We start from the raw sequence: 87,458 nt of genomic DNA, 5'->3' as shown, positions 1-87,458 counted from the left end.
AATGCTAATCTAGGGCTTGCACGTAACCAGCAAGCACCCCTGCAAGGACACTGAATTTTGGTGCCATTCCTTAGTTTCCTTTTGCACACCTTAGGTCTTCTTTTAATACACTTCTGGCTGGCGATTTTTTTAAAGTTTTTTAAGATGAGGCCCCATTTTAGCATAAACGGGTTAGAAGCCTTAGACTCTCATCTGTTCTTGGTAGTACAAGCTGTGCAAAACCTTGACTTCCTCTTCCTCTTTGTTCCCATCAACCATGGATTGCAAAGACCCCTTGATCGCAAACAAGGACATGTAAATATGCACGATAAAAAAGCCCACCAGCACCAGTCCTAAGAAATTATGCGCCAATGCGCTTAGGCGCAACAAAGAAATTTGGTAAAGCCCAAAAAAGTTAGCAATGGTGCTTAAATCCTCCGTATTGAAATATAAGATCCCCCCACTAGCAATCATCACTAACCCCCCCAAAGTGGCAATCCAAAACCACATCTTCTGCCCGGCGTTAAATTTATAAGCGGGCACGGGTTTTTTCTCTTTGGAGAGATAGCCCCCCATGATCACCAGCCATTTGATGTCTGCCAGTCTAAAGAACATGTCTTTAAGCCACATGAAGAGCATAGGCAACACCGCCACCATGAACACCACGCAACCCACGCTATGCGCAACTCTACAAAAGCGCACAAACGCCCCGCCCCCAAAGAAATCCCCAAAGATCATAATCAGTCCGGTGGGCACAAGCAAAATAAAACTGACCCCTGCTATCCAGTGGATGATGCGGTTAAACAAGCTAAAAAAAGGGATTTTTTGGCCACTGTGCTTGAATTGTTTAGGGCCAATGACAAGATAGTGCATTAAAAAGCCAAAGCCCACACCTAGCACCACGGCTAAAAAGAGCCATAAAAAATAATGCCCCTGCCAAAGCGTCCAAAGTTCGCCTAGCTTGGTCGTGTCTCTCTGTCCATAGGGCAGAATGCCTAAAATGCGTTCTTGATCTAGGGGGGTGCTTTGAGCGTTTAGAATGGCACTCAAGCCCGCTAAAGTGAGAAAATGTTTCATCAATCCCCCTTAAGGCGTTGCGCCCTCGACTTGGTGCGTGGCTTTGGTTTTAAAATCTTGGGCGTTGGCATATTTGGCCATGACACGCCGTCTATAAATATCGGCGATACTCAGCGCATCGCCCACCAAGAGGGCATTAGTCGAGCAAGTCGCCGCACACATGGGCACTTGCCCGCTGGCGATGCGATTGACCCCGTATAATTCCATCTCTTTTTGTGAGTGGGTGGGTGCAGGACCGCCCGCACACATGGTGCATTTGTCCATCACGCCACGCACGCCAAACGCCCCATCTCTGGGGAATTGGGGCGCGCCAAAGGGACAGGCATACAGGCAATACCCACACCCAATACAGGTTTCTTTATCGTGCAAGACGATCCCATCCTCACGGATGTAAAAACAATCTACGGGGCAAACCTGCGCGCAGGGCGCGTCTGTGCAATGTTGGCAGGCGATCGAGATAGACTTTTCCTTGCCCTCCACGCCCTCATAAAGGGTAATGACCTTGCGCCGATTCAAGCCCACTTCTAAATCGTTGGAGTGCGAACACGCCACAGAGCAGGCAAAACAACTAATACAGCGGTTGTCATCGCAATAAAACTTCATGCGATTGGCATTGGGGATTTGTTTAGCAGGTTCTAAGTTTGCCATGTTAAGCCTTTTCAATGCGGCACAAGCCGGCGTTAAACTCAGGGATTTGGGTGACCGGATCAAAGCCGTAATTGGTGATTGTGTTCGAGCTTTCCCCAGTGGTGTAGGGCTTGGTGCCCTCAGGGTAGCGATGACTCAAATCCACGCCCTGCAACACCCCCGCAAAGCTATAGGGCATGCAAATGCGATCGGGGGTTACGGAGTGGCTAAAGATTGCCTTGACCTTAATTTTAGTCCCCTCGGGCGAATGCACCCACATCATTTCCCCATCTTTAATTCCGTGGTTGAGTGCCAAATCGGGGTGGATGTGGCAAAACATCTCGGGCGTGATGTGGGATAGATACTTGCTGGTGCGCTCCAACATGCCCGCCCCGCTCAAATTCACCAAGCGCATAGAAGCGATCACAATGGGGAATTCTTTAGCCCACTCTTGTTTGTTTTGCTCGCTGGCATAGCGCACATCCACCCTAAAGTTATTCACTTGGTCTTTAATGGCGGGGTATTTTTGCACTAAATCCGGACGCGGGGAGTGCAAGGGTTCGCGGTGCAAGGGGATTTGATCGATGAAGTTCCACACAATGGCGCGCGCACGCGCATTCCCATAGACACAAACGCCCTTTTCATCGCATTTCTTTTGGATAAGCCCGCTGGTATCGACTTTCCAGTTATCCCCCATGATCGCCTTTTCGTGATCTGTGAGCTTGATCCCTAACACCTTTTCAATATTAGCCTTAGTGATCTCAGGGTACCCCCCCTTGATCGCCGAGCCCTTGATCGTAACACTCTTATCGGCTAACAAATCCTGCCCCTTATACTCTTCCCCAAAGCGCGCCCTAAAGCCCATGCCCCCCTCTTTGGTGGGGGTGCTAATGTCGTATAAAATGGGCGTGCCGGGGTGTTTTTCTGTCCAAGCTGGCCATGGCAAGCCATAATACTGCCCTTTCATAGGACCATAGCCCTCTTGGGTGATGTAATCAAACATGTGCCAATTTTCTTGCTGGGCTTTGAGCCGTTCAGGTGTCCAGCCCCCAAGCCCTATCACCTTAACCGTGCGCGCGATCTCACGGGTGGCGTCTTCGGGCCAGCTAAAGTTCTTTCTCACCTGCACCAAATCCCCGTTTTTATCAAAATCACAGAGTAGGGCTTTGGTGTATTCTTCATAAAAGCCAAACTTCTTGGCCATTTCAAACATCAATTCATGGTCTTGCTTGGCTTCATAGAGGGGCTTGACCACTTGGGATCGCCACTGGGCGGCGCGGTTTGTGGCGACCACGATCCCCTCGCACTCAAACTGGGTTGCGATGGGCAAGACATACACCCCATCGGGTTTTTCTGTGAGGATCGCCGCCTCGTTTAAAAAGGGTTCGGCGATCACCATTAAATCCAGCTTTTCAATCGCCTCTGCCATTTTGACATTGTGCGCTAGGGAGGAAACCCCATTGCCCTGCACCCAAAGCCCCTTAATGGGGGCGTTGGAGTGGGTTTTAGATTCTTGTAACACGCCCTCATGCCAAAGTGAGATGCTAAAGCCTTTTTTGTGCATCCATTCGGGGGCAAAAAAGCGTTTTTGCAAACTCTCAAAGCTCACCCCCCAGCACTTGGCATAATAACGCCAACTAGCTTCACTCAGGCCATAATAACCGGGCAAATTATCTGCCAAACAGCACATATCCGTAGAACCTTGCACATTGTCATGCCCACGCACAATATTACAACCCCCGCCCTTTTTGCCCATGTTGCCGAGCACCAGTTGCAAGATGGAGAGCATGCGCGTGTTTCCACTGCCTACGCTATGCTGTGTGATCCCTAAAGCCCACGCCAGCGTGGCCGGCTTAGCTGTTGCAAAAACGCGGGTAGTTTGAATGAGTAAGCTGGCCGGCACACCCGTGATGTCTTCCACCACTTCGGGCGTGTATTTCAAGGCTTCTTTTTTGATCTCCTCGATCCCAAAGGATTGGGTTCTAATGACCTCTTTATCCTCCCAACCATGCTTAAAGATCAAGTGCAACATGCCATAGATAAAGGCAATGTCCGTGCCCGAGCGAATCCGCACATAGATGTCCGCCTTAGCCGCGCTCTTGGTAAAGACCGGATCGATGACGATGAGTTTAGCGTTATTGCGATCCTTGGCCTGCAAGAAGTGCTTAAAGCCGATCGGATTACTCACGGCTGTATTAAGCCCGATCATCAAGATCGCTTTAGAATGCCCGACAATGTCCCCGAAATGGTTTGTCATCGCACCATAACCCCATGTATTCGCCACACCGGCGACTGTGGTGCTGTGTCAAATGCGGGCTACATGATCGATATTATTCGTCCCATAAAAGGCGGCAAATTTGCGCCAATAATAGGCTTGCTGGGAGTTCATTTTAGCACTCCCCATAAACATCATGCTATCTGGGCCGTATTTTTCGCGCATTTTGAGCATTTTTGCGCTGATTTCATCGATGGCTTGCTCGTAGCTGATGCGCTTCCACTGCCCGCCCTCGCGTTTGAGCGGGTATTTGAGGCGCATTTTAGATTTGACTAAGTCAATTTGATCCACGCCCTTACAGCAGTGGCTACCCGCGCTAATGGGGTGGTCTTGGGCAACATCTTGGCGAATCCACACCCCGTCTTTGACCTCGGCGATGATTCCACAGCCTGCCGAACAGATGCTACAAATGGTTTTAACTCTTTTAACCCCCTCATTGGGGTCGATCACACTCTCTTTTTTACTCGCTTTGGTGCTGGCAAAGGCTAAGCTTGCCCCTGCCCCTGCCCCAATTGCACCCATTTTCAAAAAGGAACGCCGACTTAATTTTCCCATGTTACTTCCTTTCTCAAACTACCACACACTTTTATAGAAAATCTCCCAAGCGGGGGTTTTATGGTAGAGAATTTCCTTTTTATTGCTCTTGCCCACCACTACGCCATTGCTACCCTTATCCGTGTTGGGGAAGTGCCTCTCGGGCATGGTGGCTAGCAAGCTCTGCCCTGCTAGAGCCCCCACGCCCAGTGCGCCTAACTTCTTTAACGCCTCTCTTCTATTCTCCATGACAACCTCCTAAGCCAGGTTGAAAAACAACCTCTCGTGTTGGATAAATGCACCTAAGATTATAGCGAAGCTTTGATAACACACGCTTTTTTTATGCGTGCTGATAGCCTCCAAAAAGGCATCGCTGAAGAGATGGAAGAAATCCTTAAAGAGTTTTTCATGCAGGCTAAAAAAGCCCTGATCCTCTAAGAGTTGCTGTAAAAACGCGTTCATCATCAGAGTTAAAAAAGCTAAATCGTCTTCAGCAATGGGGCTAGTGATTGTGTAACTCTCTATGTGTAAGCCTGATTGCTTTAAAAGCGCGATGGCTTCTAGGCGTTTTTTGCCATTGTCTTGGCCTTCTAGATAGTAGGACGCGCTTAAGGGCACAAACACCTCCCCAGGGGCAAACAACACGGCGTTTTGCTCCGCCTCAAAGGCTTGCAAGCCCTGCGCTAAAAAAGTGTCAAACTCCTGCCACGCCTGCGCGCTACTCACATCAAAGGGGAAGTCTTTTAGGTGATTGGCTAGAGCTTTGAGTTCGTTAAAAATGACCTCCTTCTGCACAAACACCACCATGTAATGCCATAGGCGGTAGTAGATCGCGCGCGCGTAAATGAGATTAGGGTCTATAGATGTCATTTGAAAATGGAGTTGATGTCTAGCATGTCTTCTAGCATGATCTTGACCTTGCAATCTGGGCAGGCGTATAGAGTGGCGATTCTGCGCGCATCGCCTTGAAATCTAGGGATCATCATTTGGGCGATCTTTTGCACGCTCTTAGTGGTCCCAATGGGCTTGCCACACATTTTACAGCCAAACAAGCTATCTTGCGCCATGATTTTGGGGGTGAAGTAAGAGGGGTTTAGCGCGATCCCATCGCGCTCTAAATGCAAACAATCTTTTTCAGGGCAGGTCGCCTCGCAATACCCGCATGTGGTGCACAGACTGGGGTTAAACAAAAGGGTGTAGGTATTGCCATCAATGCTCAAGGCATTGGTATTGCACGCTCCCACACAAGAGAGGCAGAGGGTGCAATTAGAGTTGATCTCTATGTGCCCATAGCGGATAAAACTCGCTGAGGGCACGCGCCCATAATCCCCCTGCCCTATGGCGTGCTGGAGGCGTTGGGCGAATAGATCGCGTTTGGTGCGTGCGGGGATAGTGGGGGGGGTGAAGTGGGTGGATTCTAAACACTTGGCGCGCTGCAAGCACGCTTGTAAGCTAGCAAGATCGCTAGCTAGCAAGATCGCTTCTTCTTGGTAGAGTTGGGCGTAAATGCCATTGAGCAGGGCGATGCTCTCCAAAGTGCCCACGCCCAAATCTTGGGGAGCATAGAGTACAATTTGACTCCCACTCTCTTGTAATAGCGTGAGCAGGGCGACTTGTTCTAAGATATTCAGATTGACACAGAGGGGCAAAACCTCTTTTTTAAGGGGAGTGAGGGGTAAATCTGCCCTGTGATCTAAGAGCAGGGGGATATAACCCCTATAGAGTTTAGCCACCTCCTGCATGCACTCCAAGCTAAAACTAGCATAACTCAAACTCCCACTAGGACACACACTAATACACTGGCCACAATCAATACAAGCTTGGTGCTTGATGAGCAAATGGCGGTTGTCTTCGCATTCTATGCCCTTATCTAGAGCGATTTGGGGGTCTAATTTAGCGATCGCTTGAGTGGGGCAAACTTCGCTGCATTTGCCACAACACTCTACGCGCCGTTGGTGGTATTGGCAAATCTCTTGGTTATAGCTAAAAAATTCGCTCAACAAGCCCTCTGGCGTGGGGGTGTGCTTGGTGGAGTCAAAATCAAATTGCAGGCCGTGGACTTCATAGAGTAAAGAGAGGCTTTGGGCGAGTTCTAGGGGGCTTTGGGCGCTATTTTCTAGCAAAAAATTGATCTCCCTGCCCACCCTCTTAGCCCCCTGCAAGGGCACATTAGAAACCACGCATTCTAGGCTTGAATCCACCCTGTCTAAAACCTCAATGTGATCGTGCAGGGGCAAGTCGGGACATTGAGGGTTTTTAATATAGAGAAACTCTAGCATGTCCTGATCTTAAAATAGGGGCTTAAATGAAAAATTAACATGAATTTTGCTTGTCTTTCCAACGATCTTTAGTCAAATAATAGCCCACATAGCACAAAATCCCATACCCAATGGTCAAATAAGCCCCCGTGCGCTGTTCGGGGTCAATATAAGCCCCAAAAACGCCAATTAAAGACCCACTAATGCCAATCACTTGGATTAAGGGTAAAAAGGGCGCGCGGTAGGGGAGTTCGTCTAAGGATTTGCCCGAAGCCAAGAATTGCTTTCTAAAATTGTATTGTGCCACGCTCACGCTAATCCATACAATGATCACGCTAAAACTAATGATGTTGATCAGGGCTTCCATCATTTCTTTAATCTTGCCATTTCTAGCGTATTCGTTGCCAAACATAATTAGCAAAGTAAAGCCCATGGATAAATACATTGCGTAAATGGGCGTGCCCTGTTTGTTGAGTCTGGCAAAAATGGGAGGGAACATTTTTTTTGGGCTAAACCATAGACCATGCGGCTAGAAGCGTAAATCCCCGAATTGGCTGTGGAGAGAATGGCGGTGATGATTACAAAATTCATAATGTCGGCAGCATAGGGAATTCCCGTCCCAAAAAAGGGCAAAGGGATACGCTCTAGAGCACTCACAAAGGGACTTTTGACAATGCTAGAATCTGTCATAGGCAAAAACACCGCAATCACAAAGACGGAGCCCAAAAAGAAAAACACGATGCGCCACAAGGTTGCCCTAATGGCTTTTGGCATCACCACGCTGGGGTTTTTAGTCTCCCCCACGGCTACGCCTATGATCTCGGTGCCCGTGTAGGCAAAAATCACGCCCAAGATCGCACCAAAGACGGCATGGATTCCCTTGGGGAAAACCCCTGCTTCTAGCCCATTTTGTGGATCGGGGGTGCTGATATAGAAATTATGCAAGACACTCTCCCAGCCGTATAAATAGACTTGGTGGAAAATCCCCACGATCCCTAAAATAATAAAAATAAAAACCGCTAAAACCTTGATTGAGGCTAGGAGAAATTCTCCCCGGGCAAAAATGCGCACCGAAAACACATTGAGCAAGAATATCAGCAACACACAAGCCCCCACCCAATACTCAATAGGGACGACTTTTGGATCAACCCAGCGTTGCATGAGCACGCCCACCGCAAAGTATTCCACTGCCACGGTGACAATCCAACCCACCCAATACATCCAAAACACCATGTAACCGGTTGCCGGTCCAATAAAACGATCGGCATAATCCCCAAAACTCCCCGTGCTAGGATAAACGCTGGCTAGTTCGCCCAAAGATAGCATGATCGAATAGACAATCACACCCCCGACTAGATAGGCAATCAAAGTCCCTAGAGGACCGGCATTGGCAATGTTGCCCCCCGTGCCCACAAATAACCCAGTCCCAATCGTCCCGCCTAGAGCAATCATCAGTAATTGCCCTAAATGGATATCCCGACTCAAACCCTGTTGATCTGGTTTAACCTTTTCTTTTTCCATTTCTCTTTCCTTATGGGTGCGTTAAAAACATTTAGTGAGTATCCAATGCTAGTTTAACGCCTCAAAAAGGCATGCCAAATGGCAAGTTTAAGATAGTGGGGGGGAAGAGCGGTGTAAATGGGGCACATGGCTAGCTTAAGCAAACCACATCCACTTGGCACAGATTACAATACCCAAGCCCAGTAGCAAAGCTAAATGGTGGATTACAGAGGCTAGGGGGTTTTTTTTGTTTAAAAACTTGCAAGCCAACGAGATAGCCACCATCGCAAAAATCGTGCATGCCAACAACACTTTAAGCATCAAAACCTTTTGGAAGGGTGTTTCCAAAAATCCCTTATCACCCCCCACATACACGCTTAACATCATCCCACCACTGAGCAAGAGCCACAGGACACACAAGGGCATGATTTTAATGGCACGTGTTGAGATGCCTTGTTGGGCTTTTTGGGCGATCTCCTCCCCATACATTCTTTTGACACTGGGGAAGATCACCACATCAAAAAAGAGATATCCGATAAAAATGATCGCGCACAGAAGATGGGAGATGAGCAAATAGGGGTAGAGGGCCTGCATCGTTTCCATGTCCTTACAAAAATTAGAGTGTGGATTGTAACATGTCCGCTTGATTTTGGAGTAAATATTTTGTTATAATAAAAATATTTAACTTGTAATACTTTTCTAAGGAATGATAAGAGCCATGTTGCCTAAAAAGTCTCAACAAATATTATTGTTTAGCCAAAATGCAAAAAAAGCTGGTGCAATTTTTCTTTTGGCTCTCCCTTTGGGCTTGCAAGCTGAAAAAAATGCGGGTTTTATCGGGGTTGGTTTGGAAATCGGGCGAGCCGATAAAAAGCTTGTGGGGGAGAAAAACGGGCAAATCTTCCAAGTGCCTCAAGGCACAGTGGCATTGAGTGCAGCTAATCCACCGCCCAGTGCCTATAATCCTGATGGAACGCTCAAAGACACCGGGCTTAATGATTGTAACCCGGGTAATTGTAAGGCAGAATGGACCCCCGGGATGATGCCTAGCGACAATGCCAAAACTCTGCAGGGGGCGGAAAACCCGGGCAGGAATGCACCCATGTTTGGCTTGAATGTGATTGCCGGTTACAAACAATTTTTTGGCAAAAAGCGTTGGTTTGGGTTGCGCTACTATGGCTTTTTTGACTACGGGCATAGCAATTTCTCTAACGCTACCGCCTCCAATTATACGAGTGTCTTTTTTCAAAATAATGACAAAGTAGATATGTATACTTATGGCGTGGGCACAGACATGCTCTTTAATATTATCAACAAACCCAAACTCAGCGTGGGGCTTTTTTTGGGCGCACAATTTGCCGGTAACACTTGGACGAGTAATAAAGTCAGCCGTCTTAAACAGGGTTATCTCATCGGCACGGTGCCCGGTGAGTGTGCTTATGTTCCTGATCCATCGAATGTTAACCCATGTGCATCGGGTTATACTCCAGACCCCAGTGTATCTGTTGGCACAAATGGACAGATTAATACCGCTAGTCTTGTTACCACCGGACCTTTAACCAGCCGTGTAACTACCACGCATTTCCAATTTTTGGTGAATGTGGGGATTCGGGCCAATTTCATCGAACACCATGGCATTGAATTTGGGATCAAAATCCCCACCATCCCTCTTCTTTACTACAAGGGTGTTGCACAAAAATACCTCACCCCCAATGGGAAAGGCGTTTGTGATGGTCCGTGTGAGGGCTATTACACCCTCAGCCAAACCTTTAGACGGCAATACTCCATGTATTTGCGCTATATTTATAGTTTCTAGTGTAACTGATAGCCCAAAACTTGCACGAGGGCTTGGGTGCTGGATTTGAGCACTTTATCCATTAACATTTCTAGCTTATCTCTTTGCAACCAAACGGGTTTTTTGACCGCGCTTAAATCTTGTAAAGCCACTACCGCCTCCTCATAGGTCCCCACATGATCGATTAACTTGAGCTCTAGAGCCTGTTTGGCACTAAAAATCTTGCCCTCGGCAAATTTGGGCGCATCTTTAGGGTTTAAATGCCTTGCCTTAGCCACATCACCCACGAACATACCATATTGCTCGTCTAGCAGGGCATCTAGGTATTGCTTTTCTTGAGAAGTCCAAGCGCGCGTGAAGGTCCCCACCTCTTTATAAGCCCCTTTGGACATGCCTTGTGCCTTGATCCCGAGTTTGTCCATCAAGGGGGCAATGTTCATGCCACTAAAGATCACCCCAATAGAGCCCACCAACGCCCCGCGGTTAGCATAAATTTTATTAGCCACCATGCCCGCATAATAGCTCCCGCTTGCCATCACGCCACGCACATAAGCCACCACTGGCATTTTTTTAGCCAAATGCGCCACCATGTCGCTAAGTTCCACACTGGCACTAATGCTCCCCCCCGGAGAGTCGATGATCAACAACACGCCCTTAATGCTGGGGTTTTGCTTGATCTTAGCAATCTGATCGGCAAAACTCTCACTCTCAAAAATAGGACCATAGAGGTAGAGTTTGGCTAAATTAGGTTCTTGCACTTTGTGATCGGTGTTGCTCAACAACACAAAAGCCACCAAAGTTAAAAAGACAAAGGTTTTAAAATACTTCGTGACGAAGTCCAAACACGAAATGATCGCTCTGCCTATCTTAGAAAACATGCGCTCTCCTACAATTTTAGTTTTATTATACTAGGTTAAATGAAAGTGTGTTATAACACAAATCAAAAAGAATCCAGAACATGGCGTGCAAATTCTGCCCTAAAATCAAACCGACTGATTTGTTATTCGTTCTGGTGGCAGGGGTGGCTTTTTATGGAGTCTATGCCTACCAAATGAATCAAGCCCACCAAGAACAAGAACAGCGGGTCAAAGCCTTTGAAAAACTCCAACGCGATTGTGTTTTAGGGCATGACAAACATGCATGCCAACAAGTCTTTAAGGATTAGCATGTTCGCTAAAGTTTTGCCTTTTGTCTTGGTGTCTTCCTTGCGGTTTTTAGGACTCTTTATTGTCTTGCCCGTGATTGCCCTCTATGCTGCACACTTCCAAGCTAATGCCTTAATGATGGGTCTGGCTGTGGGGGGAGCGTATTTGACGCAAATTCTCTTCCAAACACCCATTGGGGTTTTAAGCGATCGCTACAACCGCAAGGCGGTTGTGCTGTGGTGCTTGGGGGTGTTTGTGCTAGGATCGCTCATTTGCTTTTTGGCTCACAATATCCATACTCTAGTTTTAGGGCGTTTGATTCAGGGCATGGGGGCAATGGGGGGGGTTTTAAGCGCAATGGTCGCCGATGTGGTAGAGGAGGAGAAGCGCACAAAAGCGATGGCATTCATGGGGGCAGGGATTTTTATGGCTTTCACGGCTGGCATGGTCATAGGTCCTAGTGTAGCGGCTAAATTTGGCGAGGAATGGCTCTTTTTACTCACCGCACTACTCAGCTTGTTTGCAATGTTTTTAATGGCGTTCAAAGTCCCCAACCCACCTAAAATTTTCTATTCTCTCAAAGAAAAGCCCAGAATGAGCGATGCGCTCAAAGACAAGGATATTTTCATTATCAATATTTGTTCGTTCTTTGAAAAATGTTTGATGACCTTAATTTTTGTGCTGATCCCCCTAGCCATTGTGCATGATTTTAAAATGGATAAGTCGGCATTATGGGAAATTTATAGTTTGGGCGCGCTCTTGGGGATGGTGAGCATGGCACCTGCGTCCATCATTGCCGAAAAATTCAACAAGGCTAAGGGTGTCTTGCTAAGCGGGGTAGCGATGTTTTTGGTGGCTTATCTGTGCTTGGCTCTAGCCGATCGGCATGCCAGTTCGCCCACCACTTGGCTTTTTATCACTGGAATTATGATCTTTTTTGCCGGGTTTGGCACGCTTGAGCCCATCATGCAATCTCTAGCCAGCAAATTGTGTAAAGCCCACCAAAGAGGCTTGGTTTTAGGCTTGTTTGTAACTTACGGCTATGCGGGCTCTTTTGTGGGCGGATTGCTAGGCGGGGTGGGCTATAAGCTTTTGGGCGTGGAAAAAACAGCCTTTATTGTGGTGGGGGTGTGCGTGCTGTGGTTGGGGCTGGTGTTCTTTTTAAATAACCCTGGTCAGCAAAAAAATGTCTATTTCCCCTTAGATGCTTTTGAGCGGGAAAAATTCCAGGCTTTAGAGGGTATGGTCGGGGGCATTTTAGAATGGTATGTCAATGAAACGCAAAATGTGATCATTGTCAAATACGATGCCTCACAAATTAGCGAAGAAAAGATCATCCAAGCCTCTGTGGCTTTTAGAAAATCCCCCACCCACTAACACCACAATTTTACGCCTTTACGCCCGCTTGGGCTATCTGCCTAGATATGTCTGATGCGCTTATAACCTTGCAAGGCAAAGAACAAGATGTAGAAGTAACCCAGCATGGGCACAATGTAAGAGAGGATCAGCCCAACATGATCGGCCATGAGACCTTGCAAAGGAGGGAGCAGGGCACCGCCCACAATTGCCATGCAGATAATCCCAGAGGCTTGGGAGGTGAATTTGCCTAGCCCTTTGGTGGCCAGAGAAAAGATCGTGGGGAACATGATCGAGTTGAAGAGCCCGATGGCAATTAGGAAAAAGATGCTGATCTTGTCATCTAAGATGATCCCCACAAAGAGCAAGACCACATTGATAATGGCATTGAAAGCCAAGCATTTGTTGGGCGCGATTTTTTGCATGATCGCACTCCCAATAAAACGCCCCACCATCGCCCCACCCCAATAATAGGCGATATATTGTGCCCCCGTTTTTTCGGGGATTTGGGCGACCTCAAACATGGTTAAAACCAAAAACGAACCAATAGAAACCTCAGCCCCCACATAAAAGAAGATCGCAAAAGCCCCTAGCGTAAAGTGAGGATACTCTAGGGCGCTTTTTTTGCCATCGTGGTTATGTTCGCTCACTTCTTGGGCTTGTTCGCGCACATCGGGCAAGCGCAACCAATAAACCACAATGGCTAAAACAACCAAGGCTCCGGCAATCATCAAGTAGGGGCCTTGCACAGACTGGGCTTCTTTGACTTTATCCACAACCTCTGTTGTGTTAGAGATAATGAGCATAGAGCCAAAATAAGGTCCTATAAAAGTGCCCAAAGAATTGAAAGCTTGCACTAAAGTTAAGGTCCGCTCCTCCTTGCCCGGAGCCAAAAGGGTTACAAAGGGGTTGCCCGCTGCTTGGAGCAAGACCACCCCGCTAGCCAAAATAAAAAGCGCGCCTAAAAAGATAGCATAGGAAGCCATCGAAGCAGCCGGGTAAAACAAAAGACACCCTATGGCGGTGAGCACAAACCCCAAAACCACCCCGATTGGATAGCCGATCTTTTCTAAAAGTTTGCCAAAAAAACCCCCCGTGATAAAATAAGCCCCAAAGAAACAAAGTTGCACAAGAGAGGCTTGGAAATGTGAGAGATCAAAAATTTTTTTGAGATGTGGGATGAGAATATCGTTTAGGACGGTGATAAAGCCCATAGCAAAAAATAAAGCTGTTAGGGCTGCTAGAGCAAAATTATTACTTTTGGTTTGCATTAGACTCCTTGATTAAAAGTTTTATAAAGTGTAATTAAATGTTGTGTAGAACTATCTTCATGGGTGCTGGGGGCTTGCCTGCCATGTAATTGGGCTAAAATATCCTTAGCTAACTCCTTGCCTAGCTCCACGCCCCATTGATCAAAGCTGTTAATATCCCAAATGATTCCTTGCACAAAAATCTTATGTTCATAAAGGGCGATCAAAGCCCCGATGCTCTTAGGCGTGATCGCATCTAATAAGATCACATTACTAGGGCGGTTGCCTGAGAAGACACGATGAGAAGCAAGCTTGCGCGCTTTTTGCTCTTCCATGCCCATTTGCAAGAGCTGATCGCAGGCTTGGTTATAATCCCGTCCTTTCATAAAGGCTTGGGCTTGGGCAAAAAGATTGCTGAGTAATATCTCGTGATGTCCAGACAAATGTCCCTCCTTACTCAAAGAGGCGATAAAGTCAATGGGGGTTAGGTGCGTACCTTGGTGGAGGAGTTGGAAAAAGGCATGCTGGGAGTTGATCCCCAAATCGCCCCAAATAATGGGACCGGTGTCATAATCCACCACTTCCCCCCCTAAAGTGGTGCGTTTGCCATTGCTTTCCATGTCTAGTTGCTGGATAAAGCGTGGGAAATAGCGCAAATATTGATCGTAGGGGGCAATTAAGTGGCTTCCGGCATCAAAGAAATTGACATACCACACGCCCAGCAAAGCCAAAATTACGGGCATGTTATGCGTAAAGGGGGCTTCTTTAAAATGCTTGTCCATCTCAAATGCCCCCTGCAATAAGTTTCTAAAATTCTGCTTGCCTAAATAGATCATGATGGAGAGCCCAATAGCTGACCACAAGCTATAACGCCCCCCCACCCAGTTCCAAAAGGAAAACATGTTGTGCGTGTCAATCCCAAAATCTTTAACAGCTTGCTTGTTGGTCGAAACCGCCACAAAGTGTTTAGCGATATGGGCTTCATCTAGGGCGTGGGCTAAAAACCATTGCCGTGCACTGAGGGCATTGGTAAGAGTCTCTTGGGTGGAAAAAGTCTTAGAGGCGACAATAAAAAGGGTGGTCTCTGGATGGACCTTATCTAAAACCCCTTGAATCTGTGTCCCATCGACATTGGAAACAAAATACATGTTCAAGCGGGGACTAGCATAGCGTCTTAACGCCTTGCACACCATCAAAGCCCCCAAATCCGACCCCCCAATCCCAATATTGACCACATCGGTGATCACTTGGTTGGTATAGCCTAGCCACTCCCCACAACGCACCGCATCGCTAAAACTCTCCATGCGTGCCAACACTTCACGCACAGCGGGCATGACATCCTGCCCCTCTACCATGATCGACTCTTCACCCTGATAGCGCAAAGCAGTGTGCAAAACCGCGCGCTCCTCAGTGGTGTTGATCTTTTCGCCCCCAAACATGGCGTTGATTTTGGTAGATAACTGGCACTCCTTAGCCAAATCTTGCAATAATTGCAAAGTTTCATCATTAATGCGGTTTTTAGAATAATCCAAAGAGATAGGACCAGCTTGTAAAAAATAACGCATGGCACGCTCAGGATCTTCTTTAAACATATCACGCATGTGGGTGTTTTGAATCGCCTTAAAATGTTCTTGCAGGCGTTTAAAGGCATTTAATTTAGTTAAGTGTTCTCTCATGCTCACTCTTTGTTTAAATGGTTTTCTAGGGCGATAGCAACTCCGGCTAGACCGGGGTATTTGGCCAAGACGACATAAACTGGAATGGCTGCCAAGTAGGCATCAAAACGCCCTTTATTTTCAAAACGCACCCTAAAGGGTGAAGTTTTAAAGTAATCAATAAATCTGGGGATGATCCCTCCGCATAAATACACCCCCCCGCGCGCCCCCAAAACCAACGCCATGTTAGAAGCCACCGTGCCCAAGATTGTGCAAAAAATATCTAGGGTAAGACGGCATAGAGGCGATTTCCCGCCCAAAGCCTGCTCGCTAATCATCTCTGGGCTCATTTTGGGAGTCTTGATCCCCTCGCGTTCGGCTAAAGCAGCATGGATCAACACTAATCCCGCCCCGCTTAAAAGTCTCTCGGCTGAAACATGCCCGTATTTTTTCTTGGCATATTGCCAAATGGCGATTTCAGTATCATCAAAGGGCGCAAAGCTCACATGCCCCCCCTCTCCAGATAAGGCAATGTAATGCCCATTGTGGCAAGGAATGAGGGCACTCACTCCTAGCCCAGTGCCCGGTCCAATGACCAACTTAGGTGCGTGGAGCGCGCAGGCTGTCCCCCCCACTTGCAACAACTCATCATCGTTTAATTGTGTGATCGCATAAGCTTGGGCGGCAAAATCATTAATGAATAAAAGTGTATCAAACCCCAAAGCCTGGCGGGTGGTTTCAATTGAAAACGCCCAGTGGTGGTTAGTCATCTGCACCCAATCCCCAATGACCGGGTTAGCAATGGCACAGGCAGCTAGTTTCACAGCCGGATTACCCACTTTGTTTAAATAACACTTGATTGCATCCACCACGCTATGGTGATCGTGGCAAGCTAGGACCTCAACTGAATCGATTTCCCCTGAGGTTCTTTCTAGCCCAAAGCGCGCGTTCGTCCCACCAATATCAGCCAGCAAGCGGGGATAAGTATTAGGCAGTGTAGAAGACATGGCAGAGCACCTTTTTGGAATGTAAGATTAGAGAAATAGGGAGTTTGGAGTCTAACTTTTTAGCCGCCTCTTCAAAGACAGCACGTTTTTGCGTGCCCGAAATCAGCAACCAAAGCTCTTGGCAATTCTCTAGGGCATGTAAACTCAAACTAATGCGCGTGTGGGGTGCATTTTGTGGGGTGGTGAGTACGAGGGGGTCTGTCGTGCTAATGGCATGCTCAAACTCGGGCGCATCGGGGAAAAGCGAGGCAGTGTGCCCATCTAGACCCATGCCCAGCACAGCCAAATGGGGTTGTTTATAGTGATCTAGGGCTTGTTGCAAAATTACCTCATAGGGGAGGCTAGCCTGCGTGAAAAAGGGCATAAAGGGGACATCAATCCCCCATTTAAAAGAAACTGGATCAATCAAATGCTCTTGGATCAAGCGTGCGTTGCTGTCCCCATGATGAAAGGGAACAATGCGATCATCGACTAAGCTTAGTATATAGTGATTCCACACATGCAACCCGGCTAAAACCTCCAAAAATGGAATCGGGCTCTTGCCTCCTGAAAAGGCCAGATGGACACCAGAGGGGTTGGCTTGCTCTAAGGCATCTAAGAATTGGCAACCTTGAGCCCCAAAACGCTCCAAAGATGACCCCAAATCAAAAAAATCAAACATAACCATCCTTTGGCGTGTGCCAGCTACGTCCCTCAGATTCTAGGAGATCAAAAGCCACTTTGGGACCAAAACTCCCGGCTGGGTAGGTGAATAGGGGCACTTGGTTTTGCTCCCATGCCTTTAAGATGGGATCGACCCATGCCCAGGCGGCTTCCAACTCGTCTTGATGACTAAAGAGGGCCGGATTACCCCGTACAGCCTCCAAAATGAGTTTTTCATAAGCATCCATGCCTTGATCCAAGTGTGCTTGTAAGGGGGGCACGCCCTTTAAGTTCAGTTCTAGGGTGTACTGGGGCTGTAAGTTTAAGATCAGTGCCCCGCCTCCTTTGAAAGCCAGCACGATTTGCACTAAGGAACTGCCCATGCGTTTGCCCGTGCGCAAGTAAAAAGGCACGCCCGCCCACATAGACGATTGCACCTCTAGTTTTAGAGCAACAAAAGTCTCAGTTTGGCTCTGAGCGGGAATATTGGACTCTTGGGTGTAACCCTTGAGCCCATCGCTAGAGCCGTATTGGGCGCGCACGACTTGCTTAACAAAAGCTTGAAAATCTAGGGGCTTGAGGCTTTTAAGCACGCTTAGCTTAGCATCTCTAAGTGCTTGGGCGTTGGGGTTTTTGAGGGTGGGTACAGCGATTAGGCTTAACATTTGGAGCATGTGGTTTTGGAGCATGTCGCGTAAAGCCCCCGCGGTGTCATAAAAGCCCCCGCGGTTTTCCACACCCAAAGTCTCCAGCACGCTAATTTGGACATGATCGACCTGCTCTTTGTTCCACAGGGCACCTAGGATTGGGTTTTTGGCCCTAAGTTCTAAAAGATTTTGCACGCTCTGCTTGCCCAGATAGTGATCGATGCGGTAAATCTGATCTTCTTGGTAATATTTAGAGATTTGAGCGTAAATGTCTTTACAAGATTGCAAATCAGACCCCAAAGGTTTTTCTAGCACAATCTTAACCCCGGGGGCGTTCAAGCCCACCTGTGCCAAATGCGCACATGCCATCGCAAAAAACTCTGGGGCGATGGAAAAATAGATTAAAGTGTTGGGGAGTGTGCGGTGCTGGAGTTGTTTAAAATCATCGGGCTGGGTGAGATCAATAGAAAGATAGCGGATGTTTTGGCAAAAGAGTCCCCAGCTTTGTGGGTCTAGATTTGGGATATATTCTTGGGCTTTTTTGGTTAAATTATCTTGGAAGGTCTCATTATCTAATTTGCTACGCGCCACTGCGCTAATAATCGGGGCTAACAGCTTGCTTTGGTGAGCCAAATAAAGGGCGGGGAAAATCTTACGCATGGCTAGATCGCCTGTTGCGCCTAGTAAAATCAAATGGCATTCTAACATGCGACTCCTTTAGGGCTATGGTTTTATAATAAAAAAGATAGCATAATTATAGCTGTAATTCGATCATTATAAGGACAACCATGCCTAAAAAAACCCTAGAGGACATTACAAAAAGTATCATTGAAAGGAGCAAGCCCACACGGGAAGCGTATTTAGAACGCATCGCCGGGCATAGTGGCAAAATTGCCCGTAAGGATTTGGGCTGTGCCAATCTCGCCCACACTTATGCCAGTTTGCCCGAACACTTGAAAGATGCCATTAAAGACACCAACAAGCCTAATTTTGCCATCATCTCCGCTTACAATGACATGCTCTCTGCCCACCAGCCCTTTAAGACCTACCCCGATATTCTCAAAGAGACTTTATCAGAACATGGGGCGATCGCCCAGTTTGCCGGGGGGGTGCCCGCCATGTGTGATGGGATTACACAAGGTTATGCGGGCATGGAATTAAGCCTTTTTTCGCGTGATGTGATTGCAATGAGCACGGCGATCGCGCTCTCCCACAATGTTTTTGATGGCGCGTTTTATTTGGGTGTGTGCGATAAAATCGTGCCCGGGCTCTTGATGGGCGCATTGAGTTTTGGGCATTTGCCCGCTATTTTTGTTCCCTCGGGTCCTATGACTAGCGGAATCTCCAATGCCCAAAAATCCAAAGCCCGCGAACTCTTCGCGCAAGGTAAAGTTTCACGCCAAGACTTGTTAGAAAGCGAAATGCAGTCTTACCATTCTGTGGGGACTTGCACCTTTTATGGAACGGCTAATTCTAACCAAATGATGGTCGAGCTAATGGGCTTGCACCTGCCCAACTCGGCTTTTATTAACCCCAACACCCCCCTAAGAAAGGCTTTGATCCAACAAGCCGCAACCCACATGGCACAACACACCCCCAAGCCCATTGGACAGATGATTAGTGCAAAAAATATTGTCAATGCGATGGTGGGTTTGATGGCAACGGGCGGTTCGACCAACCACACGATCCACTTAATCGCCATCGCCAAAATGGCAGGCATTATCCTCAATTGGGATGACTTTGATGCGATCTCTAGCATCACCCCGCTTTTGACTAAAATTTACCCCAATGGAAAAGCCGATGTCAATCAATTTGAAGTTGCTGGGGGGTTAGCTTTCGTGGTGCGCGAGTTGCTTCAAGCGGGGCTTTTACATGAGGATTGTGAAACGATTATGGGAATCGGGTTAGAGCCCTACACACAAAACCCCTTTCTAATTGGGGGCAAACTCACCTACCAAGTGGGCACTCAAGAGAGCCTCAACACAGAGGTCGTGCGTGGTGTTAAAGAACCCTTTAGTCCCGATGGGGGTTTGAAAGTCTTGAAGGGCAATATCGGGCGCGCGGTGATCAAGATTTCAGCTATCAAACCTGAGCATTACAAAATCCAAGCTCCTGCTCTAGTGTTCAAATCCCAGCAAGATTTGATTGATCGCTTTAACAATCAAGAACTACAACGTGATTTTATTGCGGTGTTGCCCTATCAAGGTCCCCGTGCCAATGGCATGCCCGAATTGCACAAACTCACACCCATTTTAGGCACGCTTCAAGATCAAGGCTTTAAGGTGGCTTTGATCACCGATGGGCGCATGAGCGGGGCATCTGGGAAAGTCCCAGCAGCTATCCATGTGAGCCCTGAAGCCCTTTTAGGAGGGCATATCGCCAAGATTCAAGAAGGCGATTTGCTACTTTTAGATGCCAAAGAGGGTATTTTAGAAGTGCTTGAGCCCAAAGAGTGGCAGAATAGAGAGAGTCAGCCCTTTGAGCGCGCTAGTGTGGGGAGCGGGCGCGAACTTTTTGGGGGTTTTAGACAATTGGCTAGCAGTGCTGAAAGTGGCGCAACTAGCTTTGGATTTTAAAGAATTTAAAGGAGATAACATGAATAGCCACCAAGTTTTAACCACAAGCCCCATTGTCCCAGTAATGGTCATCGAGCATGCCAAAGATGCCGTACCTCTAGCGCGCGCCTTAGTGGCTGGAGGGATTAAGATTTTAGAGATTACCTTGCGCACCGAGCAAGCTTTAGAATCAATTCGCCTGATCGCTCAGGAAGTCCCGGAAGCCTTAGTGGGAGCGGGCACGATTTTAAACCCTAAGCATTTAGAAGAGGCACAAAAAGCCGGTGCGCGTTTTGCCATTAGTCCGGGGCTCACCCCGCATTTAGCCAAAGAGGCTAAACAATTTGATTTGCCCTTGATTCCGGGTGTGGCGGGGGCTAGCGAGGTGATGTTGGCTTTAGAATATGGTTTGAACCACTTAAAATTTTTCCCTGCCCAAGCGGCTGGAGGGGTGGGGATGCTCAAATCTTTGAGCGGGCCCTTTGAGGGGGTGTATTTTTGCCCAACCGGGGGCATTAGCCTAGAAAACATGCATAGCTACTTAGCCCTTAAAAATGTGCTGTGTGTGGGGGGATCGTGGCTGGCTCCTAAGGATTTGGTCGCTAATGGCAAATGGGAGAATATTACCCAGATTGCACAAGAGAGTTTGGGAATGCTACAAAAAAACACATAGTAAGAGGAGTTTTGAGTATTTTTGAAAAAGACTAGAGGGCACTTAACCCATAATGTGCCAAACTAGGGAAAACAAATAAAGGAGTTTTGATGTCCGATCTGTCTTTTTCACGCCAAGCAATCCAATCGTTTAAACATTTTGTTTCTTTACGTAACAAAGTTGCCTTATGGCTCTCCGTTGTTGTGCTGGTATCTTATTATAGTTTCGTGCTGAGTATTGGGCTCTTCCCTGAGATTTTGGGTTATCGTTTAGGGCCTAGTGCCATCACCCTGGGCATCCTCATAGGCATTTTTTTAATCATACTTTGCATTGCGCTCACCGGGGTTTATACATTCATTGCCAATACGCATTTTGACAAGCAACAAGAGATGATTCTGCATGATTTGGAGCAAAGCGGTGCGTTAGAGGAGTGCAAACATGGCAAAGTTTAAACTTTATCTCATTTTGTGGTTGGCTGGCGCGCAAGTGGCACTGGGAGCGGGGTTTGAGAGCACAGGGGGTGCTAAAAGTGCGTTTAACCCCACTGCTGTGGGCATGTTCTTGGTTTTTGTGCTCAGTACGCTTTGCATCACCTACTATTCTAGCAAGAAGAGCCAGAGTGCTAGTGGGTTTTACACCGCTGGGGGCAATATTACCGGCTTACAAAATGGAATCGCCATTGCCGGGGATTACATGAGTGCGGCAAGCTTTTTGGGCATCACTGCTCTAGTCTTTACCAATGGCTTTGATGGTCTCATCTACTCCGTGGGCTTTTTGGTGGGCTGGCCTATCATCTTGTTTTTAATTGCCGAAAAGTTCCGCAATTTGGGCAAATTCACCTTTGCAGACATCACGGCTTACCGCTTGGATTCTAAGCCTATCCGTGTGATCTCAGCCATCTCAGCTCTAAGCGTGGTGGTCTTCTATTTGATTGCCCAAATGGTTGGTGCGGGGCAGTTGATCCAGTTGCTCTTTGGCTTGCCCTACTGGCTGGCGGTGGTGCTGGTGGGTGTGTTGATGATTTGTTATGTCGCCTTTGGGGGCATGCACGCCACAACGTGGGTGCAAATTATCAAGGCGATTTTGCTCTTATTGGGGGCTTCGTTCATGGCGGTGATGATCTTATACTTGACCAAATTTGACTTGAGCCACTACTTTGGGCAAGCCATCAAACACCACCCTAAAGGGGAGGCGATCATGTCCCCGGGCACCTTTTTACCCAATCCCATCGCCGCTATCTCTCTAGGTCTAGCCTTGATGTTTGGCACAGCAGGTTTGCCCCATATTCTCATGCGCTTTTTCACGGTCAAAGATGCCAAAGAGGCGCGCAAATCGGTTTTTTATGCCACCGGTTTCATTGGGTATTTCTATATCCTCACCTTCATTATTGGGTTTGGGGCGATCGCCTTGCTCTATACCCAAAGTGAGTTTGTCAATCCCGATGGCACTTATAACGGGCTAAAAAACATGGTGGCGATCAATCTAGCCGGCGTGGTGGGAGGCGATGTTTTTTTGGGTTTCATTTCAGCAGTCGCCTTTGCCACTATTTTAGCGGTGGTCTCAGGGCTGGCCATCTCAGGAGCGGGCGCGATTAGCCATGATCTCTTTGTCAATGTTTATAAAAATGGCACATGCGATCCCAAGCTAGAGATCAAGGTAACCAAGGTTGCGACTTTATTTTTAGGGTTACTAGCCATTGTCTTGGGGTTGGTGTTTGAAAACCAAAATGTCGCCTTTATGGTGGGGTTGGCCTTTGGGATTGCTGCTAGCGTGAATTTCCCCATCTTGCTTTTGAGCATTTATTGGAAAGATCTCACAACTAAGGGCGCATTCTGGGGTGGGTTAATTGGCTGGCTAGTGGTGATCACAATGGTTTTACTCAGCCCTAGCATTTGGGTGAAGAGTTTTGGGCATGCCCAAGCCATTTTCCCCTACGATCACCCTGCCCTTTTCTCTATGCCCTTAACCTTCATTCTCATCATTTTGATTTCTAAATTGGACAAGAGTCCCAGAGCCCAAGTCGATCGGGCAGGCTTTAAAGCGCAAGATTTCCGTGCCCAAAGTGGCGTGGGGAGCGCACAAGCCTTAGTGCACTAAGGCTTAGGAGTGGGGAGCGTTAAGTAAATCCGGCACCTGTGCAAATATGGGCTTTAACCACCTCCACGCTTCTGACAATCTCCTCAAGTTCCATTCGCTACTCTCTTAGCGGGTAGTGCGGACTTAGGCTTATTGAGAGTTCGGGCAAGTCGCCCATCAAGGTTGCCCCATCCCTATCAACTTTGCTTTTTTTTAGTCTTTGTATCGGTTATTTTGTCTAAGTCCTAGCTCATAACCAGGGTGCTTGGAGTGCTCTTTTGGCATCGCCGAATCAAGGACTGGGTTTTCATACAAACTCCCACTCAAAATACCGTCCTATTTGTCTAGTTTATGATTAAGGCTCAGGTATTACTTTTCTGTCAAAATTTGCATCTTGTTGTTTTTGATCTCTACGTAGAGCTCTTTGAGACCATGTGAAGAATAAGCAAGTTTTTTATGCTTATAAGCCTCGTAGGTTTGTATGAAAGCGACACGGAATAGGGAACGATCCTCGTTGTTGGGGTAGGGAGTAACATTAATTTGTGAGAAGCGGATCGTTTTATTCTCATTTTTAGCAAAAATCTTGGCTTTAAAGCGTTGGTAGGCTTTAAAATCCATCCCACTGGCATGCTTAAAGTCAGAGGCATAAAATTCGAGGTAGGAGGCAAGGTCGTTTTTAGCCCATGCTAAACGCCACGCATACAGACTACTCAAAACTAACGCTAAGTCTTTTTTAGTAGCAGGTGCAAATTGCCCCTCATAGACCACCAACAAGGCTTTTTTGCCCTTGACTAATTTGTCATAGTCCTTTAAAATATTGTTATCAATAGCAATACACCCCTTTGTATTGAGATCGTCTCGATTGCCATTCAAGGGGAGTCCATGAATCCAAATGCCATGTCCGGTGCGCTTTAAAGCCCGATCGTAAGCATTGGGGTAATTAGTCTCTAGGGCAAAGGGTCCATAATAGGCACTCAGACCGGTGAGTTTGCGCATGATTTGGTAAACACCAATAGGCGTTGCTTTATCCCCCTCCAATAACTTATATCCGGGCTTAGAACCCACTAAAGCCTTACTATCCCCCACTCTATCAAGCTTGCCATCTTCGATCTTATAAAGCGAGAGTTGGGGTCTAGCCTTGTTGATCACAAAAAGATAATCTAATTTTTCATAATAGCCATAAATAGTATCTTGCTTGGACAAAACATCTTCCCAAAACTGCTGTTGGGTCAAATAAGACTGCAAGAGCTTATCTAAGGCCTCAATGCCCTTTTGGCGATAGGTATTGACAAAATCTACCAACGAATCTGCCTGAGCACCCACACCCAACAAGACAGATAGGGCTAAAGCCCGCGCACCCTTAAAACAAATCATCTTTAAATCTCCGTTAAAATTCTCGCTTTGCCCTTGGTGATCGCAATGGTGTGCTCGTAATGGCTGGTCCTCAGTCCATCGCTAGAAACTACGCTCCATCGATCTTCTAAAATCTTGGGATTGCCTTCTCTTTGACACACCATCGGTTCTAAACAAAAAACCATGCCCTCTTTGATCTTAGGACCACTTTTAGGGCTCGCCCCCGGGGCTAGGTAGTTGGGGATTTGGGGTTCTTCATGAGGGTATCTGCCAATTCCATGCCCACAAAAGTCCAGCAAGGGCACAAATCCCCTCTTAGTGATTCCCTGCTCTAAAATTTGACTCAACTCCTTAAAGTGCATGCCCACCCTCAAGGCTCCAATGGCCTCATACAGACAATCCCTAGCACAAGCGATCAAGTTTTGATCCAAATGGCTTATATGCCCGATTGCCAAAGTGATCGCCCCATCGCCAAAATAGCCCTCTATAGATGCACCTAAGTCCAGCCCCACAATGTCGCCCTCTTGGAGTTTGTAATCTGTGGGAATCCCATGGATCACCACTTCATTGACAGAAGTGCAAAGGGTGTTAGGAAAACCATAGAGCCCCTTAAAGGCGGGCTTGCCCCCCATTTTGTAGATATTTTCTTCAGCCAAAGCATCCAGCTCTAACAAACTCACCCCCACCTGTGCCTTTTGCTCCAAGAGTTTTAAGGTTTGCCCCACGACCTGACCCGCTTTGGCTAAAAGGGCAATTTCTTTAGGACTTCTTAGGGCAATCGCCATCAAAAGCCCACAGCACTGAGGGTTTTGTATTTGCCCATGTAAATCTGCGCCTCGATCTTTTTCATGGTGTCAATCGCCACTTGTACCACGATGAGCACCGCTGTCCCCCCAAAGTAAAAGGGTACGCCCATCGCCTTAACCAAAATCCAAGGCAATGTAGAGATAACCGCCAAATACAAAGACCCCCAAAAAGTCAAACGGCTCGCTACACTATTTAAAAAGTTAGCTGTCCCCTCGCCCGGGCGCAAACCTGCAATAAACCCACCATTGCGCTTTAAGTTATCGGCGATGTCCTTAGCATTAAAGACAATGGAAGAGTAAAAATAGGCAAAAAAGATGATGAGCAAGAACATTAAAATGTTATAGGCATACCCATGTGGGTTGAGAAAATCCGCGATGGCTTGCAAGATGTGATTAGAGGAGGCTTGCAAAATGGTGGAGGGAAAAACTAGCAAAGCAGAAGCAAAAATGGGCGGAATCACCCCGCTTAAGTTTAGCTTAATGGGGATGTAGTTCATAACGCGTTTGTTTTGGTTTTGCAACATCACTTTTCTAGCATAGGAAATGGGGATGCGTCTTTCGGCCAACTCGATATAGATAATGGAAAAGATTGTTGCTAGGATGATAGCAAAGATACCAATCAAGACCAAAACATTGATGACCCCAGTATTGACTAGGTTGAAGGTTCCCGCAATGGCAGAAGGAATCCCCGAGACAATCCCAGCAAAAATAATCAAACTGATCCCATTGCCCACCCCTCTTTGGGTGATCTGCTCACCAATCCACATGAGCAACATCGTACCGGTGAGCATCGAAAAGGTAGCGATCAACAAGAAAGTTTGCATGCCAATCATAATAGCCCCATTAGAACCATGCCCAATACTGCGTAATCCAAAAGATACGCTCACCGCTTGGATAATGGTGATCAAAATAGTCGCATAGCGCACGATCTGCATGTATTTTTGCATGCCATCGCGCTCTTTTTTCATCTTAGCTAGATTGGGAAAGGTTGCGCTTAATAGCTCCATGATAATCGAAGCGGTGATGTAGGGCATGATGCCTAGAGAGATGATACTCAAACGCGAAACCGCATTCCCACTGAACATGTTAAATAAGCCTAAAGCGTTGCTAGAATTGCTGTCAAAAAACGATTTGATGGCTGCCAAATCCACTCCCGGGATGGGGACATAGGCTAAAACTCTGTAAAGGAAGAGATAGCCCAGTGTGATGAAAATCTTAGTGGCAATGGCTTTTGTCATTATTTTTGTCCGCTAGTGGTGATTCTCTCATCTTGGATTCTAGAGGCTAAATCTTTTGCCCCCATGCCAATTAACTTCACCCTTTCAATGTAACTGGGGAAGTGATGGACTTTTTTAATCAGCTCCAAACTCAAGGTTTCTAGCTTCAAAATCTCGGGATGCTTGCCAACATTAATGCTGTAGGTGAGCCCTTTAGTGCGGCTTTTAAAGCCCACTTTAGGCAAACGGCGTTGCAAGGGTTGTTGCCCCCCCTCAAAGCCCCTTTTTTGTTTATAACCCGTGCGGGCAGTCTGTCCCTTGCCCCCCCGCGTGGAGGTTTTACCCATACCAGAGCCCTGCCCTCTACCCACGCGTTTAATGCCCTTGACACTCCCCTTAGCGGGTTTGAGTTGTTCTAATGCCATGCAAACTCCTTAAGCCTTGATTCTAGAGAGCGCATGGAAGGTAGCGCGCACCACATTATAGGGGTTGTTAGACCCCAAAGACTTCGTCAAAATATCTTTAATGCCAGCCAATTCAATCATGGGGCGGGTAGAGCCCCCAGCGATGATCCCCGTTCCTTCACTTGCAGGCTTTAAGAGAATTTTACTTGCGTTGTATTTTTGCTCGATATCGTGCGCAATAGTCGTGCCCTTGATCTTGACTTCAATGATGTTTTTAAAGGCATCATCAATGGCTTTTTTGATCGCATCAGGCACTTCTCTAGCCTTGCCCAAACCAAAGCCCACCAAGCCATTTTTATTACCCACAACCACTAAGGCATTGAAGCGGAAGCGGCGACCACCTTTGACAACCTTGGTAACCCGCCCGATATTGACGACCACTTCTTGGAACTCTTCTCGATTAATTTCCATGTCCATCCTTTAAAGGGCGATATTATTTTCGCGTAAAGTTTCAGCAAAAGCTGCCACCACGCCATGGTATAGATACCCATTGCGATCAAAGACCACTTGGGTAATACCCCTAGCTTTCAAGTTTTCAGCAAAAGCGATCGCAACCTTTTTGCTATCTTCGATATTCTTGCCTAGCCCTAGTTTTTTCCCATCGACATGGGCTAGGGTGGTGTGGTTATTATCATCAATCGCTTGGGCGTAGAGGTGCTTATTGGACTTAAACACACTCACTCTAGGCCGCTCCAAAGTCCCAAAGATTTTAGAGCGGATACGCAACTTGCGTTTGACTCTTTGAGTCTTCTTTTTTTCTAAAACACTCTTTGTCATGGTAACCTCTGCCTATTTTTTAGATGTTTTACCGGCTTTGCGGATAATCACTTCGTCGCTGTATTTGATTCCCTTGCCCTTGTAAGGCTCTGGGGGACGGAAGGCTCGGATATCTGCAGCAATCTGTCCGATCTGTTGTTTGTTAGCTCCCTTGATGGTGATCACATTCTTATCTACCGCAATTTCCACACCCTCAGGGATAGGGTATTTAACCGGATGGCTAAAACCTAGAGTGAGCTCCAAAACTCTATGCCCCAAAGCCGCTTTATAGCCCACGCCATTCACCTCTAAGCTCTTGCTAAAGCCCTTATCCAGCCCCACAACAATATTATGTGCCAAAGCCCCATAAGTCCCCCAAAAAGCGCGATCTTGTGCGCTTTCTCCTACGGGCTCGAAACGCAAGGTGCTACCTTCCAAGATGATCTTTACCCGTCCATGCGTTTCAAGTTGCTGGCTAGCTTTATTGGTCTTAAAATGCAGGCATGAACCCTCTAGGCTAACCTGAACCCCACTAGGGATATTAATCACGCGTTTTCCAATTCTTGACATGCCATGCTCCTACCAAATGCTACAAAGCACTTCGCCACCTACATTTTGCTTGTAGGCTTCCTCATTGGTGATCACACCCTTAGAAGTGCTCACCACAATCACACCATACCCATTCTTAAAGCGTCTGAGCTCTTTGGATTGTTTATAAACCCTCCTGCCCGGCTTGCTCAAACGTTTGATCTCATTGATCAGCGATCTACCCTTTTCATCATAAGCCAACTCCACCGAGATAAAGGGCTTATTATCCTTTTCCTTGATGTGGTAGTTGGCAATAAAGCCCCTTACCTTGAAGATGTCTAGGATCGAAACCACAATTTTAGCATAGTAAAGTTGGGTTACTTCTAAACGCCTCATGCTTGCATTCCGGATGCGAGTCAAAGAATCCGCTACAATATCATTCACCATGGCTACCCCTTACCAACTTGCTTTTCTAAGACCCGGAATGAGTCCCTCATTGCCCATTTTTCTCAAGCACACCCGGCACAAGCCAAAGTCCTTATAGACAGAATGTGGTCGTCCGCAAATGTTGCAACGGGTGTAGGCACGCACCTTGAACTTGGCTTTTCTTTGGGTTTTTGCGATCATTGATTTTTTAGCCATTAGCGTCCTTTCGCAAATGGCATTCCAAGTAATTCTAACAACTTAAATGCCTCCTTGTCGCTGTTTGTCGAAGTGATGATGGCGATGTTGAGCCCATGGGTTACCATGATGTCATCATAAACCACCTCGGGAAAAATGAGCTGTTCGTTTAACCCAAAGCCATAATTACCCCGCCCATCAAAGCCATTCCTAGACACGCCCCTAAAATCTTTCACTCTAGGCAGAGCGATCACAATCAACTTTTCCAAGAAGTTGAACATCACCTTATTTCTCAAAGTAACTTTCACACCTACAGCCATTTTTTCACGGATTTTAAAGCCCGCGACTGATTTTTTAGCTGTGGTGATCACCGCCTTTTGCCCCGCGATCAAAGAGAGAGTCTGGGCAATGTTCTGCATCACTTTCATGTCTTTGGCATAATCCCCCGCCCCCACACTCAACACAACCTTTTCTAGTTTAGGGAGTAACATGGGATTTTTAATTCCCAACTCTTGAGCTAATTTCTGTCTCACTTCCTTTTCATAGAAGCTCTTCAAGCCATGCATGTTTTACTCCTTCTCTTTCTTAACATTGGAGATATGCATGGGCATTTCTTTTTGGATATGCCCGCCCTTGGGGTTATCATCTGTGGGCTTAATGGCTTTTTTGACTAATTTGCAACCCTCTACCACGACTAAAGAGCGTTTAGGATAGACTGCTAACACCTTACCCACCTTGCCCTTATCATCTCCAGCAATCACCTTCACCATATCCTCTTTTTTAATCTTGCACTTCATTTACAAAACCTCCGGAGCCAAAGAGACAATTTTCATAAAATTGGCATAACGCACTTCCCGGCTTACCGGTCCAAAAATACGCGTGCCGATGGGGTCTCTCTTAGCATCTAAGATCACCGCTGCGTTATCATCAAAACGGATCAAAGAACCATTAGGCCGCTGCACCTCCTTTTTTGTCCGTACAATCACCGCCTTGACAACTTGCCCCTTTTTGACTTTGCCATTAGGGATTGCCTTTTTTACAGAAGCCACAATCACATCGCCCACGCTCGCATAGCGTTTATGGCTACCTCCTAAGACTTTGATGCACATGATCTCCTTGCCCCCGCTATTATCTGCCACCACTAACCTAGTAAAACTCTGAATCACTTACACTCCCTTAACAATGATTTCTTTGAGCGCAAAGGTTTTAGTTTTAGAAACGGGCTTGCATTCGACAGCACTCACAAAATCGCCCACCTGCGTGCGATCTTGGCGATCGTCAATGGTGTATTTTTTAAAGCGTTTAACAATTTTGCGGTATTTTTTGTGGAGCACCTTTCTTTCAACCAAAATCACAGCACTACACGCATCAATTTTATTCACGACCTTGCCCTGAATGGTGCGTTTATGCGGTTGCTTAGTTTCCATGTCCTGCCTTTAATGTGCTTAAAGCGGTGCTAATCCTAGCGATGTCTTTACGCACTCTTCTGATTTCATTGGGGTTACTTAGTTGCATCGTCTTGAGTTTGACCCGCAATTCAAAGAGTTCTAACTTCTTATTTTTCAGCAACTCCTCCAAATCCACCTTGTTTTTGTCTTGCAACTCAATAAATTTCATTTTCGCTCTCTTTGGTTACGATCTTGGTTTTGAAAGGCAATTTCCTTTGTGCCAAAGCCAATGCCTCCCGTGCTAAACCCTCCTCAATGCCTAGCATTTCGTAGACAATGCGCCCGGGTTTGATATTCATCACCCATTTTTCCACGGAGCCCTTACCCTTACCCATCCTAGTTTCTAAGGGCTTGGCTGTCAAAGGCTTATCGGGGAAAACCCGAATCCACACCTTACCCGCTCTCTTGATGTGACGCGTCATCGCCACCCGTGCCGCCTCAATTTGGCGTGAGTCAATGCGCCCATGTTCTATAGCTTTAATGCCAATGTCGCCAAAGGCAAGCCGTACGCCTCGGTAGGACTTGCCCCGGTTGCGCCCCTTCATCTGCTTTCTGTACTTGGTCTTTTTAGGCATCAACATGGCTATTCTCTCCCTTTCCTAGTGCGCGCTCTGGGAGCGCGTTCCTCGTTTTCCTCGCGTTTCTCAGATTGGATGCCTTTATGCAACACCTCGCCTTTAAAAACCCAAACTTTTACACCAATATTGCCATAAACCGTGAAAGCCTCCGCAAAGCCATAATCGATTTTAGCCCGCAAGGTATGCAGTGGCACACGCCCCTCCATATACCACTCCGTGCGTGCGATTTCAGCCCCAGCTAAACGCCCTGAAACACGCACCTTAATGCCCTTAGCCCCCGCTTTCATAGCCGTTTGCATGACCTTTTTCATCGCCCGTCTAAAGGCAACCCGTTTTTCTAACTGGGTGGCCACATTTTCGGCACAAAGTTGTGCGTCTGCTTGAGGGCGTTTGGCTTCTTTGATATTCACCGAAATTTCTTTACGGATCAGATTTTTTAAAGAGAGTTTGACTTTTTCAATATCCACGCCTTTTTTACCAATGATGAGTCCCGGGCGTGCGGCTACAACGGTGATGCGCAACTTCTTAGCCGCGCGTTCAATCAAAATCTCACTGACTCCAGCATAGTAGAGCTCTTTTTTAAGGAATTTGCGGATGCGGTAGTCTTCCTCAATGTTGGCAACGGTTTCATGGCTAGGGAACCAGCGGGAAGTCCAGTTGCGGTTAATACCCAGTCTTAAACCAATTGGATTGACCTTTTGTCCCATTTACTTTTGTCCTCCCTTGCCCACTTCCACTCTAATGTGTGCGGTGGGCTTTCTAATAGAAGTGGCGCGCCCTCTTGCGCGGGGCATGTGTCTTCTTAGCACGGGACCCGCATCTACACGGCAACTTAAGACCTCTACCTCTTTAGAGTCATATTGTCCGTTATAGACTGCTGCGCTGATCACCCTAGAGAGAATGCGGGCAGCCTTGTTGGGGGTGAATTCCAGGCGAGCAATCGCCACCTCGGCGTTCATGCCCTGCACTTGTCTAGCCAACAAACGCGCCTTGGTTGGAGAAAGTCTGGTATAGCGGAGTAACGCCACGCTCATGAGTTGTCCTTTGTGTGATAATTTGCCATGTTACTTGCCTATCTTTTTTTGCACGGTGCCCTTATGCCCCTTAAAAGTCCTAGTCGGGGCAAATTCGCCGAGTTTATAGCCAACATGGTTTTCAGTGATATAGACAGGGATAAAGATGCGCCCATTATGCACATTGTAGGTGAGTCCGATCATATCGGGTAAAATGGTGCTTCTGCGCGACCATGTTTTAATGGGGCGGTTGTCTTTTTTGGCTTTGTGTTTGAGCGTCTTATCCATTAGATGCTTGTCTATAAAAGGACCCTTTTTAATTGACCTTCCCATTACTTGCCTTTCTTGCGTGAAATGATCAAACGATCGCTTGCTTTTTTGCGTCTAGTTTTATAGCCCTTGGCAGGAAGTCCCCAAGGTGATACGGGGTGCCCGCTAGAACCAGTTTTGCCCTCACCACCCCCGTGTGGGTGATCCACAGGGTTCATGGCACTTCCCCTAGTTTGCGGGCGCACACGCCTATAGCGATTACGCCCTGCCTTGCCAATGCTAGCATTGATAAAATCCTCATTGCCCATCACCCCGATTGTAGCCATGCACTCGCTCAAAATATAACGCATTTCTCCGCTGGGCATGCGCAAAATCGTGTATTTGCCCTCTTTACCCATGATCTGTGCGCTCATGCCCGCACTCCTAGCCAGCTGTCCGCCCGCCCCTGGGTGTATTTCCACATTATGCACGATGGTCCCGATAGGGATATTTTTAAGCTTCATGGCAAACCCAGTTTTAATGTCTAGCCCACCCTCAGCAGCGACCACCACATCACCCACTTTCAACCCACTAGGCTGTAAAATGTAGCGTTTGTCCCCATCTGGATACACCACTAGGGCAATGCGCGCATTCCTATAAGGATCGTATTCAATGTCTGCCACCCTGCCCTCAATGTCCCATTTATTGCGCTTAAAATCAATGATGCGGTAAAGTCTTTTAGCTCCACCCTCCTTGTGGCGACTGGTGATCTTCCCGCTGTGGTTGCGCCCTGCATGCACGGGCAATTTGACTAAAAGTTTTTTGATACCTGCTTTAGCTGTGATGTCGCCAGAGCTTAAGCCACTCATAAAACGGCGACTAGGTGTGTAAGGTTTATAAGTTTTAATTGCCATGCATTCTCCTTATGCGCTCAAAGCGGTAATATTGGCATCTTTGGGGACTTTGACATAGAACTTTTTATAGTCATTGCGCCGTCCCAAACGACCCTTAAAGCGTTTCGCCTTGCCCTCTTGTCTCAAAGAATTAATTTTTAGGGGGACGAAACCAAAGTAATCTTTAAAAATCGCCTTGAGCTGGTTTTTACTCACACCCATGGTGGTTTGCACCACAATCACCCCATTTTCTTGCATAGATAGGGATTTTTCAGTGTAAAGTATGGATTTGATGTTTGTAATATCTGCCATTACCACTCCTTCATTGAACTGACACAAGCGTGTTAAACGCTGCTTTTTCGATAACCACCGCACTAAATGTAGCGATTAAAAAGGCATTCAGTTCGCTTGTTTCCACCAAAAAACAATTGGGTAAATTTCTAAAAGCTAAGTCTGTGCCTTCTTGTAGATGTTGCACCACCAAGAGCACATCGCGCTGGTTGAGATTTTTGACAAAAACTTGCGCATCTTTGGTTTTACGACTAGGGATTTCAATTTGATCCACCACTAAGAGTCTTCGATCTTGAGCCTTTTGACCTAGTGCATATTCTAGAGCAAGTTTTTTCTGCTTTTTATTGATTTTGAGATCATAATTGCGGTTATTGGTCGCACCATGCGATACGCCCCCACCTACAAACACGGGCGAAGTGATGCTACCTGCGCGCGCGCGCCCCCCGCCCTTTTGACTCCAAGGTTTTCTACCGCCTCCGCTCACCTCGCCCCGATTTTTGCTTTTAGCTGTGTTGGCACGGGCTAGGGCGCGGTAATGCTTGACATACAAGTAAAGATTATGGGCATTAATTTGGGCATACCTAGCGGGTAAATCCAATTCACCCACCACTTGGCATTGGGCATCTAAGACTTGTGCTTTCATTTTTTCTCCTTCTGGACACTGATCCGACCATAAGCTCCCGCATAGCCCACTACAGAGCCCTTAAGCACGAGGATTTTACTTTCTTTATCAAAGGAGATCACTTCATTGTGGCATGTTACTTTTTCATTCCCATAGCGACCTGCCATTTTCTTGCCCTTTTGCACACGCCCGGGCCATTCTCTATTACCAATAGAACCCAAACGGCGGTGGAAGCGACTCCCATGCGCTGCTGGACCACCCTGGAAGTTCCAACGCTTCATCGCACCGCTAAAGCCCCGTCCTTTGGTGTAAAAAGTGGCTTTGATTTTGTGGGCACTCTCTAGAGCATCTGTTTTTAGATCGCCTAGTTCTTCTGGACCACTCAAAGTTGCAAAGCGGTTAAACTCCTTACTGAGCTGGTATTTTTTTTGTTGTCCTGCAATGGCTTTATTGTGTCGTTTGTACAAAGAATAAGCGACCAAAGCCTTCCCATTTTCCTTAAGCGCGCACACCTTACTCTCTAAAACCTTCAGCAAGGTAACCGGGACACTCTGTGCCCCAACCATACGGCTCATGCCAATCTTTTGGACTAAATACTCCATTATTTTTCTCCCATTAAAAAATCACGCACACAGAGTGCCTGCTAGGATTTCCCTTCCATAGAAGTTACCTCTACATCTACCTCTGGAGCTAAATCTAATTTCATTAAGCTATCCACGGTTTCAGGCGTAGCGGACATGATGTCAATCAAACGGCTATGCACGCGGATCTCAAATTGCTCTCTAGAGTCCTTGTTGATATGTGGGGAGCGTAGGACCGTATAACGCTTATTTTTGGTGGGCAGAGGAATGGGACCCCTAATCTCTGAGCCGGAGCGTTTGACAGCCTCAACGATCGCCACCACCGAACGATCTAGAACGCGGTGATCATAGGCTTTTAATTTGAGTCGTATCTTTTCCATCTTAATCCTTGGCAAATTTAAAAACCACGATTTTATTATAAAATAAAGCATTAGTCAAGGTTAAAATGGGCTTTTACGGGCATAGGTTTAAATATTATTATCCTTTTTTAAAGGAAAACTAGACTAGGATAACCTATGCAAGAGATGGTGAGCAGCATTTTAGAAAGTAGCTTTGAGCTAGCCAGCACCCAGCGGGTATTAGCCACGCGTTTTTATACCCTCAAGCCCTCCATGCTCTTATATGGACCCCCTAAGTCGGGCAAAAATAGTTTGGCTCTCTGCTTTGGACGTGCGTTTAAAAAGGTTGTCTATGTGGATTTTCAAGATGCACGCCTCATAGATTCCATGCGTGCTCATATCCACACCTTTTGTGATACCAACCCCCTAGGCTTATTGATTCTTAACCGCCCGCCTGCAGATTTTACCCCCCCCAGCGTGCCCACCATCATCATAGATAGCACGCCCATCCACGCCCCCGCTCACTTTATCTGCCAGCCCACCATGCCCTTAAATTTTGCCGAGTTTGTGCATTTTTGCAAAAAAGACCCTCCCGCCCTCCTGGCCCGTTTCTTAAAAGAAGGCAATTTGCCCGCTATGCTGTTTCTACCCGCCCATGCCAAAATTCGCTACAAACAAGACATCTGTGCTCTTAGCTTTGGTGCGCATTTTGATCTGTTTAAAGCCCTTCTTTTTTTCCAAGCCAAGAGTATCAGCACCCACCACCTCTACACCCAGCTTAAAAAACACATCAGAACCTCCAAAGACACGCTTTATTTTTTTTTAGCTACCTTGCAAAAAAGCCTAACTCTTTTTTTAGTCCCTAGCTATTTTAAAGCCCCCCCCAAAATTTACTTCTACGACTTTGCTCTGCCCTATGCTTTTAGCCACACCCACTCCCTAGTCCCCGTTTTTGAGAATATGGTCGCTTTGGAATTAATCCGCCACTTTGGTTCAAAATCTCTACACTACCACGGCACTTGTTTGATCGTGCAGAGTTCTAGCCCCTTTGCTTGTTTTCCCTATGCTTTCCCCACCCCAGAGAGTTTAGAACACCATCTATCCTTACTCCTAAAAGTCCTGCCCCCCATGCCCATCTTGGTTATCTCTATCAACTACACCCATGTCGGTCGGATTGCTAGTGGGCAGACCTACCAAACTTATAGTTTTAGCCATTTTTGCCTCAATATTCTCCCGACCCTTTAATTCTCTCTTAGCCACTTTGGGCTAAAATACCCTTTTGATCCAAGTCTAAAGGATGGTTTTGATCGCCCGTGTGCCAACCAAGCAAATTTTTGTCGGTACTGTGCCTGTGGGTGGGGGTGCGCCCATTAGCACCCAAAGCATGGCATATAGCCAAACCTGCGACATAGAAGCCACTAAGGGGCAAATTGACCGCTTGAAGTTAGCCGGAGCGGACTTTGTACGCGTGGCGGTGCGCCATAAAAAGGACGCAAACGCCCTCAAAGAGCTTAAAAAAGTGGCGAGCTTGCCTTTAATTGCCGACATACACTTCCACCACCACTTGGCTTTAATTGCCGCTGAAAGCGTGGATGGTATCCGCATCAATCCGGGCAATATCGGCTCTAAAGACAAGATCGAGGCGGTGGCTAAGGCTTGCAGTGCCCGCAACTTGCCAATCCGTATTGGGGTCAATGGGGGGAGCTTGGAAAAGCAATTTGAGATCAAATATGGCGCGAGTGCTGAGGGCATGGTGCAATCTGCCCTTTATAATATTAAGTTGCTTGAAGATGCGGGCTTTAACAATATTAAAATATCGCTTAAGGCTAGCGATGTGGAACGCACAATACAAGCCTACGAGCAATTACGCCCTTTGATTGCATACCCTTTTCACCTGGGTGTTACAGAGGCGGGGAGCTTGTTCCATGCAAGCATTAAAAGTGCGATGGCTTTGGGGCATTTATTGCGGCAAGGCATTGGAGATACCGTGCGTGTGTCTATCACGGGCGAGCTAGAGGAAGAAATTAGAGTCGCTAAGGCGATTTTGCGCTACAGCGGACGGCAAAAAGAGGGTATTACCTTCATCTCTTGCCCCACTTGTGGGCGCATTGAATCTAATTTAGTCGCTTTGATGGCACAAGTAGAGCAACGTCTAGCCCATATTAAAATCCCCTTAGATGTGAGCGTGATGGGCTGTGTGGTCAATGCCCTAGGGGAGGCAAAGCATGCCGACATCGCCATTGCCTTTGGCAAAAAAAGCGGTTTAATTATCAAAAAAGGGCAGGTGATCCACAAACTTCCCGAAGATCAACTGTTAGAAACCTTTGTTGCTGAGGTGCAAGCTTTAGCCAACCAACACCAAAACGAGGAAAAATATGCAAAAATTTAAACTCTTTGTGAGTAATTACCAAAACTCCCCAGAATACCGCAAACCCCTAGCCTTTGGGATTGCCAAAGTCCAACGCGGACAAAAGAGCGGGAAACCCTTGAGCGTGACCTATCCAGTTTTAAACTGGGGGGAGGAAAATTTAGGCTCTTATTCAGTTTTTATGGGCGTGGTGAAAGATAGTGTCCCGCTGTATCAAATGGATGCAGAGGACAAGCAAGCATCTGAAGTGGTTTATGGCGTGGATAAAGCCTTTATCCAACAAGCCCTCAAACTCTATGCCCCCTTCTTGGAAGAGACCTTGCAAGATGAAAACAAGCATAAAAATATCCAAGTGCTTGTGGAACTCATCAAGGCTTTTAGAGAGAAACGCCTTTATTACACGCCTTCTAGTCTTGATCCCTACACCAGTTACGACCATGAAACCCAGCAACATGTTTCTAAAGTCTCCATGCAAGATTGTTTTAATTATCATTTGGTGGTGCTGTATGCGGATAAGCCATGCCAAAGTTTGGAGAGTGCTTACATGAAACTCTTAGCCCTCTCTTTGGGTAAAGCCCCATTGCGTAGTTTGAATTTAGAGGGTATTTTTAATCTCCTGCCCAATGTCGCTTGGAGTGGGAATACTCCCTATGAACTTGATTGGCTCAGAGAGCAAGAGGTCAATTTAAAAATGCGGGATGCCTACCCTTGTATTGATTTTGTGGATAAATTCCCCCGTTACTTGATGCAGGTGATCCCTCAATATGATAATATCCGCCTATTAGATAGTGCTAAGACACGCTTTGGGGCGTATTTGGGTAAGGGGGGTTATACCCAAATGCCCGGGGCTAGTTACATTAACTTTAATGCTGGTGTAGAGGGGGCTTGCATGAATGAGGGGCGGATCAGCTCCTCTGTGATTGTTGGCGAGGGCACAGATATTGGCGGAGGGGCAAGCATTTTAGGTGTACTCTCTGGAGGCAATAGCAAACCCATTAGCATTGGTAAGAATTGCTTGCTGGGGGCTAATTGCGTGGTGGGCATCAGTTTGGGCGATGGGTGCATTGTGGATGGGGGCATTGGAGTGTTGGCGGGCACAATTTTTGAACTCTCAAGCGAGGATGCAGAGCAACTTCAAGCTGTGAATACCGATTTTAAACCCCGTGCAGATAATCTGTATAAAGGAAAAGAGCTTTCAGAGCTCCATGGCGTGCATTTTAGACAATGTAGCCAAAGTGGAAAAATGGTGGCTTTTAGAAGCACGCGCAAGATTACCCTCAATCAGAGCTTGCATGACTGATGCTGGGCTTGTGTTAAACTTTTATCAAGGTGGGACATGATGTTAATGAGTGTGAGATGGGTTTTGGCTGTCCTCTTCATGGGTGCGTTTTTATGCGCCCAAGATACCCCTAACCAGCAAGCCCCCAACAATCCCCAAACCAACCAACCCCTAAGCCAACAACAACCTACTAAACCCCCTCTTACAACCCCCCAAGCCCAGCCCCCGATGAATGATCGCCTAACTCCCCCAGCAGTGGCACAAGATGCTTTGAGTGCGGGCATTAGCGCAATCAAGGTCGGCGATTACCGCAGTGCTTTTAAACTCTTTGCTAAATCTTGCGATCAGGGTAACCCAGCGGGCTGTTTTGCGGTGGGCACGATGTATGATAATGGCGTGGGGATTCAAAGTGACCCAGAAAAAGCTACGCGTTATTACGAAATGGGCTGTAGCGGGGGCGATGCGAGTGCGTGTGCCAACTTAGCCCAAACCTATGACTACAAACAAAATCCGACCCCTGATGACAAAGAAAAAGCCGCCCAACTCTATGCAGTGGGATGCTCTGGGGGCGATGTGTTGGCGTGCAATAATTTAGCATGGATGTATGCTAATGGGGTGGGTGTACCTAAGAATTATTACAAAGCCCTAGAATATTACAAATACGCGTGCGACAATGGGAGCGATTTGGGTTGTTATAATTTGGGTCTGATGAGCAATGTTAAAAATATCTATGGCATTGATAAAGCACAATTGAGCACGGTCGATCTTAATTATTTGGCTTGTAATGCGGGAGACATTCAGGGTTGCGCCAACTTGGGTTGGATATATGCCAAGGGGGCTAATGGCGTGCCTGTGAATAACTTTTATGCCTCAAAATATTTTCAGTTGGCGTGCGATGGGGGGAATTTGTCTAGTTGCAATAATTTGGGGGTATTGTATCAAAAGGGCTTGGGTGTGCCTCAAAGCGATAAACGCGCTCTCGATCTCTTTTCGTATGTGTGTAGTTATGGCTTGCAATCTGGGTGTAATAATTACAGCGTCTTTAAAAATAAACTCTTGCGGGATAATCCCAATTACGGGCATTTGTTCGCGCCACTAGACCCGAGTTTGCGCTAGAGCACTTAAAGACACTTTAAACTAAACGCCCTATAATGGCAAATCTGCAAAAAAGGATCGCGATGAAAGTGTTGTTATTACAAGATGTGAAAAATCTAGGCAAGGCAGGCGATGTGGTTGAGGTCAAGGACGGGTATGGCAATAACTTTTTAATCGCCAAATCTCTAGCCCAACTAGCCACCAACGAGGTGATCAACAAGTACAAAGCCAGTGCTAAAAAACGTGCTGAGCAAGAGGCTCAAGACTTAGCCAATAAGCAAGAGCTAGCCAAAACCCTAGAGAATATCACGCTTAGGATCGTTAAAAAAGTCGGGGCAAATGGCGCGCTCTTTGGCTCGATCACCAAAGAAGAGGTCATTGAGGCGTTGCATGCCAGTCACCCCATTAACTTAGACAAAAAGACCCTAGAGCTCAAAACCCCTATCAAAAGCACGGGGATTTACGAAATTGAGGTCAAGCTTGGACTAGGCGTGCATGGCGTATTAAAAGTAGATGTCGTGGCTGAGTAGGTAGGATGTTCCACGCCACCACGATTTTAGGCTATAAGACGCATTTTGAAGGCAAGGATTATGCCATTATTGGCGGAGATGGGCAGGTTAGCTTTAATAATTGCGTGCTCAAAGGCAATGCGACAAAAATCCGCACCTTGCACCACGGGCAGATTTTAAGCGGATTTGCGGGTAGCACCGCCGATGCCTTTAGTTTGTTTGACATGTTTGAGCGCATTTTGGAGGGCAAGAAGGGGGATTTGTTTAAAAGCGTGGTGGATTTTAGCAAAGAGTGGCGTAAGGATAAGTTTTTGCGCCGTTTAGAGGCGATGATGATTGTGCTTAACAAACAATCCATTTTTATTTTGAGCGGGACGGGTGATGTAGTTGAGCCTGAAGATGGCAAAATCGCTGCCATTGGAAGTGGAGGCAATTACGCTTTGAGTGCCGCCCGCGCACTGGATCAATTCGCCAAACTAGAGCCCAAAACTCTTGTGGAAGAGTCGCTCAAAATTGCGGGCAATCTTTGCATTTACACCAACCAAAACATTAAAATCTTGGAACTTTGATGAAAGATGGAATGGATTTAACGCCCCAAGAAATTGTGGCTTACCTAGATGATTATATCATCGGACAACATGAGGCTAAAAAGACAATCGCCATTGCTTTGCGTAACCGCTGGCGGCGTTTGCAAGTGAGTGCGGACATCCAAGAAGAGATCACCCCCAAAAATATTTTAATGATCGGCTCTACGGGCGTGGGTAAAACCGAGATCGCACGCCGTGCAGCCAAAGTGAAGGGGTTTCCTTTTATCAAGGTAGAGGCGAGCAAATACACGGAGGTGGGCTTTGTGGGGCGTGATGTAGAGTCGATGGTGCGCGATTTGGTCGCTACCAGTATCCACTTGGTGGAAAATGAGGAAAAAGAGAAAAACAAAGAGAAAATTGAAGAGCTCATTGTGGAGCGCATCGCCAAAAAGTTATTGCCTGCTCTGCCTAGTGGTGTGAGTGCGGACAAAAAACAAGAATATGCTTTGAGTTTTGCCAAGATTAAGGACAAGGTGCGTAGCAATGCACTTGATCAGCAAAAAATAGAGATCGAGTTGCACAAGAAACACCTAGAGGGAGATTTTAATAACATGCCCCCAGAAATTGTCAAGGTGCAAGAAAGCTTGATTAAGGTTTTCAACAAAGAGGGCGAAAAAGTTACCAAAGAAATGACAATCAAAGAGGCCAAAGAGGCATTAAGACATGATGTCTCCCAAGCGATCTTGGATATGGAGATGGTGCAACGCGAGGGATTAAAAAGGGCAGCCCAATCAGGTGTGATCTTCATTGATGAGATTGATAAAATCGCGGTGGGTGTCAAGGAGGGCGGGCGGCAAGACCCTAGTAAAGAGGGTGTGCAACGCGACTTGTTGCCCATCATTGAGGGGAGCACGATTCACACCAAGTACGGACCCATTAGCACCGATCATATCCTGTTCATTGCCGCTGGGGCGTTTCACTTGAGCAAACCTAGCGACTTGATCCCCGAGTTACAAGGGCGCTTCCCCTTACGCGCGGAGCTAGAAAGCCTCTCTGAGGAGAGCATGTATAAAATCCTCACCCAAACCAAGACTTCTATCATCAAGCAATACCAAGCCTTGTTGGCTGTTGAAGATGTAGATTTAGTCTTTGAGCCTGAAGCCTTAAGAGAATTAGCCAAACTCTCTTATTTGGCTAACCAAAACGCAGAGGACATTGGCGCGCGCGCTTGCACACCACCATTGAAAAGGTGCTAGAGGACATTAGCTTTAGTGCTTCTGAATACAAGGGAGAGCGTTTCCAAATCACTAAGGAATATGTGAGCCAACGCTTGCAAAACTTGGTTGATAATGTGGATGCGACTCGTTTTATTTTATGACTAAAGCGGGCTTTATTGCACTCATAGGCCGCCCCAATGCGGGCAAGAGCACGCTATTAAATGCCCTCTTAAATACCCAAATAGCCTTGATCTCACACAAGGCCAATGCCACGCGCAAAGCCCTAAAGGCGATTATCCCCTATACGGACCAAGACAACATAGAATGCCAAATGATTTTTTTGGACACCCCGGGTCTGTGCCACTCTAACAAACTTTTAAACCGAGTGATGGTGCAAGAGAGCTTGCGTGCTTTAACAGGCTGTGATGTAGCCGTGTTTTTAGCCAGCGTGCATGATGGTTTGCAAGGGTATTTGGAGTTTTTGAAATTATGCCACCAACCCCATATCGTCGCCCTTAATAAAATTGACACCGCCACGCCCGCCCAAATTCTAGCCAAAATGCGAGACTACCAGCCCTTTGCCACGAAGTTTCAGGCACTAGTGCCCTTGAGTGCCTCTAAGTTGCAAAATTTAGAGGTTCTATTAGCCCAGCTAGCCCCACTCTTGCCCTCTAGCTCCTTTTATTATGATAGCGATCAAATCAGCGATGCACAGATCAAGGAAATTTACCAAGAGATGATTCGCGAGCAGATTTTCCAATTTTTGAGTGATGAAATCCCCTACGAGAGCGATGTTTTGATTCTCAGTTTCCAAGAGAGCAAATATTTAGACAAAATCAAGGCACAAATCATTGTGGCTAAAGAGAGCCAAAAAAAAGATGGTTATTGGCAAAAACGCACAAGTGATCAAAAAGATTGGACGGGTTGCACGGCTTAAAATGCAGGATTTTGGGCAAAAAAAGGTGTTTTTGGAGCTAGAGGTCGTTGTGCAAAAGCATTGGAGTTCTCACAAAGATCAGTTAAAAAAAATGGGCTATGTGGTAGAATGAGGGCTTTTAATTGAAGCGGAGATTTAAATGGCGAAAGATGATGTGATTGAGGTGGATGGGCGGGTGATTGAGTGCTTGCCCAATGCTACCTTTAAAGTCGAGTTGGAGAATAAGCATATCGTGTTGTGCCGCATTTCGGGCAAGATGCGCATGCATTATATCCGGATTGCTCTAGGCGATCGGGTGCGTTTGGAACTCACGCCTTATAGCTTGGATAAAGGGCGGATCACTTTCCGCTACAAATGAACTTAAGTGTTTTTTAAGTGATGATAAAATAGAGTAGAAGTTTTGCATAAGGAGATTGAGATGAAAGTGAGACCTTCTGTTAAGAAAATGTGCGATAAATGCAAGGTCATTAAAAGGCGGGGTGTGATCCGCGTGATTTGCGTTACCCCCAAACACAAACAAAGACAAGGATAAATATGGCAAGGATTGCAGGGGTAGATTTACCCAAGAAAAAACGTGTAGAATACGCCCTAACTTATATCTATGGTGTGGGTTTAAAGAGCTCACGGGATATTTTAGCCAAAGTGCAAATCTCTTTGGATAAAAGAGTACATGAATTGAGCGAGGATGAAGTGTCTAGCATCACCAAAGAGATTCAAGCCAACTATGTCGTGGAGGGGGATTTGCGTAAAAAGGTGCAGATGGATATTAAAGCTTTGATGGATTTGGGGAGCTATAGAGGGATTAGACACCGCAAGGGCCTGCCAGTGCGCGGACAAACCACGAAAAACAACGCCCGCACCCGCAAAGGCAAGAAAAAAACCGTGGGTAGCAAGTAAGGAGCACAGATGGCAAAACGAACAGGCGTCAAAAAGAGAGTTGTTAAAAAGAATATTGCACGGGGCGTGGTGCATATTGCAGCCTCATTTAATAATACCAACATCACCGTTACCGATGAAATGGGCAATGTCATTTGTTGGGCGACCGCTGGAGGGCTAGGCTTTAGAGGTTCTAAAAAATCCACGCCCTATGCCGCCCAGCAAGCTGTCGAAAATGCCATGGTGAAAGCTAAAGAACATGGACTTAAAGAAGTGGGGATCAAGGTGCAGGGTCCAGGTAGCGGGCGTGAGACGGCTATTAAGAGTGTGGGGAGTGTGGAGGGCATTAAGGTGCTTTGGATCAAGGATGTAACGCCCTTACCACACAATGGTTGCCGGCCACCCAAGAGAAGAAGAGTGTAAGGAGCAGACATGGCAAGATACAGAGGTGCAGTGGAGAAACTAGAACGTCGGTTTGGCATTTCTTTAGCCCTAAAAGGCGAGCGTCGCTTGAGTGGCAAAAGTGCTGTGGATAAGCGCGCCTATGGACCCGGACAACATGGGCAAAGAAGAGGTAAAATTTCAGATTATGGCTTGCAACTAAGAGAAAAGCAAAAAGCCAAGGCCATGTATGGTATTTCCGAAAAACAATTCCGCTCTATTTTCGTTGAAGCCAACCGTATGGAGGGCAATACGGGAGAAAATTTAGTGCGTTTGCTAGAAAGGCGTTTAGACAATGTGGTTTATCGCATGGGCTTTGCAACCACGAGGAGTTTTGCGCGTCAGCTGGTAACCCACGGACATGTGCTGGTAGATGGCAAACGCATGGATATTCCTTCGGCTTTTATTAAAAGCGGGCAAAAGGTAGAGATTAGGGAAAAAAGTAAGCAGAATGCCCAAATCATGCGCGCTGTGGAGCTAAGCAACCAAGTGGGGATCGCCCCTTGGATTGATGTGGATCAAGATCAAAAAATGGGTGTTTTTACCCGCTACCCTGAAAGGGACGAAGTGGTGATCCCCATTGAAGAACGCTTGATTGTTGAGCTTTATTCTAAATAAGAGGGCGGTGCTCTGATGAAAGTGATTAAAGTCGCTCCCCATGTCCCTACGGACATTAGTGTGGAAAAGATTAGCGACAGACATATCAAGGTCTGTGTCTCTGCTTTTGAGAGTGGGTATGCCATCACCCTAGCGCACCCCATCCGTCGCCTACTCTTGCAAAGCTCTGTGGGGTATGCGCCTATTGGAATCAAGATTGAAAATATTGCCCATGAGTTTGATTCGTTACGTGGAATGTCCGAAGATGTGGCATTGTTTATTGCCAACTTAAAAAATATCCGCTTAGTGGGCAAGCACTTAGAAAATGCCCCCAATGACCAGGTGGTGGTGCATTATTCCTTCAAAGGTCCGGCTAAGTTGAGTGGCAAAGATTTGATCAATGAAGAAGTGGATGTGGTGGATCAGCAAGCCTACCTAGCCACCATCAACGAGGATATTCAGTTGGATTTTTCTATTATTTTGCAAAAGGGCATGGGTTATGTGCCCAGTGAGATCATTAGAGGCTACATCTCCAGCGACTACATCCCCCTAGATGCCTACTTCACCCCCATTAAAAAGGTCGTCTATAACATCGAAAATATACTTGTAGATGGCAACCCTAATTTTGAAAAAGTGATCTTTGAGATTGAAAGCGATGGGCAGATTGACCCCCAGCACGCCTTCCAAGAAGCGATCAAAACCATGAATGCCCAGTTACATATCTTCAATGGGAACATGGCAGACTTTAAAGCCGCGCACGGGCATTTGGAAGACAGCCTAGAGGTCAAGGAATTGACCATGAAGGTCGAAGAACTTAATCTAAGCGCACGCTGTTTTAATTGTTTGGACAAAATCGGGATTAAGTATGTCGGTGAGTTAGTTTTGATGGACAGTTACGAGCTCAAGGGCATTAAGAACTTGGGTAAAAAGTCCTACGATGAGATTGCTGAAAAACTCGAGCAGTTAAAGTACCCCGTGGGTTCTGATCTTTCCAGCGACTTTAAAGCTTCTTTGAAAGCCAAGATTGACAAAATGAAAAATGAGGAAAACTAATGCGCCACAAGAATCGGTTTAGAAAATTAGGCAGGACGAGTTCCCACAGAAAAGCGTTGCTCAAAAACCTAGCTATCTCTTTGATTGAGTATGAAAAAATTGAAACGGGTGTCTTTAAGGCCAAGGAGTTGCGCTCCTACATCGAAAAACTGGTTAGTGTTGCCAAAAAAGGCGACTTTAACGCCCACCGCCAAGTCTTTGCTTATTTGCAACACAAGAGGGCTACACACAAGCTAGTTACCCAGATTGCTCCCAAGTATGCCGAACGCAAGGGGGGGTATACCAGCATCCATAGGAGTGCCATTAGAAGGGGCGATGCCTCTGTTTTGGCTTCTATTGCCTTTATTTAGCCTTTCTTAGGAGGGCACATGGAATTTTTGGGATTTGCCGTTACTCTGATCGTGGTAGCGATCATCTTTTTTAAACCTGCATGGGAGCGGTTAGCCTTTGGGCTCTTTGTAACGATGTGGTTGGTGGAACTGGTCATGTTTGTTGCGCATAGCTCTAGCGTGTTGCCTAATATGAACTTGTAGGGCTTACCCAAGTTTGGAGCGGGCACTAGCCCGATAAAAGACCATGCTCCACCCATCTACCAACAATCTTTTTATCCCCTACACTCTTAAGCAAGAGCCCTCAAGCTCGATATTTTGAGAAAAACACGCAAGTTAGCCTCAACCACTTTAGAACAAGCTTATAGAAAAAGGAGTGCTAAATGAGAATGGTTCTTAAACAACTTGTGCGGGAGACACGAGTCTTTTTTGGAATAGGGTTTTTCTCCTTGCTCCCTTTAGGTGCAGAGAGTAGCGGTGTATTCATAGAAGGGGGATTCCAGTATTCTTACGCTTCTGGTGCTTTCAAGCAAGATACGGTTATGCAATACACAATACCAGGAACACCCACCTTGACAACCAAAACCAAAAACCCCTACAATGGCAATCTTTTTGGGGGGAATATCCAAGTGGGTTATAAGCTGTTCTTTGGTCAAACAAGACGCTTTGGCTTGCGTCTCTATGGCTTTTTTAGTGGGCAGACAGGGTATGCTAACTCTGTTGAGAATAGCAATGCCGATCCTAAATTTGTTGTTACCGATCAGCCCGGCACTAATCTTTTCTATGGTGGGGGGATGGACATGCTCTACAACTTCTATGATAGCAATAAGCGTTCTTTTGGTGTTTTTGCAGGCGTGATGGTGGGGTGGAGCTCTTGGTCAATGGGCAAGGATAAACAATGCCGTTGGTCATCTATCCACAAACGCGGGGGTGGCTCTAGTGGTTGTATCACAATGAACGAATTCTTTAATGAACAAGTGCGCATTAACCATAAATTCTATCCTGGCCTCAAATCTTCTTTCTCACCTGCTTTTGTGCAACTCCTTGTCAATCTAGGGTTTAGGTTTAATTTTACCAAACATCAAGGTTTTGAGGTGGGCGTGCGGATTCCGACTATCAACAACCTTTACTATGCCGATAGGGGCACTTATGCAATGGGGAGAATGCTTAAAATTAAGATCGACAGCACACTCATTCTCAGACGCAACATTGTAGCGTTCGTCAATTATGTTGTCAATTTTTAAAGGCTAGAATAACTTTAGGGGGCAAAGCCCCTTTACCCCTTCCTCTTTTCCACAATTTCCTTAGCGATGTTAGCGGGGACTTCGCCGTAGTGATCAAACTCCATAGAATAAGTGCCCCGTCCTTGCGTAGCAGAGCGCAGATCGGTGGAGTAGCCAAACATTTCCACCAAAGGCACAAAGGCATTGACGATTTTAAGCCCCAATCTGTCGTCCATCGCGTTGATTTGCCCCCTGCGGCGGTTTAAATCCCCAATCACATCACCCATATACTCCTCGGGCACTTCCACTTCTACCTTCATCATGGGCTCTAAAAGCACAGGGTTAGCCGCACGGCAAGCCTCTTTAAACGCCATAGAGCCGGCGATTTTAAAGGCCATCTCTGAAGAATCCACTTCGTGGTAACTGCCATCATATAGGGTAACTTTACAATCCACGACCGGATAGCCGGCGAGCACCCCGCTTTGCATCGCCTCTTGGATGCCCTTATCCACCGCCGGGATATACTCTTTGGGGATCACGCCCCCGCTGATTTCATTGACAAACTCATAACCTGTGCCCGGATCTTTAGGCTCAAGCTTAATAAAGACATGCCCGTATTGCCCACGCCCGCCGGATTGTTTGGCGTATTTATGCTCTTTTTGCACCGCGCTTCTAATGGTTTCTCTAAAGGCGACTTGGGGTTGGCCCACCTCCGCCTCGACTTTAAACTCCCGTTTCAAGCGATCCACGATGATCTCAAGGTGCAATTCACCCATCCCGCCGATCAAGGTTTGCCCCGTTTCCTCTTGGGTCATCACCCTAAAGCTGGGGTCTTCTTCAGCCAGTTTTCCCAAAGCCACGCCCATTTTTTCTTGGTCGGCTTTGGTTTTGGGCTCTACGGCGATGTGGATCACAGGCTCAGGAAACTCCATCCGTTCCAACACTACCGGGCTTTTCTCATGACAAAGGGTGTCACCAGTCAGTGTGTCTTTGAGCCCTACAAAGGCGCAAATTTCCCCAGCATAAACTTCCTTGATGTCCTCACGCTTGTTGGAGTGCATTTTTAAGAGTCGCCCTACGCGCTCCTTTTTATCCTTCGTGGAGTTGTAAATATAACTCCCCGATTCAAGCTTGCCCCGGTAAGCACGCACAAAAGTGAGTTGCCCCACAAAGGGATCGGTCATGATCTTAAAAGCCAACCCGGCAAAATCCCCCTCATCGCTAGATTGCACCTTGATTTCTTCTTCATTTCTAGGATCAACCCCCTTGATGTCGGCTACTTCTGTGGGGGCGGGTAGATAGTCAATCACCGCATCTAATAGAGTTTGCACACCCTTATTTTTAAAAGAAGACCCACAGAGCATAGGGATCAAGGACATGTTCAAGCATCCTAGCTTAATGCCTCTTTTAATCTCCTCCACACTCAAAGTCTCCCCACCCAAATACTTCTCCATCAAAGTTTCATCTTGTTCAGCCACCGCCTCTAAGAGTTTGTCGCGGTACTCTTGGGCTTTGGCTTGCAAATCGCTAGGGATGTCTTGGACTTCGTATTTGGCTCCCATCGCCTCATTAGCCCAAATAATGGCTTTCATCGCCACCAAGTCGATCACACCCTGAAAAGTGTCTTCTGCCCCAATGGGAATATTAATGGGCACAGGGTTAGCTTTCAGGCGTTCTTTAATTTGGTTTTCGACGCTATAAAAATTTGCCCCGATGCGATCCATCTTATTGACAAAAACGATTCGGGGCACGCCATATTTATTGGCTTGTCGCCACACGGTTTCACTCTGGGGTTGTACCCCACCTACTGAGCAAAAAACCCCCACCGCACCATCTAGCACACGCATGGATCGCTCAACCTCAATGGTGAAATCCACATGCCCGGGGGTGTCAATCAAATTAATTTGGTGATCTTTCCAAAAACAAGTGGTGGCCGCAGAGGTGATGGTGATGCCTCTTTCTTTCTCTTGCTCCATCCAGTCCATCGTGGCCGCGCCGTCATGCACTTCGCCGATTTTGTGGCTCACACCGGTGTAAAACAAAATGCGCTCGGAGTGGTGGTTTTGCCTGCATCAATGTGGGCAGCAATCCCAATATTGCGGATTTTTTCTAAAGGAGTTTTGCGTGCCATAAAGACCCCTTACCAGCGGTAATGGGCAAAAGCTTTATTGGCTTCTGCCATTTTGTGGATTTCTTCTTTTTTTCTAAACGCCGCACCCTTATCGCTGGCTGCATCCAATAACTCATTGGCTAGTTTATCCACCATGGCGCGCTCATTGCGCTTGCGACTAGCTTCTAAAATCCAGCGAATCGACAAGGATTGTTGCCTAGTTGGGCGCACCTCGACGGGCACTTGGTAAGTTGCCCCGCCTACACGCCGTGAGCGCACCTCCACTAAGGGCTTGACATTTTCTAAAGCCTTTTCAAAAACTTCAATACCCTTTTCCCCACTTTTTTCCTCAATTTTTTGCAAGGCAGCGTAGATAATTTTCTCAGCCACGCTTCTTTTGCCCTCATACATCATCTTGTTGATAAACTTGGTAACTACCTTGCTATTATAAACCGGATCGCCTAGCACCTCCCTAACGGGAGCTCTTCTTCGTCTCATCTTTGCACCTCTTTTGTGTTACTTATTGGGCTTGCCCTTTTGTTCCCCTACCTTAGCTTTCTTAGCCCCATATTTGCTACGCGATACAGAGCGTTTATTCACCCCAGCGGTATCTAACGCCCCACGCACAATGTGGTATTTCACCCCGGGCAAGTCTTTTACCCGGCCACCGCGCACAAGCACAATGGAGTGTTCTTGCAAATTATGCCCCTCCCCGGGAATATAGCTAATCACCTCAAACTTGCTTGTCAAACGCACCTTAGCCACTTTACGCAAGGCAGAGTTAGGCTTTTTGGGTGTTGTGGTATATACACGCGTGCAGACCCCGCGTCTTTGAGGACATTCCACTAAAGCGGGCGATTTAGTCTTTTTAAGGATTTTCTTCCTTTCTTTGCGGATTAATTGGTTGATGGTAGGCAAACTTGTCCTTTATTGCTAAGTTCAAAAAGTTTCATTATACACTAAAAAAGCTTGATCTTGGCTTGACTTGCCAGCTTTATGTTCTAAGTTAATCAAGAGCGTGCAATCTGCTCAAAGTCCTATGCTGTCCGCATGGGTCAAAGGGTATTAGGATTTTGATCGCTTTGACCGTTCTTAATGATACCAAGCCTGTGATCTCTCTATAAGCGTACCTACATCCTCACCTAAACCCTTACTTAAAAATAAGGCTTTGATGATTTCTGTTTCCATTAAAGGGATTTTACCACTATTGAGTCGTCTAAAAACCTCATTTTCATCATCCTGTGTTTCATACCAAAGCACCACACACTCATCGAGCAAAGTTTTTAGGAAGGCTTGCTTATCTTGTTCCTTTTCCTTAAAGAACTTTTGGATGGTTTGGTAAGCCTTGACAAAATGGTAAAAATCAATATTATCTTTTTGATCGGGATTTTCATGAGCAATATTTTCTAAAAACTCCGCGCTCTGAGGGCGGGTTTGGTAGGCGATTTTAAAGTGGCTTCTGCCTTCTAAAAACTTAATGATCAAAAAGATCGTGGTTAGGCGTTGTTGCCCATCGATCACGCGAAACCTATCTCCCTCTTTTTGCACCACTACAGGTTGCAAGCAATAAAACTTTGCACCCTTGGGGTTATCCTTAAAATCCTTAATGTCTTGCAATAAATCCCCCACCTCCTGATCTGTCCAGCGATACCCTCTTTGGTAGCTGGGGACGAAAAAATAAAAACCCCTAAAAGTCTCTAGCGCACGCAAACCATGTATTTCGTTCATAAAAACCCTCACCTCAAAAATAGCAGAAATGACCATGGCACTATACTTACGGAATCTCAATCGCGAGGAAACTTTAAAGGATAACTAAGAAGCTTTGAACGGAAGCTGTAAATGGTTGCGGGAGATGGATTTGAACCACCGACCTTTGGGTTATGAGCCCAACGAGCTACCGGACTGCTCTACCCCGCGTCTTTGATTGGTTGGGGTAAAAGGATTCGAACCTCTGAATGGCAGGACCAAAACCTGCTGCCTTACCGCTTGGCTATACCCCAAAAAGCCCAATTGTAGTGTATTTTTCTATAAAAGTCAAGCATATTTTGACACTAGCAGGTCGAACTGCAAAACCCTAGAATGGGTCCTTCATTTTCTCAAAAAGGGTATTGATGCTTAACTCTATTTGTGTTGTGCGGAGGGGGGGGACTCCCCTTAAGTTTTGTGGCTTTAAAAGTTTGTTGTTCTAGTGGGGAGTATCGCGTATTAGATGTTTTGCAGGTAGGTAGTGCCACACAGGCGACCACGGATTTGAGTATCAATTACCAACCACGCCGTAAAGCCCCTAGCTTTAGCTATGGGGAGTATGTCAAAAAACGAGATGTTTTATCCAAAAAAAGAGGCATTGCGTGAGCTTTTAGGAAAACTTCGACACGATTTTTGCCACTTTGTGTGCGCCTAGCCCCTAAAGATGTGGGCCTACAAGCAGCGCAAGAGGTGCAAAAAGAAATGCGCAATTACAAATAATGAAGGAGGTATTAGTGCATTTTCCAGCATTTTGGCTAAGTTTGCAATAATTCTCACGGCCTCCGGCACCCCCCACCACCACCAAAAATACCAAAATCCATTTTAACCATTTTTTTTGGGCCTGATTTCGTGCCCATTAAATCACATGTCCGCTATTCCATGCCAATCTGATTGGTGCCCAACTCTAAAAATGGAATGGGGGCGATTGCACTCCCGGCGATCCCCTCAATAGAGCCCCGTGTGCGTGCTGTGATGGTGGCGATCCGCTCGATTTGTTTAGCCCGTTTGGCCCAAATACGCTCCATCGCTTGCTTTTCTTTTTCTAAATCCCTTTTCATCTCCTCAAAGGTGAGCAACACATTTTCCACTTCTTTGGCAAATTGTGGGCTCATCAAGTAATCGTATAATTCGCCCACCTTGTCGCTTTTGTTTTCTTGGCTTTTTTGTGCCCATGCCTGATTGATGATCACTTGGCGCAAAACCCCACAAAGCAATTTAAATTCTTGGAAGGTGCAGACATACACGCCCTTATAAAGCCCCCCGTGTTCCATAGGCTTAGGCGATTTGGGCATCGCCTCTGTTACCAAAATCCCAATGTGCGCCCCCGCTTCGCGCATATCTTGTTTGAATTTCTCAATCCACTCTTCTTTAAAATCCTTTGTGCGCTTGCTCTCATAGCAAATGATGCCACAATCTTGCAGTTTAAAGTCATTGACAATTTGCACACAATCCCCCCCTCGATGCCCTTTTTTAACTTCTTTAATAGTATCTAGGGGGAATTGGGCACGCAAATATGCCTCAATAGCCAATTCCTGCACCTCGCCTTGCAGTTGCTGGGAAGTGAGTTCAGCCTTTTTTTGCACTTCTTGGGCGGCTTTTTTCAAGCGTTCCACCTGCACTTCTTTTTCTTTGAGCTGGAACTCGTATTGTGCCTCTATCTTGGCTTGCAAACTCTTTTCTAGCTCGACTACTTGGGCTTGGGCTTGGGCACGCTCCTTTTGCAAAGCCTGTTCTATTTTGAGTTGGGCTTGGGCACGTTCTTGTTGCAAGGCTTGTTCTACGCTTTGCTGGATTTGTTGGGTGAGGGCTTGCTCTTTGGCTTCTATGTTTTTTTGTTGTGTCTCTAGGTGGTGCTTTTGGGCATTCAGATCCTCAAAAGCTTTTTTCCATTCTTGGCGTTTTTGGTTTAATTCCTGCTCAAAGCGTTGCTTTTCTTGCGCCATCTGTTGTGAAAACTCCTGTTGTGCCTGTTTGGACAAAACTTCTTTAATATTGATGGCATGCGCACAATTAGGGCATGTAATGGTGTCATTCATAAAAGAGCCTTTCAAGGGATTTGGAGTTGTGATCATAGCAGATTCATTAACACATCTGGGTTAGCAAAAAGTCTAAAAATACCGATCGGCTACACCTTAAACTTTAAAAACTCTTGGTTTAAGTGGGCGTTATTGTCTAACATCTCTTTGATATTGTGCTCTAAGTTGAGTCGTTCTTGTTTCATTTTGGCAAACATATCCACCAATTCTTGGGTTACATGCGCCATCTCTTTGATCTTGTTGCAAATTTGTTGGTTACTGGTGATTGCTTCGATAGAAGTTTGCTTGGAGATAGATAGACTCTCTTGCACACTCTTAATATCGTGGATGAGATTAGCCGTTTGTTTGGAGATGTCCTCAGATTCCATAGCAATATTTTTGAGCTTAGAACCCATGTTTTCGATATTTTGGGTAACAAAATTAACCATGTCTGTGATCTCAGCCAATGATTTTTGGGTTTTGCTGGCCAAATTACGCACCTCATCAGCCACCACTGCAAAGCCTCGCCCCTGCTCACCCGCCCTAGCAGCCTCAATAGCCGCATTCAGGGCTAACAAATTGGTTTGTTCGGCGATGTCCTCAATGATGGAAAGCACATTTTTAATCTCTAGAGCATGGGAGATGAGTATATTGGAGTCATTGGCAATTTCAGTCTGACTCTTAGAGGAACTTAAAGACATCTGGACATGCTGGGTGATACGCTGGCTAAATTGCTCCATCATGCTATCGGCATCTTGGATTTTATGCGTGGCAGACTCCAAGAGTTCTAAGGCACTTGAAGAGTTATGATCCACCTCTTGGCTCAAATGGTGCATGGTTTCTATGGTTTTGCTCTCAGAGGCTTCGTTAGCTTGGAGGGCCTGCGTGCTATTTTGAATTGCATGGCTGATGGAGATATTGGAGGATAAAATTTTCTTGCCACTCTTTAAAATATCTTGGATTTTTTGGATAAAAAGATTGAAGTAGTGTGAGGTGCTACCCACCTCATCTAATCGTTTGCTCTCCAAACGCTTGGTTAAATCCGCCTCTTGGCTTTGGGTGAGCGAACCTGCCATTTTACGCAAACGAGTCAGAGGTCTGAATAAATCCTTTTCAAACACCACAAACATGACAAGTCCGATCACCACAAACACGCCCAAAATATAGCCCAGTGTGCGCAATGTATCTAAAAAAATTTGATCATAAGCGTGGTTTAAATCATAGCGCAGATCCAAAATTGCCAAAACATCGCCCAGCTTAGAATTGACATGGCAACTCAAACAGAGTTTCTCGGCTACAAAAGGCTGGCGCAACAACACATAACGATCATCCTCTTCTTGGACTAGACGCACAATTTTATCGCTCTTTTTGTGTAGAAAAATTTGTTGCATCTCTGCATTGTTAGTAAAACTCTCGCTTAGTCCAAATAAGCTGATCACTTCTTGAGAGGGCACAAAGGTAACCTTAACCCCACGGATATTACGCCCATCATCAATCGTGCGTTTTAATTGCTCGGGATCGCCCGTGAGCGCTGCTTCCTTCACCCCATTGATGATGGCTTGGTTTAAAACATTGACCAATTCCACACTTTGCCTAGATGCCAATCGCCCATACCCGATCCTCAAAGTTACATAAACCACCCCGACTATAAATAAAAAGCCAACCACAACATAGATTGTCGCCTTAAATTTGATGCTTTTGAACATTAAACGCCTAATTGTATGGATTTTTAGTATTATAACAGAACATGGGCATGCTTTATTTAATGCATGCTCTTAGTCATATCTTGTACTAAAGAGATCATGGATGAAAATTTTAGTGCGCATGCCTAATTGGTTGGGCGATGGCGTGATGGCAACCCCCTTCTTACAAACCCTCCAAGCGCATTTTCCTAATGCCCACTTGATCTTAATCGCCCCAGCAAGCGTGTGTGCCCTCTTTGAGCGCGATGGGGGTTATAGCTTGATTGTTGATCAGAGTAAAAGTGCCAAAAACCGCCTTTTAGCCACCTACAAACTGGCTAAAAGCCTTGCCCCCTGCGATTTAGCCTTTGCCTTGACCAACAATCTTTACTCTGCTCTGCTTTTATATTGGAGTGGGGCACCCATTAGAATCGGGTATGCTAAAAATCTGCGTTCCTTTTTGCTCACCCACGCGCTCCAATTCCAAAACACCCACCAAGTATTAAGCTACTATAATTTGCTGTCCCCGCTAATTGATCCCCTCCCTGTTGCACCCCCCTTAAAACTCAGTGCCAAACCCTTTGATTTGCAAACCACCCGCAAGGCGATTGGTCTAAGTCCGGGGGCGGCTTTTGGGAGTTCTAAGCGTTGGGAGGCGGCGTATTTTACCCAAGTGGCGCGCCATTTTTTAGAACAAGGGCATGCAATCTATTTCCTAGGCGCGCCCAGCGATCAAGAATTGGTGCAAAAGATCACCCAGCCTCTAGGTACGCACCCTAACTTACACAATTTATGCGGGCAAACCACTTTGCACGCCTTGATTGACACCATCGCTTCGCTGGACCTCTTCATTGCCAATGATAGTGGACCTATGCACATGGCTAGTGCTTTGCAAACCCCTCTGATCGCCCTTTTTGGACCCACCATCCCCTTAGTGGGCAAGCCTTGGCAACACCCCAAAGCGCGCTCTTTGTTCAAAAATCTCCCTTGTGCGCCATGCAAAAAACGCACATGCCCGATTAAAAGCGGGGGTCCCATCGAGCCCCATGCTTGTATGAAAGCCATCAGCCCCCAAGAGGTAATCGATGCGGCTAATGAGTTGCTTCAAGAAGAGAGGTTATGAAAATTTTTCAGCGCATCTAGAGTTTCTTGGGCTTTCTTGTTGCCTAATTTGCAAGAGTTTTTAAAATAGTTAATCGCCTTGTCCAAATCCTTTTCCACCCCCTCGCCTTGATAATAGATGATGCCTAAGTTATACAGCGCATTGGAGCTTCCTAAATCAGCGGCTTTCTCAAAATAAGACAATGCCTTTTGGATGTCCTTTTGGACTCCATCGCCCTTGCTATACATCACCCCTAAGTTGTAACAATCCCGAATGGAGCCTAGTTGGGCAGCTTTGTAAAAGTAAGCAAAGGCTTTTTCCATGTCTTTAGGGACAATCTTGCCCACATGGTAGAGAGAGCCCAAATGGTGTAATGCGCTGGTGTTCTCCAACTTGGCAGCCTCCTCATAAAAAAACAAGGCTTGGGGGATATTCTGGGGCACACCCTTAGCGTATTCGCACATCAACCCCAAATTGTAATAAGCCTTGTCATCGCCTAGTTTGGCAGCTTCTTGAAAACAAGAAAAAGCTTGATCGGGGTCTTTGCGCACCCCCAAGCCCCCATTGTAAATCACGCCCAGATTATAATAAGCCTTGGCATGCCCAAGTTTGGCAGCTTGCGTGAAATATTCTAGGGCTTTTTGCTCATCTTTGCCAATCCCTTGATTGCTAGAATAAACCACCCCCAAATTATAAAGTTCTTGGGCCTTTTGACTCCCACCCTGATCGCTCATAGCGTTTAAATTAGCTAGGGCCTGGCTATCCCCCAAATCGGCCGCCTCTTTGTAGTAGGCGATGGCAGTGTATTTGTCCTGTTTAACCCCCTTACCCACGCGGTACAAGTTAGCCAAACTAGCAAGTGCATCGGCATCGCCCATGTTGCCCGCCTCTTGGTAGAGCTCGATCGCTCTATCCAAGTCCTTATCCACCCCATCTCCAGCTTCATACATGCTGGCTAGAGTGCAGGTCGCCTTTGAAAAGCCCAGTTTAGAAGACTCTTTAAAAAATTCCCGCGATTGTTCAGTATCTTTATCCATGCCCTCCCCGCTCTCGCACATGATCGCCAAATTATAATATGCCCGCGCATCGCCTAAATCAGCAGCTTTTTTGAAATACTCGATGGCTTGGGGGTAATTTTTAGGTACACCGTGCCCGTTATGATACATTGTCCCTAGACTAACTAGGGCTCTAATACTCCCCAGATTGGCAGCTTGCTCGTAAAGTTCTAAGGCTTTTTGGTAATTCACCCCCACGCCCTTACCCGTCCGATACATCAATGCCATGTAATTGATTGCATTCACATCATTAAATCCCGCCCCCTGTTTGAAAAAATCCAAAGCCTTTTGGTAATCCTTTTTAATCCCCTTGCCCAAGTTGTACATCACGCCCAGATTGACAAGCCCTTGACTATCCCCCAAATTCGCCGCTTGTTGGAAATAATTCAGGGCACGCATATTATCTTCACTAACTCCTCTGCCATTGGCATACATCACCCCCAGCCCCACCAATGCCCGTGCATCGCCCATACCAGCGGCTTGTTCATAATTTTTAAGGGCTCCTGCATAATCCCTACTTTTATAGGCTTGGTGGGCTAGAAATAGATAGTGCCTAGCCGAGCCCGGCTCAATATCCCCTAAAGTCTCTGGCTCTTCCTCCAAATCCTCCTGTATCTCTTCTTCTTCAGTAGGGCTAATTAATTCTTTTGATAACTCATCTGGCATGTTTGGCTCCATTTAACTATAAAGTTTTCTTGATCTGCATTACCACCTCTTGGATCGCTTGTTGGCTCACATGTTGGAGGGCACTTATCACGCCTTCTGATTTTTCTACCCCCCCTTTGGTAGGCTGTTGGCTTATCTTTTCATGCTTGGCGACCAAATAAGTTTGTGTGCCTTGTGGCGTGCTGATGTCATACCCCAACACAATTTCTGCTTGCTTGTGATCGCCTTGATCTAAAATCCCAAAGGATAGGATATTGAGCTTGAGTGTGGCGTGGGGGAGGGCACTATGGGGGGGGAGACTCACAAAGACACATTCTTTAAAGGCTTGCAAGATCACCATGGTTTTGAGCATGTTTTTGGGGAGATCCACAAATTGTTGGTGCTTTTCGTAGTGAATCTCTCCTTGAGTATTTTTAAACACCACCTCTTTAGTGTTGAACATATCCGCGCTCAAAATCCCCACTAGGCTAATGGTCTTGGTTTGGGTACACTTTTGGGGTGCAACTTGCGAGGCATTGAGATCGTAGGTGGCAATCTTGGGTAGAATCTGCTTGAGATTGAGATTCAAGCACCCATGCAAACTGAGTGCCAAGCCCGTATAAGCGATCGCGCGTTTCATTTGCGATCCCCAAAGATGGTTTTGTAGGGGTTGGCATCAAACTTATCAATCAAACTCGATCCTTTTTGCACGAAGTTGTCAATATTGCGTAGGCTTAGTTGCATCTGCATGATCAAGGGTGTGAGCATGGTTTTAAAGTCGTATTGTTTGTCACGAATCTTGGAATCCACATCTAAAACTAATTGGCTACCACGATCGGCAAGAGTTTGCACATGATCGGACAAAGTTCGCACATGGCTAACCAATTCATCGCCCTTGCCTAATGTCTGTGTCGCTTTGGCAAGCAAAATATCAATGGCATTTTTAGTTTTGTCTAAATTCTGTGTTGTTTTTTGGATTGAGGCGATGATTTTGCTTAAGTTCTCAATGTTTTGGGGACTCAAAATTTTATCAATGCTTTTGATGATATAGAGCACTTCATTGGAGATATGCCCCGCACTGCTGGTGAGCTGTTCTAAAAAACTCTGCTCGTAGTGCAAGATGCGTTCATGGTCATTTTCAGTGTAAAATTCCTTAGAGTTGCTTTGTATCAAGCTTAAATATTTTAGCCCCACAAGCCCTTGGGATTCGACTTTAAGTGAAGAGTCCCGTTTAACAGGCACTTTACTTTGGATTTGGATCATGAGCTTGACCACGCCCAAATGCCCTTTATCAAACCCCACGCTTCTGACTGATCCAATCTGAATCCCCTTGTAGTTGATGGGTGTATTGGCCGCAATGCCATTTAAGTCCTTATCGGTATAGACCACATAGTCAAGGTATTTTTTATCCTCAATATTGACATGCCCTAACCACAGGATAAAAAAAACCATCGCCACCATGCATGCTAGAAAAAGCCCGCCAATGAGGGTATAATTCACATGCCTTTCCAAAATTTCTCTCCTCTTGTCGAATTAAATAAATTCCCCTCTTCTAAGGGGCGATCGTGAGCACGCCGGATAAAATCTTGCAAAGTGCCATCAAAATCGATCAAGCCATCCTTGAGCATGATAAAACGATCGACAGCATTTTTAATGGAATCTAAATCGTGGGTGATCATCACCACGCTGAGGTGCAGGGATTCTTTGAGCGAGATGATCAATTCGTCAAATTTATCGGCTGAGTAGGGGTCTAGCCCGCTGGTGGGTTCATCTAAAAATAAAATCTCCGGGTTAGTCGCCATCGCGCGCGCCAGCCCCACGCGCTTTTTCATCCCCCCACTGAGTTCATAGGGGTAGAGCTCATAAGTTTCTTTGCTCAAGCCCACCCGATCCAACCACATTTTTGAGATTTCAACAATGTTTCTAGGCGGATAAAACCCATGTTCTTCCAACATGATTCCCACATTCTCCAAGACGCTTAAAGAACTATAGAGTGCACCAAATTGGAAGAGCACGCCGATACGCTGGAAAATCTTATGCCTTTGGGATTCTTTGAGTTTCCAAATGTCCTCCCCAAATATTTTAATCGTGCCCTTAATGGGGCGGTTAAGCAAAATTAAACTGCGTAAAAGCGTGCTCTTCCCACTCCCGCTCCCTCCTAAAATCGCCAACACCTCCCCCTTTTGCACTTCAAAGCTCACCCCGCGGTGAATCAGGCGATCCCCATAGGCGTTATAGACCCCCTCTACTTGAATCAAGGGATTTTGCGCGCTCATAGGAACCTTAGATATTGAGTTTGCTAAAAATGACGGAGAAGAGCGCGTCTAAGAAGATGATCCAAAAGAGGGCATTCACTACGCTAATGGTGGTCAAACGCCCAATGGATTCGGTATCGCCCTTGACCTCAAACCCCCGCATACACCCCACTAGAGCGATGGCAAACCCCCAAAAAGGTGCTTTGACCATGCCCACAAAAAAATGCGACAACCCTACATTTTCGTGCAAACGCGCTACATAGTGCGTAAAGCCCACATTTAATTGGAATTTAATAGCAATCATCGCCCCTAAAAGAGCAAAGGTGTCGGCAATAAAGACCAATAACGGCATGGCGATCACCAATGCCAACACACGGGGCAAGACCAAGAATTGGAAGGGGTTTAAACCCATCGTTTTCATCGCATCCAATTCTTCGGTGATCTTCATCACCCCAATTTGAGCGGTGAAACTAGAGGCACTACGCCCCGCCACCACCAAAGCCAAAATAAAGGGACCCATCTCCCTTAAAGCCAACTTAGCAGTCATCTCAATGCTCATCATCGGAAAACCCATTTGCTGTAGCTCCACTGCCCCCTGCAAGGCGATCGCAAAGCCCACGACAAAGACGGTTAAAATGCTCACAGGCAAGACCTTAAACCCGCTCTCATGGATGTGGTGGGTCAAGGGGGCTAGGCAAAGAGTCTTGGGGCGAATCAAAACCAATCCCACATAATAGACCACCATACCACAAAAATTAAAGGTGTTGAGTAAAGTCCCATAAAAGGAAGCCACACCACGCCCCAACTTGTCTAGGGGGTTTTTGAAGGTGCGCATGGCATGTTCTTGTTTTAAAATACTGGGATCTTCTCTAATCCAGTTCTCCACGACTTCTAGCACCCGTGCGGTATAGGCATTAGCGTTGAGGAATTTTGGTTTTTTGTGTCCGAGCAGATCGTAGAGCAACATCAGAAACACAAAATCGACATTATCCACTCCCTTGAAGTCAATCGCCTGAATTGAGGGGGCATTTTCTAAGACATTCTTTAGATGAGAGAGAGCACCAGCAGGGGCTCTAAAATCCCAATTCCCTTGCAAAACTAAGGTACCCGCTTGGACATAGGCATCTAATGACCGCTTGTTGCTTATCAAAAAATCCCCTTCAGAGGCAAAAAACTAAACATCGCTCCACCACAATTTTATGTTATTATACAACAAATATCAAATATTAAAGTTCATAGGGTTATGTGCATTTGTGTCTTTTAAAAAAGCTTCTTGGGTGTGGCTTGCTGGTGTTGCCACTTTTAGCCAAAAATTCCAAGTTACCCAAATCTTTAGAAAGCTTGCTCAAAGAAGAGGATAGTTATACCCGCCTAGTCAATAAGCACCGCCGCCTCAAACAAAAAAATGGTGGGTATTTTGGTGTGGGTTTGGGCATGATCAATATCAAAAAAGACTATCAAAATACCAAGCTGGAGAATTTTCCCATTATTTTGAGTTTGAAGGGGGGCTTGCAGACTTTCTTTGAACATTATGTGGGGATTCGCGTTTTTTTTGCTTTGGATTTAGCCACTTCTAAGGCAAATTGGCTTTTTAAGACCACACCCTCGACTTCCTTTTATGGCGTAGCAAGTGCGGGTTTTGAGATTCCAATGGAATTTAGTTTGACCCGTTCTTTTAAACATTTTTGGGGTTTTTATGGGGGCTTGGGTGCTGGGGGGGTGTTTTATGCCGACAATGCTAATTTTCAAATCCGCAACAAACAAGCTATCTACGCCTTTGGGCTGGTGATTCAAGGGGGCATGACCCTAACGCTTTATTCCAAACACCGCATCGAGGCTGGCTTTAAGGTTTTGCCCACCGACAAAAGTGCCCAAGATTCCAATAGTTTTGAAACCTCCTTGATGTTTAACCTGATGTATCTTTACAAGTTTTAAAAGAGTTTTTCCAAAACCGCGCTTTGCACCAAGAACATATAAAGGGCTGTCCCCACCGCCACGCTGATAATAAAAATACGCAACACTCCATGCACGATCACCACACTCGCAATCGCTAGAATTTCATTGAGTCCATAGGGGGGCGCGCCAAAAGACCCGTCTTTGATCCCATAAATAATCAACATGCCCACCGCCCCTAAGCCAAACATGCGCCCCAGATAGAGCACCCAGCTAGGCGCTTTTCTTTTGGCATTAAAGATCAAGAAAGAAAAGACCTTGAAGGCGTAAGTGGTTAGGGCTGTGATCACCCAAGCCATTAAGATATATAAACCTAGCATCTCTAATCTAAACGGCGTTTGAAGAGTAGAAATATCGCCACCATGATCGCTAAAGTGGGCAATAAAAAGTGGGACTTGCCAAAAATAATGAAACACACCAACGCGCTCATAAGCCCAATTAAGGCGGGTGCATGCCGGCTAGTGCTTTTCCATTGCTCCATAAAGATCACCACAAAAATACTCACCATCACAAAAGACATCCCCCGCACATCTAATTTAAAGCTATCCCCTAGCAAAGAACCTAGTAAAGTCCCTAATACCCAATAACTTTGGTTTAAAAGGGCGATGGCTAACATAAAATCCTCGCGCACCGATTGCTTGGGCTGGGCGACATTTAAAAGCATGAAAGTTTCATCGCTGAGGGCATGTGCTATGTAGTAGAGGCGTTTTTTCATGCCAGAAAAGGGCTCAATCATCGCAATCGCATAACAAATTTGGCGCGCATTCACAACAGCCACCAATAAAAAGATATTCAGCAAACTGGCATGCACGCTCACCAAAGCCACGACCATAAACTGCACCGCCCCCGCATAGACAAACAAGCTCATGCAAAGGGCAGCCAACACCCCATACCCATTTTGTTGCAAGAAAATCCCTAAGGCTGCGCCCATCAACAAATAACCCAAACAAATGGGGATCGTGTGGGGGAAGGCTTCTTTAAAGGCTAATATGAGAGGTGTTTTAAACAATGGCTAACCCTTCAGGCGTGTTAATCTAAAAGCCCCCCAAAACAGAGCGATAAAAGCAATAATAACAAGGGCACTCAGGTGGGTAAGAGTAGCACTGAGATCAGCTCCTAATTGGTTTAGCATCACCATTCCTGAGATGGCATGGTAAGCAGGCACGGCTTGCAATAACACGCGCAAGGCACTAGGTAAGAGCTCAAAGGGCCAAATAAAGCCCATCATAAAGATCATGGGCAAGGAAGCCAATAAGAGAATCTGGGTTGCCCGGATAGGCTTTGATAAATAAGTGCCTAACACCACCCCACAGCTTGCCGTTGCCAATAAAAACACCGCTCCAAAGGCTAGAAGCGTGGTCGGATTGGCGTGGATGTGGATATGATAATAGGGGAAAAGCACCCCAAAATACAAGAAAATATAAAAGAGATAAACACCCATAAAACACAGACAACGCACCAAAATAGCCCCCAAAGCCTCCAAAAAGCTAGAGGCACGTAGGCGGGTGTTGGGCGTGCAGGTGAGCATGCTAGTGCCCATCAACAAGGTTTGGTGCAAGATGAAAATCAGGGCATTGGCTAGGGCGTAGTTAAGATAGCCCAAAGAGGGGTTGAAAAGTGGGATGGATTGCAAAGTTAAAAGATTGGGTTCTTGGGGTCTTTGGGACTCAAAGCGGGCTTTGTGGAGTTTGATTTGATCGCCAAGCGCGTTAATCGCATCTAGGGTGGCATTAGCAATGGCGGCATAGATCAAGAAGTAATTGGCATTGGCATAAAGCTCGACATGCGCGGGTGTACTGGTGTAAATTTGGCGTTCAAAAAACTTAGGGATCAACACAATCCCATAGACCTTTTCATGTTCTAAAAGTGCCTTAGCTTCTTGCATGGAACTAGGACGATAGGCGATGCTAATACCTTGCGTGCTCTCTAACATGCGGATAAGCCGCCTAGAAAGTGCACTTTCATCGGCATCCACAAGCGCGATTTTTTGCTTGGTTACAATGTCGCTTTTGTAGGGTAGGGGGTAGAGCAGGGCATAAAAAAGAGGCCCGACCACAATGATAAACACCACGCCCGCATGCGTGAAAATTCTTTTAAATTCAGCGGTAAAAAGCCCTAACATGTTTTTTTTCTCAAGGCATGGACTAACAACCCCAAGGGCAAGAAGAGCAAGAAAAACCACATTTTGGAGAGCGAGGCAAGGGCTAAAGGGACTCCCTCTTGGTAGTGCAACAGGGCGATAAAGGACTTGATAAAATAGGTGATGGGCAAGAGTGATCCCCAAAACTCCCCTAAAACAGGCATGTTGGGCGTGGGGTAGGTTACCCCCACAAAGGCTAAAGAGGGGGCGGTGTAGGCGGCAATCACTGAGGCAGTGCGTAGTGGGTCGCTAAGGAGGGCATGCAAAGCGATCACCACGCTAGAGACACACAGCACCAATAAGATAACAGCTAAAAGAAAAACCCCCAAATGCGCATCATAGGGTTTTAAAAAAAACACCATCAAAAACCCCCAAAAGCTAAAAATGGCGGTGTTGAGCCCCAAAGCCCCTAAGATATCGCTTAGGCTGGAGCATTGCATCAGAAAATTAAGCATGCCCAAAGCCACGATGATTTGCCACATACAGGGTAAGATCACGCTGGATAAAAATTGCGCGTAGTTGTTGTCTTCATTATAGAGACGGTGCAGATTCACATGCAAGGGGAAGGCTAGGGCTTTGGCGGTGTTGAGATCGCTATGTGTAGCTAGATTTCTAGCCACATCGTTTTTGATCCCTAAAGTGAGGAGGGTTTGTAAGAGCGCATTAGCAATGGACTTACCCACTAACACAAACTCAGCGTTATAATAAAGTGCCACGGGGGTTTTGATGCCTAGCTTGATCTGCCTCTCCAAATTTTTAGGCAGGACCACCACCCCATAAATCTCTTTGTTGGCTAAAAAGGGCTTGGCTTGATCCAAACCGCTATAAAAATGCTTGAGGTTGAGGTAGCTACTGGCATTGAGCGCGGTAACAATCTCTTGGCTCAGGTGGCTGTGATCCAAATCGACCACCCCCACATTCAAGCGGGTGGGGATTTCTTTATAAAAAATAGCCGCAATGAGCCCCCAAAGCACTAAGGGTGCCACAAAGCACAGCCCCAAGCTAAATTTATCATGCAAAAATTTAGCCAGCATGCGCTAAACCTCAAGGTTTGGGGATATCCACTAGGACGCTCATGCCCACCCGCAAATCTTGCATTTGGCTTAAGGGGGTCGCCTCAATGCTAAAGCTCTTCATGTCATAACTCTTACTCGAACTTGTGCTCTTCCATGTAGCAAAATCCCCCATCACAGCCACATGGGTTACTTTAAATTCCAATTCTTTTTGCAAAGCGGGCACATAGCCCTTAAAGCTAGAACCGATGCTAAATTGTTGCAAGTATTTTTCTGGCACACTCAAATTCAGCCACGCATGCGCAGTGTCCGTAACCAAGACCACCGGGAAGCCCTTGGGGCTTAACTCCCCGCTATACAACAAAACATTGCTCACTTCCCCATCTATGGGGCTATAAGCATTTTTATCGTGCAAAAAGGCTTGCACTTCATTAAGTTGCCCTAAAGCGGCACTCTCTTTGGCTTGGGCGGCAATTTTGGTCTCTGAGCTAGCCCCCTCTAGGGCGAGCTTGTATTGTTGGTAAGCCGCATTTTTATTAAAGGTCGCACTCTGAAAAGCCGCATAGGCTTCATCGCGTTTTTGCAAGCTAGTAACCCCCTGATCGTAGAGGTCTTGGATGCGCTTATAAGTTTCTTGGGCTAGATCGCTTTGGGCCTTAGCGGCTTGATACACATCTTTAGCACTCTTGATGGTTTGGGAGCGAGTCCCTTTAAGCACCTCATCTTTTAGTGCCCGTGCGGCCTTGTGACTGGATTTGGCTTGTAAAAGTTTGGCCTCAGCCTCGGGGCTATTGATCACAAACATTAAAGCCCCTTTTTTGACAATATCCCCCTTTTTGACCAACACATTTTCCACGCGCCCAGCCAACTTGGAACTCACGCTATACTCTCTAGCCTCAATAAAGCCTTGTAAGCGTTGCATTTTGTGGTTGTAAGCTTGGTAATACAAATACCCCAGCCAGCCTAAGATTGCTAGGGCTAAAAGGACAATCATAACCAAAAGATTAGTAGTTTTAGTCTTGGGCATGCCCTCTCCTAATAAACAAAATCATAGAATGAATCGATGCGATCACTTAAAACCATCAAATCCACTAGAGAACTGATGTATTTAAACGCGCTGGTTTTTTGCTCCACCAAGATTCCGGCTAGCGAGTTGCGCGCATCCACAACTAAGGCATTGGTGCTCAAGCCTTGGTTAAATGCCTCTTCTTGGAGCTTGAGATTTTCTTTAGCTAACTCCACGCTAGCGTTCAGGCTTTGGTATTCCTTCAAAGAGGCTTGGCATTGCAAATAAGTTTTGTGCACCAACAACTCCATATCTTTTTTAGCTTGGCTTTGTAGCGCACTCACTTGCAACTCATCAATTTTAGCCGCTTGGTAGTGCATCACACGCCCCCCCGGGGTCAAAATGGGCAGTTTTGCCCCCACGCCCACAAACCATTCGGGAACCATATTGGTGAGTGGGGAATTATTTTGTTTCATCACATACGCCCCAAAGAAGTTAAAATGGGGCAGAAATTTAGAGATTTGTAATTTTGTCATCTCTCTAGCACTTTTTTTGTTTGATGGCTAGACTTTTTAACGCTGGATAAGAGCTCAAAGTCTCTTGAATAAAAAAATCCACATTGGGTAGGGCTTTAGCGCGTAAGTGCAGATGGGCTGTGGGGGCAAAGTGGAGCTTAGAGGCGGGCATGTTGGCACTCGATAAAATGGTGTTGAAAGCTAGGGTGGCAACTTCTAGTGAGTCTCTAGCCTGCATGGTCTTGATCTTGCTTTTTTCATAAGCCACAGAGGCACTCAGCACCTCTACCCGCGCGATTTGCCCCGCTTTTTGGCGTTTGAGTGCATTTTGATAATGCTTTAAATGCCCCTCCTCCACCCCCTTAAGCACCTCTAAAACCTCAATATTGAGCACCAAACCATAATAAATTTTCACTAGCTCTTGGAAGGTAGAGAGTCTTTTGAGCCGTGAAACCTCCATGGAATCTTTATGGGCTAGAGAGGCTAACTTGCTCATATAAAAACGTGCCCCGCCCATGTAGAGTGGGTAAATAATGCTCAATGCCCCCATGACCACATTTTGTTTAGAAAACAAAAAAGGCTCGCTTAAAAGACCCATTAAACCCGAAGTCCCCTGTGCAACCGCACCCCCTATGACATTCCCTAACCCATTCAAAGGGGGGGGCATATGGGCTAGAGGGGCTTTTAGGGAGTTTTCCAAACCCCTTGCACCCTCTTGAATTTGGGCACGCTTGCTAGCACTAAAGGGCTGGAGCTCAATGGGCTTACCCAAATGCACATAAAAGGCACTCAAGTCAATTTCGGGCAAAAAAGAGAGTTTGGCCGCTGTGCTGAGTTTCTTGGCCTTTTTTTGGGCATAGTCTTGGGCTTTAATGCCCTCATAGTTGGAGAGCACCATATCCCATGCTTGCTTGAGCGAGATGGGCGAAGGGTGGGTTGAAAAAATCTTGGGAGAAGCCTTGAGGGCTTGCAGGATATTAAAATCTGTGGGCTCCAAAGGGTCGCTCAAGGCTAAATCCCCCAAAAGCCCCATTAATAACGCCCATCTTAACACTTGATTTTGTGCCATCTCTAAATATCTTTCTTCATCAATTTAAGCTTTTTAATCCGCGCCTTATCCATGTCCAGCACTTCAAAAATACAATGCGCATCGCCCACCACATCGCCCACTTCGGGTAGCCGCTCCAAGAGACTAAAAACATACCCCCCCAAGGTAACTTGCTCATAATCTTGATCGAATTTGACCCCTAAAACCTCCTCAACACTTTCCAAATCCACCATGCCATTGCACTCAAAAGTGTTCTCATCTAGCTGTTTGATCCCCTCGCGTTTCAAGTCGTGCCGATCGTAAAGATCGCCCATGATTTCCTCAATAATGTCATCAATAGTTAATAAACCCGAAGTGCCCCCGTATTCATCCACCACCAAAGCGGTATGTATCTGCTGTTTGTTCATTTTGATGAGGATTTGGGAGATAGACGCGCTCTCAGGCACAATCAACATCTCTTTGAGGATTTTTCTCAGGTTTTGGGTGCTAGAGAGGTTGGTATTCTCCAATAAAGAGGTGGAGAGCACATCTCTAATATGCACCAGCCCCAAGATATTGTCCTTGCTCCCCTCACAGCATGGGTAGCGGGTGTAGGAGTTTTTCAAAATGATTTGGATATTATCCTCATAGGAATTACGCATATCCAAACAAACCATGTCGTTTCTGGGTGTCATGATCTCTTTAGCACTCGTATCCGAAAAATCCACCGCATTTTTGATAATCTCCTCTTCCACATAGTCAATCACCCCTCCGCGCAAACTTTCCCCCACAATGATCTTTAACTCCTCTTCAGAGTGCGCACTGTCATGCTGGAGTTCGATTCTAAAGATTTTGAGCACGATTCTAGCTAAAAAATCAAAAAGATTGACAACGGGATAGGAGATCAGCCAAAAGGCATGCAAGGGTCTAGCCACCCAAAGCACCACTTTTTCAGCATGCACAATCGCGATGGATTTAGGCACAATCTCCCCCAAAATCACATGCAATAGAGTGATGAGGCTAAAGGCAATCACTACGCTAATGCCATGCGCTAGAGCATGGATATTGTCCAAGTGCAACCATTTTTGCAAAAAGATCGTGATAAAATGCGCAATAGCAGGCTCACCTAGCCAACCCAACCCCAAAGAAGCTAGTGTGATGCCTAGCTGGGTCGCGCTCAAATAAGTGTTGATCGAGGCGTTGATTTTAAGGGCTAAAATGGCATTTTGATCGTTTTGCAAACTCAACTCTTCTAATTTAGAACGTCTAACCTTGACAATGGCAAACTCAGAAAGCACAAAAAAGGCATTGAGTAAAACCAAGAGGAATGCAAGAGCGGACATTAAAATCGGCTCATAAAAATCCAATCACTCTCCTTCAAATTTTCATCCGTGTTACTATAGTCTATTTTAAATAACCACGCTTTATAAGCGTTCCACAAGGCTAAACACATCGATCAGATAATACCCCCCCGCACCCAAAAAAGCCGATACAGGGACGGTTATCACCCAAGCGGTGATGATTTTTTTGATCACCGAACGTTTGACCAACTCGCTTTTATAGGCTTTTTTCAAGCGTTTGCGCTCTTTCTTACTCAAGCCCACCGCATATTCTAAGGTGTTGTTTTCTTTTTGGAGAGTCTTTAAATAAGCCAACATCTCTTTTTTTTGCTTGGGGTTAGCCCGCTCAAAGCGATCCAAAAAATTCTTGATCACCTCTGTATTTTCGCCATAGTGGGCATCTAAAATCATCTGTTTCATCTCAAAGAGGCGTTTTTGCAAGAACTCCCGCAAAAACCCCACCCCAAAGACCGCCCCAATCGTAATATGCGTGGAACTCACGGGCAAACCTAGTTTTGAAGCCAGCAACACCGTGATCACCGTTGCCATGGCGATGCAAAAGGCTTGCATTTTATCTAATTCGGTGATCTCACTCCCCACGGTTTTAATCAACTTGGGACCATAGAGACTAAGTCCTAGGGCAATCCCAAACCCCCCAATGGACATGATCCACAAGGGCGCATAAGCGGTGCTAGGAGTAGGATTGCCCCATTCACGCAAACTTTGCACAATGGCTGCTAGAGGACCAACGGCATTAGCCACATCATTAGCCCCATGCGCAAAACTCAGCAGGGCTGCCCCAAAAATCAAGGGGAGTGTAAAGAGGGCATGCACACTCTCTTTAGTGTTCTGCAAACTGGGGAGCTTTTTAAGAATATAAACCTTAAAGCTTTGGTAGAGGATACCCCCTAACACCACACTTAAGAGCAACTCCTCCCAGTTGGCTAAAGGGATGTGCTTGTGCAACACCTTAGCTAGCATGTACCAGCCAAAGGCAAACCCCATCACCCCGATCATCAAGGGCATACTCTTTAGGGCAGCTTGCTTTTTATCCTCCCGATCACTCAAAACGCTTTTGATGAGCACCAAGAGTCCCATGGCAATCCCCCCGCCCATTAAAGGCGAGATCACCCAACTAGCCACAATGCCCCCCAAAAAGTGCCATTCCACAGCCCCCACACCCCCAGCCATCAAGCCCGCACCCAAAACCCCCCCCACAATTGAATGCGTGGTGGAAACCGGCGCGCCAATCGCCGTAGCCAAGTGCAACCACAAAGCCCCAGACAGCAAAGCCGCAAACATCACCCCCACAAAGACAGCACTACTCTCGATGTGGGCGGGATTGATGATCTTGCCCTTAATGCTTTGTACCACCTCCGATCCAGCCAACACCGCCCCCAACACCTCACAAATAGCCGCGATTAAAATCGCCATGCCCAAAGTGATCGCTTGCGAGCCCACCAAGGGACCCACATTGTTAGCCACATCATTAGCCCCGATATTCATCGCCATATACCCCCCCACCACCGTGGCTAAAACCAATAGGGGCAAATGGAAACTCACATCCCCCCAAAAGAGTGCCATACCCGCAATGACCACGACAAACACGATGGCAAGCGTGATTTTGACATTGTCCCGTTGGAGTTCTTTGAAAGTCTTTTGGAACGAACTGCTTGTTTTAGATTTCATGTGAAGCTCTCATATGGGCAGGACTTTAATATAAAATTCTCTAAGAAATGCTTAAAGACAATACGCTACGCTCAAAGCACTTGGTTACCACCCACGCCCTAAAGCCCCCGCCCCACCCCCTCATACGCCCCCAACTTGCGATCCCACAACGCCATAACTCTTTCTATCTGCTGTTTTTCTAGGGCTTTGATGAAATTCTCCATGAGATCGTAAGCGATGGTGCCATTTGCATGGACGGGCAGGCTAAATTTTTCTTCTAAGAGTCGTTCGCGGTTGATCTCGCGATTAAAGCCATATTTGTGTTGCACGCTATGGCGTAAAATCGTGGTGCAAAATAGGGCTAAATGGCGGTTTAATTCTCTCTCTTTGAGCCACACCACCATGCAATGATCGGAGGCCACAAAGGGGTAGGGGTGGTAAAAACAACTCCCCACACTCCCGCTATTGGCTAAGGTGATTTTGTTTTGGTGGATTTTCATGTAGCTTGGCGGGCTGACAAACCCATCCACGCCATTATTCAAGGCACTTGAGGAGATATAGGCGATCTCTCCGCTGGTGTGATCCCCTCTTTTATAACGCCTCCCCCTCTCATAAATAAACACCTCGCTAAAGCTAAATTCTTGCCACTGAAGGCTCTCAAGGCTCACCCCCCCCCCCCCCCCAGTGGCAGGGCTGTTATCTTTAAATTTCATTGATGAATCCTTTAGGTTTTAAACGCGTATTGTATCCTCATACGCCTTTAATCTTTGATCCCACAACGCCTTTACCCTTTCAATGTGTTGTTTTTCTAGGGCTTTGATGAAGTGCTCCATGTATTCATAGGTAATTTGGTCTTGGATCACGGGCAAGGGGATTTTAAAGTTCTCTACATCTTGGTGGGTGGCGTTCATGCCCCATGTGAAAGTTTTAAACGCCTTTTGGCAACACACCGCGATAAAAAGTGCGCTCCACCTTGTCATGCCAAATTTGGGGATTAAAATCTTAATCTTATTGCCCGTAAAGTAGGGGGTTTCTTGGTAAAACACGCTAAAGGTGTCCATCGCAAAGATTAGAGTGTTGCCCGGGTTTAAATAAACCTCTTGTTCTTGGATAAACCCCCGAATGCCATTATTACGCGCGCTCCGCACCACATAGGGGTAAAAGCCCTCTTTAGGGTTTTCCTCAATGTTTAAAGTGTTGGCATGGAAAATCTTTTTAGACATAGCCACTTCAAAAATGTCTTTGATTTTAAACTCCTGCCATTTAAAACTATCTAGACTTACCCCCCCCCCCCCCCATAGTCATAACGGGGGCGTTGTTCTCTTGTAGGGTCATTGGCACTCCTTTAAAATTTTTGCTCCCATTGTAACCACCTCTCATTTTAACCCCATTTAAACGGGCTTTAACGGCGTGCTTAAGACTTTGTCATAAGCGTTTAACTTTTGATCCCACAAAGCCATGACTCTCTCGATCTGTTGTTTCTCTAGGACTTTGATGAAGTTTTCCATGAGATCATAGGCGATGGTGCCATCTTTATGGGTGGGCAATTTAAAGGGTATGTTCTCTAAAAGGGATTGTTTAAAAGAAGTGCTGCCCCAGCTAAAAGAGCTAAAGGCTTTACGCATGCTCGCAATGAAAAATAACGCCCTATGGCGTTCTAGCCTGCCCTCTTTTAGCGTGAAAATCTTGATTTTATCGCCCGTGAAGTAAGGTTTGTCTTGGTAAAAAATGGTCGCTGTGTCCTGCCCGAAACTGATACTTGGGGCATTATTTAAAAAAATGGGGTCTGCTTCAATATTGCCCCTAATGCCGTTGTTAGTTGCCCCCCTTGCCACATACGGGTATCCACCCACACAAAAGCGCACCTTATTAGCGTCAAATTTTCTTTTAGGGGTCTTTATGTCAAACAACGCCCCGATTTTAAACTCTTGCCAAGTTAAGGGTTCTCCCCCCCCCCCCCCCCCCCCCGATTTCCAAACAAAATAGTTTGTGAAAATATTTAAGGCGTGTTTTTCCTCTGGGGTTAGCATAGTGTCCTCCAATCCTGTTACTTTTAGATACGCTTGAAGTTCCCTCAAGCGCTCCGCTTGAAGTTCCCTTATAAATACCTCTATCACTTCAAAAGCAATTTCCCCATTCTTGGCAAAGGGCAAAAGGATTTTCTCTTGGCTGACCTTAGCCCAACCGGATTTGTTGTTCCAGTTAAACTTAGCCAAGACCTTATTTAGGCACACGACCAAAAACAAATATTGCAAGCGGTTTAGCTCTTTGCCCTTAAATTTTAGGGCGTAACAATCTTGCAAAAGTGTAAATTCTCTAGGTTGGTAAAAGGCGGGCGCATCGCCATTAGCCCCCACAGAAATCATATTTTCCAGCACCAAAGCCCCCTCTTTTGGCATATAACAGGCGATGCCGTTGTTTTGCGTGGTGCAAGTGATGGCCGGGATATAGCCCTCTTTGGGTTCTGTGGGTAAAAGCCGTTTTTGGTGGCTGTGTTTGGCAGGCTTAAACACCTCAAAAATCCCCCCTAATTGCACCCCACACCACTCTAGGGCGCACAAAGCCTGCCAGCTTTTTAGGCGTGGGTTAGGGGCTTTCCCTCTGTGCCTTTGAGCACTAAGGACACTTCATAGGCTAAAAACTCCGCCACGCTACCGCTAAAATCGCCCAGCTTAGGCGTGGTGTCTATCTTTTGGTGTTGGGCATAGGTCCAGTCCTTGCCCTCAGTGTTGATCGTGTCCTCTATGTAGCAATCTTTATAAAAGTTTGTTTCTCTTTTATTGCCTAAAACTAAGGCAACCAACTCGGCGTAGCGCTCTTTGGCGTGGTCGGTGTCGCGTAAATTTGTGCTAGCCCTTGCCTTTTTGCGCGCCGCGCGGGTGTAGCCATCGTTGCTAAAGTCTATGAATTTGACATTTTTATTGGGGTCGTGGGGCGTGCCCACATCAAAAACATAGATCGCGGTTTGCACGCTAGATTTACCCACGAACAAATCTAGGGGCATTTTAATGCTTGCCACTAAAGTGCTGTGTTCTAAAATCTTTTTGGTGTAAATGTCGCCATTGCCACTTCCGGCATTTTCTTGAATGATCACCACCGCGCGCCCGCTTTTCATCCTCTCTAATGCCCGCTCCACAAAAATAAAGCCCTTGCCCTTTGCGCTGTAGGGGGGGTTGAGTAAAAACACATTTGCCCTAAAAGGTTCGTTTTTGCGATCGCCTTGCTCATATTTGACGGGTTGCCCCTCCTCAAAATCCACTAAACTATCCTTGTGTAACAAATTCGCGCTCCCATCGCCCAATAAAAGCATGTTCAGCACGCCTAACAAGTAAATATCTGCCCTCTTTTCAATGCCTAAGAGTTGATACGCTCGAATTTGTGCCTTTTTCTTCTCTCTGTCTGTGGGATTTGTGATCTTCTCTTCGCAATCTTTTAACATTTTATTCATGCTAGAAACCAAAAACGCCCCCGAGCCCGTGGCATAATCCCAAACATAAGAATCTTTATTGACTTGGGCCAACTCCACCATTAAATCCACCACCATACGAGGGGTTAGAACCACATCGTTTTTTTCATTGTCCGGGACTTCAAGCCACTTGGTGATTGAATTAAACAGCCTACCCGCAATGTCTGCACTGGTGAGCTTTTTAACGAGCGGATAAACCCCCTCTAAAAACCGCCCATAAATCTTTTTTAAAGGGCTTTCGGCAGTGTTGGCACTGGTGTAGCTGTTTAAAAACCACAACTTGGAGTGGATAAAGGCTTGCTTGAGTTCATCAAGGATAATTTCGACTTTTTCTTGGGGTAAATGCTTGGCGTTTAAAAAAGCTTTGATTTTCTTTAAAAATTCATGCCCATCGTGGGTGTCCTTGTCTTGTTCGCCATGCAAATCCTCTAATTTTAGGGGGCGGATTTTATCTGCCACGCCCGTAGCCGCCATGATCATGCCCACCAACAACGCCACTCGGGCGTTGGGGTTTAAATTTAAAATATCGTCATGCAAGAACTGGTTAAGCTTGTTGAGTTGCGCCTCTGTTTGGCTCTCTAAGTCCTCAATAGCTTTATTGCGCTCCGCCTCGCTTAAAGTGAGGTTGTCTAGGGCTTGTTCTAACCTCCCTAAATCCGCCAAAATCCCCAAATCACTAAATTCCCCGATCCTTTGAGGCACGGCTAGGTGCTTGGTGTTGAGATAGTAAAGGGCGTATTGCTTGTAGAGTTTGCCCGCTTCTTCATAGCCATTGATCCCTATGGCGATCGCCTCATTGTAGCTATAGCTATAATCTAAAATCGCATTGGCGTAGTGCAACGCCCCATTGAGGGCGTAATTTTTAATGGCGTTGGTGCTTAAATCTGGGCTATGATCCTTGCCAAACTTGGCTAAACGCCCCTTAAGTCCCTTGACCTCGATCATCACGGGCAATTTGCGCGCGCTGGGCGTGCTTAAAAGCAATTTGAGATCGGGGTAATTCTTGCCACTCCCCCCGCTCTTTGAAGGGGCTTGTTCTAACGCCCTTTGGGTTTCCTCATTGATGGGGGCTGTTTTGGCGTAGTAGGCAATGTTAAGGGCTTCTAGTTCTTTTTTGATTCCGTATTCCATGGTTTCTTCTTGGCTGGGCATGTTTCTCCTTTATAAAAGGGGGCATTATAGGGGATTTAAACAAATAAGGGGGTTAAGACAACCTTAAAAAAATTTGTGGTGGATGGCAAAATACTAGCGTCTAGGCTAAGGTGGTTGGCTTAAAGACATTAAAGGGCTAACCGTTCTTACAGACCTATAAAATCCTATAAAACTCTGCAAAATCCTGCAAAGCTCGGATTTCTGCTGTATTCTTGGTTCATCCATGCCTGCTCTGCACCGTTGGTTTTCGGGTGTCTGGCTTTTCGCATGTCCGCAAGCGTTAAAGGTAACGCCTATTTTAACAAAAATTGGGACTATTGGGGCAAAAATGATCCTATAAAAAATTTGTATAGTTTTATTTATAGGTTTTAAGTTGCCGTTTCTAGCCCTTTTTTCAAAAACCATGCTATAATGCACCCTTGTCTTTGACACAGCAAGCTATTAAAATTGACTTTGGGACTTTGTATGCACCTTAAAAACTTGCCTTTATTTTCACCCCCCCCCCCCCCCCCCATACAACCACTAAGCACAGCTGAACTAAAGTTTTGTTCTAACCCCTCGCCTTTTTCCACTCCTGCCTTTCATCTTATAGATTTTAAAAGTTTAAAAAGCAAGAAGTGGGCAATCATGGGCGCTACGCTTGATAGTTTTGGGGTTCTCCAAGTGTTTTTATCTGAACTCTTACATTTTTTGCAAACTAGATTGCTAGAAGTGTCCAAAATACTGCGCAATATAGTTTTGGACTTAACAAATCAAAAAAACAAAATTGACCTTGAAATCATCATGGCAGATCATTATTCTAGTGATGACTGGAGATGTAAAGCATTGGGGCAGGCTCTTTTTGAGCTGGCTTGCTTTTGTATGGTAGGGAATGAAACAAAAGCTTACTTGCAGAAAGCTACAGAATTAAGTCTTAAATCTAAATCTTGACAAGGAGTAAAAATGTCAGTGGCGTTTAAAAAATGTGTGTTGCGGGTTTTGCTAGGGCTCGCAGTGGTTTTAGGGGTTTGTTATGCCAATAGTCAGGCAGATGAGTATTACAAAATGGCAAAGTCTTACGATGAGAATAAAGACTACTCTAAAGCCCTGCAATACTACCAAAAAGGGGCAGATATGGGGGAGACTAGGGCTTATTTCGACTTGGGGTTGATGTATTTCAATGGCAAAGGTGTTGCTAAAGATTACTCTAAAGCCCTGCAATACTTCCAAAAAGGGGCAAAAATGGAGAATGCTAGCTCATATGGCATGTTAGGGGTCATGTATGAGAATGGCATGGGAGTGGAGCAAGATGGCAAAGTGGCGCACCATTATTACCAAAAATTTTGCCAAATTGCGAGGGATAAAGAGGTTTGTCAAAAAGCTGAAACCCTAAGCAAAATCCTAAGCAATGCGCCTCAAAATCATAATGTGGATGCGTATCTCAAAGCTGCAAAATTTTATTTTGAAAAAGCCGAAGATTACGATAACAAAGGTATGGAAAATCTTCCGGAAAATCGTAAAGATTTTCGTAAGCTGACGGACGAGCAGTCAAAGAAATACAAGGATATGTCAGATTCTTATTACAGCATGGCAGATTCTTATTACCAAGCAGCCAAGGAATACTATAAAAAAGCGGCAAAAATGGGAAGTGCCAAAGCTTATACTGCTTTGGGGAATCTCTATTGCGACCATGATTTTTATGATAGTCAAAGTCCAGATAATCAAAACATATTTGTTGATGGTCAAAACACAGATGGTCAAAACACAAGTGCCCTTCCAAAAATTCTAGGATACTATGAAAAAGCTACCAAGATGGGGGATGCTGAGGCTTATACTGCTTTGGGGGCTTTATACGGAAGTGCTGAGTGCGCAACGGCAACAGGTGTGTTCCCAAAGGGGGCATCAGAAGCTAAGGCCGAAGAATATTATAAAAAGGCTTGCCGACTAGGTGATAAGCGGGGTTGTGAAGATTTAAGAGTTTTAAAAGAGCGCAAGTAAGCTGTAAAAATCTTAAAGCCCTAGCCTCTTAAAAAATGAAGTTTAAAACTTCATGATGCCAAGTTTTAAAAGTGGATTTCAAAATAAAATCTTGCGTTGTGTTGAAAAAGCGTGTGTGGCAAGTGGTCTTGTTGTTGGCAGTAGATAAAGCTTGCCAAAGCGTTAAAAAACTCTCTCAAGGAAAGGAAAATTGATGTGTTATGAAAAACGAGTCAATCACGGTTTTTGGTCTGTGCTTGAAAAAATCCTAGTAGGTTTTTTGGCATTGTGGGTAGCGTTTGCACCCTTAAGAGGGGATGAGAATTTTGATGAAAAGATCAGCCCTTCTTTATACGAGGGCATTCAAGCGGATCTATTCAATCAAAATTACAAGAAAGCCTATGAGATTTACGAGCAGGCCAATAAAAAAGGCGATGTGTTGGGTACGGCACTTTTGGGTAGGCTCTATGCCTATGGCTTAGGGGTTGAGGCTAACCTCAATAAAGCCAAAGTCTATTTCCATATTGTACTGAACAATCCTGCGGTTAAGAAAGAAGTGTCTAAAGCACATACATACAATAGTCTTGATGGGAGTAACCCTGGTGAGGGCCTCCTTGGTGAGAGGGAACCATATATCCCAACTTACCTTAGTGCTGCCATGATTGTGGTGAATTTGAGTTTAGCCCACATGTATGAAGAGGGCTTGGAGGGTAAAAAAGACCCCAAAAAAGCGTTTAAGCTTTATAAACTGATCTTAGCCAATGTAGGGGCGAATAACGGGCATGGATGGTCTTTAACAAATATGTTGCCTTATGTAGGTGGTTTAGCCCGCCTCCCAGTTTCGAAGACTTTTAATTTGAAAAAATTGCCCGTTGCGCTTTTACGCCGACTCCCTTTTATTAAAATTTTGGTGGGCCAAACCCTTTATAAAATGGGCATGGCTTATAAAATGGGGGTAGGCACAGGCAGAAGCCACAAAAAGGCAAAGGAATGTTTCAACATGGCTTTTGACTTAGGCAATAAGGAAGCCTTAAAGGCTATGCGTGATCTTTAAATAATTTAAATAAAAGGATAAACATGTCGGTTAGTTTACGCAAATGGGCATTGTTGTTTGGATTTTTTTGGCTTGTATGTACCCCTTTGAGGGCGTATTGGGTAGACTATTCCCTAGGCCAGCAAGTTGAACAAGGGTATGAAGCCCTAAACAAACACCGCGACAAAGAGGCTTTTGAGCACTTCAAGCAGGCAGATGCAGACGATAATGTTTTAGGCACGGCCTTTTTAGGGATTTGCTACTTAGAGGGTAGGGGGACAAAGGTGGATTATTATCAGGCTAAAACCTATTTTGATTCCGTATGGCGCAGGCTAGAAGCTTGGCGTAAGCAGAAAGGCAACACAGAAGATCTGGCTGCTGGAGGACTTAGCCCAGTAAAAGCTGCAACTGCTTACATGCTCACTGATTACGGTCTAGCCACCATGGCTCAAAAAGGTCTGGGCGTACCTAAAGACCCCAAGAAAGCCCTCAAAGTGTATAGGCAGATCATTATTGAATCGGGAGCTAATGGGATGGCAACATTTTTAAATCATGGAGGCTTAGGCATCGATCCAATTTCTGATCTCATGGTGGGTTCAGTCTTTAAACATATCATTAATCTTAAACTCTTACAAGTAACAAAATTTAACAAAAACATGGTTGCTAAGGAGTACACTGGTAAAACCCTTTACCAAATTGGGATGGCTTATAAAATGGGGATTGGCACGGGCAAAAAGCGTGGAAAGGCTAAAAAATTCTTAGAAAAAGCTGTGGAGTTTGGCAATGAAGAGGCGATGCAGGCCCTAGAGGGGTTGGAATGATCCAAAACAAACGATGTCGCTTTAACATCTATTTAAAAAATGGCGGTTTTGGCTACGGTGTTGGCACTGGTGTAGCTGTTTAAAGACCACAGCTAGTTTCAAAGAAGTAACCTCGGAGCGCGTTGGCGTATAAAATGTCGTCATGCAAAAATTGATCGGGTTTGTTTTGGCGTAGTAATGCAGTTTGAGCGTCTTTAACCCGTCTTTGATTTGATCTTCTATGAGCTTCTTTTTGGCTAGACATGGATTCCTCTTGTGTAAAAGGGGCGTTATAGGAGATTGAGGCAAATAAGGGGGTTAAAGCGCAAATACGCCTTGAGCACCCCCATCTCATAGCCAATCATTGCCCTTTTGTGCTATCCTAGTGCTCTAAATCACGCTTGGGGGTTAGATGTTTTTAGGGCTTATCTTCGTGGCTGGACTGAGTGCGTTGGCACTTTATGGGGCACATTTCCCCGTATTGGCACAACACCATATTTCCCCACTTTTAGTGGGGGTGCTCCTAGGTTTTGGATTCTCCTTTGTCTATCCCAAAATCGCCACAACCACGCAGGCGGGCGTGCATTTTAGTGCTAAAAAACTCTTGCGTTTGGGTATTATCCTCTATGGCTTTAATGTAACCTTGCATGACATCTTGCACTATGGCTATATGCCCTTGATCATCGCCTTGATCGTGGTGGTGGGGGTGTTTTTGCTGGGCGTGTATGTGGGGCGTAAAATGGGCTTGGAGCTGGATTTGGCGATGTTGGTGGCGTGTGGGAGTGCGGTGTGCGGGGCAGCGGCGGTCTTAGCCCTAGAGAGTGTTCTTAAATCGGCACCGCATAAGGGCGTGGTGGCTGTGGGCTCTGTGATTGTTTTTGGGCTATTAAGCATGTTTTTATACCCCCTGCTCTACCAGCTAGGCTTGATCCCACTAAGCCCTTTGCATGAGGGAATCTATATTGGTGCGACCTTACATGAAGTGGCTAATGTGGTGGGTGCGGCTAGTGCCATTTCACCGGAGACCGAAAAGGTCGCAATCACCCTTAAAATGGTGCGCGTGATCATGCTCATCCCCTTGCTCTTGGGGGTGTTGTTTTATCTCAAGCGCGCCACACCCAGCACGCAAAAAACGCCCTTGCAAATCCCCTATTTTGCTTTTGCCTTTTTGGGCGTGGTGGTGTCGCATTCGCTTTTGCCTAAGCTTGGTGGCTTTGTGGATGCACAAACCTTGACACAAGGCGTGCGGGTTTTGCAAGAACTCTCAGTTGTGTGCTTGGTGTGTGCGATGGTGGCTTTAGGCTTGCAGGTCAATTTGAAGCAGTTTTTAGAACTGGGTGGCAAGGCTTTTAGCTTGGCTTTGATTTTGTGGGGCGTATTGCTGGTGGGGGGTTTTGGGCTGGTTAAATTATTGCTGTAGGGTTGCCAATATATTTATAAGTTGCTCAGAATACGATATAAGCTATAATGAAAGGCTTTAAGGAGTGATGATGGTTTTTAGCGATGCAGAATTACAAAAACCCGTGGAGATAGCCCTAGAGAAAATCCGCCCCATGCTTTTAAGAGATGGGGGCGATGTGGTGTTGCTAGGGATCAAAGAGGCAAAGGTCTATGTGAGCCTAGAGGGGGCTTGCAAGGGCTGTCCTAGCAGTGCCAATACGCTTAAATTTGGCATTGAGCGGTGCTTACAAGAGGAGATTCACCCCGATATGCAGGTGGTGCATGTATCCAAAGAGCAATACCGGCAACTTTTCAAAGAGGGCGCATGTCCATAAGCGATCCTAAGAAACGATCCTTAAACACGCAAGGTTATAAGGCTTTTTTGCAGAAGCAATATTTTAGGGCGTTGTTTTTATTCTCCCAAGCCTTGTTTTTAGAACCTTTGGATGCGCATGCCAAAATCGGCTTACTTTTAAGCGACATTGCTCTAGATTTCCCCAAAGAAGCCCATAGTTTTTATGAGCTCTACCAAAACCTCCTAGACTCCCAGCCACGCCGTTATAAAACTAGTATCCAAAACCAAATCATGGATTTGATCAATTCCTTTGATGAGAGTTTGAGCAAAATGGCGCGGATGTTTGGGCAAGAAAACCAGCTCAAAGCAGAGAGCTTGGATGGGATTTTATATGCTGATTTTAAGGCGATGTGTGTGGGTAAAAATTTTAAAGAGGTCTTTGAAAATCTGATGTTCAGCACCAAGGTGATCTTTGATAAAAAAGAGGACTTTTATGAGTTTTTAGACAATTTGGTCGCCAACCAGTTTTATGAGATGTCGATCTCCTACATCGAAAACATGCGTGAGTTGCTTTGGTATGATAAGCGCATTGGTGCCATCTTGCAAAAAGCCCTCCTTTTAGAAAAACAAACCCTCAAAGCCTCTAAAAAATGAAACTTGCCAAACGCATAGAAGTTTTGGGGCGTGTATTTGGTGCCATTAGCGATGACACACGCGATTTGGGCGATCCGCATTGTTTGTTGCTCCAAACCCCTAGTAACCAAGCCTTTGTGCAAGCCCATCTAGAAAAATTCCCCAACACACCCTATATCCACGCTTCAGAGTTGAAAAATCATTTTGATTTGGGGCCTCATATCATTGGGATCACCGGCACCAATGGCAAGACCACAACAGCAAGTCTGATTTATTCCTTGCTTTTGGATTTGGGCTATGGCTGTGCGTTGCTGGGCACAAGGGGTTTTTTTTGTAATGATAGACGCTTAAAGCCAAAAGGACTCACCACACCCCCACTTTTGGAGCTTTATAGCGATGTTGAGCGCGCCAAGCAAGAGGGGGTACGTTATTTTGTCATGGAAGTTAGCTCGCATGCGATCGCCCAAGAGCGCATTTTGGGGCTAGATTTTAGTGCCAAAGTGATCACCAATATCACCAGCGATCATTTGGACTACCACCACACCCTAGAAGAATACCGGGCAGTCAAAAATGCATTTTTAAACGATACGGGCTTGAAGATCATTAACCGGGATGATCCCCATGTGCGTTTTAACCCCACAAATGCCTATGGGTATGGCATTGAGAGTAAAAGCCATTTGAGTGTGAGCGCGTATTCTTTATCGCCCAGTCTAAGCGCGCATGTGGAGTTTTGGGAAAATCCCAGTATGCGTTATCGATCACCAGAAAAGAGCAGGCATGAGGCGTGTTTGTTGCACTCCCCTTTAATGGGGTTACATAATCTTTATAACCTCTTGGGGGGGCTCTTGTGTGTGAAGCTTTTAACAAAAGAGAATCTAGAGAAGTTAAGCGTATTGGCGCAAAACTTCTTGGGCGTGCAGGGGCGTATGGAAGTGGTGCATGCTAAGCCTTTGGTGATTGTGGATTTTGCCCACACCGCTGATGGGTTTGAGCAGATTTTTAATAGTTTTAAGGGGCACAAGATCAAGGCACTTTTTGGGGCGGGGGGTAATCGGGATAGGACCAAACGCCCCTTAATGGGTGCGATTGCTAGCCAACATGCCATGCAGATTTATATCACCTCGGATAACCCTAGAGATGAAGATCCCCTAGAGATCATGCAAGAGATTTTAGCCGGTATCCCTAAGCACAAGCGCACCCAAGTGATCTTGGAGGTTGATCGCAAAGAGGCGATCATTCTAGCTCTTGAGGCACTCAAAAGCGATGAGGTATTGCTGATTTTGGGTAAGGGCGATGAGAGCGTGCAGATTGTTGGCAATCAAAACCTACCCTTTGATGATGGAGAAGTGGTGAAAACTTACTTTGAGGAGAGAACATGAAAGATCATTATCTGTGGTGTGATTTTATTGAGTGCACTTTTTTAACCACGCAGTTTAAGGAACTCTTAGAAAAAAGGCACATCTTTGGGGCGACCTCTAACCCCACTATTTTTGCCCAAGCCTTGAGCTCCCCAGCCTACCAAGAGTCTATCAAGCAACTTAAAGCCACGAACACCCCAGCTAAGGATATTTATGAATCTTTGGTGATTGAGGATATTAAGCAATGCGCACACATGTTATTGCCTCTATGGGAGAAAAACAAAGCCACGGGCTATATTAGCCTAGAAGTTGATCCCAACTTAGCAAATGATGTTAGTGCAAGCATTGTAGAGGCGCGGGCGTTGTTTGAGCGCATTGGCATGCCCAATGTGATGATCAAAATCCCCGCTACCAACGAGGGGATTAAGGTGATGGAACGCTTGGCAGAGGGCGAGGACATGCCTTTAAATGCCACCTTGGTTTTTAGCCCTAATCAGGCGCGCCGATGTGCCCTAGCCCTAAAAAAAGCCCCGATGGCGGTGGTGAGTATCTTTGTTTCTAGGGTGGATACCCAAGCCAATGACTTATTAAAACATTCCTACCTCTCTTTATGGACTCAACAACACTTGCGCAATAAAATCGGGATTGGCAATGCCCTAGCGTGTTATGAACAAGTGCGGGAGGTATCTAACACTATCTACCCCCTCTTTGCCAGCACGGGGGTTAAGGACCCCATACTGCCCAAAGATTACTACCTCCAAGCCCTAAAGCTTGAGCATAGCATCAGCACCGCCCCCCTAGAGGCTTTGCACGCCTATTACAACGAGCCTAGCCCACCCCCCGCCCTCTCTAAAAATCTCAGCGCGACCGCTAAAAATTTTTTATATTCCAGTCTCTATTCGGAACTCTTGGAAAAGGGTTTAATGGCCTTTAAAAATGCGTTTAGCGAGATACTACACAGACTCAGATAACATTGATTCGAGCAGTGCCATGCGCAAAGCCACGCCTAGCTTGACTTGCTCGAGGACTTTACAACGCGGATCGTCTAACAAAGCGTCTTCGATGTCAATATTACGGTGCACGGGTCCGGGGTGTAAGATCACAATTTCTCTATCTTTTAACATGGATTGTTTTAAGCAATAATGGTGTGCATAATCTTGCAACGACCCATAGGTTTGCAAAGAATGGCGCTCAGTTTGGGTGCGCAAACTCATCACAATGTCTGCCACTTCTAGGGCTTCTTGCAGATCATGGGTGTGATCAAAAGAGGTCTTGGGCAAGAAATGCGGGGGAGCAACCAACAGGGGTTTGAGCCCAAAGCGGGGCAAGAGGGCTAAATTGCTATTAGCCACCCTAGAGTTTTTAATATCCCCCACAAGGGCGATGGTCTTGCCTTGTAATTGCCCCTCAAAGTGGTTGTAAAGGGTGAGCAAGTCTAGCAGGGCTTGGGTGGGGTGGGCTAGCGACCCGCTCCCGGCATTGATCAGCGGGCATGTAAGGTGCTTGGCAAAAAAATGCGCTGCGCTGGAGTGGTGGTGGCGTGTGATGAGCAAATCCACTTGCATGGCTTGCAGGTTTAAGAGGGTGTCGAGTAAACTCTCGCCCTTTTTGGTCGAGCTAGATTGGATATTAAAGGCGTTAAAATTGGCGTGTAATCTAAAGGCAGCATTTTGGAAGCTAGCGATCGTGCGGGTGGAATGCTCAAAAAACAACGCCACAATGACCTTATGGTTTAAGGACCCTCCATATTGCAAATCTTGGGCTAGAAATGTATTGGCGCGCTTTAAGAGGGCCAAAACCTCTGCATCACACAAATCTTGGGTTAAAATAAGGTTCATCTATTTGCTTTCAATCAAGATGGGAGGATTATAACATGAGAATTTTACTTCTCTTGGGGGTGTTGTTGTGGGCGGGGTGTGGAGAGGGGTTCCACCAAGCCTACAAGCCTGACTTTTTAGCCGAAAAACGCACCCAAGCGACCCGCAAGGGCGAGATCATCCAAAATTTACGCCCCGTTGTGAGCGTGTTTACCACGCATTTAAACGATGTAGATCCCGTAATCTACCATGAACGCGAATTTTTCTTTGTGGAAGTGCTTAGCCAAGATTCTAGTATCTATGAGAATGACATGATCTCTTATAAACTCTATGGAACCCATGGTGCGATCGAGCCTATGTGGAGTCGCGAGATTGGCAAAGCTGAATTTGATGATGTGCTTTACACGACCAACCGATATGCTAAGGGTTATTTGGTTGCCTTTGCTAAATTAGATTATTTATCCGCGCAGGAAGCCAAATTGGAGATTGACTTTGAGGGGCTAGGCACAATTTTATTGAATTTTGCTTACCGCGTGCCTGTGCCTATGTTTTAGGTCTGTTCCAATGAGAAATACTATGTTGCGCATAGATCCAAAAATAAATGCTTGTAAATATTCTAGGACTTGGTGTCAAGAGTTAGGATTAAAAGCGAACTTGGTTAAAAATGGTGGAGGATAGCGGGCTCGAACCGCTGACCTCCTGCGTGCAAAGCAGGCGCTCTCCCAAACTGAGCTAATCCCCCAAAAAAATTATTAAAAATATAAAGGAAATGGTGGGCTTAAGAGGACTCGAACCTCTGACCTCACCCTTATCAGGGGTGCGCTCTAACCACCTGAGCTATAAGCCCTCTAAAAAATAACCACCAAAAAGAAACCCAATTCTACCACCCCGTTCCTTAAATTTTTCTGGTTAGTATTGAACTTCACTACAACACCGCCCCTAATAAATCCCTACCCTAGGGGGTTTAAGCCTGCCTATTGTGCCAAAGTGTCTATTTTTGGCTCAATTTGGGCGCGTCTAACAAGTCAAAGAACATTAAAGTCCTAGAATGCTACCCAAATTTTTTAAATGTGTCAAGCACTTAAATTTTTAAAGAGTCCTGTTTTTTAAAATGGGGGCAAAGTCCCAATTTCTTAAGTGCCCCCAAACCCACTTTACTTACTAGAGTCGCTTTGTCTGTTTGTCTTAGGACTTTTTAAAAATTTTCAGATTTAAAGGGGGGGTTAAGCCACAAGGGCTAACCTAAAAAAGCGCATCTTGGTTTTAAAGCCTCTAGCCTAGGGCACTGCCGAATTAACCCTTTTTTTGGGGAACTACTTTGGGCTAAGATTGCTCCCCCAAAAATTAAAACGCAAGGAGCAAAAAATGGCTAAACCCTTTGAGGTCATCATCACAAGGCAACACACTTCCAAAGAAGTTGCCAAAAATGGGAAGAAAGAAAAAGGCACTTTGGGGCGGCTGGTGGTCTGGGCGGGCAAAACAGAGATTTTCAGCTGTTACACAATGGAAAATAGCGGCAAGCCCACAGATAAGGCGGGCTTGGACCGCCCCATCATCCCCCGCCAATACAGCCTAGCTTGGGCTGATAGTGGCGTGTGTGTCCCACCTAGCTACCGCCAAAAAGGCACCAATGGGCGCAATAAGGCCCTATGGTTAAAAACCCCCGAAGTCCTAGGCTTTGCCAATCGGCGCATCATGATCCACATTGGCAATGACGCCATCGATACGCTGGGCTGTATCCTGCTGGGTTTAGGGTATAACAAAGAGAGTGGCAAGATCACAGAAAGCACTAAGGCGGTGGAACGCTTTTACAACCTGTGCGAAACCCACGGGGTGGAAAACTTTAGCCTCACCATCATTGGGCTAGATGAAGAAGAAGGGGATTAAGATGTCCCCCTCTAAAGAAAGGCTTAAGGCCCTTGTGGGAGTGTTCATCGCCCTTGCCCTCGTGCTTTCAGTGGCCCAAAATATCCACTACTTCATCAAATACAATTCCTCGATCGCCACCTTGTTGATCTTTGTGGGCAATAAAGATAGCACACCCGCGACCAAACAAATAAAAGAACAATTGCAAAAAGCCCTGATCAAAGAAGAAGAGAACAAAAAAGACAACACAAGCACTGCCGGCGTGATTGACGATCTGATCAAAGAGGCGCAAAAACACGGCATTAGCAAACAAATTTTAATGTTGGAGATAAGGGAAAGGCTAGAATGATGAACACGCATTTAGAGGAGATGCTAGAACTCATCCCCATCGCACTCGTGGGTTTGCTAGCCGGGGGTTTAAACTATTTTAACAATGCCGAACAGAGTGCGCGTAATGCCCTGGTTGTGGTGCTAACTAGCTCTTTTTTGTGCATCTGTGCCTTTGGGATACTCTCTGCGACCGATTTACCCTACTTGGCAAAGGTGGGGGTGAGCGCGGCGATAGGCTATCTAGGGTTAGATAACGCGCTAGAAGTGGTTAAAAAGATTTTGGGGTTGCGCAAATGAATCTAGTTGTTCTACCGCTTATAAGTTTGGGCATTGCCCTTTTAAGCGCGCTGGGGGGCCTATGGCACTACCATAAAAAAGCCACCCTCTATGAAGAGAGGCTTAAAATCGCCCAAGAACACTTAGACCACCAAAATGCCCAAATCAAAAAGCTAGAACTAGACTGGGAAACTTATAACGCGCAAAAGCCCCTACAGCTTAAAAGCATTGCGCAACACTATTCCCACCTGCAATCCCAAGACTTAAAGACTTGCACAGAGAAATTAGATCACGCCACCCAATTGCTAGAGGCATTTAAGAGGGTGGGTCATTAGCCAATTTTAACAGCTCTTGGGTGGTCATCTGGGTGTAATCGTTCTGGGTGCTTTCAGTGGGCAATAGGCTTTCTTTGCCATAGAGGCTGATTTTTAAATCGCTGAACATCCTAGCCACCTTTTCAGCGGCCGCGATAATAACTGGATTGCCCTTGGCATTCTCTAAATTGTTGCGCACCATCTTTAAAAG

97 protein-coding genes, 4 tRNA genes and 7 pseudogenes are annotated in these 87,458 nt (G+C 46.1%); 41 read left to right on the top strand and 67 right to left on the bottom strand.

What is annotated here, in order from left to right; translation table 11 throughout:
- Nucleotides 1-180 precede the first annotated feature (180 nt).
- The 8 genes and pseudogenes from EAO36_RS03450 to EAO36_RS03410 form a co-directional block, all read right to left on the bottom strand.
- The gene (locus EAO36_RS03450) at nt 181-1,056 is read right to left on the bottom strand and encodes a formate dehydrogenase subunit gamma (RefSeq protein ID WP_120948225.1); all 876 of its coding nucleotides are present in this window, start codon (nt 1,054-1,056) and stop codon (nt 181-183) included.
- 9 nt (nt 1,057-1,065) lie between these two features.
- Nucleotides 1,066-1,704, bottom strand: a complete 639-nt coding sequence (gene fdh3B / locus EAO36_RS03445) for a formate dehydrogenase FDH3 subunit beta (RefSeq protein WP_120948226.1) — start codon at nt 1,702-1,704, stop codon at nt 1,066-1,068.
- Nucleotide 1,705: 1 nt separating this feature from the next.
- Nucleotides 1,706-4,513 (bottom strand): formate dehydrogenase subunit alpha, encoded by a 2,808-nt coding sequence (locus tag EAO36_RS03440; RefSeq protein WP_143928398.1) that lies wholly within the window; start codon nt 4,511-4,513, stop codon nt 1,706-1,708.
- 18 nt (nt 4,514-4,531) lie between these two features.
- The gene (locus tag EAO36_RS03430; protein ID WP_013890748.1) at nt 4,532-4,741 is read right to left on the bottom strand and encodes a hypothetical protein; all 210 of its coding nucleotides are present in this window, start codon (nt 4,739-4,741) and stop codon (nt 4,532-4,534) included.
- Nucleotides 4,742-4,750: 9 nt separating this feature from the next.
- Nucleotides 4,751-5,362, bottom strand: a complete 612-nt coding sequence (locus tag EAO36_RS03425; protein ID WP_120955702.1) for a molecular chaperone TorD family protein — start codon at nt 5,360-5,362, stop codon at nt 4,751-4,753.
- Nucleotides 5,359-6,771: a 4Fe-4S binding protein gene (locus EAO36_RS03420; protein ID WP_120955701.1), complete on the bottom strand. Its 1,413-nt coding sequence runs from the start codon at nt 6,769-6,771 to the stop codon at nt 5,359-5,361. The genes EAO36_RS03425 and EAO36_RS03420 overlap by 4 nt, the downstream gene beginning before the upstream one ends.
- Nucleotides 6,772-6,805: 34 nt before the next feature.
- Nucleotides 6,806-8,271: pseudogene (locus EAO36_RS03415) on the bottom strand (amino acid permease).
- Between the two features lie 135 nt (nt 8,272-8,406).
- Nucleotides 8,407-8,844: a copper resistance protein CopD gene (locus EAO36_RS03410; protein WP_120948230.1), complete on the bottom strand. Its 438-nt coding sequence runs from the start codon at nt 8,842-8,844 to the stop codon at nt 8,407-8,409.
- Between the two features lie 124 nt (nt 8,845-8,968).
- Between EAO36_RS03410 and EAO36_RS03405 the strand changes: the two genes are divergently transcribed.
- Nucleotides 8,969-10,066, top strand: coding sequence for an outer membrane protein (locus tag EAO36_RS03405; protein WP_120948231.1), 1,098 nt, complete (start codon nt 8,969-8,971; stop codon nt 10,064-10,066).
- Here EAO36_RS03405 and sppA read toward each other — a convergent pair.
- Nucleotides 10,063-10,923, bottom strand: a complete 861-nt coding sequence (sppA, locus tag EAO36_RS03400; protein ID WP_120948232.1) for a signal peptide peptidase SppA — start codon at nt 10,921-10,923, stop codon at nt 10,063-10,065. The genes EAO36_RS03405 and sppA overlap by 4 nt on opposite strands.
- 80 nt (nt 10,924-11,003) lie before the next feature.
- Here sppA and EAO36_RS03395 point away from each other — a divergent pair, with 80 nt between their 5' ends.
- Nucleotides 11,004-11,210, top strand: a complete 207-nt coding sequence (locus EAO36_RS03395; RefSeq protein ID WP_120948233.1) for a hypothetical protein — start codon at nt 11,004-11,006, stop codon at nt 11,208-11,210.
- Between the two features lies 1 nt (nt 11,211).
- Nucleotides 11,212-12,567, top strand: a complete 1,356-nt coding sequence (locus tag EAO36_RS03390; RefSeq protein ID WP_120955700.1) for an MFS transporter — start codon at nt 11,212-11,214, stop codon at nt 12,565-12,567.
- A 41-nt stretch (nt 12,568-12,608) separates the two neighbouring features.
- Here EAO36_RS03390 and EAO36_RS03385 read toward each other — a convergent pair whose 3' ends face one another.
- From EAO36_RS03385 to EAO36_RS03365, 5 genes are read right to left on the bottom strand one after another with little or no spacing between them, the layout of a single operon-like run.
- Nucleotides 12,609-13,817 (bottom strand): sugar MFS transporter, encoded by a 1,209-nt coding sequence (locus EAO36_RS03385; protein WP_120948235.1) that lies wholly within the window; start codon nt 13,815-13,817, stop codon nt 12,609-12,611.
- Nucleotides 13,817-15,472 (bottom strand): glucose-6-phosphate isomerase, encoded by a 1,656-nt coding sequence (pgi, locus tag EAO36_RS03380; protein WP_120948236.1) that lies wholly within the window; start codon nt 15,470-15,472, stop codon nt 13,817-13,819. Before pgi ends, EAO36_RS03385 begins: the two co-directional genes overlap by 1 nt.
- Nucleotides 15,473-15,474: 2 nt before the next feature.
- Nucleotides 15,475-16,446 carry a glucokinase gene (locus EAO36_RS03375; RefSeq protein WP_407925314.1) on the bottom strand — a complete coding sequence of 324 codons (972 nt, stop codon included), beginning with the start codon at nt 16,444-16,446 and terminating at the stop codon, nt 15,475-15,477.
- Nucleotides 16,439-17,119, bottom strand: coding sequence for a 6-phosphogluconolactonase (pgl, locus tag EAO36_RS03370; RefSeq protein WP_120948238.1), 681 nt, complete (start codon nt 17,117-17,119; stop codon nt 16,439-16,441). Before pgl ends, EAO36_RS03375 begins: the two co-directional genes overlap by 8 nt.
- Complete coding sequence (locus tag EAO36_RS03365; RefSeq protein ID WP_120948239.1) at nt 17,112-18,455, bottom strand: glucose-6-phosphate dehydrogenase (NADP(+)); 1,344 nt, start codon at nt 18,453-18,455, stop codon at nt 17,112-17,114. Before EAO36_RS03365 ends, pgl begins: the two co-directional genes overlap by 8 nt.
- Nucleotides 18,456-18,535: 80 nt before the next feature.
- Here EAO36_RS03365 and edd point away from each other — a divergent pair, with 80 nt between their 5' ends.
- The 4 genes from edd to EAO36_RS03345 all read left to right on the top strand — a co-directional run bounded on the left by edd (nt 18,536) and on the right by EAO36_RS03345 (nt 23,051).
- The gene (gene edd, locus EAO36_RS03360) at nt 18,536-20,323 is read left to right on the top strand and encodes a phosphogluconate dehydratase (RefSeq protein WP_120955699.1); all 1,788 of its coding nucleotides are present in this window, start codon (nt 18,536-18,538) and stop codon (nt 20,321-20,323) included.
- A gap of 19 nt (nt 20,324-20,342) precedes the next feature.
- A complete protein-coding gene (locus EAO36_RS03355) occupies nt 20,343-20,975 on the top strand; it encodes a bifunctional 4-hydroxy-2-oxoglutarate aldolase/2-dehydro-3-deoxy-phosphogluconate aldolase (RefSeq protein WP_120948241.1) in 633 nt (210 codons plus the stop codon).
- Nucleotides 20,976-21,064: 89 nt separating this feature from the next.
- A complete protein-coding gene (locus EAO36_RS03350; RefSeq protein WP_120948242.1) occupies nt 21,065-21,406 on the top strand; it encodes a DUF485 domain-containing protein in 342 nt (113 codons plus the stop codon).
- Nucleotides 21,393-23,051: a cation acetate symporter gene (locus EAO36_RS03345; protein ID WP_120955698.1), complete on the top strand. Its 1,659-nt coding sequence runs from the start codon at nt 21,393-21,395 to the stop codon at nt 23,049-23,051. The genes EAO36_RS03350 and EAO36_RS03345 overlap by 14 nt, the downstream gene beginning before the upstream one ends.
- A gap of 348 nt (nt 23,052-23,399) precedes the next feature.
- Here EAO36_RS03345 and EAO36_RS03340 read toward each other — a convergent pair whose 3' ends face one another.
- From EAO36_RS03340 to rpsJ, 23 genes are read right to left on the bottom strand one after another with little or no spacing between them, the layout of a single operon-like run.
- Nucleotides 23,400-24,404 carry a L,D-transpeptidase family protein gene (locus EAO36_RS03340; RefSeq protein ID WP_185962996.1) on the bottom strand — a complete coding sequence of 335 codons (1,005 nt, stop codon included), beginning with the start codon at nt 24,402-24,404 and terminating at the stop codon, nt 23,400-23,402.
- Between the two features lie 2 nt (nt 24,405-24,406).
- The gene (gene map, locus EAO36_RS03335) at nt 24,407-25,168 is read right to left on the bottom strand and encodes a type I methionyl aminopeptidase (protein WP_120948244.1); all 762 of its coding nucleotides are present in this window, start codon (nt 25,166-25,168) and stop codon (nt 24,407-24,409) included.
- Nucleotides 25,168-26,427, bottom strand: coding sequence for a preprotein translocase subunit SecY (secY, locus tag EAO36_RS03330; RefSeq protein ID WP_104638572.1), 1,260 nt, complete (start codon nt 26,425-26,427; stop codon nt 25,168-25,170). The genes map and secY overlap by 1 nt, the downstream gene beginning before the upstream one ends.
- The gene (rplO, locus tag EAO36_RS03325; RefSeq protein WP_120948245.1) at nt 26,427-26,831 is read right to left on the bottom strand and encodes a 50S ribosomal protein L15; all 405 of its coding nucleotides are present in this window, start codon (nt 26,829-26,831) and stop codon (nt 26,427-26,429) included. Before rplO ends, secY begins: the two co-directional genes overlap by 1 nt.
- Nucleotides 26,832-26,840: 9 nt before the next feature.
- Nucleotides 26,841-27,281: a 30S ribosomal protein S5 gene (rpsE, locus tag EAO36_RS03320; RefSeq protein ID WP_013890422.1), complete on the bottom strand. Its 441-nt coding sequence runs from the start codon at nt 27,279-27,281 to the stop codon at nt 26,841-26,843.
- Between the two features lie 9 nt (nt 27,282-27,290).
- Nucleotides 27,291-27,647: a 50S ribosomal protein L18 gene (gene rplR / locus EAO36_RS03315; protein WP_120948246.1), complete on the bottom strand. Its 357-nt coding sequence runs from the start codon at nt 27,645-27,647 to the stop codon at nt 27,291-27,293.
- A 12-nt stretch (nt 27,648-27,659) separates the two neighbouring features.
- Nucleotides 27,660-28,196 carry a 50S ribosomal protein L6 gene (gene rplF / locus EAO36_RS03310; RefSeq protein WP_120948247.1) on the bottom strand — a complete coding sequence of 179 codons (537 nt, stop codon included), beginning with the start codon at nt 28,194-28,196 and terminating at the stop codon, nt 27,660-27,662.
- Nucleotides 28,197-28,205: 9 nt separating this feature from the next.
- A complete protein-coding gene (rpsH, locus tag EAO36_RS03305; protein ID WP_120948248.1) occupies nt 28,206-28,601 on the bottom strand; it encodes a 30S ribosomal protein S8 in 396 nt (131 codons plus the stop codon).
- A gap of 9 nt (nt 28,602-28,610) precedes the next feature.
- Complete coding sequence (locus tag EAO36_RS03300) at nt 28,611-28,796, bottom strand: type Z 30S ribosomal protein S14 (RefSeq protein ID WP_120948249.1); 186 nt, start codon at nt 28,794-28,796, stop codon at nt 28,611-28,613.
- Nucleotides 28,796-29,341, bottom strand: coding sequence for a 50S ribosomal protein L5 (gene rplE / locus EAO36_RS03295; RefSeq protein ID WP_120948250.1), 546 nt, complete (start codon nt 29,339-29,341; stop codon nt 28,796-28,798). The genes EAO36_RS03300 and rplE overlap by 1 nt, the downstream gene beginning before the upstream one ends.
- Nucleotides 29,342-29,344: 3 nt before the next feature.
- Complete coding sequence (gene rplX, locus EAO36_RS03290) at nt 29,345-29,572, bottom strand: 50S ribosomal protein L24 (RefSeq protein ID WP_006016775.1); 228 nt, start codon at nt 29,570-29,572, stop codon at nt 29,345-29,347.
- Nucleotides 29,573-29,941, bottom strand: coding sequence for a 50S ribosomal protein L14 (gene rplN / locus EAO36_RS03285; RefSeq protein ID WP_104629617.1), 369 nt, complete (start codon nt 29,939-29,941; stop codon nt 29,573-29,575). It lies immediately after the preceding gene.
- Complete coding sequence (rpsQ, locus tag EAO36_RS03280; protein ID WP_006016772.1) at nt 29,942-30,202, bottom strand: 30S ribosomal protein S17; 261 nt, start codon at nt 30,200-30,202, stop codon at nt 29,942-29,944. It lies immediately after the preceding gene.
- The gene (gene rpmC, locus EAO36_RS03275; RefSeq protein ID WP_120948251.1) at nt 30,192-30,392 is read right to left on the bottom strand and encodes a 50S ribosomal protein L29; all 201 of its coding nucleotides are present in this window, start codon (nt 30,390-30,392) and stop codon (nt 30,192-30,194) included. Before rpmC ends, rpsQ begins: the two co-directional genes overlap by 11 nt.
- Nucleotides 30,379-30,804, bottom strand: coding sequence for a 50S ribosomal protein L16 (rplP, locus tag EAO36_RS03270; RefSeq protein WP_120948252.1), 426 nt, complete (start codon nt 30,802-30,804; stop codon nt 30,379-30,381). Before rplP ends, rpmC begins: the two co-directional genes overlap by 14 nt.
- 2 nt (nt 30,805-30,806) lie before the next feature.
- Nucleotides 30,807-31,508 carry a 30S ribosomal protein S3 gene (rpsC, locus tag EAO36_RS03265; protein WP_006016769.1) on the bottom strand — a complete coding sequence of 234 codons (702 nt, stop codon included), beginning with the start codon at nt 31,506-31,508 and terminating at the stop codon, nt 30,807-30,809.
- The gene (gene rplV, locus EAO36_RS03260; RefSeq protein WP_120948253.1) at nt 31,509-31,835 is read right to left on the bottom strand and encodes a 50S ribosomal protein L22; all 327 of its coding nucleotides are present in this window, start codon (nt 31,833-31,835) and stop codon (nt 31,509-31,511) included. It abuts the gene before it with no gap.
- Nucleotides 31,836-31,865: 30 nt separating this feature from the next.
- Nucleotides 31,866-32,147, bottom strand: a complete 282-nt coding sequence (rpsS, locus tag EAO36_RS03255; RefSeq protein WP_053941807.1) for a 30S ribosomal protein S19 — start codon at nt 32,145-32,147, stop codon at nt 31,866-31,868.
- Nucleotides 32,147-32,977 (bottom strand): 50S ribosomal protein L2, encoded by an 831-nt coding sequence (gene rplB / locus EAO36_RS03250; RefSeq protein WP_120955697.1) that lies wholly within the window; start codon nt 32,975-32,977, stop codon nt 32,147-32,149. The genes rpsS and rplB overlap by 1 nt, the downstream gene beginning before the upstream one ends.
- Before the next feature lie 9 nt (nt 32,978-32,986).
- Nucleotides 32,987-33,268, bottom strand: coding sequence for a 50S ribosomal protein L23 (locus tag EAO36_RS03245; protein WP_120948255.1), 282 nt, complete (start codon nt 33,266-33,268; stop codon nt 32,987-32,989).
- Nucleotides 33,269-33,278: 10 nt separating this feature from the next.
- The gene (rplD, locus tag EAO36_RS03240) at nt 33,279-33,890 is read right to left on the bottom strand and encodes a 50S ribosomal protein L4 (RefSeq protein ID WP_120948256.1); all 612 of its coding nucleotides are present in this window, start codon (nt 33,888-33,890) and stop codon (nt 33,279-33,281) included.
- On the bottom strand, nt 33,887-34,471 hold the full coding sequence (gene rplC, locus EAO36_RS03235) for a 50S ribosomal protein L3 (RefSeq protein ID WP_120955696.1): 585 nt from the start codon (nt 34,469-34,471) through the stop codon (nt 33,887-33,889). Before rplC ends, rplD begins: the two co-directional genes overlap by 4 nt.
- Nucleotides 34,472-34,512: 41 nt before the next feature.
- On the bottom strand, nt 34,513-34,830 hold the full coding sequence (gene rpsJ, locus EAO36_RS03230; protein ID WP_120948258.1) for a 30S ribosomal protein S10: 318 nt from the start codon (nt 34,828-34,830) through the stop codon (nt 34,513-34,515).
- A 135-nt stretch (nt 34,831-34,965) separates the two neighbouring features.
- On the opposite strand from rpsJ, the gene EAO36_RS03225 reads away from it, so the two are divergent.
- The 17 genes and pseudogenes from EAO36_RS03225 to EAO36_RS03150 all read left to right on the top strand — a co-directional run bounded on the left by EAO36_RS03225 (nt 34,966) and on the right by EAO36_RS03150 (nt 47,260).
- Nucleotides 34,966-36,033, top strand: a complete 1,068-nt coding sequence (locus EAO36_RS03225) for an ATP-binding protein (RefSeq protein WP_120955695.1) — start codon at nt 34,966-34,968, stop codon at nt 36,031-36,033.
- 52 nt (nt 36,034-36,085) lie between these two features.
- Nucleotides 36,086-37,177 carry a flavodoxin-dependent (E)-4-hydroxy-3-methylbut-2-enyl-diphosphate synthase gene (gene ispG / locus EAO36_RS03220; RefSeq protein ID WP_205586157.1) on the top strand — a complete coding sequence of 364 codons (1,092 nt, stop codon included), beginning with the start codon at nt 36,086-36,088 and terminating at the stop codon, nt 37,175-37,177.
- Nucleotides 37,164-38,456 (top strand): 2,3,4,5-tetrahydropyridine-2,6-carboxylate N-succinyltransferase, encoded by a 1,293-nt coding sequence (locus tag EAO36_RS03215; RefSeq protein WP_120948260.1) that lies wholly within the window; start codon nt 37,164-37,166, stop codon nt 38,454-38,456. The genes ispG and EAO36_RS03215 overlap by 14 nt, the downstream gene beginning before the upstream one ends.
- A gap of 39 nt (nt 38,457-38,495) precedes the next feature.
- Nucleotides 38,496-39,551, top strand: a complete 1,056-nt coding sequence (locus tag EAO36_RS03210; RefSeq protein ID WP_120948284.1) for an SEL1-like repeat protein — start codon at nt 38,496-38,498, stop codon at nt 39,549-39,551.
- A 62-nt stretch (nt 39,552-39,613) separates the two neighbouring features.
- Nucleotides 39,614-40,060, top strand: coding sequence for a 50S ribosomal protein L9 (rplI, locus tag EAO36_RS03205; protein ID WP_120948261.1), 447 nt, complete (start codon nt 39,614-39,616; stop codon nt 40,058-40,060).
- A 5-nt stretch (nt 40,061-40,065) separates the two neighbouring features.
- Nucleotides 40,066-40,608: an ATP-dependent protease subunit HslV gene (hslV, locus tag EAO36_RS03200; protein ID WP_104758768.1), complete on the top strand. Its 543-nt coding sequence runs from the start codon at nt 40,066-40,068 to the stop codon at nt 40,606-40,608.
- 11 nt (nt 40,609-40,619) lie between these two features.
- A pseudogene (gene hslU, locus EAO36_RS03195) lies at nt 40,620-41,944 on the top strand (HslU--HslV peptidase ATPase subunit).
- A pseudogene (era, locus tag EAO36_RS03190) lies at nt 41,941-42,832 on the top strand (GTPase Era). Before hslU ends, era begins: the two co-directional pseudogenes overlap by 4 nt.
- Before the next feature lie 27 nt (nt 42,833-42,859).
- Entirely contained in the window at nt 42,860-43,078 is a 219-nt protein-coding gene (gene infA, locus EAO36_RS03185) for a translation initiation factor IF-1 (RefSeq protein WP_013890401.1), read from the top strand.
- 60 nt (nt 43,079-43,138) lie between these two features.
- A complete protein-coding gene (rpmJ, locus tag EAO36_RS03180; protein ID WP_006016749.1) occupies nt 43,139-43,252 on the top strand; it encodes a 50S ribosomal protein L36 in 114 nt (37 codons plus the stop codon).
- Nucleotides 43,253-43,254: 2 nt separating this feature from the next.
- Nucleotides 43,255-43,617: a 30S ribosomal protein S13 gene (gene rpsM / locus EAO36_RS03175; protein ID WP_006016748.1), complete on the top strand. Its 363-nt coding sequence runs from the start codon at nt 43,255-43,257 to the stop codon at nt 43,615-43,617.
- A gap of 9 nt (nt 43,618-43,626) precedes the next feature.
- A complete protein-coding gene (rpsK, locus tag EAO36_RS03170) occupies nt 43,627-44,019 on the top strand; it encodes a 30S ribosomal protein S11 (RefSeq protein WP_120948263.1) in 393 nt (130 codons plus the stop codon).
- A 9-nt stretch (nt 44,020-44,028) separates the two neighbouring features.
- Nucleotides 44,029-44,655, top strand: coding sequence for a 30S ribosomal protein S4 (rpsD, locus tag EAO36_RS03165; protein ID WP_120948264.1), 627 nt, complete (start codon nt 44,029-44,031; stop codon nt 44,653-44,655).
- A gap of 15 nt (nt 44,656-44,670) precedes the next feature.
- Nucleotides 44,671-45,687 carry a DNA-directed RNA polymerase subunit alpha gene (locus tag EAO36_RS03160; protein WP_120948265.1) on the top strand — a complete coding sequence of 339 codons (1,017 nt, stop codon included), beginning with the start codon at nt 44,671-44,673 and terminating at the stop codon, nt 45,685-45,687.
- Complete coding sequence (gene rplQ, locus EAO36_RS03155) at nt 45,687-46,037, top strand: 50S ribosomal protein L17 (RefSeq protein WP_120948266.1); 351 nt, start codon at nt 45,687-45,689, stop codon at nt 46,035-46,037. The genes EAO36_RS03160 and rplQ overlap by 1 nt, the downstream gene beginning before the upstream one ends.
- 18 nt (nt 46,038-46,055) lie before the next feature.
- Entirely contained in the window at nt 46,056-46,220 is a 165-nt protein-coding gene (locus tag EAO36_RS08440; protein ID WP_162983078.1) for a hypothetical protein, read from the top strand.
- A 179-nt stretch (nt 46,221-46,399) separates the two neighbouring features.
- Nucleotides 46,400-47,260: an outer membrane protein gene (locus EAO36_RS03150; protein ID WP_120955693.1), complete on the top strand. Its 861-nt coding sequence runs from the start codon at nt 46,400-46,402 to the stop codon at nt 47,258-47,260.
- Between the two features lie 32 nt (nt 47,261-47,292).
- Here EAO36_RS03150 and fusA read toward each other — a convergent pair.
- From fusA to EAO36_RS03120, 6 genes and pseudogenes are all read right to left on the bottom strand, one after another.
- Nucleotides 47,293-49,370 (bottom strand): annotated as a pseudogene (gene fusA, locus EAO36_RS03145) (elongation factor G).
- Nucleotides 49,371-49,379: 9 nt separating this feature from the next.
- Complete coding sequence (gene rpsG, locus EAO36_RS03140; protein ID WP_120948269.1) at nt 49,380-49,847, bottom strand: 30S ribosomal protein S7; 468 nt, start codon at nt 49,845-49,847, stop codon at nt 49,380-49,382.
- Nucleotides 49,848-49,865: 18 nt separating this feature from the next.
- Nucleotides 49,866-50,267 (bottom strand): 30S ribosomal protein S12, encoded by a 402-nt coding sequence (rpsL, locus tag EAO36_RS03135; RefSeq protein ID WP_120948270.1) that lies wholly within the window; start codon nt 50,265-50,267, stop codon nt 49,866-49,868.
- 174 nt (nt 50,268-50,441) lie between these two features.
- The gene (locus tag EAO36_RS03130; RefSeq protein ID WP_162983251.1) at nt 50,442-51,077 is read right to left on the bottom strand and encodes a DUF262 domain-containing protein; all 636 of its coding nucleotides are present in this window, start codon (nt 51,075-51,077) and stop codon (nt 50,442-50,444) included.
- Between the two features lie 112 nt (nt 51,078-51,189).
- Nucleotides 51,190-51,266: transfer RNA gene (locus EAO36_RS03125), tRNA-Met, on the bottom strand.
- Nucleotides 51,267-51,274: 8 nt separating this feature from the next.
- Nucleotides 51,275-51,349, bottom strand: a tRNA-Gln gene (locus tag EAO36_RS03120).
- Between the two features lie 163 nt (nt 51,350-51,512).
- Here EAO36_RS03120 and EAO36_RS03115 point away from each other — a divergent pair.
- On the top strand, nt 51,513-51,701 hold the full coding sequence (locus EAO36_RS03115; protein WP_162983250.1) for a hypothetical protein: 189 nt from the start codon (nt 51,513-51,515) through the stop codon (nt 51,699-51,701).
- A gap of 266 nt (nt 51,702-51,967) precedes the next feature.
- On the opposite strand, the gene EAO36_RS03110 is transcribed toward EAO36_RS03115, so the two are convergent.
- Complete coding sequence (locus EAO36_RS03110) at nt 51,968-53,131, bottom strand: DUF2130 domain-containing protein (RefSeq protein WP_120948309.1); 1,164 nt, start codon at nt 53,129-53,131, stop codon at nt 51,968-51,970.
- 89 nt (nt 53,132-53,220) lie between these two features.
- The gene (locus EAO36_RS03105) at nt 53,221-54,816 is read right to left on the bottom strand and encodes a methyl-accepting chemotaxis protein (protein WP_120948310.1); all 1,596 of its coding nucleotides are present in this window, start codon (nt 54,814-54,816) and stop codon (nt 53,221-53,223) included.
- A 100-nt stretch (nt 54,817-54,916) separates the two neighbouring features.
- On the opposite strand from EAO36_RS03105, the gene waaF reads away from it, so the two are divergent.
- A complete protein-coding gene (waaF, locus tag EAO36_RS03100; protein WP_120955690.1) occupies nt 54,917-55,915 on the top strand; it encodes a lipopolysaccharide heptosyltransferase II in 999 nt (332 codons plus the stop codon).
- Here waaF and EAO36_RS03095 read toward each other — a convergent pair.
- From EAO36_RS03095 to EAO36_RS03075, 5 genes are read right to left on the bottom strand one after another with little or no spacing between them, the layout of a single operon-like run.
- Nucleotides 55,897-57,615, bottom strand: a complete 1,719-nt coding sequence (locus EAO36_RS03095) for an SEL1-like repeat protein (protein ID WP_120948312.1) — start codon at nt 57,613-57,615, stop codon at nt 55,897-55,899. The two genes, waaF and EAO36_RS03095, sit on opposite strands and share 19 nt — an antisense overlap.
- 16 nt (nt 57,616-57,631) lie before the next feature.
- On the bottom strand, nt 57,632-58,234 hold the full coding sequence (locus EAO36_RS03090; RefSeq protein WP_120948313.1) for an ABC-type transport auxiliary lipoprotein family protein: 603 nt from the start codon (nt 58,232-58,234) through the stop codon (nt 57,632-57,634).
- A complete protein-coding gene (locus EAO36_RS03085) occupies nt 58,231-59,106 on the bottom strand; it encodes an MlaD family protein (RefSeq protein WP_120948314.1) in 876 nt (291 codons plus the stop codon). The genes EAO36_RS03090 and EAO36_RS03085 overlap by 4 nt, the downstream gene beginning before the upstream one ends.
- Nucleotides 59,091-59,870 (bottom strand): ABC transporter ATP-binding protein, encoded by a 780-nt coding sequence (locus EAO36_RS03080; RefSeq protein WP_120948315.1) that lies wholly within the window; start codon nt 59,868-59,870, stop codon nt 59,091-59,093. The genes EAO36_RS03085 and EAO36_RS03080 overlap by 16 nt, the downstream gene beginning before the upstream one ends.
- Nucleotides 59,871-59,877: 7 nt before the next feature.
- Nucleotides 59,878-60,999 (bottom strand): MlaE family lipid ABC transporter permease subunit, encoded by a 1,122-nt coding sequence (locus tag EAO36_RS03075; RefSeq protein WP_185962953.1) that lies wholly within the window; start codon nt 60,997-60,999, stop codon nt 59,878-59,880.
- 140 nt (nt 61,000-61,139) lie between these two features.
- Here EAO36_RS03075 and EAO36_RS03070 point away from each other — a divergent pair, with 140 nt between their 5' ends.
- Nucleotides 61,140-61,784, top strand: coding sequence for an outer membrane beta-barrel protein (locus EAO36_RS03070; protein ID WP_235852357.1), 645 nt, complete (start codon nt 61,140-61,142; stop codon nt 61,782-61,784).
- Here the strand turns inward: EAO36_RS03070 and EAO36_RS03065 are convergent.
- From EAO36_RS03065 to EAO36_RS03010, 12 genes and pseudogenes are all read right to left on the bottom strand, one after another.
- Nucleotides 61,781-62,122: a branched-chain amino acid transporter permease gene (locus EAO36_RS03065; protein ID WP_120948316.1), complete on the bottom strand. Its 342-nt coding sequence runs from the start codon at nt 62,120-62,122 to the stop codon at nt 61,781-61,783. The two genes, EAO36_RS03070 and EAO36_RS03065, sit on opposite strands and share 4 nt — an antisense overlap.
- Before the next feature lie 2 nt (nt 62,123-62,124).
- On the bottom strand, nt 62,125-62,811 hold the full coding sequence (locus EAO36_RS03060; RefSeq protein WP_120955688.1) for an AzlC family ABC transporter permease: 687 nt from the start codon (nt 62,809-62,811) through the stop codon (nt 62,125-62,127).
- 3 nt (nt 62,812-62,814) lie between these two features.
- Nucleotides 62,815-63,924, bottom strand: a complete 1,110-nt coding sequence (locus EAO36_RS03055) for an ABC transporter permease (protein WP_120948318.1) — start codon at nt 63,922-63,924, stop codon at nt 62,815-62,817.
- Nucleotides 63,918-64,976: an ABC transporter permease gene (locus tag EAO36_RS03050; RefSeq protein WP_120948319.1), complete on the bottom strand. Its 1,059-nt coding sequence runs from the start codon at nt 64,974-64,976 to the stop codon at nt 63,918-63,920. The genes EAO36_RS03055 and EAO36_RS03050 overlap by 7 nt, the downstream gene beginning before the upstream one ends.
- 10 nt (nt 64,977-64,986) lie before the next feature.
- Nucleotides 64,987-65,982, bottom strand: coding sequence for an HlyD family secretion protein (locus EAO36_RS03045; protein WP_120948320.1), 996 nt, complete (start codon nt 65,980-65,982; stop codon nt 64,987-64,989).
- An 8-nt stretch (nt 65,983-65,990) separates the two neighbouring features.
- Nucleotides 65,991-67,509: pseudogene (locus tag EAO36_RS08670) on the bottom strand (TolC family protein).
- Between the two features lie 38 nt (nt 67,510-67,547).
- Entirely contained in the window at nt 67,548-68,846 is a 1,299-nt protein-coding gene (locus tag EAO36_RS03035) for a hemolysin family protein (RefSeq protein ID WP_185962957.1), read from the bottom strand.
- Nucleotides 68,847-68,927: 81 nt separating this feature from the next.
- The gene (locus tag EAO36_RS03030; RefSeq protein ID WP_120955687.1) at nt 68,928-70,532 is read right to left on the bottom strand and encodes an inorganic phosphate transporter; all 1,605 of its coding nucleotides are present in this window, start codon (nt 70,530-70,532) and stop codon (nt 68,928-68,930) included.
- A gap of 98 nt (nt 70,533-70,630) precedes the next feature.
- Nucleotides 70,631-71,224 (bottom strand): restriction endonuclease subunit S, encoded by a 594-nt coding sequence (locus tag EAO36_RS03025; RefSeq protein WP_120955686.1) that lies wholly within the window; start codon nt 71,222-71,224, stop codon nt 70,631-70,633.
- 18 nt (nt 71,225-71,242) lie between these two features.
- Nucleotides 71,243-71,764: pseudogene (locus tag EAO36_RS03020) on the bottom strand (restriction endonuclease subunit S); the annotation flags it as partial.
- A gap of 138 nt (nt 71,765-71,902) precedes the next feature.
- Nucleotides 71,903-73,072 (bottom strand): restriction endonuclease subunit S, encoded by a 1,170-nt coding sequence (locus tag EAO36_RS03015; protein ID WP_120955684.1) that lies wholly within the window; start codon nt 73,070-73,072, stop codon nt 71,903-71,905.
- Between the two features lie 14 nt (nt 73,073-73,086).
- Complete coding sequence (locus EAO36_RS03010; protein ID WP_120955683.1) at nt 73,087-75,129, bottom strand: HsdM family class I SAM-dependent methyltransferase; 2,043 nt, start codon at nt 75,127-75,129, stop codon at nt 73,087-73,089.
- A 627-nt stretch (nt 75,130-75,756) separates the two neighbouring features.
- On the opposite strand from EAO36_RS03010, the gene EAO36_RS03000 reads away from it, so the two are divergent.
- The 4 genes from EAO36_RS03000 (at nt 75,757) to EAO36_RS02985 (ending at nt 78,939) form a co-directional block, all read left to right on the top strand.
- The gene (locus EAO36_RS03000) at nt 75,757-76,059 is read left to right on the top strand and encodes a hypothetical protein (protein WP_120948330.1); all 303 of its coding nucleotides are present in this window, start codon (nt 75,757-75,759) and stop codon (nt 76,057-76,059) included.
- A gap of 12 nt (nt 76,060-76,071) precedes the next feature.
- Nucleotides 76,072-77,106 carry a tetratricopeptide repeat protein gene (locus EAO36_RS02995; RefSeq protein ID WP_120955681.1) on the top strand — a complete coding sequence of 345 codons (1,035 nt, stop codon included), beginning with the start codon at nt 76,072-76,074 and terminating at the stop codon, nt 77,104-77,106.
- A gap of 193 nt (nt 77,107-77,299) precedes the next feature.
- Entirely contained in the window at nt 77,300-78,139 is an 840-nt protein-coding gene (locus tag EAO36_RS02990) for a tetratricopeptide repeat protein (protein WP_120948332.1), read from the top strand.
- Nucleotides 78,140-78,162: 23 nt separating this feature from the next.
- Nucleotides 78,163-78,939 (top strand): tetratricopeptide repeat protein, encoded by a 777-nt coding sequence (locus tag EAO36_RS02985; protein ID WP_120955680.1) that lies wholly within the window; start codon nt 78,163-78,165, stop codon nt 78,937-78,939.
- A gap of 79 nt (nt 78,940-79,018) precedes the next feature.
- On the opposite strand, the gene EAO36_RS02980 is transcribed toward EAO36_RS02985, so the two are convergent.
- Nucleotides 79,019-79,279, bottom strand: a complete 261-nt coding sequence (locus EAO36_RS02980) for a hypothetical protein (RefSeq protein ID WP_120955679.1) — start codon at nt 79,277-79,279, stop codon at nt 79,019-79,021.
- A 51-nt stretch (nt 79,280-79,330) separates the two neighbouring features.
- On the opposite strand from EAO36_RS02980, the gene EAO36_RS02975 reads away from it, so the two are divergent.
- The 5 genes from EAO36_RS02975 (at nt 79,331) to EAO36_RS02955 (ending at nt 83,615) form a co-directional block, all read left to right on the top strand.
- Complete coding sequence (locus EAO36_RS02975) at nt 79,331-80,338, top strand: YeiH family protein (RefSeq protein ID WP_120948335.1); 1,008 nt, start codon at nt 79,331-79,333, stop codon at nt 80,336-80,338.
- Nucleotides 80,339-80,408: 70 nt separating this feature from the next.
- Complete coding sequence (locus EAO36_RS02970) at nt 80,409-80,693, top strand: NifU family protein (protein WP_006017324.1); 285 nt, start codon at nt 80,409-80,411, stop codon at nt 80,691-80,693.
- Nucleotides 80,684-81,307, top strand: coding sequence for a histidine kinase (locus tag EAO36_RS02965; RefSeq protein ID WP_120948336.1), 624 nt, complete (start codon nt 80,684-80,686; stop codon nt 81,305-81,307). The genes EAO36_RS02970 and EAO36_RS02965 overlap by 10 nt, the downstream gene beginning before the upstream one ends.
- The gene (locus EAO36_RS02960; RefSeq protein ID WP_120948337.1) at nt 81,304-82,665 is read left to right on the top strand and encodes a UDP-N-acetylmuramoyl-L-alanyl-D-glutamate--2,6-diaminopimelate ligase; all 1,362 of its coding nucleotides are present in this window, start codon (nt 81,304-81,306) and stop codon (nt 82,663-82,665) included. Before EAO36_RS02965 ends, EAO36_RS02960 begins: the two co-directional genes overlap by 4 nt.
- Entirely contained in the window at nt 82,662-83,615 is a 954-nt protein-coding gene (locus tag EAO36_RS02955; protein WP_120948338.1) for a transaldolase family protein, read from the top strand. The genes EAO36_RS02960 and EAO36_RS02955 overlap by 4 nt, the downstream gene beginning before the upstream one ends.
- On the opposite strand, the gene EAO36_RS02950 is transcribed toward EAO36_RS02955, so the two are convergent.
- Nucleotides 83,598-84,482: an aspartate carbamoyltransferase catalytic subunit gene (locus EAO36_RS02950; protein WP_120948339.1), complete on the bottom strand. Its 885-nt coding sequence runs from the start codon at nt 84,480-84,482 to the stop codon at nt 83,598-83,600. The two genes, EAO36_RS02955 and EAO36_RS02950, sit on opposite strands and share 18 nt — an antisense overlap.
- A 35-nt stretch (nt 84,483-84,517) precedes the next feature.
- Here EAO36_RS02950 and EAO36_RS02945 point away from each other — a divergent pair, with 35 nt between their 5' ends.
- Nucleotides 84,518-85,015: a hypothetical protein gene (locus EAO36_RS02945; RefSeq protein ID WP_120948340.1), complete on the top strand. Its 498-nt coding sequence runs from the start codon at nt 84,518-84,520 to the stop codon at nt 85,013-85,015.
- Nucleotides 85,016-85,126: 111 nt separating this feature from the next.
- On the opposite strand, the gene EAO36_RS02940 is transcribed toward EAO36_RS02945, so the two are convergent.
- Both EAO36_RS02940 and EAO36_RS02935 read right to left on the bottom strand, forming a co-directional pair.
- Nucleotides 85,127-85,203 (bottom strand) — tRNA-Ala (locus EAO36_RS02940).
- Between the two features lie 28 nt (nt 85,204-85,231).
- Nucleotides 85,232-85,308: transfer RNA gene (locus EAO36_RS02935), tRNA-Ile, on the bottom strand.
- A 518-nt stretch (nt 85,309-85,826) separates the two neighbouring features.
- Between EAO36_RS02935 and EAO36_RS02930 the strand changes: the two genes are divergently transcribed.
- From EAO36_RS02930 to EAO36_RS02915, 4 genes are read left to right on the top strand one after another with little or no spacing between them, the layout of a single operon-like run.
- Nucleotides 85,827-86,348, top strand: a complete 522-nt coding sequence (locus EAO36_RS02930; protein ID WP_120955705.1) for a DUF5675 family protein — start codon at nt 85,827-85,829, stop codon at nt 86,346-86,348.
- Nucleotide 86,349: 1 nt separating this feature from the next.
- Nucleotides 86,350-86,676 (top strand): hypothetical protein, encoded by a 327-nt coding sequence (locus EAO36_RS02925; protein WP_120948341.1) that lies wholly within the window; start codon nt 86,350-86,352, stop codon nt 86,674-86,676.
- The gene (locus tag EAO36_RS02920; RefSeq protein ID WP_235852260.1) at nt 86,676-86,954 is read left to right on the top strand and encodes a phage holin family protein; all 279 of its coding nucleotides are present in this window, start codon (nt 86,676-86,678) and stop codon (nt 86,952-86,954) included. Before EAO36_RS02925 ends, EAO36_RS02920 begins: the two co-directional genes overlap by 1 nt.
- A complete protein-coding gene (locus tag EAO36_RS02915; protein WP_120948343.1) occupies nt 86,951-87,268 on the top strand; it encodes a hypothetical protein in 318 nt (105 codons plus the stop codon). The genes EAO36_RS02920 and EAO36_RS02915 overlap by 4 nt, the downstream gene beginning before the upstream one ends.
- On the opposite strand, the pseudogene EAO36_RS02910 reads toward EAO36_RS02915, so the two are convergent.
- Nucleotides 87,249-87,458 (bottom strand): annotated as a pseudogene (locus EAO36_RS02910) (hypothetical protein); the annotation flags it as partial. The gene EAO36_RS02915 and the pseudogene EAO36_RS02910 sit on opposite strands and share 20 nt — an antisense overlap.

Source organism: Helicobacter mehlei, from assembly GCF_003660265.1.
Classification (GTDB): Bacteria; Campylobacterota; Campylobacteria; order Campylobacterales; family Helicobacteraceae; genus Helicobacter; species Helicobacter mehlei.
This window is presented reverse-complemented; position numbering and strand designations above follow the sequence as displayed.

Excerpts from the sequence above, each read along its gene's own strand:
- EAO36_RS03450 (WP_120948225.1), bottom strand. The coding sequence starts at position 1,056 with ATGAAACATTTTCTCACTTTAGCGGGCTTGAGTGCCATTCTAAACGCT.
- fdh3B (WP_120948226.1), bottom strand. The coding sequence starts at position 1,704 with ATGGCAAACTTAGAACCTGCTAAACAAATCCCCAATGCCAATCGCATG.
- EAO36_RS03430 (WP_013890748.1), bottom strand. The coding sequence starts at position 4,741 with ATGGAGAATAGAAGAGAGGCGTTAAAGAAGTTAGGCGCACTGGGCGTG.
- EAO36_RS03425 (WP_120955702.1), bottom strand. The coding sequence starts at position 5,362 with ATGACATCTATAGACCCTAATCTCATTTACGCGCGCGCGATCTACTAC.
- EAO36_RS03420 (WP_120955701.1), bottom strand. The coding sequence starts at position 6,771 with ATGCTAGAGTTTCTCTATATTAAAAACCCTCAATGTCCCGACTTGCCC.
- EAO36_RS03410 (WP_120948230.1), bottom strand. The coding sequence starts at position 8,844 with ATGCAGGCCCTCTACCCCTATTTGCTCATCTCCCATCTTCTGTGCGCG.
- EAO36_RS03405 (WP_120948231.1), top strand. The coding sequence starts at position 8,969 with ATGTTGCCTAAAAAGTCTCAACAAATATTATTGTTTAGCCAAAATGCA.
- sppA (WP_120948232.1), bottom strand. The coding sequence starts at position 10,923 with ATGTTTTCTAAGATAGGCAGAGCGATCATTTCGTGTTTGGACTTCGTC.
- EAO36_RS03395 (WP_120948233.1), top strand. The coding sequence starts at position 11,004 with ATGGCGTGCAAATTCTGCCCTAAAATCAAACCGACTGATTTGTTATTC.
- EAO36_RS03390 (WP_120955700.1), top strand. The coding sequence starts at position 11,212 with ATGTTCGCTAAAGTTTTGCCTTTTGTCTTGGTGTCTTCCTTGCGGTTT.
- EAO36_RS03385 (WP_120948235.1), bottom strand. The coding sequence starts at position 13,817 with ATGCAAACCAAAAGTAATAATTTTGCTCTAGCAGCCCTAACAGCTTTA.
- pgi (WP_120948236.1), bottom strand. The coding sequence starts at position 15,472 with ATGAGAGAACACTTAACTAAATTAAATGCCTTTAAACGCCTGCAAGAA.
- pgl (WP_120948238.1), bottom strand. The coding sequence starts at position 17,119 with ATGTTTGATTTTTTTGATTTGGGGTCATCTTTGGAGCGTTTTGGGGCT.
- EAO36_RS03365 (WP_120948239.1), bottom strand. The coding sequence starts at position 18,455 with ATGTTAGAATGCCATTTGATTTTACTAGGCGCAACAGGCGATCTAGCC.
- edd (WP_120955699.1), top strand. The coding sequence starts at position 18,536 with ATGCCTAAAAAAACCCTAGAGGACATTACAAAAAGTATCATTGAAAGG.
- EAO36_RS03355 (WP_120948241.1), top strand. The coding sequence starts at position 20,343 with ATGAATAGCCACCAAGTTTTAACCACAAGCCCCATTGTCCCAGTAATG.
- EAO36_RS03350 (WP_120948242.1), top strand. The coding sequence starts at position 21,065 with ATGTCCGATCTGTCTTTTTCACGCCAAGCAATCCAATCGTTTAAACAT.
- EAO36_RS03345 (WP_120955698.1), top strand. The coding sequence starts at position 21,393 with ATGGCAAAGTTTAAACTTTATCTCATTTTGTGGTTGGCTGGCGCGCAA.
- EAO36_RS03340 (WP_185962996.1), bottom strand. The coding sequence starts at position 24,404 with ATGATTTGTTTTAAGGGTGCGCGGGCTTTAGCCCTATCTGTCTTGTTG.
- map (WP_120948244.1), bottom strand. The coding sequence starts at position 25,168 with ATGGCGATTGCCCTAAGAAGTCCTAAAGAAATTGCCCTTTTAGCCAAA.
- secY (WP_104638572.1), bottom strand. The coding sequence starts at position 26,427 with ATGACAAAAGCCATTGCCACTAAGATTTTCATCACACTGGGCTATCTC.
- rplO (WP_120948245.1), bottom strand. The coding sequence starts at position 26,831 with ATGGCATTAGAACAACTCAAACCCGCTAAGGGGAGTGTCAAGGGCATT.
- rpsE (WP_013890422.1), bottom strand. The coding sequence starts at position 27,281 with ATGGAAATTAATCGAGAAGAGTTCCAAGAAGTGGTCGTCAATATCGGG.
- rplR (WP_120948246.1), bottom strand. The coding sequence starts at position 27,647 with ATGACAAAGAGTGTTTTAGAAAAAAAGAAGACTCAAAGAGTCAAACGC.
- rplF (WP_120948247.1), bottom strand. The coding sequence starts at position 28,196 with ATGTCAAGAATTGGAAAACGCGTGATTAATATCCCTAGTGGGGTTCAG.
- rpsH (WP_120948248.1), bottom strand. The coding sequence starts at position 28,601 with ATGGTGAATGATATTGTAGCGGATTCTTTGACTCGCATCCGGAATGCA.
- EAO36_RS03300 (WP_120948249.1), bottom strand. The coding sequence starts at position 28,796 with ATGGCTAAAAAATCAATGATCGCAAAAACCCAAAGAAAAGCCAAGTTC.
- rplE (WP_120948250.1), bottom strand. The coding sequence starts at position 29,341 with ATGCATGGCTTGAAGAGCTTCTATGAAAAGGAAGTGAGACAGAAATTA.
- rplX (WP_006016775.1), bottom strand. The coding sequence starts at position 29,572 with ATGAAGTGCAAGATTAAAAAAGAGGATATGGTGAAGGTGATTGCTGGA.
- rpsQ (WP_006016772.1), bottom strand. The coding sequence starts at position 30,202 with ATGGAAACTAAGCAACCGCATAAACGCACCATTCAGGGCAAGGTCGTG.
- rpmC (WP_120948251.1), bottom strand. The coding sequence starts at position 30,392 with ATGAAATTTATTGAGTTGCAAGACAAAAACAAGGTGGATTTGGAGGAG.
- rplP (WP_120948252.1), bottom strand. The coding sequence starts at position 30,804 with ATGTTGATGCCTAAAAAGACCAAGTACAGAAAGCAGATGAAGGGGCGC.
- rpsC (WP_006016769.1), bottom strand. The coding sequence starts at position 31,508 with ATGGGACAAAAGGTCAATCCAATTGGTTTAAGACTGGGTATTAACCGC.
- rplV (WP_120948253.1), bottom strand. The coding sequence starts at position 31,835 with ATGAGCGTGGCGTTACTCCGCTATACCAGACTTTCTCCAACCAAGGCG.
- rpsS (WP_053941807.1), bottom strand. The coding sequence starts at position 32,147 with ATGGGAAGGTCAATTAAAAAGGGTCCTTTTATAGACAAGCATCTAATG.
- rplB (WP_120955697.1), bottom strand. The coding sequence starts at position 32,977 with ATGGCAATTAAAACTTATAAACCTTACACACCTAGTCGCCGTTTTATG.
- EAO36_RS03245 (WP_120948255.1), bottom strand. The coding sequence starts at position 33,268 with ATGGCAGATATTACAAACATCAAATCCATACTTTACACTGAAAAATCC.
- rplD (WP_120948256.1), bottom strand. The coding sequence starts at position 33,890 with ATGAAAGCACAAGTCTTAGATGCCCAATGCCAAGTGGTGGGTGAATTG.
- rplC (WP_120955696.1), bottom strand. The coding sequence starts at position 34,471 with ATGGAGTATTTAGTCCAAAAGATTGGCATGAGCCGTATGGTTGGGGCA.
- rpsJ (WP_120948258.1), bottom strand. The coding sequence starts at position 34,830 with ATGGAAAAGATACGACTCAAATTAAAAGCCTATGATCACCGCGTTCTA.
- EAO36_RS03225 (WP_120955695.1), top strand. The coding sequence starts at position 34,966 with ATGCAAGAGATGGTGAGCAGCATTTTAGAAAGTAGCTTTGAGCTAGCC.
- ispG (WP_205586157.1), top strand. The coding sequence starts at position 36,086 with ATGGTTTTGATCGCCCGTGTGCCAACCAAGCAAATTTTTGTCGGTACT.
- EAO36_RS03215 (WP_120948260.1), top strand. The coding sequence starts at position 37,164 with ATGCAAAAATTTAAACTCTTTGTGAGTAATTACCAAAACTCCCCAGAA.
- EAO36_RS03210 (WP_120948284.1), top strand. The coding sequence starts at position 38,496 with ATGTTAATGAGTGTGAGATGGGTTTTGGCTGTCCTCTTCATGGGTGCG.
- rplI (WP_120948261.1), top strand. The coding sequence starts at position 39,614 with ATGAAAGTGTTGTTATTACAAGATGTGAAAAATCTAGGCAAGGCAGGC.
- hslV (WP_104758768.1), top strand. The coding sequence starts at position 40,066 with ATGTTCCACGCCACCACGATTTTAGGCTATAAGACGCATTTTGAAGGC.
- infA (WP_013890401.1), top strand. The coding sequence starts at position 42,860 with ATGGCGAAAGATGATGTGATTGAGGTGGATGGGCGGGTGATTGAGTGC.
- rpmJ (WP_006016749.1), top strand. The coding sequence starts at position 43,139 with ATGAAAGTGAGACCTTCTGTTAAGAAAATGTGCGATAAATGCAAGGTC.
- rpsM (WP_006016748.1), top strand. The coding sequence starts at position 43,255 with ATGGCAAGGATTGCAGGGGTAGATTTACCCAAGAAAAAACGTGTAGAA.
- rpsK (WP_120948263.1), top strand. The coding sequence starts at position 43,627 with ATGGCAAAACGAACAGGCGTCAAAAAGAGAGTTGTTAAAAAGAATATT.
- rpsD (WP_120948264.1), top strand. The coding sequence starts at position 44,029 with ATGGCAAGATACAGAGGTGCAGTGGAGAAACTAGAACGTCGGTTTGGC.
- EAO36_RS03160 (WP_120948265.1), top strand. The coding sequence starts at position 44,671 with ATGAAAGTGATTAAAGTCGCTCCCCATGTCCCTACGGACATTAGTGTG.
- rplQ (WP_120948266.1), top strand. The coding sequence starts at position 45,687 with ATGCGCCACAAGAATCGGTTTAGAAAATTAGGCAGGACGAGTTCCCAC.
- EAO36_RS08440 (WP_162983078.1), top strand. The coding sequence starts at position 46,056 with ATGGAATTTTTGGGATTTGCCGTTACTCTGATCGTGGTAGCGATCATC.
- EAO36_RS03150 (WP_120955693.1), top strand. The coding sequence starts at position 46,400 with ATGAGAATGGTTCTTAAACAACTTGTGCGGGAGACACGAGTCTTTTTT.
- rpsG (WP_120948269.1), bottom strand. The coding sequence starts at position 49,847 with ATGAGACGAAGAAGAGCTCCCGTTAGGGAGGTGCTAGGCGATCCGGTT.
- EAO36_RS03130 (WP_162983251.1), bottom strand. The coding sequence starts at position 51,077 with ATGAACGAAATACATGGTTTGCGTGCGCTAGAGACTTTTAGGGGTTTT.
- EAO36_RS03110 (WP_120948309.1), bottom strand. The coding sequence starts at position 53,131 with ATGAATGACACCATTACATGCCCTAATTGTGCGCATGCCATCAATATT.
- EAO36_RS03105 (WP_120948310.1), bottom strand. The coding sequence starts at position 54,816 with ATGTTCAAAAGCATCAAATTTAAGGCGACAATCTATGTTGTGGTTGGC.
- waaF (WP_120955690.1), top strand. The coding sequence starts at position 54,917 with ATGAAAATTTTAGTGCGCATGCCTAATTGGTTGGGCGATGGCGTGATG.
- EAO36_RS03095 (WP_120948312.1), bottom strand. The coding sequence starts at position 57,615 with ATGCCAGATGAGTTATCAAAAGAATTAATTAGCCCTACTGAAGAAGAA.
- EAO36_RS03090 (WP_120948313.1), bottom strand. The coding sequence starts at position 58,234 with ATGAAACGCGCGATCGCTTATACGGGCTTGGCACTCAGTTTGCATGGG.
- EAO36_RS03080 (WP_120948315.1), bottom strand. The coding sequence starts at position 59,870 with ATGAGCGCGCAAAATCCCTTGATTCAAGTAGAGGGGGTCTATAACGCC.
- EAO36_RS03065 (WP_120948316.1), bottom strand. The coding sequence starts at position 62,122 with ATGCTAGGTTTATATATCTTAATGGCTTGGGTGATCACAGCCCTAACC.
- EAO36_RS03055 (WP_120948318.1), bottom strand. The coding sequence starts at position 63,924 with ATGTTAGGGCTTTTTACCGCTGAATTTAAAAGAATTTTCACGCATGCG.
- EAO36_RS03050 (WP_120948319.1), bottom strand. The coding sequence starts at position 64,976 with ATGCTGGCTAAATTTTTGCATGATAAATTTAGCTTGGGGCTGTGCTTT.
- EAO36_RS03045 (WP_120948320.1), bottom strand. The coding sequence starts at position 65,982 with ATGCCCAAGACTAAAACTACTAATCTTTTGGTTATGATTGTCCTTTTA.
- EAO36_RS03035 (WP_185962957.1), bottom strand. The coding sequence starts at position 68,846 with ATGTCCGCTCTTGCATTCCTCTTGGTTTTACTCAATGCCTTTTTTGTG.
- EAO36_RS03030 (WP_120955687.1), bottom strand. The coding sequence starts at position 70,532 with ATGAAATCTAAAACAAGCAGTTCGTTCCAAAAGACTTTCAAAGAACTC.
- EAO36_RS03025 (WP_120955686.1), bottom strand. The coding sequence starts at position 71,224 with ATGAAATTTAAAGATAACAGCCCTGCCACTGGGGGGGGGGGGGGGGTG.
- EAO36_RS03010 (WP_120955683.1), bottom strand. The coding sequence starts at position 75,129 with ATGCCCAGCCAAGAAGAAACCATGGAATACGGAATCAAAAAAGAACTA.
- EAO36_RS03000 (WP_120948330.1), top strand. The coding sequence starts at position 75,757 with ATGGGCGCTACGCTTGATAGTTTTGGGGTTCTCCAAGTGTTTTTATCT.
- EAO36_RS02995 (WP_120955681.1), top strand. The coding sequence starts at position 76,072 with ATGTCAGTGGCGTTTAAAAAATGTGTGTTGCGGGTTTTGCTAGGGCTC.
- EAO36_RS02990 (WP_120948332.1), top strand. The coding sequence starts at position 77,300 with ATGTGTTATGAAAAACGAGTCAATCACGGTTTTTGGTCTGTGCTTGAA.
- EAO36_RS02985 (WP_120955680.1), top strand. The coding sequence starts at position 78,163 with ATGTCGGTTAGTTTACGCAAATGGGCATTGTTGTTTGGATTTTTTTGG.
- EAO36_RS02975 (WP_120948335.1), top strand. The coding sequence starts at position 79,331 with ATGTTTTTAGGGCTTATCTTCGTGGCTGGACTGAGTGCGTTGGCACTT.
- EAO36_RS02970 (WP_006017324.1), top strand. The coding sequence starts at position 80,409 with ATGGTTTTTAGCGATGCAGAATTACAAAAACCCGTGGAGATAGCCCTA.
- EAO36_RS02965 (WP_120948336.1), top strand. The coding sequence starts at position 80,684 with ATGTCCATAAGCGATCCTAAGAAACGATCCTTAAACACGCAAGGTTAT.
- EAO36_RS02960 (WP_120948337.1), top strand. The coding sequence starts at position 81,304 with ATGAAACTTGCCAAACGCATAGAAGTTTTGGGGCGTGTATTTGGTGCC.
- EAO36_RS02955 (WP_120948338.1), top strand. The coding sequence starts at position 82,662 with ATGAAAGATCATTATCTGTGGTGTGATTTTATTGAGTGCACTTTTTTA.
- EAO36_RS02950 (WP_120948339.1), bottom strand. The coding sequence starts at position 84,482 with ATGAACCTTATTTTAACCCAAGATTTGTGTGATGCAGAGGTTTTGGCC.
- EAO36_RS02945 (WP_120948340.1), top strand. The coding sequence starts at position 84,518 with ATGAGAATTTTACTTCTCTTGGGGGTGTTGTTGTGGGCGGGGTGTGGA.
- EAO36_RS02930 (WP_120955705.1), top strand. The coding sequence starts at position 85,827 with ATGGCTAAACCCTTTGAGGTCATCATCACAAGGCAACACACTTCCAAA.
- EAO36_RS02925 (WP_120948341.1), top strand. The coding sequence starts at position 86,350 with ATGTCCCCCTCTAAAGAAAGGCTTAAGGCCCTTGTGGGAGTGTTCATC.
- EAO36_RS02920 (WP_235852260.1), top strand. The coding sequence starts at position 86,676 with ATGAACACGCATTTAGAGGAGATGCTAGAACTCATCCCCATCGCACTC.
- EAO36_RS02915 (WP_120948343.1), top strand. The coding sequence starts at position 86,951 with ATGAATCTAGTTGTTCTACCGCTTATAAGTTTGGGCATTGCCCTTTTA.